We start from the raw sequence: 115,343 nt of genomic DNA, 5'->3' as shown, positions 1-115,343 counted from the left end.
GGCGGCGTCGTAGCGGTAGAGCTTGCGGTCGTTCAGGTTGACGACGAACAGGTCCTTGCCGTCGTCGGTGATCTTGATGCCGCCCAGGCTCTCCTTTCCGGGCACGTCGAGGAACGCGTCGTCCGTCCCCGGCCCGTGCGCGGTGCCACCCGCGTTCGGGACGGTGGTGAAGACGGTCGTCTTCCCCGGCTTGGTGGGGTCGCTCAGGTCGGTGACGTAGATCCCGCCGGAGCCGGCGGGGCCGTAGTCGGTGGTGCGCTTGGCCGTCGCCGCGGAGAACACCCGCTTGTCGGCCTTGTTCCAGGCGATGCCGAAGATCGTGCCGGTGTCGGCGTCGGTGGCGACGTTTGTCGCGACGACGTCCTTGCCCGGGCCCTCCTGACCGCGCGAGTTGTACGGGTAGGAGACCAGCGTGCGCTGGGACTTGCCCTGGTAGGTCGGCGTCTGGCAGGCGGTCACCAGCGGAGCGTTCTTCTGGCAGTAGTCCGCCGGGTTCCAGAGCCCCGTGGTGTAGGAGACGTTCTTGCCCCCGCTGAGGTCGACGAACTCCTCGTTGGAGCTGAGCTGGTTCGGCGCGCCGTCCAGCCCCTGCCGGGAGGCGAAGGCCGGGAAGAGCACGCCCGGCTTCGGATTCACCACCTGGACGCGGTACTTGCCGCCGGTGGCCTTGCTGGTCGCGGGCGACAGGGTGACCGTGCCGTCCGCCGCCGTGGTGCCGTCGATCGAGACGCCGGCGTCGTCGGTGAGCGTCACCTTGACGCCCGCCATGTTCGGCTCCAGCGCGGGCGTCCACGTGCCGGAGTCGTCCACGGCCCGGATCACCCGGACCGTGACCGTCCCGTCGCCGGTCTGCGAGACCGCCGCCGGGACCGCCGCCAGTGAGCTGCTGCCGACGACGACGGCGAGTGCCGCGATGCGGCCGACGATGCGGCGGCCGGGCCGGCCCGGCCGCGACCGGTCCGGGCCGCGCGCGGCGCCGTCCTTCAGTTCGTTCGTTGTGTTCATCCCTGCTCTCATCATCCAAAGAGCCCAAACGGCCCGACTTCGTGAGGGAGCCCACAGCGTGGCCTGAAACCGCTGTGATTAACGTGAGCTTAAAGGGAATTCACCCAACCGGGTGGCCGATCGTGGAACTTTGATGACCTGTCAGACGTATCCATCCACGACTCACCTGGCGAACAGTCACTTCTCGACCGTTCCCACCAGCGGGAACGCCGACCCCGGCACGCGCTCGACACAGAACAAGCACCATATCGACAAAGCCGCTCGACCACGGAGGGTGACCGAACCTCGAACAGCACTACGAATGCCCCGGGAATTCGGCACGGCTTGCACAGAACTGCCCACGATTCATTCCGACTCAGCAACCCCGGGAGCAACGTTCGCCCGCAGCCCTGTGCTACGTCAACGTCGCCGACATAACCTGCGGGGCATGAGCGAACGCGTGGTCCCCGAGCCCCAGCGCCGTCGGCGGCGGCCCACCCGGCAGGGCGTCGTGCTCTCCCGGGAGCTGATCATCGACACGGCGCTGCGCCTGATCGAGCAGCACGGCGCCGAGGCGCTCACCGTGCGACGGCTCGGCGCCGCGCTCGGCGCCGATCCCAGCGCCGTCTACCGCTACTTCCACAGCACCGACGACCTGCTGCTGGCCATCGCCGACGAGCTCATCGGCCGCGCCCAGGCCGGCTGGCGGCCCACCGGCGACTGGCGCGCCGACCTGCGGGCCATCGGCCTGCGGATCCACACCGCCTACCTCGCCCACCCCCAGGCCGCCCTGCTCGCCGCCCACCGCACCACCGGCCGCACCCACGAGACGGCCGCCGTCGAGGCGATCCTCGGCGTCCTGCGCACGGCCGGCTTCCCCGACCCGGAGGCCGTCGCGATCTACCACGCCTTCGTCGACCAGAGCCTCGGCTTCGCCGCCCTGGACGCCGCCGCGCTCGCCCTCCCGGCCGCGGCGGCGGCGGCCGACCTCCAGGTCTGGCAGGCCTCCTACGGCCGCCTCGATGCCGCCACCCACCCCCACATCGCCGCCACCGCCCACCTGCTCTCCACCGACATGCGGCGCAGCGGCTACCCGTACGCGCTCGACCTGCTGCTCGACGCGGCCGCGGCCCGGCTGGCGGGGGCGGCAGCGGCGGCGACGGAGAAAGGCTGAACCGGGCCGCCGGGCGGCGGGAGGGCCGGGGGGGGCGGGCCCGACGGTGGCAACGGGCTCGGGGCGGGTCCGCCCCGCCCCGAGCCCGGCCGCCCGCGATCACTCCGCCGCGTGGACGAGCTCACCCCCCACGTAGGTGCGCAGCACCCGGGCGTCGGCGATCTCCTCCGGGGGGCCGGCGAGGATGTCGCGGTCGAGCACGACCAGGTCCGCGAGGTGCCCGGCCGCCAGGGTCCCCGCGTCGTCGTGGCCGTTCACGTGGGCGGATCCGGCGGTGTAGGCAGCGAGCGCGGAGGAGAGGTCGAGGCGCTGCTCGGGCAGGAAGACCCGGCCGTCGGTGGCCCCGGGCTCCATCCGGTTGACGGCGACGTGCAGGCCGGCCAGTGGGTCCGGGCTGCTCACCGGCCAGTCGCTGCCCGCCGCCAGGGTGGCGCCCGCGCGCTGGAGTCCGCCGAAGGGGTACTGCCAGGCGGCGCGTTCGGGGCCGAGGAAGGGGATGGTGAGTTCGTCCATCTGCGGTTCGTGGGCGGCCCACAGCGGCTGGATGTTGGCGACGGCGCCGAGCCCGGCGAAGCGGGGCAGGTCGTCCGGGTGGACCACCTGGAGGTGGGCGAGGTGGTGCCGGGTGGCGCGTCGGCCGTTCTTGGTCCGGGCGGCCTCGACGGCGTCCAGCGCCTCGCGGACCGCCCGGTCGCCGAGGGCGTGGAAGTGCACCTGGAAGTCGAGCGCGTCGAGTTCGGTGACGTATCCGCACAGGGCGGCCGGATCGACGAAGCTGAGGCCCGAGTTGGCGGTGGCGCAGCCGCAGCCGTCCAGGTAGGGGCTGGTCATCGCGGCGGTGAAGTTCTCCGCGATGCCGTCCTGCATGATCTTCACCGACCCGGCCCGGAACCGGCCGTGGCTCAACTCGGCCCGTCGCCGGACGAGTTCGGGGATCTGCTCGGCGCCGCGTTCGCGGTCCCACCAGAGCGCGCCGGTCACCCGGGCGGTCAGCGCGCCGGAGCGGGCGGCGGCCAGGTAGGCGTCGGACGGGTCCGGCTGGCCGTTGAAGACGCCGAGCAGGGCGTCCTGCCAACCGGTGATGCCGAGCGAGTGCAGCAGCCGTTGAGCCCGGAGCAGGCCGGTCAGCCGCTGGGCGGCGGTGGCCGCCGGCACCAGGTGGGCGACCAGGCGGGTGGCACCCTCCTGGAGGGTGCCGGCCGGGGTGCCGTCGGGTTCGCGTTCGATCCGGCCGTCGGCCGGGTCGGGGGTGTCGCGGGTGAGGCCGGCCAGTTCCAGCGCCCGGGTGTTGACCCAGGCGCCGTGGTGGTCGCGGTTGGTCAGGCAGACCGGGCGGTCGGGCACGACGGAGTCGAGCAACTGCCGGGTGGGCAGGCCGCCTTCGAAGCTCTCCAGGGACCAGCCGCTGCCGGTGATCCACTCCTGTTCGGGGTTGGCCTCGGCGTAGCCGCGGATCCGTTCCAGGTACTCCGGCACGCCGACCGTGCCGGTGAGGTCGCAGGCGGCCAACTCGACCCCGCCGTACACCGCGTGGACGTGGGCGTCCTGGAAGCCGGGCAGCAGCAGCTTGCCGGTGAGGTCCACGACCTCGGTGCGCGGCCCGATCAGTTCGCGGACCTCGTCGTGCCCGACGGCGGTGATCCGCTCGCCGGTCACGGCCAGGCTGCTCGCCCGGGTACGGGCGGCGTCGCCGGTGTGGACGGGGCCGTGGGTGAAGACCAGATCGGCCTCGGTCATGGATGATGCTCCGTTCGTGCGGTACGGCGGGGGGTCAAGGCCTGTCGAGGAAGTAGGGTGCGCGCCGCCGCCAGCGGGCCCAGGCCGCCGACGGGAGTCCGGTGACGATCATCAGTACCACCACGGTCAGCTCGAACCAGCCGTTGTCGGCGGAGAGTTCGAAGTGGTCGGTGGAGTCGTAGAAGGTCCAGGCCAGGTAGCCGCCGACGGCGAGCAGGGCCGCCGCGCCGAGCAGCGGGCCGACCACGGCGCGCAGGCCCTGCGGCGGGTCGGTGCGCAGCAGGCCGCGGAAGCGGACTGCGGAGGCGACGGCGGTGAGGGCGTAGTAGAGCGCGACGATGATGCCGATCGCGTTGACGGCGGCGGATATCAGGTCGTTGACGGTGGGGATGGCGATCGAGGCGAGGGCGAGCAGGACGGCGAACCCGGTGACCAGCAGGGTGCCGACGGCGGGCGTGGCGTGCCGCGGGTGCAGCCTGGTCCACACCGGGCCGAGGACGCCGTCGCGCCCCATCGCGTACATCCCGCGCGCGGTCGGGATCACCGAGGACTGCAGGGAGGCCACGGCGGAGAAGGTCAGCGCGATCAACGGCAGGGCGGCGAGCGGCTGGTGGGCCAGCGTGGTGCCGAAGTAGGTCAGTCCGTGGGCGCCGTTGTCGGCCAACTCGTCGAGCGGGAGCACTCGTTGGAAGGCCGTCCCGGCGAGCAGGAAGAGCAGCATCATCACCACCAGGGCGAGGAAGCCGCCCCGGGAGGCGTCGCGCGGGTCACGGACCTCCTCGCCGACGCTGAACACGGACTCGAACCCCCAGTAGCAGAACACCGCGAGCACCATGCCCTGGGCCAGCGCGCCGAAGGAGGGCAGGTCGAAGGGGTTGTACCACTGGAGGGAGAACGGCTGGTCGCCGGCGAACAGCCCGTAGCCGCAGAAGCCGAGCAGCACCGCGTACTCGAAGACCAGCAGCGCCTTCTGCAGCCGGGCGGCGAGGTCGAGGCCGCGGACGGCGACCAGGGCGGCGCCGATCAGGACGGTCAGGCCGAGCAGGGTGCACTGGACGGTCGAGTCGGCGTCCAGGCGCAGTCCGGCGATGCTGCGCAGATGCGCCTGGTCGAGGAGTTGGATGACCGCCGAGCCGGTGACGGTGGTGGTGTAGGCCATGAAGACCACCGTGCCGACGGTGTTGACCCAGCCCGTGAGGAAGCCCAGCCAGGGGTTGAGCGTGCGGCCGACCCAGCGGTAGCTGCTGCCGGCGTCCGGTTCGACCGCGTTCAGCCGTCCGTAGCCGCCCGCGATGGCGAGCACCGGAAGGAAGGCCAGCAGCATGATCGCCGGCAGGTGCAGGCCGACGACGCCCGCCATCAGGCCGAGGCCGATGCCGATGCTGCTGGTGGCGGCCGTGCTGGAGGCGGCGATGACCGCGCCGTCCAGCAGGCCGATGGACTTGTGCATGGCGCCGTGGGCCGCGCCCGCTCTCGGGCCGCTGCCCGTGTCGTCCTTCACCGTCGATGCCAACGGATCACCGCCTTGCTCGTGGGGGGTGCGGGTGGGGGAGGTGCGAGCCATGAAACCGGCGGTGTGGTTACACGTCAATGCTGTTGTCATAAGCGCCCCCGGGCGCTGTTCACCCCACCCCCAACCCGGCCGTCTCGCCGGGTTCAGTCCTTGACGACCTGGTAGATGCCGTAGACGACGCCGGGTACGTGACCGCACAGCTGCAGGAGGAACGCCCAGAGCACCTTGATGCTCGGGCCGTCCTTGATGAGCACCGCGAGACCCGGCAGGACCAGGCACAGCAGTATCAGCAGAACCTTCACCATGATCGTCCCTCGATTCACGCCTGTCGGCCCGACTCCGTTCGGGAGTCGGGCCCGGAGGGGATCCGCGGGTGCCCGCCGGCTCCGTACAGGGCTGGGCGGGCTCAGCGGCCCGGGGATCCGTGGGAGGCCGCGAGGCCGGGCGGGCCGAGTCGGTGGGGCCCGGCTGTCAGTGTTTCGACACATGATCTTCTCGCCGGCCTGCTTGAGGTTGCCCTCGGCCTGGTCACCGCGGCCCGCTGCTTCCAGGCTGCGGTCGCCTACCAGTAGTGCCGACGGCCGCCGACCTCGTGGCCGACCGCGCCCATGACCATCAGGGCGAGGCCGATGAGGAGCAGGATGATGCCGACGGTCCACAGGATGGAGATTCCGGTGACGAATCCGATGACGAGGAGGATGACTCCGAGGAAGATCACGACGAACTCCGTTCTTCCGCCCCTGTGATGTGCTCCCCCGCCCGCGCGGAGGGGATGCTGCGCCTTCCCCGTTTTCGGCCGTCGATTCGGGAATCCCGGAATTCCTTCATTTCTCGTTCGGCCCCACGGGGTGTCCTCGTGCCGAGGAGTGCGGGAACGAACCGGAGGATCACCGCCCGGCATTCGCGCGCAACCTCCGGAGACATGACGGCCGGATGCGGCCCCGGCCCGACCGGTACTACGGCCCACGGCGGGCCCGGACCACGCCGCGCCCGGCCAGCGCGCCGCCGTAGACGGTGTAGCCGACGCCGATGAGCCAGGACTGGACGACCAGCACTGTGCCGACCGTCCCGTACGAGACCGCGTTGGACACCAGCAGGGGCGAGAAGACCAGCCGGGAGAAGAGACGCAGGCCCGCCAGCGCCGCAACGGTCGCGACCGCGCCCGGAAGCAGGTCCCGGCGTGGGACGCGCCCGGCGAGAAGCAGGTGCTGGAGCCACCAGAACAGCAGGACGCCGCCGATGGTCGTCGCGGCGATGCGGGCGGTGGGCTGGAGGGTCGAGTGGCGCCACGGCGTGCCGCTCCATGCCGCCAGCACGATGTAGCCGATCAGCCCGGCCAGGCCGAGGGTCTGGCGCCAGACCGCGTGCCACGGGCCGCGGTCGAGCTGCCAGATGCGCTCGTAGACGCCCTGGACGGCGGCCATCAGGGAGACCCCGAAGACGGCCAGCGCGGCCAGGCCGAAACCGGTGGTGGTGCTGAGCACCTGGCCGCGGGAGACGAAGAGCCCGGTGACGGCGCTGATGCCCTTCCCGGTGAGGCCCAGGCCGTCGGTGATCCACTCGGCGATCCCGCTGCCGTGCGAGGGAAAGGCGGCCGCGATGACGATCAGCAGCGGGACGAGCGTCACGAAGAACAGCGCGGCGAACGCCATCGACCGTTGGAGGAGTTCGATGGTCCGGCCCTGTTCCCACACGTCGTGGGCCACCGCCCGCAGGACCTGCCACCAGGTACGGGCGGGCGGTGCGGCCCGGTTCCGGCGGGACACGTCACCTCCGGGGGGCGCCGCGCGGCGCCGGTCGGTCCACGGTCACGGGATCGTCGCCGTGCTCGGCGCCCGTCAGCTGGTGCATCCCGTCAGGATGCCACCCGGCGGAGCACATTCGGCGCTCCCGTCACGGCCCGGTCGGGCCTGGCCGTCACGGGGACCACGCACGGTCGCCGGTTGCCTTTCACCACCGGCGAGCGGCCGTGCGATCCCCACGGGCAACCGGTCCACGGTCTCGTCCTGAACAGGTGTTCTGACGTACCGTCGACAAGCCCTGCCCCGGCCACCCCGCCCTGGAGACATCCCGTGATTCCCATCCGCCCGGCCCGCCGAGCCGTGCTCGCCGTGGCGGCCCTGCTGGCCGCCCTCGTGAGCGCCGTCCCCTCACCCGCCCAAGCCGCCCCGAGCACCCCGACCGCCGCGCCCGTCCTGACCGTCCTGACCGGCGCCCAGCTCGCCGCCTCCTGGACCGGCCCGCTGAGCACCCGGGGGCGGTACGTGGTCGACGCCGACGGCGACCGGTTCAAGCTCAAGGCAGGCAACTGGGCCGGTGCCCAGGGCACTTGGGAGGGCAGTGGCTCGACCACCGACCCGGCCCACAACCAGGCCGGCCAGGTCTCGTACAACATCCCGCTCGGCCTGGACCGGGCGCCGCTCGGCCAGATCCTGACGGGCCTCCACGGGCTGGGCCTGAACGCCGTCCGGCTGCCGTTCGCCAACGCGCTGATCCACGACGCCGGCACCGTCCCGGACGCCGCCGTCGCCGCCAATCCGCAGCTCAGGGGCAAGACCCCGCTCCAGGTCTACGACGCCGTCGTGGCCGCGCTGACCGCCGACGGGTTCGCCGTCATCCTCAACAACCACACCACCGGCTACCGCTTCTGCTGCGGCCTGGACGGCAACGAGCGCTGGAACAGCGGCCAGAGCACCCAGCAGTGGGAGGACGACTGGGTGTTCATGGCGAACCGCTACAAGTCCGACAAGCGGGTCGTCGGCGCGGACCTGCGCAACGAGGTGCGCCGCGACACCTGGGACGACCCCAACTGGGGCCTGGGCGACGCCCACGACGAGTACGCCGCCTTCGAGGAGGCCGGCAACCGGATCCTCCGGGCCGACCCCGACCTGCTGGTCATCATGGAGGGGATCAACTGGTACGGCATCCCCGCCGCCGGCTTCTCCCACGGCCGGCCGATGCTCACCCCGGTGGCGACCCTGTCCAACACCCTGATCCGGTCCGACAAGCTGGTCTACGCCGCGCACTTCTACGCCTACACCGGCCCGGCCAACACCGGCGCGGGCAGCGGTCCGGGCTCGACCTCCGACCCGCGCTACGAGGACTTCACCCCCGAGCAGCTCGCCCGAGTGGTGAACCAGGAGGCCCTGTTCGTCACCCAGGACGGCCAGCACTTCACCGCCCCGGTCTGGGTCAGCGAGTTCGGCGCCGCCGGCCGCGGCTCGACCGACGCCAAGGAGCAGGCCTGGTTCGACCGCTTCACCGACGTCCTGGCCGCGAACGACACCGACTTCGCCGTCTGGCCGCTGGTCGGCTGGCAGCACGACGGCGTCCCGAACGACAACTGGGCGCTGCTCTCCTACGACACCGCCGGCCGGCAGCTCGGCCTGAACGACCCCGGCGACTGGCGCGCCGCCGACTGGACCAAGCTGGTGAACGCCCCGTCGTACGCCGGACAGGTCGCACCGCTCGCCCGCTGGAACATGCTCGACCTCGACCACAGCGACCAGAACGCCTCCGCCCGGATGCTGGGCCTGCCCGACTGGAGCCCCGGCAACCGCAAGGGCGACTGCCCGGACGGCCAGCGCCTGGCCGGCCTCGGCCGCGGCAGCAGCCGGGGCCTGTGCACCGACACCGGGCAACCCGCCCTCGGCGCCGGCGACTGGGTGACCGTCACCGACCAGCGCTACGTCACCGGCGGCGACTGGGCCGCCGGCTACGACAAGCTCCAGTGCCCGGACGACACCTTCGCCGTGGGCTACGGCGTCCACGACAACGCGATGTCCGCACTGCTCTGCGCCCCGGCCGCCGCCGCGCTGCCCGCCACCGGCCGCACGGTCTGGTTCGACCACGGCGACAACCGGCCCGCGAACGGCGGCTCGGTCGCCAGTGACTGGGCGCCCGGCTCCTACAAGGGCCAGTGCGCCGACGGCGAGTACGTCGCCGGGGTCGCCGACACCTGGCGGTGGCTCCAGTACGGAGCCCCGGACGCGCTGCTCTGCCGCCCGCTGGGCTGACCCGCGGGAGCCGACCCGTGCCCGGCGGATGCGCCATCCGCCGGGCACGTGCAAGGTGGTGGAGTACGAACCGCCCGGCCGGCGACCGTCCGTGGCCCCGCGGACACCGTCCGCCGGGCGACCGGCCCCCAGCCGCCCCTCGACCGAAGGAGGCGCCATGCCGACCAGGACGATCCCCCGTCGGGCTCTGGTGCTGACCGCCGCCGCCCTCGCGGTCCTGCCCGCCGCGGCGCTCACGGCGCCCGCGCGGGCGGCCACCGCGCCCCCGGCCGCTGCGGCCGCCACGGCCGGCGCCACCGCTGCCGCCGGGTCCGGTCCGGCCGCCGCCGCGCCGGTGCGCTTCGTGGGGCTGCCCGACTCCGCGCTGCCGACCGACCGGGCACCGCACCGGATCACCTTCAGTTACCGCAACGACACCCCGACGGATCAGACCGTCGCCCCGCAGATCCTGGTCGAGTCGCCCCAGCGGGGCCCGTTCCTCAGCACCTCCGACGTCCGACTGGAGCTGCGGGGGACGGACGGCCGCTGGCACACCGTGCCGCTGGCCAGCCAGACCGGCACGCTGTACACCGCGCTGATCCCGGCGAAGATCGTCCTGCACTCCGGCCATACCCTCACCGAGAGCTACCGGCTCACCGTTCTGCACGGGTCGGCCCGCGGGACGGTCGAGCCCCGGATCGCGGTCTACGCCTGAGCCGAGGCCCCGCACGGCGGCGGCAGGCGTTGCCTCCGCACGGCGCACGGCGCTGCCCCCGGCCGGTCCTGCCGGGGTGCCCCCGCCGTGCGCCCCAACCCGCCCCCCGTGCTTCCAAGCCGTACTTGGGGAAGCATCGGCATCCGTTATAGCAAACTCACCCGATCGAGTGAGTTTGGCGGCCTTTATTCGCCCATTCGCGCAGCGGCTTGTCCGCTATCCGGCGCATTCAAACGTGCCCACGTCAATCGGTCCCAGCGGCAAGAATCGGCGAGGCGGTCCGACACCCCGTCGGATCCCGTCTCCCACACCTGCCGCAGAGGGGACCAGCCGTGACCACCCAGGCCGTTCCGCAGAACCAGCCCAGCCAGCAGAGCCTCAGTACCTCCGCCGCCCGCAACCTCGCCACCACCACCAAGACCGTCCCGCAGATGCTCGGGATCACCCCGCGCTACCTGCTGCGGGTACTGCCCTGGGTGGACCTGGAGGCGGGCGTCTTCCGGGTCAACCGCCGCCGGGGCTTCATCCTCGGCGACGGCCTGGTCAGCACCTACGTCGACGGCTCCGGCGCGACCCGGGTCATCGCCGAGGACCTGCGCGAACTGGCCTTCCTCAGCCAGGTCGACAGCCCGGTGCTCACCGCGCTCGCGGCCGGGTTCACCGAGCGCGAGGTCGCGCCCGGCGAGCTGATCGTCGACGCCGACGGTCCGGCGGAGCAGCTGCACATACTCGCCTCCGGCCGGGCCGAGAAGCGCGCCGACGGCGCCTACGGCCAGGACGCCCTGCTGGCCGTGCTCGGCGACGGCGACTTCTTCGACGCCTCCGCCTGGGCCGCCGGCTCCGCCATGCCGTACCGGGTGAAGGCCGTCAGCACCTGTACCGTGCTCACCCTGGACCGCCGGCTGCTCACCGAACTCGCCGACCGGGAGCCCTCGTTGCGCGCCCAGCTGGACGAGTTCGCGACCGCCCAGGCCCCGGCCGACGCCGAGCACCCGATCGCCCTCAGCTCCGGCCACTCCGGCGAGCCGTACCTCCCGGAGACCTTCGTCGACTACGACGAGGCCCCGCGCGAGTACGAGCTGAGCATCGCCCAGACCGTGCTCAAGGTGCACACCCGGGTCGCCGACATCTACAACTCCGACATGGACCAGGTCCAGGCCCAACTCCGGCTGACCGTCGAGGCGTTGCGCGAGCGCCAGGAGTGGGAGATGCTCAACCACCCCGAGTACGGCCTGCTCAACAACGTGGTGCCGACCCAGCGGGTGCGCACCCGCGGCGGCGCGCCCACCCCGGACGACCTGGACGAACTGCTCGCCCGGGTCTGGAAGCAGCCCGCGTTCTTCCTGGCCCACCCGCGGGCGATCGCCGCGTTCGGCCGCGAGTGCACCCGGCGCGGCGTGCCGCCGCAGATCGTCGAGCTGTTCGGCAGCCCGTTCCTGACCTGGCGCGGCGTGCCGCTGCTGCCCTCCGACAAGCTGGACCTCAAGGGCTCGGCGAACTCGGCGCCCGGCACCACCAACATCCTGCTGATGCGCGTCGGCGAGGAGCGCCAGGGCGTGGTGGGCCTGCGGCCGGCCAAGGTCCCGGACGAGGTCGAGCCCGGCCTCGCGGTGCGCGCGATGGGCGTCGACCGGCAGGCCATCACCTCCTACCTGGTGACCAGTTACTTCTCGACCGCCGCGCTCGTGGACGACGCCGTCGCCGTGCTGCAGAACGTCGAGGTGTCCAACTACCATGACTACTCCTGACGGATTCGGGCGCGGCACCGGCGTCAACGGGGCACCGGGCGCGTCGGGCGCACCGGGCGCACCGGGCGCACCAGGCGCCCCCGGAGCAACGGGAGTGACCGGAGCTACCAGCGCCCCGGGTGCCACGGGAGCACCGACAGCGCCCGGCGGTCTCACCGCCTCCCCCGCCGCCCCGACCGCCGCGCCCCCGTTCCCGCTCCCCGAGGCCCTCGCCCACGCCGCCGGCGGCCCCCGGTACTGGCTGCCCACCCGGGCCGACCGGACGCCACCGGCCGCCGCACCCGCGGCCGGCTTCGACGTCGAGGCCGTCCGCCGCGACTTCCCCCAGCTGCACCGCGAGGTCAACGGCCGTCCGCTGGTCTGGCTGGACAACGGCGCCACCACCCTCAAGCCCCGCCAGGTGGTCGAGGCCGTGGGCGAGCACTACTCGGCGGGCACCTCCAACGTCCACCGCGGAGCGCACACCCTCGCCAAACAGGCCACCCAGATCTACGAGGAGGGCCGCGCCGAGGCCGCCAAGCTGCTCGGCGCCCCCGACCCGGACGAGATCGTCTTCGTCCGCGGCACCACCGAGGCCGTCAACCTGGTGGCCCAGACCTGGGGCCGGGCCAACCTCGGCGTCGGCGACGAGATCCTGGTCTCCGCCGCCGAGCACCACTCCAACCTGGTGCCCTGGCAGCTGATCGCCAAGGAGCGCCGGGCCCGGGTCGTCCCGATCCCGCTGCTCCCGGACGGGCAGTTGGACCAGGACGCCTACCGGGACCTGCTCGGCTTCCGGACCAAGCTGGTGGCCCTCACCCACGCCTCCAACGTGCTGGGGACGGTGCCGCCGGTGGCCGAGATGACGGCGCTCGCCCACCGGTACGGCGCCAGGGTGCTGGTCGACGGCGCCCAGGCGGTGGCCCACTTCCCGGTGGACGTCACCGCCCTGGACGCCGACTTCTACGCCTTCTCGGGGCACAAGATCTTCGCCCCGACCGGGATCGGCGCGCTCTACGGCAAGCGGGAGCTGCTGGAGTCCATGCCGCCGTGGCAGGGCGGCGGCAACATGATCGACTCGGTGAGCTTCGAGGAGACCAGCTACGCCCCCGTCCCGCACCGCCTGGAGGCCGGCACCGGCCACATCGGCGGGGTCGCCGGGCTGCGGGCCGCCCTGCGGTACGTCTCCGGGCTGGACCGCGCGGCCGCCACCGCGCACGAGGAACACCTCACCGCGTACGCCACCGCGGCCCTGCGGACGGTGCCCGGGCTGCGGCTGATCGGCGAGGCCCCGGGCAAGATCGGGGTGCTCACCTTCCTGCTCGCCGGGACGGACCCGATCGCCCTCGCCGGGGCGCTCGACCAGCAGGGCATCGCGATCCGGGCCGGTCACCACTGCGCCCAACCCGCCCTCGCCGCCTACGGATTGCAGACCGCGGCCCGGGCCTCGCTGGCCCTGTACAACACCGTGCAGGATGTCGACTCCCTGGTGTCCGCGCTCCAGGGCGTCCAGGCGGAGTCCACCGCCGCCTGACCGGCGCCGGGGGCGGGCACCCCGACCACTCCCGCCCCCGGCCTCATCCCCCGGCCCCGTCCCCGCTCGCGCAGCGGGGACGGGGCCGGGGACGTTCCGTGAGATCGGCCACGGTTTCGCGCCGGGGCCGGTCGGCGGCCCGGCCGGGATGGAAGCGACATTTCTGGCCGGAAACCATCGAAAGACGTCCCGTATTCGTCGGATTCGGGGGGCATTCAACGGACTTGTCTTCCCGCTGGCAGCCCTGGCGAAGAGTTCCATACCTCGGCGATTTACCGCGTGTTCACATGGACCCGTCAACCGTGTTCACCGCTACGCTCTAGCGTCTAGCCGCCGCGCCCGCTCGTGCTACGCGCGTCACGGCCCCAACTTCTGACACACATGACGATGACGTCGAGGATCCGACCATGCACGCAGTTCCCTCCCGCAAGAGGTGGCTCCGCCACGGCGCCGGCCTGATCGGCGCGGTCTCGCTGGCCGCCTTCGGCGGTGCGCCCGCGGCCTTCGCCGCCGACGGCCCGCAGACCGCCACCCCGATCAAGCACCTGGTGGTGATATTCCAGGAGAACGTCTCCTTCGACCACTACTTCGGCACCTACCCGAACGCGGCCAACACCGCCGAGGACAAGGTGAAGTTCACCGCCAAGCCCGACACCCCCAAGGTGGACGGCCTGAGCGACGACCTGCTGCACAAGAACCCGAACCGGAACAACCCGGTGCGGCTGACCCCGTCCCAGGCGGTCACCTGCGACCAGGACCACACCTACAAGGACGAGCAGCTCGCCTTCGACGGCGGCAAGATGGACAAGTTCGTCGAGCACACCGACATCGAGAGCTGCAAGGCCCCGATGTACACCGCGCCCGGCCTGGTGATGGACTACTACGACGGCAACACCGTCACGGGCTACTGGAACTACGCCCAGCACTTCGCGATGAGCGACAACTCCTTCGGTACCAACTACGGGCCCTCCACCCCCGGTGCGATCAACCTGGTCTCCGGCAACACCCACGGCGGCTACCCGGTCGACCCGAAGACCGGCCAGCAGACCACCGACGCCTACGTGGTGGCCTCCCCGGACGCCAAGGGCATCGGCACCGTCATCAACGACCCCGACCCGGGCCTCGACGAGTGCTCCAACCCCAAGCACAACCAGCTGGTGATGACCGGCAAGAACATCGGCGACCTGCTCAACGACAAGGGCGTCAGCTGGGGCTGGTTCCAGGGCGGCTTCAAGCCGACCGGCACCAAGGACGGCAAGGCCGCCTGCGACTCCGCGCACAACAACATCGTGGGCGCCTCGCAGACCGACTACAACCCGCACCACGAGCCCTTCCAGTACTACAAGTCCACGGCGAACCCGAAGCACCTGGCTCCCAAGGACGTCGCGGAGATCGGCCACGCCGGCCAGGCCAACCACCAGTACGACCTGACCGACTTCGACGCCGCGCTCCAGGGCGGCAACCTGCCGGCCGTCAGCTACCTCAAGGCCGCCAACTACCAGGACGGCCACGCCGGCTACTCCGACCCGCTGGACGAGCAGCACTTCGTCGTCGACACCGTCAACAAGCTGCAGAAGTCCAAGGACTGGGCCTCCACCGCCGTCGTCATCGCCTACGACGACTCGGACGGCTGGTACGACCACAAGTTCGCCGAGCCGGTCAACGGTTCGCGCGACGCCGCCAACGACAGCCTGAGCGGTGCCGGCCAGTGCGGCAAGGACGCCGGCTGGGGCGGCTACGCCGACCGCTGCGGCTTCGGCCCGCGCCTGCCGCTGCTGGTCGTCTCGCCGTACGCCAAGGCGAACTTCGTCGACCACACCCAGACCGACCAGACCTCCCTCCTGCGCTTCGTCGAGGACAACTGGAAGACCGGCCGGATCGGCGACTCCTCCTTCGACGAGCACGCCGGCTCCATCGAGGGCATGTTCGACTTCAAGAACCCGCAGTCGGCCACCCTGATCCTGGACCCGACCACCGGCGCCCCGGTCGGCGGCGACACCCCGAGCGGCCAGCCCACCGGCGGCTCGTCCGCCACCACCCCGGCCGGCTCGGCGACCTCGACCGACGGCTCCACCGCCGTCGCCGGGGCCACCAGCACCGCCTCCGGCCCGCCGCTGGCCGAGACCGGCGCCGACTCCAACACCGGGCCGATCGCGGCCTCGGCCGTCGCCCTGCTGGCGGTCGGCGGCGGCGCGGTCTTCCTCGCCCGCCGCAAGCGCGGCCGCCGCGCCTGACGCACGGCCCGCACCCCGCAACACCCCCGGCACCGCCGGGTCCTGCAGTCCGGGACCCGGCGGTGTCCGCGTTCACCGCCCTCTCCGGCGCTCCACGACCGCGGTCGGCGGCCGACGGCTGAGGCCCTACCCCTCGATCCGCAGTTCATCGACCTGCTCGATCCGGTTCGCCGACAGCCCGAGGGCCTCACCGAGCTCGTGGATCAGCTCGATCTCCGCCGGGGTGAGCGGCTCCTCCTCATCGGAAAGCACGTCACAGAGGCTCTGCAGCCCGATCTCGGCCTCGTCCACCCGAACGTAGGTGAGCAGGTCCTCCACCACGGGAGCGGGAACGTGCTCGGCAAGCATGTCGGCCAACTCACGCAGCCTGTCATTGATCATCACCATGCTCCAGGGTACGGGCCCGCTGACACGACCTGCCCAGCCGACCGGTCGCACCACCACGCCCGGGTGCGGATCGGACTACCCTTCCGGCCATGACCGCCTTGGCCGCCACCGCCCCGCGCCGCCGCACCCTCCTGGGCGCGGCCCTCGCGGCGGCCCTCCCCGCGGGCTGCGCCACCGGCTGCTCCGCCGAGGAGGCTCCGGCGCGCTCGCTGCGGCTGGCCACCGGGCCCGAGGGCGGACCGTACAACGCCTTCGGGCGCTCCTTCACCGAGGCCGTGAACGCGAGCGGGCACCTCACCCTCACCCCGGTGAGCAGCGCGGCGAGCGTCGACAACCTCCAGCAGCTCGCCGACGGCTCGGTGGACCTGGCGCTGACCACCGCCGACGTCGCCGAGGACGCCGTCCTGGGTCGCGGCTCCTTCGACCGTCCGCTCGGCCTGACGGCGCTGGCCCGGGTGTACGTCAACTACCTGCACCTGCTGGCCCCCGCCGACGGGCCGGTCCGCGACCTGGCCGACCTGGCGGGCCGCCGGGTGGCGACCGGCGCGGTGGGCTCCGGCAACCAGGTGACGGCCGGGCGGCTGCTGCGCCGGGCGGGGGTCGGCGTACGACAGCAGTCCCTCGGGCTGGCCGAGTCGCTGGCCGCACTGCGCGACGGCGCGCTGGACGCGGTGTTCTGGTCCGGCGGCGTACCGACCCCCGCGGTCGCCGCGCTCGCCCACGAACTGCCGCTGCGCTTCGTGCCCTTGGACACCGTCGCCGCTCAACTGCGCGAGCACTACGGCCCGGTGTACACGGCCGTCACCCTGCCCCCCGGCGCCTACGGCCTGGCCGACCCCGTCCCCACCCTCGGCGTCGGCAACTACCTCACCGCCCGCCCGGGCGTCCCCGAGGACGCCGTCCGGCAGCTGCTCGGCATCCTCTTCGACCAATGGGCCTCCCTGCTGCGCTCGGTGACGGCCGGCGCCCGACTCGAACCCCGCTTCGCCGTCTCCACCGGCGCCGTCCCCCTGCACCCGGGAGCCGCGGCCTACTACCGCTCGGTGTACGGGTAGCAGCACTTGGTCAGGCCCGAGCGCCCGGTGACCGCTCGCCACCTTCAAATCCATGTCGGCACCTGAACCACGGAACTACTATCGCATTAATCCAATGGAGTAGCTCTTGTTTTTTGTCAATTCTTGATCTGGCACAGTCGGGACTATTGTCAAAATGGCCATAATGACCATCCGGGTCAATCTGCCAGATGTGAGACTTGCCGCACCTGCTCCGCAGTCAGGTGCCGCACATCCCAAATCAGTGCGGCAGTGTCGACAACTTCCTCGGGACGCCTGGGACTGGCCGAAATTTGTGGCATGCCCACCAAAGAAGCCAGAACAGCGACTGGAACACCAAGAACGGCCGCAAACCCGCCGAGAACCTCAGGGTCAAGCTCCTTGACGCCACGCCCTATCGCCCCAATAGTTGCAGCCGATAGGTAGACATCAGACATCAGATACATCACCTTGGCCGCCGAAGACCATCCCAGATTGCGGAGGGCAAGCATCCGCACAAAAAGCGACCCGAAACCTGGAGGGTACTGCTCAAATGGGAGCGTCTTCCTAGGAGGGAAAGTATTCGGCCCCTCGGCCAGAGATCGGGCGAATTCACGCAGTCGCCGACGGCTGGACGCGGGCAAGGTGAGTGCGCGCTGCACCAGCGCAGGGAGCGCACGACTGGCTGCCTCGTCAAAGTGCAACGCATCGTCCGGAAGGGCCAGGCCCGCAATGAGGAAGAGGTCATGGCTCTGCATGCCGACCTGCCCCGCCAGTCGACTGAGAAGCTCCTCGCGAGGGGGTTCTCCAATGTGATTTGGAGACGGCCCATCACTGGCACGTCCGATGTCGAATTCAGGACCTTCCTCCTGGAACCGAGCGAGACGCGTAAGGAGTACGTCGGGGCCGGGGTATGTCAGAAATTCCATCGTTACCACCACATGGGGATAAGTAGTCCTACGAAGTTTCAATCCCAATGGGGGCAGCCTCTACGGGACTGCCCCCACGAATGTTCGCTAGTTCAGCGGCCTGGTGGGCCCAGAATAGTAGTTCCAGACGTCGTCTGCGAAGTCCCACCCGTGCCCCTGGAAGGCTCTACGGGTGACGTCAAGCAACGGCGTGTGCCCTGGGGTATCCCTCGGGCGGTAGTGTCCGGAGAAATTTCGGACTTCGCTGATCACGCCATCTCCATCGACCTCGAACGTACCTGCCATGAGCACTCCTTGGCGATCACCCAGGGAAGTGTGCCCCGCATCCGGATTGAGATCCCACATCGAATAGTCTTCCATTGCGCGCAAGGATCCGTCCTGGCGAACAATGTAGTGGCATGAACCCTCGTCCAGCTGGGCTCCAGCCGGAATCCCTGCATCCGCCGGAAGAGGCCCCTGTTCGTTATGGTCGACGCCCTCACGGAACGGCTCCCAGACTTTGTCTCCACCACAGGTGTTATGAACAAGGACCGGCGTGGTCCCCGCCAGCACATAGTACGTGTGCTACGCGACCCCTCTCCACCTGCTTTTTCGCAGGTCAACGGTGCTTTGACGGTCCGTCGGTGCCCGTGGATGTGCGCCGAAGTCCGTGGCCGTTGCCGTCGCCACTGCCGTCAGAGGTGTAGACCATCCGTGCTGTCGGCGGCGGCCGTGATCCTACTGCCAAGCTCCGGGCTCGGCGCGGACGACGGTGCGCATGGTCTGCTTGTACGTAGCCGGCCATCTAGCGCATGTCGCTGGTCAGCGTGCGCTTGCGCTTGCTCAGGATCTCCTGCATGGTCTCGGCCGCCGAGTTCTGGTGTCCGAGCCACTCGGGGGCGGCTTCACGAGCGCGGGTCAGCTCGTCCATGGCAGCCGACAGGTCTCCGGTCCGCGTGTGGGCGCGCGCCATGTCCAGGGTGAAGCGGTTCCCGTCGTTCGTGCTGGGCCTGCCCAGTCGCTTCCACGCCGCCGGCGACAGCTCGACCTCTTCGCTCGCCTTGCGCACCACCGCGCGGGCGTCCCCGACGACCATGGAGTCTTCGAGTGCCTTGATGGCGGCGGTCACCGGTCCGAAGACGGACCAGTGCCGGGAGACGTTGCGGTGCGCGGTGCCGACGGCGGTTGCCGCCACCCGCGCCGCCCTGCGGTACTCCTTGGCCTCGTCCGGGCGGTTGTTGCGTGCCGCCGCGGCTGCGGCCTCCATGGCCAGCCCTCCCCACACCGCGTAGTGGTCCGGCTCGGCGCCGGTGATCTTCGGCTCCACCACGTCCATGCTCTGGGCGGCGATCCGCTCCGCCTCCTCCAGCCGGCCCTGTCGCACCAGCAGCCAGCACATGCAGCCGACTCCGGAACCGGCCGCGAGCAGGTCTCCAGCCTCCCGTGCGTCCGCGATCGCGCCGCGCAGGGCCGTGTAGGCGATGTCGTACTGCCTCACCTGCGTGAGATAGGTGCCGGCCAGGCGCAACGCCTCGGCGCGGGCGAGCAGGGCCTGCCGCTGCTCTTCGCCGCTGTCGTAGTGCGCGACGGCCCGCGCCGCGTCCCGCAACAGGCCGGGCAGTTGGGCGGCGACGCTCTTGTAGCTGTCGGCGAAGTACAGCACCCTCGCGTCTCGAACCGTTCGCGCGTAGGCGCGCAGGTTCGGTTCCTCGCCCACGGCTTCGGCGTCCTGGTCCACGAGATGAGCCTTCGCCAAGTACCTTTCCGCGCCATTCAGTTCGGCGGCAATCTCGTTGGAAGCAACCTCAACGCCCCTGGCGGCCGCGCTGCAGGGTTCGATGGCGGCGAGGGCCCGCCGCGTTGTGCAGCCCCCGTCCGCTGACGTTGCCGTCAACTACTATCGTCAGACACTCCTGGGCCCCACCGAAACCAGGTCCCGGTGGGGCTCTGTGAGGCTTCCCCTCCCCGAGGTGTTACTCGGGACCGGCGATGGGGTCACCTTCGGGGGATGAGCCAAACCCTAGGCACCCGACCACTTTGAGCGGTTGTGGATCGAGGTAGAGGGGAAATAGATATCCGGCCCGTTCACGATCGTCCACATAGGCCACAAGAAGTCCCTGATCGCCCTTTTCGGCAAGCCTCGCAAGGCATTCAGCAACCCCGACAATCGGCTTACCACGCCGCTCAAGGCTTCTCACCCTCCCACGAAGAATGCCCCGAAGTCTTGAGGCCGGAAGGGGTGTGAGCCAGATCTCGAAAGGAGCTCCAGAGATCAGTGCATTCTTGGCCTGGATGCCGGCCTCGGACTCGGAATCGAATGCGGCGATGAGCTCACTCGCGGAAACGCCGTTCATCTCATTGCTTCCTCACGGGCGACCACGTCTCCCCAAAGTCGAAGCTTATATCGTCAGCCATGATTTCATTAGCAATTAAATGTTCGTCTTCGAAGAACCTTTCATATTGAGTCCCATGGATCTGAGTTATTCTCGACGGATCAATGCTTTCCACCCTAACGCGCAACATCACACCTTCCCCAATATAATTGTCCCCCAGATTTTCGGCAAAGAACTGGGCGGTTTCGGGGTCGTCCGACCATGAGGTGTAGATGCTGTCGGTGAGATTTCCACCTGTGTGATCATCGATGCTCGCGTGGGTTCCGCGGGGCGACGCACGGCCTTCCGCGGCAGAAGCATATTCATGATGCCCCTTAGCGACCCCACGGTACAGATAGCCATCGTTGATGTCGCAAATATTATGGGCCAGGATCGGCGTGGTCCCCGCCAGCACATAGTACGTGTGCTACGCGACCCCTCTCTACTTGCTTTTTTGCAGGTCAGCGGCCGTTTTACGGTCCGTCGGCGTCCGTGGATGTGCGCCGAAGTCCGTGGCTGTTGCCGTCGCTACTGCCGTCAGAGGTGTAGACCAGTTGTGCTGTCGTCGGCCGCGCGTGATCCTACTGCCAAGCTCCGGGCTCGGCGCGGACGATGGTGCGCGTGGTTTGCTCGTACGACTGGTGACCGGTCTGCGCGCAGTGTCCGGCAATCCAGCGCGTCAGCTCCTCGGGGGTGTGCAGTTCGCCGGACGCGGCAGCGCAGTCCTGTTCTTCGCCGGTGACGCATAGGGCTTCGAAGGTCGGCAGAGCCAAGGGGTCGGTCGCGGTGGTCACGTGGTAGCTGCGGAAGCGGTAGCGGGTGGTCTTGCCCATCAGCTTTCCCCGTCCTGCTCCTGCGGCGCCGGGATGCGCTGCCCGCGTGAGTCCGCGACCCTGAGCGCATCCGACAGGGCCTCGGTCAGCCGGCAGGCCAGCCACCGATACTCGACGCTCGACGGCACCCGCTCTCCCGGGTCCAAGACGCTCCGGGCGTACTCCAACAGTTCCTCGCCCATGCTGAGTTGCATCGTCTCGATGCCGTCGGCGAGCGTCGAGAGGTAGCCCTGGCCGTTGGTGCTCAGGTAGCAGAGGCGGCCGTCCGAGGCGGTCCACGGAAGCAGCCGCAATCCGTCAATCGTGCGCGCTGCGTGACTGCCGTTCCGTTCCATCGGCGCCTGCTCGTGGTCGGTCTTGCGATGGCTGTCCTGCATCGCCCGCACATCGGCCAGCCGGGACCGGTCGCGGCTGCGCACGGCTGCACGCGCCCGCCTGCGGAGCCTGACGCACTCCGCGCATGCGGAGCCGGGGCGCTCCCGCCGCTGTGTCGCCTCCTGGGCCATGCTGTTTTCCCTTCCTTGGCCAGATCTCTTGATCAGGATCCCGTTGGCGTGAACCTTGCGGAGTAGCCAGCGTGTCTGCCCCTGTGTCTGCCAAGCTGACTTGGTGCGGGAGACGGTCGGGGAACTGGTCAGGCGACTGCGTTTGGCGCGCGGTTGGAGTCAGCGGCGGCTCGCCGAGGCGCTGGCCGATGCTGCCCCCAGGCGCGTCCCGCCGACGCGAAACGACGTGTCCCGATGGGAGATCGGCACTCGCTCCCCCCGGGAGTGGCTGCCCTTCCTCGCGCGAGTGTTGGAGGTTCCCCGCGAACTGCTGGAGGCTGCGAAGGCTGTCCAGTTCCCGGAGTCCGTGCCGCGTGCGCTGACCGTCGCTGACTTCCTCCCCGAGAGTGACCCGCTGGCCCCGCTGGATGCCCGATCCGGTCGGCGGATCGGTGCCGGGCAGGTTACCGACCTGGTCCACCGGGTGCACGGCCTGCGGTTGGCCGACGACGTGGTGTACGGGAAGGACCTGATCGCCCCGGCCCTGCGGGAACTGCGGGCGGCGGTCACGCTCTACCGTGAGGGCACCCACACCGACCAGGTGGGGCGCGAACTGCTAAGGGTGATTGGCGAGTTGGCGCAGATCGCCGGTTGGGTCGCCTCCGACGCGGGCGAGCACGCCGAGGCGGAGCGGATCTACCGGCTCGGGATCAGTGCCGCCCGTGCCGCCGGGGACGGGGTGCTGTCGGGGAACGTGGCGGGCTCGCTGGCCTACCAGTGGAGCAACACCGGACGCCCCCGCGACGCCGTCGACCTGGCTACCGCCGCAGTGGCAGAGGCCGGTCCCGATGCTCCGGCGAAGGCCCGCGCGCTGTACCTGGACCGGGTGGCCTGGGCGCACACCCGCGCCGGCCAGGACCGCCCGGCCATGACTGCCCTCGGGGAGGCGGGCGAGGCCCTGGCCGAGGACTCGGCCGGCACCGAGTCACCGTCGTACCTGTACTGGATGGACGCCGGGGAACTCCAGGTCATGGAGGCCCGCGTCTACACCGAGCTGCACCGGCCGCTTCGCGCCGTACCGCTGCTGACGGACGTCCTGGGCCGTTACGACGCCAGTCATGCGAGGGAGTTGGCGCTGTACCTGTCCTGGCTGGCCGTAGCCTACGCCGACGCGAACGAGCCCGAGGCCGCAGCCGGGACCGCTGGCCGGATGCTCGCCCTGGGGCAGAGCGGCAGCGAACGCACCACCGAGCGCGCACGGATCGTCCTGGACCGGCTGCGGGCGTTCCGGGACGTTCCCGTGGTCGCCGAGCTGCTGGCGTCCTGATCGCCCCGGGCGGGCGGGGGAGTTCGGACTGCTGCTTGCGGGCGACTCGGCGCTCGGCAGGCTTGCGCACGGTCTGCGGGTCGGCGAAGAGCCTGCGCTGCGGAGCCGGGGCGGCGTCGGACACCGCCCCCGGCGGGGCCCCGGTGGAAACGGAGGGTCGGACCCCTGGCCGACCCCGTGCCCGCGATCCGACCGTAGGACGGTCGCAGGCGACAACTTGCTCCGCAAGGCGCAAGGAGTCCTTACCCCACAACTTGCTCCGACCCTGGGCGGTGCTGGGGTAAGCAGCGCTTACCCCACAACTTGCTCCCATCGGGCACGAGTCGAAGCCCGCCCCGACCCGGCTGCTCTCTGACCGCCCCCGCACCGACCTCAGGGGCTGGTCCGGTCTGGGTCGGTCGGCGACGTCGGGCCACCTCCAGCGGGCAGGACCCGCCTTGAACCTCGTAGAGAAAATCTGGACGCACAGCTCCAGCCCCGGGTCTCCAGCCCCTGGCCGTCCAGGGGTCGACGGGTCAGCGGCCTCGCTCGGTGCTGCCCGCTTCAAGGGCTTCGACGCGGGCACGCAGGGCGGTGAGCTGATCAAGCGTCTCGGCCAGTGCCAGCTCCAGTGCCTCGACGCGGGCCGCCGTCCCGCCGACGGGCGTGTTCCCCGCCTCCCCGTCACCTGAGTCGCCGTCGGCGTCGGGGTGGGCGACGAAGGCTCCCTTGCCGGGCCGGGAGATCGCGTAGCCGTCCTGCTTCAGCAGGGCCATGGCCTTCTGCACGGACAGGCTGGAGGCCCCGAACTCCGCCATCAACACGGCCTGCGTCGGCAGCGCGTCCCCCGGCTTCAGCCCACCGGAGCGGATTCGCTCCCGCAGCGCGCCGGCGATGACCTCGAACGTCAGCAGCACCGTGCCGCCCGCCGGTCTACGCCCCCGCCGCCCCACCGTCACCGCAGGCCACCCCGCCTTCTCTGCGCCACTACCACCGAAACCCGGCCCGTCCAAACCGGAAAACCAGGCCACAGTACCCGCATCCCAACCGCCCACCGAAACAGATGAGGAGGGATGCACTTGAATGCGCCGTTGAAGCGATGCTACCTTCACGCACCGCCGGTGATCACCACTGCTGACCAGGTCAGACGCCCCCGGCCCACCACCCACGCGCACCGGTCCCTCGCTCGCCGACCACCCGGGTCGCCCCTCAATCACCTCTCCTCTTCTCTCACCCCCTGCCGGAGGTCTGTCCCCATGCCCGCACAGCTCCAACTCCCCTCCCCCGCAACCGCCTCCGCTCCGGCTAACGGGGCGTCCGCCGCACCTGCGCTCGCCAGGAGCGCCGACACGTCCGCGAACAGGGACTCGGCGCTGGAACGCCGGGGTCGCCTGACGGCCCGGTTGGCCAAGCTCGCCGCCGCCGGTTACCTCGCGCCCCTGGCCCGGCAAGTCGGCTCGCTGGGCGGCTGCACCCGCCCGATCCGCATGACAGGGCACCGCACCCACCTCGATGCTGCCACCGGGCAGATCCTCGACCACCTCAACAGCCGCCATCTGCCCGCCGGCGAACTCCTGGTGCGCTGCGGCAACCGCCGCACCACCCGCTGCCCGGCCTGCTCGAACGTCTACCGCTACGACACCTACCAGCTCATCGCCCGGACTTCGCGGCGGCAAGACCGTCCCCACCAGCGTCTCCACCCACCCCCGCGTCTTCGCCACCCTCACCGCCCCCGGCTTCGGCCCCGTCCACAACCAGCCCGGTGCCGCCCCCTGCACCTGCGGCACCCAGCACCCCGACGGCGACCCGCTCCTCGGCACCCCGCTGAACCCGCAGCGGTACGACTACACCGGCGCGGTGCTGTGGAACGCCCACGCGCCCGCTCTGTGGGCCCGCTTCACCACCCACCTGCGCCGCGAGATCGCCAACGCCGCCGGACTCACCCAGCGCACCCTGCGCCACCACGCGACCCTGTCGTATGCCAAAGTCGCCGAGTACCAGAAGCGCGGCCAGATCCACTTCCACACCGTCATCCGCATCGACGGACCCACCGGCCCCGCAAGCGCCCCGCCTGCCTGGGCCACCACCGCGCTCCTCGACCACGCCGTCCGCGCCGCCGCGAAGCGGGCCCGCGTCCGGCACCGGCACCGCTCCGCGTCCGGGGAGACCGTCGGGATGCAGCCGTCGGAGTTCACGGTGTTCCAGTTCGGGCGGCAGATCGACGTCCGTGCGATCCGCAGTACCGACTTCACCGGCGACGCCCCCGTCACTGACCGCCACGTCGCCGCCTACATCGCCAAGTACGCCACCAAGGGAGCCGAGACCACCACCGGCACTCTCGACCGCCGACTGCGCTTCCTGGCCGAACTCGCTCAGCACGACCTCACCGACCACGCCCGCCGCATGATCCACACCGCCTGGCACCTCGGAGCTCAGCCCCAGCACACCCACCTCCGCCTGCGCCAGTGGGCCCACATGCTCGGCTTCCGAGGCCACTTCTCCACCCGCACCCGCCACTACTCCACCACCCTCACCCACCTCCGCGCCGAACGCACCACCTGGCGCACCCGCCAAGACGACGCCCAGGAGCGGGCTGGCGAGGGGCGGTCGGTCACTGACCAGCAGAGTGACCGCAGTGACCGCGCTGACCTGACCGCCGGTCACACCGACCCCGACTCCGGTCACCGCGCCGGTCAGCGCACAAAGAGCGCGCGGCGCATCGGCACGGACACGACCCTGGTGATTTCGCACTGGCAGTACACCGGAAGCGGCCTCCTGCCCGAACTCGCCCACCTCGCCGACCTCCTGGCCGCTGAACCGAAGCCCCGACCCGAGCAAGCAGCCCGCCCCCGGCAGGCGCAACGCCCCGGTGACCGGACCGGCCACTCCGCCGACCCGCTGACCGCCGCCCTGGCGGAGGTGACCGAGTGACCGCCGACGCCGAGCTCCTGACCGTCCCCGAGGTCATGGCGCGCCTGAAGATCAGCCGCTCCACCGTCTACGACCTCATCCGCACCCGACAGCTCGCCTCCATCACCATCGGCCGCGCCCGCCGCATCCCCACTCACGCCCTGTACACCCTCGTCCACCACCAACTCGAACAGTCCCGCTTCCCTGATGATTGGCCGTGTTCAGGCCGTAGCAGGGAGTGCTGGTGCGCGAGTGGCTGCTTGTGTGGGTACCGGATCAGGAACATTGGAGACCACTTCCTGGAGAGGGTGTGCTGGGGATTGGCGACCTACCGAGGGCGGTCGCCGGCATCGGGCTCAGACCGGGTGATCCGGTCTTCGTCTCGCCTGAGTTCCGGGTCGACTCGAAGTTGCTCGACTTCGTGCGGTCGAGGGAGTTCCGCCGGTTGGAGAGGGAGTCGAGGCGGAACTACGCGACGGACATCCGGCTACTCCTGAACTTCCTCTCGTCGCGCGGGGCGCGATGGTGGGAGGCATCCGAGCAGGACCTTGCGGACTTCCGGGACTGGCGGTGCAGGTCTCCGCTCAACCCTCGACGGGTGGGCGGAGCGAAGTGGAACCGCGAAGCGGCGGCATTCACCCTGCTGTTCAAGTGGGCGAAGGTGGTCCCGCTGCCGGTGGACGTAGGTCGGCGCGAGGACCGGGCGGCGGATGCGGTGAGCACGCGGGTGTCGTGGCTGACACCGCGGACCTGGGGCTTGTGGACGAACATCGGTCTGCGCGGTCAGCTGCGCGACGGCCGGATCGCGCCCGGCTGGTACTCCCGGACGGAGATGCGGAACACCGCGTTCGTGCAGTTGCTGCTGAGCTCGGGTCTGCGCCGCCAGGAGGGCGGCGCGCTGCTGACCCTCGAGCTGCCCACCCGGCAGTTGCAGTACGGGCGGTACTGCCATGGCCAAGTCGCCGACGCCTTGACCCGGTCCAAGCGCGGCCGAACGTTCTACGCGACCAGCGATTCGGTAGGCCAGGTCGAGAGCTACGTGCGGTCGGAGCGGGCCTGGGCTGTGGCGCGTGCGCAGGTGAGTGGCCGCTACGAGCGGTTGCCGTTGCGGATGGTCACGCAGGTGACGAGCGGTCGGGAGCCGGTGGTCCACTGGATCGACCGGGACGGCATCAGTGGGCGGCAGAGGCTGGCGGGCCTGGGATGGCGGGAGCGGCGGTGGCTGTTCCTGGAGGGTCCGCAAGGCCCGGAGCCGGCCTGGCTGTGGTTGACCGAGCAGGGTCTGCCGATGCTGCCGGACCGGTGGGAGGCGGTGTTCCGGTGCGCGAATCTTCGTTGCGAACAGGTGCTGCTGAGCTCGGGTGAGCGGCGCCTGGGCCGGGACTTTCGGCTGGCGGAGGTGCGGGGCAAGGCTCCTTTCGCAACGCCGCATGCCGCCAGGCATTCGTTCGCTCTGTACATGCTGATCGTCCTCAACCAGCTGATGGAGGCGCGGTTCGGGCTCACCGCCGCCGATCGGCGGGACTTCGCGCTGCTCTTCGGGGACCCGTGGTTCTTGGTGATGACGTTGCTTGGTCACGCGGACGTGGAGACCACCCGGCGCCACTACCTCAGCCCCGTGTCGCACCTGCGCCTGGAGTCGATCCTCGCCGCCGTCGACGATGGTCCGGTGGGCCCGGCGGAGAACCTCGACGGGGTCTTCGCCCGCCTGGCGCGGGAGACGGCCGGGATCCAGGACGTCGAGGTCCTGCTGGACGCGATCCCGGTGGCCGGCTCGTGAGCGGGCGCGGGCACCGCGCGGTCCCCGCTCCTGCGGGCCACCGCAGCGCACCGACGCTGGGCGGCGACGGCCTTACGGTGACGGTGGTCAACATCGAGGGTCACCCGAAGGAGTTCGACTTCCGGGCGCTCGCGCTGCCCGAGGCGATGGCGCGCTCGCTCGCCCGGGCGTTCGCGGCCCAGTCTCGCGGCTGGACCGGCCATTCCAGCGCTCAGGCCTACTGGGGCCACCTCACCTTGTTCGCCCAGTTCCTCAACGGCCTGGACCAGGTCCCCGACGATCTGGACGGCTTGACCGCGGCCACCCTGAAGCGCTGGCGAGCGCGGCACGGCGGCCGGGGCCCGAACCCTGACCGCGGTACGCGCGCTGCTGCGGCGTGACGGCCGGGTCACCGCGGGCCCGGCCGGCGAGGAACTGGCGCGCCGGATCCTCCTGCCGGCGTCGGGCGGGCAGGCATACGGACAGGCGGAGCACGAGCGAGTGATCCTGGCCGCCCAGCGGCAGTTCCGGGCGGCGTGGATGCGCATCCGCGACAACACCCGCCTTCTGGAGCTTTGGCGGACCGACGCCCTGGAGGACGGCAGCCGCCAGTGGCGGATCGGACAGATCCTCGACCACCTGGCGCGCACCGGGGAGGTGCAGCGACCGGCGGCGGGCGGAGGCCGGAACAACGAGGCTGTCGGTCTCCTGCTCGGCGGGACCGAGGTGGAGCAGTGGGGTCGGCTGTTCCTTACCCGCCTGGAACTGGCGTCCCTGGCCGTGCTGCTGACGGACCGCTTCGGGTGGAATCTATCGGTCTACAACCGGATGCCGGCCCCGTCGTCGGCGGTATCGGCGGGCGAAAGCCGCACGGTCACGTACCAGGTCAGCATCGAGAAGCGCCGGGCGGGCGCGGGGCGCTGGTTCTCCTCGGAGAACATCACCGACTCCGGGGCCCAGTCGCCGGGCCGGCTGATCACCCAGGCGCTGGAGGCCACCCTGCACGGCCGCACGCTGGCCGCTGACCTGGTGCCGGGCACCGACCTCCTGATGGTGGCCCGCTCCGCGGGCCGCCTGCGCGACCATCGGGAGCTGGACCGGCCCCGCCCGGTGGGCCGGTTGTCGCTCGGGCTCTCCCACAGCGACGTGAAGCGGTGGGCCGCAAGCCATGGCCTGAACGGATCCCCGTTCCAGCGGGTGCGGCGCGGCACCGTGGTCCGCGAAGGCCGGCCCCTGCAGCACAGCCGGGGCACCCACGAGAGCATCTACGTCCTCCCGGACGCCCAGGTCCAGCACGCCTCGCGGAAGGTCTTCGAAGACGGCGCCCTGGATGCCCTCGATCGGGCCCGATCCGTCGTCTTCGCCGGACGCCTCGCCGAGGTTCCCGATCCTGACGGGCAGGAGACCGCGACCGCGGACTGCATGGACGCCTCGACCAGCCCGTGGCCGGATGCGGACGGCGGCTGCGCGGCGGACTTCCTGCTCTGCCTCGCGTGCCCGAACGCCCACGTCCATCCCGGTCACCATCCCCGCCTGGCCCTCCTGCACGAACGCTTGGAGGGCCTTCGCGGCGCCGTGCCCGACGAGACCTGGACCGGCCGCTGGGCCGAGCACCTGCTGCGCTTGGAGAACCTGCGGGAGCGGATCGGCCCCGCCGCCTGGGGCGCCGCGCGAACCCGGGCCGGCGACCGGGACCGGATCATCGCCAACCTGCTCCTGAAAGGAGACCTTGCCCCATGAGCACCGAGTGCGCCGCCGAGCCCGACCCGTACATGCTCCCCACGCCGGATCCTGACAGCCCCGTCGTGCTGGAGCAGTGGATCAGCCCCGGCAACCCGCACCCCAATACCCGCTACCAGGAGCTCTGCTGGTCACTGGGGCCGCTCATCGACAACCCCAGCAGCTGCGTGCGGACGATCAACTGGCGAGGCTGTCCGCCGGAGTTCCGTGAGCAGCTGAAGATCCTGGCCTGGACCATGATCAACGGTCGGCGGCGGCCCACCTTCCTGCAGACCCGAGGGGCCGCCACACGCTCGCGCAGCGCGCCCTCCGAGATGCAGGACACCGTCAGGGAGTGGCTGCACCTGGCCCGGTGGCTGCGCGAGCGCGGCATCACGGACCTGGCGGCCGGCACGGCGCCTGCGCACCTGACCGCGTACCTCGCCCAGCGCTGGGACGGGATCGGGGGCCGGGCCGGCGAGATCCTCCACCGGTTCACGGATCTGTGGGTGTTCGACCAGCTCACCGCCTGTCCCTGCGGGGTACCGAGGCCACCCTGGGTGGACGAAGGCATCGCCGGCTACCTGCCCGCGGCACGGGGCGGTGGCCGGGAGAACACGACCGAGCCGTTGGACCCCCAAGTCCTCGGCCCCCTCCTGATCTGGGCAACCCGGTTCGTGGAGGATCTCGCCGACGACATCCTGGCCTCCTGGGCCGAGCGGCAGCGCCTGACCCGTCTGGCCGCCGACCGGCCGGCGACGCCCGCCGGGAAGGCGGCGCTGGAGGCCTACCTGGTGCCGCTCATCGAGAGCGGTGCCCCGCTGCCGTCCGCGGTCTGCGGCGGCGCCACGCGCCCGGCACGCGCGTACATCGCCGCCATCACGGGAGCCAGCGCCGGGCAGCTCGGCCACTTCGCTCGGACTCACCAGCTGAGCGCCCTGACGGTCGAGCGGCCGGGCCCGTGCCCGCTGACACTGCCGGTCACCGGCCTGATCGCCGACAGGCCCTGGCGCGAGCACTTGGACTTCGCCGAGGCCCCGACCTTGATGCGTCACCTCGGTACCGCCGCGGTGATCATCTGCCTGTACCTGACGGGCATGCGACCCCAAGAGGTGCAGGGCCTGCGCTCAGGCTGCTGCCCGGATCCCGAGGCCGGCCCCGATGGCATCCGGGGGCGTTACCTGATCCACAGCCGGTACTACAAGGACGCCAAGGACTCCGACGGCAACTACCTGTCCGCCGGCCAGGAACGGGAGGTGCCCTGGACCGCGATCGCCCCGGTCGTTCGAGCCATCCGCGTTCTGGAGCGCATCGTCCCCGACGGTGAACTACTGCTGAGTGCCGCCCACCACGATGTCACCTGGCAGCACGGCCACCACGGGGCACTCAAGCGGGAGGGCCTCGCCGTGCGGATCAACGACTTCGTCGCGTGGGCGAACCGGGAGGCCATCGCACAGCACCTGCCCGAGCAGACCATCCCGGACGACCCGCACGGCGCAATCGGGCTGCGGCGCTTTCGCCGCACCCTCGCCTGGCACATCGCCCGCCGCCCCGGCGGCCTGATCGCCCTGGCCATCCAGTACGGCCACATGCGCACCGTCCTGGACGCCCGGGTCTCGACGGGCTACGGCACACGCAGCCGCCGCGGAATCCACGGCGAACTCGACGTCGAGACCGCGCTCGCGGCGGCCGACACCGCTGCCCGGTTGAACGACCGCATCGCGGCTGGGGAGAGGATCTCGGGCCCCGCCGCCCGACGGGCCTTGGCCGGCGCGGCTACCGTCCCTCGCTTCGAGGGCCGGCTCGTCACCAACGCCTTCGTCAAGAAGGCCGCTGCCTTCCTCGCCCGCGACGGCCTGGTGCTGTTCGACAACCCCGACGCCCACCTCATCTGTGTCTTCCAGCGGGACACCGCCCTGTGCGCCCCGGCCCCGGACGCGAGCGCGCCCAACCAGCACGACTGCCGCCCCGGCTGCGGCAACGCCGTGCGTACCGACACCCACGCCCTCGATCTGCGGACACGCGCCAGCGAGCTCGACACCCTGGCAGCTGCGGCCCCCGAGCCGGTCGGCCAGCGGCTCAAGCGCAACGCGGAACGTCTGCGCGAGGTCGCCGACACCCACGACGCCACTGCCCACGGAGCCGAGGCCCTGGCATGAACGAGCAGCGCCAGGACGAACGCGCCCGCATCCGCGAGGCCATCGACCGGCTCCTGACCGGCCAGGCCACCGTCTCCAACGGGAGCCTGACCGTCACCGCCTTGGCCGCCGAGGCCGACGTCCACCGCATGGCCCTGTTCAAGCGGCACGCGGATCTGAAGAACGAGTTCTACGACCGCGTCCGCACCGAGACGACGCAGGTCCCGGCGACCGAGACGCGCCTGCGGAAGAGCGTCGCCAAGCTCAGGGAACAGGTTCGCGACCTGACGGCGGAGAACACTGCCTTGAAGACCCAGGTCACCCACCTCGCCCTGGCCGGCGCCGTCTTTGCCGACCGGTTGCGCGAGGCCGAGGAACTGGCGCGGCTGCCCGACAACGTCGTACGTCTCCCGAAGCCCTGAGCACCCGGTGTGAACCGATCCGGCCTGTTCTTGGCAGCGGGCTGCTGTCGGGAACAGGCCGGATCGGAGACCTTACGACCAGATGCCGGTACGCGGATCCGGAGGCTGAAGATCAACAGCCTCCTGGAACAGCTCCAAAAGGCTTTCAGCGGTCAGCTGCTTGACGGTGTACTTCCAGACGTGAATGCCTGCTGGACGGAGCATGAAATACCGCTGCTGGGAGTCGAAGAACTCGCCGTGCCGGAGCCCGTGCGTGCGTCCGTAGGGCCCGAACGTGTACTTGTTGGGCGGCACGAAGCTGGACTGGAACTTGTAGACCTGCCAGACGAGGCGGTCACCGACCTGCTCGTAGACAACGTTGGCTGAGTTCAACTCGTTGTTGAACTTCGGGTTGGTGATCACGACGCAGCCGGCCAGGACCATCGTGTCGTTCGGGACCGGCTGGTCCGTGGTCATGCCTTCCCACAGGTCGATCCGAAGCCTGACCGCATCGGCAGTCAGGCTGAAGCTCGGCACCGCCCTGAACGAGCCTCCGGTGGTTCCCCGCAGTTCGAGGGCCGCGTTCGGTTCGACAGCTTGCAGGTCGATGAGCGCGTCCTCCATGATCTCGCGCAGATCGGCTTTGGCCTGGGCAATCTGCTGGCGAAGTAGATCCTCGGCCGCCTGAGCGAGCAAGCGCGCGGAGTCGGCGCGAGCCTGTTCGGTGGCGTGGGCTCCGAGACCGCGCGCGATGGATTCCTGGACCTGAGTGCGGGGTACCAGCACCCGGCTCAGCCGCTCAACCACAGCTCGGGCATCCTGCGGGCGGTCCTCCGGCCGCTTCGCCAGGAGGCGGGCGATGAGTTTCTTGAGCACGAGGTCGCTGCAGGGCGCCTCGGGCGGGGCCTGATTCAGGTGACCATCGCGGAGTGCGTTCAGGCCCCCGGTGAACGGCGTAACGCCGGCCAGCAGCTCAAACGCCAGGCACCCGAGCGCGTACAGGTCGGTCTTGACCGTGGGGGACTTCAGCTCCCACAGTTCCGGTGCCATGTAGGGCAAGGTACCCGCCCCACGGAACGTCGGGTCGCCGGTCCCGATCTCCTCATCCCGGGCGATCCCAAAGTCCCCGAGCTTCCACTTGTCCTCGTGGCGCAACACGTTGGCCGGCTTGAGGTCCCGGTGCGTGATCGGGATCGAGTGCAGGTCCTGGAGACCCGTCGCGATGTCCATCAAGGCCGCCACCGCTTCAGCCTCGGTCATCGGGCCGGACGGCAGCACGCCCTCGGCCCGTTGCATGACCAGGAGCATGGCGTCGCCAGCGTCAGCAGCGTCGATCACCGGCAGCAGCATTCCGCTCCCGCTCTCAGCGACACGTTTGCCGATGAGGACCTCTCGCTGCAGGAGTCGGTCGTCGAGCCTACCTTCAGGGCGGTCTTTCGGGACCACCTTGACCGCCATGGGTGATCCGTCCGGGCCCTCGGCCTCGTAGACACCACCAAACCCACCCGGCTTCCCGAGCGGCTTGCTCTCCCAGTAGCGCCATGTCTTGCCCGACTGACCAGTGAAGGTCACCTCGTCGGCCACTTCCTAACACCCCCACTCTGAAAGGGTCTTGGTCACCAACAAGCACAAGTACCCTGTCGAAAATCGTACCGACCTCTGGTCCCACGAGCGCTCCCTAGACACGGTCAAAACCTGAACACATTGACTTGACAGGGAAGCAGCCTGATGACCGCCCCCGACACCAACCCCGCCCCCAGCACCAGTTCTCGCAGGGCCCGCGCCAACGGCGACGGCACCGTCTACCAGCGCAAGGACGGCCGCTGGGAAGCCGCCTGCTACGTGCTGGCCGTCGGCGACACCCGCAAGCGCGTCCGCGTCTACGGCACCACCCGCAAAGAGGCCCTGGCCAAGCTCACCGAGAAGATCGCCGCCAGCAACCGCGGAGTCCCAGCCCCGTCCGCACAGGGCAGCGTCGCAACGTTCCTCACCTACTGGCTGGAGACCGTCGCCGTCCACCGCCTCCGCGAGAACACCCACACCCGCTACACCGCCTGCACCCGCCTTTACCTGCTCCTCGGCCTCGGCAAGAAGAAGCTCTCCAAGCTCACCGCCAAGGACGTCCGCACCTGGCTCGACCAGCTCCGCACCACCTGCCAGTGCTGCGCACGCGGCCCCGACGCCGCCCGCGACCAGCCCCAGTGCTGCGCCACAGGGAAGTGCTGCTCCAAGCGGCTGTCCCCGCTGACCCTGGCCTACGTCCACTCCGTGCTCAAGTCCGCCCTGGAGCACGCCGTCCGCGAAGAGGAGATCCCCCGAAACGTCGCCCGCAACGTCCGCATGGGCACACCCCGACCCCGCCGCTTCGAACCCCTCACCGCCCAGGAAGCCCGCGCATTCCTGGCCGCCACCCACGGCCACCGGCTGCATGCGCTGTTCGAACTCGCCCTGCGCACCGGGCTCCGCAAGGGCGAACTCCTCGGCCTGCGCTGGGAAGACCTCGACCTGGCCGGCGGAACCGCCAGCATCCGCCGCACCCTCCAACGCACCAACTCCGGCGGCCTGACCGCCCTGCCGACCAAGACTCACAGCTCAGAACGGCGGATCGCGCTGCCCACGCCATGCCTGCGCTCCCTCGAACAGCACCGCGACCAGCAGCGCCAGGAACGCGAAGCGGCAGGCACCGGCTGGCGGGACACCGGCTACGTATTCACCCGGCCCAACGGAGCCCCCATCGAAGGGGCCACACTCACCCGACACTTCACCGCCCTGCTCCGCCGGGCCAGGCTCCGTCGAATCCGCTTCCACGACCTCCGGCACTCGGCGGCGACCCTCCTCCTGGAGCAGGGCGTCGAACTCGTCGTCATCAAGGAACTGTTGGGCCATGCCCACATCGGGGTGACCGCGACGGTGTATGCCCACGTCCGACTCCGCCTCCAGCGTCAAGCCATCGACACCCTCAGCAACGTACTCCGCCACCCCGCAGACGCCACCGCCGAGCCCGACGACGGTGACGATCCACCACTTTGTGCGGCACTCGTCCGCTGACGTTGCCGTCAGCCGTTGCCGTCAAAGCACCCAGAAGCCCTCGCCAGAACGAATCTGGCGAGGGCTTCTGACTACCTGGAAAACGGTCGAACCCTATTCGAGTCTTCCTTTAGATCTCCAATGCTGACCGCAGGTTAAGCCAACTCCCAATCTCCCTGGAAAGCTGATCATCAGCAATTCGATCAGCAATCCACACAAGAGACGACAGAACCCGCTCGACTTCCTGCAGTAGGAGCACCTCTTCGCATGGGCGATAGAGGCCCTGGGAGATGTCCTCACCAGGCGAGTAGAACCGGTCCTCGCCTTGCTGGAGATTATGACGGCGACGAGAGGCCACCACAAGCGCCTCCTCTCGCGAAAAGGGAAGACGCTGTAGTGCCAGCCGCGCCGCGCCATCCGGCGTCACAACCTCCGGCAAGCGAGTAATAGGGGTTCGGAATCGCAACGCGAGCGCTGCCAGCCTCACCGTCCAGTAGGCGGAATAGCACGGACTCATTCCCCCTTCATCGAGGGCGAGATCCAACAGAGAGACCGCAAACTCAAGGCCCTCTCGGCGCCGATCATCCGACAGGTCCCGCACAGGGCTTACAGCCGTCTCGGCAGACTCCACCATGGCAAGCCACCATTGAGGCGACGCACCTTCCGGGAACCGTCCTTGCACCCACAAACGCCGCTCATCGAGAGGGAGCTGCCGAAGCTCGCGGTAGTCCTGCTCGGTTCGTGTCACGGGGCCCTCCCGCCGTAGTCCTTGATGGCTGACAAGGGCACTCGAATCCCTGCCTGCTCGAATGCACTGACACCCCGCTGCAGAAATTGTGCCGCACATTCAGGACAGGGAGTGTAGTGGCCAGTCATGTTGTCAATAGATGAGACCACGCCGCGACTTGTGATCGTGACCTGACCCGCACCGATGACAGCATTTCCGCCAGTCATTACCGTGTGATGAAGGCCAGGCGCATCCGGAATGATGTGCAAGGCGCCGTCTTCTCCGACCGCCCACAGGAAGCGGCCACCGCCGCTGGTGGCCTGGGCAAACTCCGGAGTGCCCGCCGTCATGGGAGTTACTCCCGCAAAGTCGGCCTCCATCATCTCAAGCGCCAGATCGCCGGGCTTGTTATTCGCGACTGGCCCGCAGCTGTTATGTACGAGGACCGGCGTCTCGCCCGCGAGTACATAGTACGTGTGGAGCTGAGCGACGGTCAGGTTGTGCATCTCTTTGGTGCCGGCCGTAGAGCGGACGGCGGTGATGTGCACGGGCTGGCCGGTGACCGTCTTGAGGGCGTGGCCCTCAGTGAGGTGGGCCGCGGGTACCCAGGTGTGGGTGGTGTCGTCCCAGAAGGGGTGCTCGGCGGTGGTGTGGATGGTGCTCTCGGGACCGGAATCCGGCTTGATCGTGAGATCGATCAGGTCGTTGTCGGTGTGGACGAGAGTCGCAGTGACCGTGCGGGCGCCCTGGTCGGTCGCGGTTTCCTGATCGGCGGACTGGACGAGGTCGCCGACCTTGATTTCTCCGATCGCCTTGGCCGTACCGTCACCCATCAGGACCTGGGTGTCCGGCGTGAAGCTGCAATTGGTACGGCCATGTGGCGCCGGTTCGGCTGGGGCGGCAGGTTCGGCCTTCGGGGTGGCCGGGGCCGCGGGGTCGGTCGGTCCCTTGCTACGAAGGTGCGGGGATTCCACGGGCGGCTCCGCAGGGCCGCCGCCACCGCCGCCACCGCCGCCCTTCGGCTTGGGGCCGCCACCGAAGAGGCGGCGCAGGGCGTTGCGGATGCCACCGGACTCGGCGACGGCCTCGGTCGCCAGCCTGACGCCCTTGAACCCCAGCTTGACGAGGCCGTAGCCGTCGGCCGCGACCTCCACCACCGTTTCAGCGATCTCGCCGGCGACGTATGCGGTGTCGTTGTGCGGAATCCCGAAGATGTCCGCCATGGGGTGTTCGCTGAGCTCGATGTAGTGCAGGTCGCCGGTGACCGACACGGGGTGGCCGACGTCCCGGCCGATCGCGTTGTTGACCTCGACGTTGGCGTTGTTCATCGCCACGTACGGACTGTTCTTGGCTAGCCACCCGATCCCGTTGTCGACGAAGCCCGCGATGAAGTGCCCCGTCGTCGAGCACCAGCCGCAGCTCCACAGACCGGTCGGATCGCTCAGTGTGGTGGGGTTGTCGCCCGCGTAGGTGTAACCGCCCATCTGGTTGGGGTCGCCCGCCTCGAAGACGGGGTCGACGGTGAGGAAGCGGCCGATGGCCGGGTCGTAGTTGCGGGCGCCGAGGAGGTTGAGGCCGCTGCCGGTGTCGACGGGCCTTCCGAGGTAGCCGTGGTTGTCGGCCCATGAAGTGGGGGCGGCGCCGCGGGGGTTGCCGTAAGGGTCGAAGGCCCGGCGGGTCACGGCGCGCGTGGTGCCGTCGATCTGGAGGCTGGAGGTGCCCTGGGGGTTGGTGGGCTGGTAGGTCAGGCCGCCGTTGCCGGAGCGGACGACGACCGTGCCGTCGGGTTGCGAGTAGTACCGCGTGCCCGTCACGTTGGCGCCGTCGGTGGAGAGGGTGAGCTGCTCGGCGCCGCCGAACAGGTAGAGGACGGTGCCGTCGGAACCGCGCTGGATCAGCAGCTTCCCACTGGCGTCGTACAGGTAGCGGGAGGTACTGGTGCCGGCCACGCTCGGGGTGGTGACGCTCTCGGTGCGGCCCTCGGCGTTGTAGGTGAAGGCCTGGGTGCCGCCGCCGGTGGGCTGGGTGCCGCCCGGGCCCCATTTCTGGTTGGGGCCTTTGTTGCAGGTCCACAGTGCGACGCGGGTGCCCGGGTTGGTGTTGCCTCCGGGCAGGTCCACGCACAGGCCGGACGTCTTGTGGACGAGGGAGCCGTCGGTGCTGGTGCGCCACTGCTGGCTGCTGTCGTTCGGGTCGCAGGCCCACAGTTCGACCTGGGCACCGGAGGCGGCGGTGCCGCCGACGGGGCGAGCGCAGGCACCGAGGACGCGCAGGGTGCCGTCGGTGCCGATGGTCCAGTCCTGGGCCGCGTTGCGGTTGCAGGTCCAGGTCCACACCGCCGTGCCGTTGGCGTTCTGGGCCCCGTAGGCGTCCAGGCACAGCGGGGTGGCGCCGGTCGGCACCGCGGAGGGCAGGGTGCTGGTCGTGGTGGTGGAGCGGGAGGTGGTGTTACCGGCCGCGTCGTACTGCGGGGTCAGCGTCGTCCTGGAGGACGGGCCGCTCGGTGCGTTGACGGTGGCCGGCCACTGCTGGTTGGCACCGCCGCCGCAGGTCCACAGCGCGACCGCGGTACCGGGTGTGGCGTTGCCGCCCGGCAGGTCGATGCAGAGGTTCGAGGCGGTGTTGACCAGGGCGCCGTTGGCGCCGTCCTGCCACTGTTGGGCGGCACTGCCGTCGCAGGTCCAGAGCTGGATCGGGGCACCCGGCCAAGTGCCGGTCGCGGCGGCGCACTTGCCGAGGGCGCGCAGGGTGCCGTCGGCGTTGCGGGTCCACTTCTGGGCGCCGTTGCCGTTGCACGTCCAGGACTGGATCGCGGTGCCGTTGGCCGTGCGCGCGCCGCTGACGTCCAGGCAGTTCGGGGTGCTGCCCGTGGCGACGGCGGAGGTGAGCGTGGAGGTGGCAGGCCCGGTCGTGGTGGTGACGGTGGTGAGGGTGTTGGGCCCGGTGGCGGGCTTGCTTCCCACACCCGAGTAGGTGCTGGTCTGAACGAGGTCGCGGGAGGTGTCTCCGGTGACGTCGTGCTTGATCTGCTGGGTGCGGTCGCCGAGCAGGTTGTACTGGAAGCTCTGCCAGTACGGTGCCGGTCCACCGATGGCGATCGGTGCCGGGTCCGGGTTGTTGCAGCGGGAGATCTGGCCGGCCGTCGGGGTGCTGACGCCGGTGGTGTCGGTCCAGGCCTCGGCCAGGCGGGCCAGCCCGTCGTAGCGGAAGCACTGGACGTCGAAGGTCTGGTCCCTGCCTCCGGAGGACTGGAGTTCGGCGACGCTGGTGATGTTGCCGACCTGGTCGTACCCGTAGGTGGTGCCCGAGACGGGGTTGGTGTCGTTGCCCGGGAGGCTGACCCGGTTGGTCGTCAGGCGCCCCGTCGCGTCGTCATAGGTCTGCGCGGTGCGCAGCAGGCCGCCTGCCTTGCCGTAGGTGGACTCGAGGAGTTGGCCGCGCGCGTTGTAGTTGGCCGTCTCCAGCAGCGGGGTGTTGGCCGTGCCGGCCTGGGTGACCTCGCCCTGGAGGTCGTAACCGAAACCGAGGGTCTCGGCGGGCAGTCCGCCCTCGGCATGGAAGCCGATGGAGGCGAGCAGACCGACGTTGTTGGAGTAGATCTTGGAGGTGGTGTAGTCACCGGCGAGCTTGCCCTCAGCGGCCGGGATCGTCGTGGTGGTGCCACTGGGCTGGTAGGCGGTGTTGTAGCCGTTGACCTTCTGGACGTAGGCGCTGCCGTTCGCGCCGCCGACGTAGCGGGTGGCCGAGGTGGGGTAGCCCTTCGCGATGGTGTCGTACTGGTAGGTGGCCAGGAGCTTGGTGCTGTCGGAGGTGTTGGTGCCGTCGTAGCGGCCCGTCACCCGGCCGACGGCGTCGTAGGTGAGCGAGATCGACTGGCCGCGGGCATCCGTCGTCGTCGTGACGTGTCCGAGGTCGTCGTAGCCGGTCGTGGACGTGCCACCGTCGGGGTCGGTCTGCGAGATGCGCTTGCCCTGGATGTCATAGGCGTACGACCAGGTGTTGCCCGCGGTGTCCGCGACGGTCTGGAGGCGGCCGCCGCGGTCGTAGCCGTAGGTGGTCGTGGCGTCGCCGGTCCCGGAGCCGCCGTGCAGCACCGACGAGGTGGTCTGTCCCAGGGCATTGGTGAGCACCGTCGTCGGCGCGCTGCCAGCGGGCGGGGTGGTGTCGACGCGCTCGGCGCCGGGGTAGGAGCGCGTCGACTGCCAGAGCTGGCTGCCCTTGGCCAGCATCTGCTGCGCCACTGGCCGACTCAGACCGTCGTAGACGGTCACCTGCTCCGAGGCAAGGCTGTTCTCGACTTCGTCGAACAGCGCCGTGCCGGGTGCGGTCGTCGGGTCGGACCAGGTCGGGATGGTGATGACGGGCCGGCCGTGGGTGTCGTACTTGGTCGAGGTGACCAGGCGGCCGTCGGTGTTGTTGGCTGTGGAGGTCTGCGTCTGACGCGGCTGCAGGAGGCCGTCGTAGATGGTGACCGCGGTGCTGTAGGTCTCGTTCTCGCGGAGCGTCCGGGTGGTCACGCTCGACGGATCGGGGTTGTTCCCCGATCCGTGGACCGCGTAGTTGAACTGTCGGTCGGGTGACTTGCCGTCGTCCTTGTTCCGTCCGGGGAGCCAGACCTTGGTCCGCCGTCCGAGGGCGTCGTAGGTGGAGTCGGTGATCCGGCCGTTCGCGTCGACGGCCCGGGTGACCAGACCGCGGGCGGACGCGATGGTGCTCTTGGAGGTCCATTGCAGGGGGCTCGTGGTCGACATCTCGGTCGGGAGCGTGTCCCCGGCCGGCGTGTAGGCGGTCGACTGGACGTTGCCCGCGGGGTCGACGCTCCGGATGACGCGGCCGTAGGTGTCAAAGCTCTGGGCGTTCGCCGTCTGGTAGACCGGCCGGCCCTGCCCGTCGTAGGACTTCAGCACCTGCGTCGCCGTGACGTATCCGTTGCCGGAGCCGTTCTGGCCGAGTAGACCCACCGTGCCCGGGTTGGCCGGGTCGGCGGAGCCGTCGTAGATCAGGCGGCGGTCCTTGATGGTGGTGTCCGGGCCGGCAGTCGTGCCGCAGGGGCCGGAGACCGTGAGGTTCTCGCTCGGGTAGCCGAGCATCATCGGGTTGGCCGCCGGAGGTGTGGCGTAGCTGACGGTGGCGCAGGTCCTGAGCGCGGGATTCGCGCTGTCCGGGTCGGTGTTCGTCTGGTAGGGGCGGGCGAGTTCGTCGTACTGGGTGCTGGTGCGGCTGGTGCGCCAGGTCTTGCCGTCGGAGAGGAGGTCGAGCTTCCGCCCGCCCGCCGTCGCGGTCCGGCGTGCCACCAGGGGAGGCAGGGTGGACAGCTTCGGGGTCCCGTCGGTCTGGGAGGTCCAGGCGGTTCGCGGCCGGGATGCCGTGTTCTTCAGGTCCGGCGTGTCCGCCAGGGACTTCGACACGGCGGCGCCGCCGGCTGCCGTGTAGACGGTGGTCTCCTGTGGCATGCCGGCCAGCCACGGACTGTCCTGGGCCTGTTCGCCCAGGGAGTTGGCCAGCCTAGGCGCACTGTGCGGGGTCTGGTCGGCCTTGTAGTCGCCGTCCATGCCCTGGAAGTAGTCGACAGTCGCCTGGCCGACGGGGTACGGGGCGGAGCCGGAGGTGGTGGTGACGGTGCGGTAGCCGCGGAAGTCGTTCCAGGTGCGGTACTGGTCATCCGTGAGGTCGGAGTCGTCCCGGTGCCACGCGGCACCCTTGCTGTAGGTGTACGCGGTGGTCTGCGCGGGTGAGGCGGCCTTGGTGGAGTCGGAGACGGTCACCTTGGCGACCAGGCTCTTGTGGAACCAGTCCGCGATCGGCTTCGCCGCGCCCGGGGTGGTCCACCAGACCGGGTAGCAGGCCATCGTGTTGCTGTCGGGCGAGGACGGCATCGTCCCCCTCACCCGCGAGCACTCCGGATCCCGGTAGGCGACGGCGATGAACGAGCCGGTCTCCGTCTGGATCCCGGAGATCCGCGGCCGGTAGAGCGGCGGTGCGGCAGGGTCGGAGCCGTCGACCCGGTTGTCGACCTCGATGCCCTTGAACGTCACCGGGTCCAGCGCGGCAGTCGTGCTCTCACCGGCCGACTTGTCCAGTCCCGTGTGCCCGATCTCCGACAGCCACATCACCGACTGCAGTGAACCCGCGTTCTTCGGGTCCACCGTGTTGCCGGTCACGGGGTCGAGGGTGCCGCCCGCGTCCGAGAAGAGGTGCTTGAGGTCGTACCGGTCGACGCTGTTCCAGCCGATGGTGGTCCGGAGCTCGGTGAGGATGCCGCGCAGCCGCACGGTCGACCAGAAGGTGGCGGCACTGGTCCGGCAGACGTTGGGCCCGGTTCCGCTGGTGGGCCAACCCGCCTGGCAGGTCAGGTCGTACGGGACGTCCGGCCAGTTGGTCGCGGTGGCGGAGGAGAGGTTGGACGCCTGGCAGACGCTGTCGGAGACGACACAGCGCTGGGCGGTGTCGAAGGTGACGCGCGCGGAGGGCTCGCGGCCCGCAACGGCGTCGTCGAGCTTGTAGCCGTAGGAGATCTTGGTCAGGTAGCCGCCCCGGGTGTACGGGGTCAGCTTGCCGTTCCCACCGGTGGCCGCCGCCTGGCCGGCGCCCATGCCGTAGTAGTTGGTCTCGGTCGCCCAGTCGTACCGCTGGAGACTGCCGTGCGGATCGGCCACGAAGTCGAGGGAGAAGCGGTAGCCGAGCGGGCTGTCGCACTGTGACGACTTCCCGCCGGCCGCGGAGTAGCACGGGTCGCCGCTGTTCGGGTGGTAGACGGGGATGCCCCACGCGCTGTTGGTGGCCGGGTCGGAGGTCGTCCCGGGAGCGTGGTTCAGGCCCAGGTAGTAGGCGGTGCCGTCGGTCGTGGTGACCTTGAAGTACTCGCCCTGCCACAGACCGTTGGCGGCGCCCGTGAGCCGCTCGACCTTGGTGCCGTCGTCGCTCTGGAGGTGGTACGCGCCGTTCGCGTCCTGGACCAGTTCACCCGAGTGGGAGCCGAGCGAGAGGGTGGCGTTCCACCCCGCCCAGCACCGGTCCGCCGAGCCGGGGATGCCCGCGTCCTTGCAGGTCTTGTAGGAGCGTTCGATGAATCCCGGGCTGTACGACCAACCGTCGCCGATCCAGGAGGCCTGGGAGTTGCGGGCCGAGGTCTCGCCGTCGATGGCTTGCGAGTTGTAGGACAGCGCGACCGAGGGCGCCGATCCCGTCAGCGACGGCGGCGTTGCCACCGGGTAGCTGTAGGTGAACGCGCCCGAGGCGGTCTGGGACCAACTGCCGGAGGCGGAAAGCGAGGTGGCCGCGTAGGAGCCCTGCGAACCGCCGCTCTCACCGCCGACGGCGGCGATCGCGAGCGCGGCGGGTGCCGCCGCTGGGGCCTCCCGGTCGGCGGGGGCGGCGGAGTCGGCCGTGTGGACCGGGGTACCGGAGGAAGTCAGGGTGACGGTGCCGGTCAGCAGTCCGGCAGCGGGGTCGTTGTGGTGCTCCAGCGGGGTCCGGCTGCGGCAGGCCTCGACCTCGGGAGTCGTCAGCGCGCAGGCGGGCATGGCCACCAGGCGCAGCCGGGACGCCCAGGCCCCGCCGTACGCGGGGGCGATGGCGTTGTAGTCCAGGCTCACCGAGACGCTGCCCGCCCCGGTCTTCCCGGTGTCGGCACGGGTGAGGCCGACGAGCAGGCCGTCGACCCCGGCGGCCTGGGCCTTGCCGCGGTCCGCGACCTTGACCTGGACGACGGACGGGGTTTCGGCCGGTGTGTCGGCCACTGCCGAATTCTTAGCGCTCGCGCCGGGGCGGACCGAGCCCGGCGCTGCGAGCAGCACCGGTGTGCTGCCGGCCCGTACCGGGGCGTCGGCGGCCGCGGCTTCGGCCGAGGACGTCCGGGGCTTCCCGGCAGAATTGCCGACGTTGACCGTGACGGTGCTTTCGGCGGGCCACTGGACGGGTTTCGCGTGGTGTTCCGACAGTTCATGGGAACCGGCCTGAGGCCTGGCCTCGACCTTTCCCCCGCCCTTGGCAGGATGGCCGTCGACTTTCGGCAAGGACGGCAGCGGCCCGGTCGGCCAGGCCTTTTCGTCATAGGCGTAGTGGTATCCGCCGACCACCTCGGCGGATACCGTCGGAGCCAGAAGGGACATCACGGCGACAACTGCGGATATCGTCACCGCGCGATGTCGTCGGCGGCGTCCGATCGAACCCGAACCGAACCGTGGAAGCCTAGAGCGCACTGTCAACCCCCCACTGGACAACAGCCTCTGACGTGATGTCATCTTACTTCGAGTCGAGCCCGAAACCACCGGACCGAGCCGCCGGAACCGTATTGCCACGGGTGCGAACGACGCAATAGCCTTCCCGCGACCCGCCGGTTCCGGCGCGGTTCTTCCCGCAGCCGCCTTTGGCTGGTCAAGGCCTCGGAATTGCCAGTCCACCTGCACCGCGACCCGCTGGCGTGAGATGCGTCACAGCGGAGTCTTTCCGGTTCAATCCATCCGAAAGGGACCATCCGTGGGGGAAACACGTCGTGTCCGGCATGGCCGAACACGCAAATTGGCACATTGTGCTGCTCTGATATCCGCAATCGGCGGACTGGTCGCGGGCGGTACCCAAACGGCATTCGCGGCCGATCGCCCGTTCGACGAGCATCCCGCGCAAACCACCCGAACTGCCACCAGCCCTGTCCCAGACCCGGGCGGCGCCGTGCAGGCGGCCCGGCTCAAGGCCAGGACCAGCGGCCAGCCGGTCACCGTCGGCGATCTGACCACCGAGTCCTCGCTCACCGTCGCCCAACCCGACGGCAGGCTCACCCTGACCACCCACCTCCACGCCGCCCGGGTCAAGAAGGACGGCGCCTGGACACCGGTCGACGCCACACTGGCCCGCGCCAAGGACGGCGGCTGGTCCCCCAACGCCACTCCCTCCGCGGTGGTGCTCTCCGACGGCGGCACCGGCCCGCTCGCCACGCTCACCGACAGGACGGGCCGCAGCCTGGCCCTCACCTTCCCCTTCCCGCTGCCCATCCCGGTCGTCACCGGCGCGGGTGCCCGCTACCCCGAGGTCCTGCCCGGTGTCGACCTCCACGTCACCGTCACCGACCAGGGAGCCGTGCGGGAGGTACTGGTCGTCAAGGACGCCAAAGCCGCCGCCAACCCCAAACTCGCGACGTTGCGCCTGGGCACCACGACCAAGGACCTCACCGTCGCCGCCGACCAGGCCGGGAACCTCACGGTCAGATCCGGTGACGGCCAGGCGGTCTTCACCGCTCCGGCACCCCTCATGTGGGACTCCTCCGCCCCGGCGTCACCCGCGAAGTCCAACAGTGCCGCCCCCTCCCCCGACCCCGGCACGGCGGCCGGCGCACCGTCGTCCTCCGCCGACGGCCCCGGGGACGGCGCGAAAGTCCGCCCCATCGCCGTCAAGACCGACACCGACTCGCTCACCCTCACCCCAGACGCCGCCCTGCTCTCCGGACAGGGCACCGCCTGGCCGCTGTTCATCGACCCGACCTTCCAGCCCGCCACCCTGACCAGAAGCCACTTCGCCCAGGTCATGGAGGGCTGCGCCGGCACCCCGCAGTACGACGTCGCCCAGGACAACGGCCAGGGCGTGGGCTACCAGCACTACCGGACCAACTGCTACGGCATGGAGCGCTCGTTCTACGAGTTCGGTACCGGCGCCCTGACTCCGCAGATGTACATCGACCACGCCCAGGCCTACTTCTACGAGACGTACGGCGCCGCCCACAGCTGCGACGCCACGGCCCCGGTCACCCTCAAATGGACCTGGGGGTTCGACGGCGGCACCAACTGGAACAACCAGCCCGGCGTGCGCCAGGACGGCGAGACCAAGTGGCCCAAGGGTGCCTACGGTTCCTGCGGCTACCAGCCCGTCAACTTCGACGTCACCGGCGCGGTGCGCCAGGTCGTCCAGGAGGGCCGGCCGCTGACCGTCGGCCTGTACGGCGACGAGACCCGCTCCACCGGCATCGACCACTTCATGCGGTTCAACAACGACCCGTACGTCATCGCCAGCTACACCATCGCGCCGAACACGCCCGACGCCCTCTACACCAGCCCCGACTCCCAGAGCCCCGGCGGCCCGGCGTGCAACAACTGGGGCAACGCGGGATGGATCGGCATGACCTCCCTGGCCGGTGACGCCTCCAACATCACGCTCAACGCCTACGCGTCCACGGCGATGCCCGGCGCCAACCTGAACGTCAACTTCCACGTCTGGGACGGCATGGCGGACGACGGCCACGGCGGCCCCGCCGGGGTGGGCGACCCGAGCAGCGCCCAGTTCGGATCATCCGGCTGGGGGCGCGCCAACATCGGCCTGAGGGTGTCCGACGGACATCAGTACGGCTGGAACGCCACCGCCTCGGACACCGGCCTGACCGGCCCGACCTCGGTGCCCTGCTACTTCAACGTCGACCTCACACCACCGACGCAGGCGCAGTTCGGCACCCTCCAGGCCTTTCCGCCGCTCGGCAGCGGCCTCGTCCCCACCGCCCACGCGGGTGACAAGGGCGTGAGCATCAAGGTCAGCAGCACCGACCCGACCCCTGGCGGCTGCACCCGCGGCTCATGCGTCAAGAGCGGTGTGAGGGCGTTCCAGTACAACCTGGACGACAACATCCCGCCCGTCGGGGCCAACACCGTCCAGGTGACACCCGACGCGGACGGTTCCGCCTCCGCCGACATCCCGGTCAAGCTCAACCCCGATCAGTGGGGCACTCACCGCCTCTACGTCCGAGCCGTCGACGGCGCCGGGAACACCCAGCCCCAGGCCTCCGTCTACGACTTCTACGCCCCCTGGAACCCGGCCACGAAGGTCGTCCCCGGCGACGTCGACTTCGACGGCACCCCCGACTTCCTGGCGCCCGCGTCCAACGGCAGCCTGACCCTCGTCTCCGGCAACCGCGACTTCACCGCCACCCCGGCCCTCGCGTCGGCCCAGAACCAGAGCCCCGAGAAGGACAGCTGGAACAACTACTTGATCGCCCATAGGGGTTCGCTGACCCAGTCCGGCGTCGACGACCTCTTCGCCTACAACAAAGGCAGCCATAAGCTCTACGCCTACCTCAACGACGCCACCGCCACCCCCGCCGGAACGCCCGGCCACTTCAGCATCGGCAGCCGGATCACCGAACTCGGCACGTCCTCGACCTGCGCGGGCGGGATCGACGGCACCTGGGCCAACCTCACCCAGCTGGTCGCCCCCGGCGCGTACGGCAACCCGAACGGCCTGGCCAACCTGATCACCGTCGAGAAGGGCCGGCTGCGCCTCTACCCCGGCACCTACACCGGCGGCTGCCGGCTCGGCGCCGGCAGCGAACTCGGCGACGGCGACTGGTCGGCGGTGGCCCTGCTCGCCCCGGGCACCGTCGGCGGGACCCCGACCCTGTGGGCCCGTGACAACGTCACCGGCGCCCTGTACACCTACCCGCTCTCCTTCGCCGCCGACGGCAAGCCCACGACGACCCTGCACGCGCCAGTGCACCAGGCGCTGGTCTCCGCCGTCAAGAACACCTCCGGCGCCGGAATGTGCGCCGACATCAACGGCGGCTACACCGACAACGGCACCCCGGTCCAGCTGTGGGACTGCCTCGGCATCAACAGCCAGACCCTCACCCGCGGCGGCGACGGCACCCTCCATGCCCTCGGCAAGTGCCTGGACGTCACCGGCGGCGCGGTCGCCAACGGCACCAACATCCAGCTCTGGGACTGCAACAACAGCAGCGCCCAGAAGTGGATCGACGGCCCCTACCCCGGCACGCTGCAGAACCCCCAGTCCACCCGCTGCCTGGCCGTCCCCGGCGCCAAGAACACCCTCGGCAACCGCCTCATCCTCTGGGACTGCCTCAACAACACCAGCCAGCAGTGGACCGGCCCGACCGCGACCGCGGTACTGCCGGTCTCCTTCGGCACCGCCGCGTACCCGTCCGTCGACTCACCGGGCGACGTCAACGGTGATGGCAACCCCGACCTGTTCGTCACCGGAGCCGACGGCGTGATCAGCCAGGTCCCGGGCGCCGCACCCGTCGGCGGAATCGCCCAGTTCACCACCGCCGTCTCCCGCGGCGCACCCAACAAGCCCGCCGGCTACAGCGTCCACTCGGCCGTCGACGGCGGCAAGTGCCTCGACAACCTCGGCCCGGCGGTCGGGAAGAACCTGGCCGTATGGGACTGCTGGAACGGCATCAGCCAGAAGTTCACCTTCGCCCCCGACGGCACCCTGCGCACCGGCACCTGGTGCGTCAGTGTCCGGGACAACGCCACTGGCAACGGCTCCCCCGTCGGCATCCTCGACTGCGTCGGCGACCCCGGCCAGCAGTGGACCCTCCGCGGCGACGGAAGCCTCTACAACCCCGCCTCCAACCGCTGCATGGACGTCCACGCCTGGGACACCACCAACGGCAGGACCCTCGACATCTGGGACTGCGCCGGCACCCGCAACGAACTCTGGACCCTCTCCCCCAACACCGCCTGACCGACCAGCCACATGCCAGGGGCCCGCGGCGCACACGCGCGCCGCGGGCCCCTGCCCTATTCCTGCTTTCGGCGAGGCGAGGCGGCAAAGCCTTCGGCCGAGCGCTCAGCAGATGTTCACGAGTCCCTTCGTGAGTGGGACATCGGGATCGAGGGCCGCTCGATGGCGGGCGGCGCCGGCAGGTGCCGGCGGGGAGATCAGCGCCGATGAGTGAGTCCGGCCGGGCCGGTTTGTAGCAGTCGGTACACCTGGCTACGCTGCGGGCATGCGGTTGAACGTCCGGCTCGGCGACCAGGTCCGGCTCCACGGGGCACCCGAACAGCACACCCGCGGGCGGCGCGGACCCGCCCTGGACGCGGCGTGATCCTGCACATCGACCGGGCCTGGCTGCTCGACATCGCCCACCGCTTCCTGCCGACCGACCCCGACATCACGGACTACGGCACCCTCACCGCGGCCGTGGCCCGGCACGCCGACGAGGTGATGGACGTGCCCGTGTACGAGGGCCCGCACCAGCGCGCGGCCGCGCTCATGCACCAGCTCATCCGGGTGCCGGCACTGGAGACCGGCAACGAGCACTTCGCCGCCGTCGTCGCCGCCGCCTATCTCAGCGCCTCCGGCGTCACCGTCACGGCCGGTCCGAAGGCCGCCGCCGAGCTCGCCGCCCGCATCCGCGACGGGCGCGCCGACGTGCGGGCGGCGGCCGCCGCCATCCGCACCTGGTACCGCTGAACCGCCGCACCGCTGCGCGGTTCAGGGCGCGGGGAGCCGGAACTCGACGGTCAGTCCGTGCGGCTGCGAGGACGCGACGGTCAGTGATCCGCCGCAGGCGCGGGCGAGTTCGTCGGCGATGGCCAGGCCGAGGCCGGTGCCGGGGACGTTCTGGTGTTCCGGTGAGCGGGCGAAGCGCCGGAGCAGCAGGGGGAGTTGATCGGGCGGGACGCCGGGGCCGGTGTCCCGGACCCGGACGGTCGCGGCGCCGTCGGAGGCGGCCGCGACCGTCACCCGGACCTCGGCCCCGGGCGGGACGAACTTGCCGGCGTTGTCCAGCAGGGCGTCCAGGATCCGCCCGGCCGCGTCGGGCAGGGTGCGGGCACGCAGACCCGGGGTGACGTCCGCGGTCAGGACCGGGCCGCCCGCCTCGAACACCGGTGCCCAGGCGGCCAGCCGCTCGGCCACCGCGGCGGAGACGTCGTGCTCCTCGACCGGCGCGGCGGCCGCCTCCAGCCGGGCCAGGGCGAGCAGGCCGTCGAGCAGTTCGGCCAGCCGGTCCGCCTCGTCCAGGGCCAGGGCGTGCGCCTGCCGGCCGGGGCCCGGTTCGACGTGCGGCTCGGTGTTCTCCAGTTGCAGCACCAGGGTGGCCAGCGGGTTGCGCAGCTGGTGCGAGGCATCGGCGACGAAGTCCCGCTGGCGGCGCAGCGATTCGCCGACCGCAGCGGCCATGCCGTCGAAGTGCCTTCGAAGTCGCCGTAGTTCGGGTGGGCCGGTGTCGGCGGCGGCATGTGGTTCGAAGCGTCCGCCGGCCATGGTGGCCACCGCGCGGTCGAGTTCGTGGACGGGCCGCAGCAGCCAGCGGGCGATGCCGGCCGCGACCAGTGCGGCGGCGCCGAAGGCGGTGACGGCGCCGGCGGCGATCAGCGTCCAGCGGACCAGGACGTCGTGCCGGGCGGCACCGGTGGGGACGGTCAACAGGACGGCGCCGCCGACCCGTTCGTCCTGGCCGACCGGTTCGGCCAGCACCACGGTGTCCGGCCCCCAGGGCAGCACGGTGGGCAGGGCCTCGGTGGAGCGGCCGGTGAGGGCGCGGTCCTCGGCCTGCCGGGCGGCCGCGCCGCCGGGGGCGGGGCCGGCCCGGCCGACGGTGTGTCCGGCGGTGTCGACCACGGTCACCGCGGCGCCGTAGAGCTGGGCGTAGCGGGTGAGTTCGGCGTCGAGCTCGCGGCGGTCGGCGTCGGTGCGGATCCGGTCGGCGAGTTCGGCGAAGCGGACGCCGTCGGCCCGGCGCTGGAGCAGCAGGTGTTCGGTGCGGCCGCGGGCGTAGGAGTCGGCCAGCGGCAGGGCGAGCAGCAGCACGGCCGTGCCGATGAGGGCGGTGAGCACGGCCAGCAGCCGGCGCCTCACCGGCCGTCCAGGGCGCCGAGTTGGTAGCCGTAGCCGCGGATGGTGCGGACCAGGGCGGCCCGGCCGGTCTTGGCCCGGATGCCGGCCACGTGCACGTCCAGCGAGCGGGAGGAGGCGAGGAAGGCGTCGCCCCAGATCCGGTCGAGGATCTCCTCCCGGGAGCGGACGTCGCCGGGCTGGGCGGCGAGCAGCGCGAGCACGTCGAACTCACGCCGGGTGAGCCGGACTTCGGCGCCGTCCACGGTCACCGTGCGGCCGGCCAGGTCGATCGCGACGTCGCCGGTGTGCAACTGCCGCTGCCCGCCGGGCGGTTCGGGGGCGGCGCCGGTGCGGCGGCGTACGGTGTCGATCCGGGCGATGAGTTCGGCCATCCGGAACGGCTTGACCACGTAGTCGTCGGCGCCGGCCCGCAGGGCCTGGAGGACGTCCCGCTCCTCGCTGCGCGCGGTGACCACGATGAGCGGAAGGTCGCACACCGTACGGAGCTTGCGCAGCAGGTCGAGGCCGTCCAGGTCGGGCAGGCCGAGGTCGAGCAGGACGAACTCGGCCTCCCGGGCATGCCGCAGCGCCTCGGCGGCGCGGACCACCCGGCGCACGGTGTGGCCGCGCCGGGCGAGCGCGGTGGCGAGGGCCTGCGCCATCCGGTCGTCGTCCTCGACCAGCAGCATGTGCACGGAACCCTCCCCACCTGTGAGGTGACTACCGTACGGTCTCCGTCACGGCGGACACCGCCGGGGCCTCCTCGGGGCTGAGCACGGCGTGCCGGGTGTCGGGCATCAGCACGTAGGTGACCAAGGAGACCAGCGCGCAGCCGGAGACGTACCAGAAGAAGCCGGACTCGTGGCCGTTGTTCTTGAACCAGAGCGCGATGTACTCGGCGGTGCCGCCGAACAGCGCGTTCGCGAGGGCGTACGGGAGCGCCACGCCGAGGGCACGGATCCGGGTGGGGAAGAGCTCTGCCTTCACGGCCGCGTTGATCGAGGTGTAGCCGGTGACGATGAGCAGTGCGACCAGCGAGAGGCCGAGCGCCGACCAGTAGCCGCGGGCCGAGCCGAGCGCGGTCATCAGCGGGTAGGTGCCGACGGTGCAGCCGAGCGCGAAGGTGATCAGCAGCGGGCGGCGGCCGATCCGGTCGGAGAGCAGTCCGGCCAGCGGCTGGACGGCGGCGAACACGGCGAGCGCGGTGAAGCTGACCAGGGTGGCGGTGTCCTTGCTGAGCCCGGCGCTGCCGATCAGGTACTTGGTCAGGTAGGTGGTGTACGTGTAGTAGGCGACGGTGCCGCCGAGGGTCAGGGCCATCACCAGCACGGCCTGGCGCCGGTGCTCCCAGAGGGTGCGCAGGGTGCCGCGGGCGTCGTCCCGCGCCCGGCCGCCCGCCTCGGCGGACGCGGCGGACTGGGCGGACTGGGCGGACGCGGCGGACTCGGCGGCGAACGCCTCGGTCTCCGGCAGCCGGCGGCGCAGCCAGAACACCACGCCGGCCAGCACGGCGCCGAGCAGGAACGGCAACCGCCAGCCCCAGGAGTGCAGTTGGGCGCTGCTGAGGGTGTGCTGCAGGACGATCAGGATGCCCAGGCCGAGGAGCTGGCCGCAGGTCATCGACACGTACTGGAAGGAGGAGCCGAGACCGCGCCGGTTCGGTGCGGAGGCCTCGGTCAGGTAGGTGGCGCTGGCCGCGTACTCGCCGCCGATGCTCATGCCCTGGAGCAGCCGGGCGAGCAGCAGGACGGCGGCGCCGAGGTATCCGGCCCGGGCGTAGGTCGGGGCGACGGCGATCAGCACGGCGGCCGCGGACATCATGGTGACGGTCAGGGTGAGGGCGCTCTTGCGGCCGTGCCGGTCGGCGGCCCGGCCGAGCAGCCAGCCGCCGACGGGGCGCATCAGGAAGCCGACCGCGAAGATCCCGGCGGTGTTCATCAGCTTCGCGGTGGAGTCGCTGCCGGGGAAGAAGTCGTCGGCGAAGTAGACGGCGAAGCTGGCGTAGACGAACCAGTCGTACCACTCCACCAGGTTGCCCAGCGAGCCGCCGATCAGGGCGAGCCGCCGTCGGGAGCGCTCCCCGCCGGACGGCTGTGGGCGGGGAGCGGAGGCGGCTGGGACGGCGGCGGACGGGGACATGGCGGCTCCCGGGGTCTCGGTGCGGCGGGTGGGTGCCCCAGAGCGTGCCGCCGCCCGGCGGACGGCGGCAAGGACCGCCGGGCAGATCTAACGTTCCGCTAAGGAAGCCGCCCTCCAGCCCCCGTCCAGCCCCCGTCCGCCCACGCTCGCGGATGCCCGCCGATCGACGTCCGCCCGCCGGGGCAGGCCTGGGGACAAGCGTTACATTGGGTCGGGAAGAGGGCGAAAAGGGGACCGATCACCGACGGGGTGCGGCGCATGCACGCGATCACCGACTGGCTGCGCGGACTGTCCGGCCCGGTCGTGTACGCGGTCGTCGGCGGCATGGTCTTCACCGAGGACGCGCTGTTCTTCAGCTTCTTCATCCCCGGCGAGACCGCGGCCGTCCTCGGCGGCTTCATCGCCCACCAGGGCAGCGTCTCCCTGGGCTGGATGGTCCTGGTCGTGGTCTGCGCGGCCGTCCTCGGGGACTCCGCCGGTTATGAGATCGGCCGCCACCTCGGCCCGACGATCCTGCGCGCCCGCCCGCTGCGGCGCCACGCGAGGCGGGTCGAGACGGCGCAGGACCTGATCCGCCGCCGCGGGCCGGCCGCCGTCTTCGTCGGCCGTTTCATCGCCTTCTTCCGACCGCTGGTGCCCTCGCTGGCCGGGATGTCCCGGATGCCGTACCGCCGGTTCCTGTTCTACAACGCCCTCGGCGGGCTCGCCTGGGCCGTCGGCTTCACCCTCCTGGGCTACTTCGCCGGAGCCGCGTACACCAGGGTGGAGGGCACCGTCGGCCGGGTCGCCGCCCTCGCGATCGCCGGGCTCGTCGCCGTCTCCCTGCTGGTCTGGTTCCTGCGGCGGCACCACGCCCGGGGCGGTGCGGCGTCGGACGACGACGGTGCCGACGGCGGACGGGGGCTGTCGGACGAGGACGGCCGGGGGCCCTGAACCGGAGCGGCCCCGGCCGAAGGTGCGACCGCTACTGGAACGGCGGCCGGTCCGGCGCGCAGACCTGGCCGCGCGGCGGCAGCGTGCCGTCCACCAGGTAGCGCTCCTCGTAGCCCGCGGCGCAGCCGCTCGGATTGCCGAGCACGCTGTGGCCCGGGCCGTCGACGGTCAGCAGCCGGCCCCGGGCCAGGGTGTCGGCCAGCGCGCGGGAGCCCTGGTACGGCCAGGCCGGGTCGCCGGTGTTGGCGACGACGAGGACGGGCGCGGCGGTGTAGCGGTCCCAGGGCCCGGTGTAGCGGTCCCGGGCGGCCTCGGCCGGCCAGTCGGCGCAGCGCTGGGTCTGCCAGACCCAGTACGGGCCGAGGGCGCCGGAGCGCTGCCGGGCGAGGTCGGCGAGCGCCGGGTAGTCCGCGTCGGCGGGCGGGTTGACGGTGTCGGCGCACAGCACGCCGAGGACCTGCGTCTGGCCCGGCTGCGCGCCGGTCGGCAGCGGTGCCGCCGGGGTGTCGGCGGCGGTCCACAGGCTCTGCAGCCGCCCGCCCAGGGCGGCCCAGCCGGGACTCCCGAACGCCGGCAGCGGCTGGGCCGAGTACAGCAGCAGGGCGACGGCGGAGACCGCGCTCGCCTCGTCGTAGGTGACGGCCTGCGCCCCGCTGCCGACGGTGACCGGCCCACGCGCCAGCCGGTCCATCAGCCCGGCGTACTTGGCCCGGGTCGCCTCCGGGCTGCCCGCGGAGAAGGCGCAGTCCGTCGGGGCGGCGGCGCCGCAGCGGTCGAGGAAGTCGTCCAGGGCGCGGGCCGAGCCGAGGTCGCTGCCGGTGCGCAGGAACGGCGGCAGCGCGCGGTCCTGCGGGGTGCGGCCGGTGGACCAGGCGACCGGGTCGGCGGCGCTGTCCAGGACCATGGCCCGCACCCGGCCGGGGAAGAGGTTGGCGTAGGTGGCGCCCAGGTATGTCCCGTACGAGGTGCCCAGGTAGCTGAGCCGCCGGTCGCCGACGGCCTGGCGCAGCAGGTCGAGGTCGCGGGCGACGTCCGCGGTGGAGAGGTGGGCGAGCAGCCCGGTGCGGTCGTTCCCGGCGCACTGGCGGCCCAGTTGCGCGTAGGTGGCGGCCCAGCGCGACTGCTGCTCCGCGCCGACCGGGTAGCCGACCGGGAGTGCGCCGAGCAGGGCCTGTTCGGCGGCCGGGTCGGGGAAGCACTGGAGGGTGGTGGAGGCGCCGACGCCGCGCGGATCGAAGCTGACGATGTCGAAGCGCCTGCGCACGTTCTCGGGGAACAGCGGGGTCGCGGCGGGCAGCGCCGCGGTGCCGGGGATCGCCGGGCCGCCCGGGTTGTAGAACAGGGTGCCGATCCGGTGCGCCGGGTCGTCGGCGGGGCGCCGGATGAGCGCCAGGTCGATGGAACGGCCGTGCGGGGCGCGGTAGTCCAGCGGCACCTGGGCAGTGTCGCACTGGAAACCGGGCGTGCAGGGCTTCGTCCAGGTCAGGGCAGGGACCGGCGGGGTGGGCGCGGCGGCCGAGGCGGCGGCCGGGGTGAGGCCGGCCAGCAGCAGGCCGGCGGCCGCGGTGGTGCGGAGGGCGGTGGTGATGCGGGCGGTGGTGATGCGGGGTCGGGGCACGGGCGGCTCTCTCGGTCGATCGTCTGAGTGGGCGTCACGGAGTCTTCCGTTCCGCACTGTCAGAGCACTGACAGATCACTCTCCGGCCGCTGTCGTCCGGCCGGCGCGCACTGCCGAGGTGTTGTTGACGAAAAGTCAGCAAGTTCACCGCCGCTCCTTGACGGCCCACCGACAGGGTCCTACAACGGAATCAGCTCCCCGTTCCCCCGCTCCTCGTCCCCGGGAGCCTCCCGGGAACAGCGAAAGTTCGTCTTCTCGCCCCTCACCGAGGAAGAGGCTTTCCCATGCGCGCACTCCCCCACCGCACCGCACCACTGGCCCTCGCCGCACTCGCCGCACTCGCCCTGGCCGTAGCGGCCCCCGCCTCCGCCGCCCCGGCCGACGGCGCCGGCCCCGTGCTCACCACCGGCAGCACCGGCGGAGCCGCCGTCGCGGCGGGCGACACCCTCGCCGCGCCGCTCGCCGCCAACGGCACCGCCACCTTCTACTCCACCGCGACCAGCACCACCGGCGTCACCTGCGCCGCCTCCCAGCTGTCCGCCACCGTGCTGACCAACCCGGCCGCCCCCGGGACCGCGACCGAGTCCATGACCGGCCTCACCTTCGACTCCTGCACCGCCAACGTCACCGGCGTCACCTCGGTCCAGAGCCTCACGGTCGACACCCTCCCCTACAACCTCTCGATCGACGACGGCGCCGGCCTGCCCGTCACCCTGACCGGCGGCAGCACCGGCCAGATCCAGGCCACCGCCGTCCTGAACAGCTGGTTCGGCACCATCACCTGTACCTACCAGCTCAGCGGCGCCTTCACCGGCACCGCCGACAACGGCGGCCAGAGCCTGACCTTCACCAACGAGCACTTCGCCAAGAGCGGCGGCTCCGGCCTCTGCCCCGGCGACGGCTACTTCTCGGCGAGCTACGGTCCGGTCACCGACACCGGCCAGTCCGGCGCACCGGCGGTCTACGTGAACTGACCGGCGCCCCGCGGACTCCATCCCGGGTCACCTGACAGCGGTGCGCCCCGGGGGCGGCTCCACTCCGGCAGCACGAGACCCGGGGAGGCTCCACTCCGGCAGCACGAAACGATCAGACCAGGGCAGATTCGGACCCATCCGGGCGGGATGGGACGATACCTGCCATGTCTAGCAAGTCTCCGCCGGTCCGGGGCAACGAGGCCCCCGCCGACCCGCTCCGCCGCCTGCTGCTCGAACTGGGCGACGCCCTGCTGGGCGGGGGCCTGCCCGTCCATGACGTCGAGGAGGAACTCCGCGGGCTCGGGCGGGCACTGGGGGCTCCCGAGGTGCGGGTCGCCGCGCTCACCAACGGGCTGTTCGTCTCCCTCGACGCGGCCGACGCGACCAGATTCCAGCCGGTCGGCGCCGCGCTGCGGTTCGAGCAGACCGCGGACGTCCTGCACCTGGTGCACCGGCTGCGCTCCGGCGAGCTGGACGGCCCCCGGGCCCTGGCCGAGCTGGACGGCATCCGCCGGGCGCCGGCCCGCTGGCCCGCCTGGGTCGCGGACCTGGGGGCGCTGCCGGTCGGAGTCGGCGTCTGCCTGTTCCTCCAGCCGGTGACGGCGAACGTGCTGGCCGCCGGGGCCGGGTCGGTGATCGTGGCGGGCCTGACCGTGCTGGCGCGCCGGCTGCCCCGGCTGCGCCCGCTGCTGCCCGTCACCGCCGGGTTCCTGGTCGCACTGCTCGTCCTGTCGCTGACCCGGGCCGGCCTGCTGGACGGGCCGCTGCGCACCATCGTGGCCACCCTGGCGATCCTGCTGCCGGGCGGGCTGCTGGTCACCGGGCTGTCGGAGGTCGCGGCGGGCGCCGCCAGCGCCGGGACGGCCCGGCTGGTGTCCGGCGCGGTGCAGCTGGCGCTGTTCCTGGCCGGGGTGGCGGCGGCCACCACCGCGATCGGCGTACCGGCCGACGCACTGGCCAACATCCAGGTGGCCAAGCCGAGTTGGTGGGTGATCGGGGTGGGCCTGGCGATCGCCGTGGCGGGCGTCGTGGTCAATGTGAACACCCCTCCCCCGGCCATCCCGTGGATCGTCGCGGTGATCGCGGTCAGCGTCACCGTCCAGGTGGTGGTGGGGTCGGTCCACGGCGCGGCGATAGGCGGTCTGGCGGGCGCCGTCAGCGCCGCGGTCGCGGCCACGGTGGTGCACTGGCTGCCGGGCGGCCCGCTCTGGCAGGTGCTCTACCTCCCGGCGTTCTGGATCGTGGTGCCGGGCTCCTTCGGCCTGCTGAACACCGCCCAGATCGAGGTGGGCAACGGCGCCCAGTCGGTGCTGGCCGCCGTGTCGGCGGTGTTCGGGGTGTCGATCGGCACCCTGATCGGCTCGGTGATCAGCCGGATCCCGCGCCCCTCCTTCGCCGTTCCCCAGCCGCGGGCCTGAGCCGGCCCCACTCCCTCCCACCGGCACCGCCCGGCGCGGCCCCCGGATCAGCCGGTGGCCGCGCCGCTGCCGTTCCGGACCGCGAGCAGCGCGGTGTCGTCCGTCAGACGCCCGCCGGTGTGCCGGAACACGGCGGCCACCACAGCCCCCACCAGGCGCTCGGGCTCCGCGGCCCCGGGCAGGCCGGCCAGGCTCTCCAGGTGGGCGCGCAGGTCGAAGAAGGCGCCCTGGCGGTCCCGGGCTTCGGTCACCCCGTCCGTGACGATCAGGACGGTCTCGTCCGCACCCAGCCGGAGCCGCTGCACCTCCGGGAGCCGGCCGGCCAGCGGCGCGAGGCCCAGCGGGGCGCCGTCGCCCGGCGGCAGCTGCCGGACCCCGCCCGGGCCCAGGACGTGCGGGCAGTCGTGGCCGAAGTTGACCAGCTGGATCCGCTCCGACCCGTCCTCGGGGAACCAGACCACGACCGCGGTGGCGAACCGCTCCTCGTCCTCGCCCAGTCGGGAGGAGAGCAGGTTCTGCCGGTGCACCCGCTCCTCCAGCCGGGAGGCGACGGTCGCCAGGTCCGCCTCCCGGAAGGCCGCCTCCCGGAAGCAGCCGACCAGGGCGGCGGCGATGGACACCGCCGGCAGCCCCTTCCCCTGGACGTCGCCGAGGATGGCCCGGGCGCCGTACGGGGTGGCCACCACGTCGTAGAAGTCGCCGCCGACCCGGGCCTCGACGTCGGCGGCCAGGTAGCGGGCCGCCGAGTCCACCCCGCCCCAACCCGGCGGCAGCGGGCGCAGCACCACCTGCCGGGTGGTCTCGGCGGCGCCCTGCAGATGGCGGACGTAGACGGCGGCCCGGGCGCGGAACACGCTGAGCGGCAGCGCGAGGACGCAGCCGGCGATCACCAACAGGAAGTCCTCGATCCCGTGGGCCTTGCCCCAGAGGTTGTTCAGCCAGGGGTAGGCGGCGATCGCGAGACCGGCGAACGCCACGGTGACCGCCGGGCCGCACAGCCCGGCGGCGACCACGGGGACCAGGGCCAGCCAGCTGAGCGACTCGAAGGAGTGGGGGGTGAGGGCGTCCACGAGCACCACCGCCACCAGCAGGACGGTGGGGATCAGCCAGGACCGGTGACCGTACCGGACCAGCACCGGCAGCTGGGCGCCCGGACCCGAGGGCGCCGGCGGCTGCCATGCCTGCCATGACTGCCATGACTGCCACGGCCGGTTCGCCTTCGCGGCACGCATCCGCAACGGCCCCTCCGCTCCTCCGGTGTCGCGCCCACGCTAGGGCGCCGGGCGCCCCGGCGCCCCTCGGCCCGCGTCCGTCCGGCTCAGTCGGTTCGGCCGGCTCAGTCTGTTCGGCCGGCTCAGTCGGTTCCGTCAGCCGAACCGGCTGTCCCGTCGAGCAGCGGGGTGGCGAGTGCCCGCAGCGCATCGGCGAGGCGCTGCCCCTCGCCCTGCTCCAGCAGCCGCAGCACCGGGTCGCTGTGCAGCGCGCCGAGCAGGACGTGGGCCAGTAGGTCGGCGTCCAGGTCGGGGCGCCGTTCGGCGATCAGCCCGCCGAGGTGGGCGCCCGACCGGACCGAGCAGGTGCGGGCCGCCGCGCCCCGGGGCGTGGACGTCGTACTGGACTCGGTCGGCGGCGAAGTCCTGCAGCGCAGCCTGGAGTCGACCGCCCCGCTCGGCCGGGTCGTGGTCTACGGCGCCGCCGACGGCGAGCCCGGCAGCGTGCCGGTCACCAAGCTGTTCGGGCTGCGCACCGTGGTCGGCTACTCCCTGAACGCCTGGCGCGCGGCCCGCCCCGACCTCGCCCGCCGGGACGTCGACGAGGCCGTCGGGCACTTCGCGGCCGGCCGGCTGCGGACCGCCGTCCACGCCCGCATCCCGCTCGCCGAGGCCGCCACCGCCCACCGGATCATGGCGGACCGCTCCCAGCTGGGCCGCATCCTGCTGCTGCCCTGATCCACCTGGTGTGACGACCGGGCGGAGCGCTTCAACCCGGAGCCGGTTCAGCGCGGGGCCGGTTCAGCGCGGCCGATTCAACCCGGAGCCGGTTCAGCGCGCGGCCGGTTCAGCCGTGAGCGCGCCGAGGAGGCACAACGCCTCCTCGGCCGGGCTCCCGGGCGCGGCCGAGTACACCACCAGCAGGTGGTGCGCCGCGCCGGGGACGCGGAAGGTCTCGTAGTCGAGGGCGACCTCCCCGACGGCGGGATGGTGGAAGTGCTTGGGGCCGTGGCCCTTCTCGTGCACGTGGTGCCCGGCCCAGAGGGTGCGGAACTCCGCGCTGCCGAGGGACAGTTCGCCGATAAGGCGGACCAGCTCGGGATCGTGCGGCCGGCGCCCGGCGGCCATCCGCAGGATGCCGACGGTGGCGCGGGCGGCATCGTCCCAGTCGAGGTGCACGGACCGCGCGTTCGGGTCGAGGAAGATCCGGCGGGCCATGTTCCGCTCCCGCGGCGGGAGTTGCGGGAAGTCCGCGATCAGCGCGGCCGCCAGCCGGTTCCAGGCCAGCACGTCGTTGCGATCGTTCATCACCACGGCCGGGGTGGCCGGCATCGCCTCCACCACCCGCCGCAGGGTCGGGCGCAGCACCTCCTGCCGTCCCGCCGCCCGGGCCCGGCGCGGCCGGCGGGCGAGGTCGCGGAGGTGGGCGCGCTCGGCGGGGCCGAGCCGCAGCGCCCGGCCGAGCGCGTCGAGCACCTCCTCGGACGGCCGCTCCGCGCGGCCCTGTTCCAGCCGCACGTAGTAGTCGGTGCTGAGGCCGACCAGTTCCGCGACCTCCTCGCGCCGCAGGCCCGGCACCCGGCGGCGCGCGGTCGACGGCAGCCCGGCCTCCTCGGGGGTGAGCAGGGCCCGGCGGGTGCGCAGGTACGCACCAAGGCTGCCGGTGAGCGGGTTCGGATCGGCCATGCGTTCCAGTATGGCGGCGCGGCACCCGGAGGCGGGGGCCGGAAGGTGGCCCTGTCGGTCCCAGGGAACGGCACGTCCTTCATCCGCCGCCGGCAGCCGCGAACGATCGACGCGTGACGACTTCTCCTCCCGCCTCCGCCCCGCTCCGAGCCGTCCCGGGCGCCGACCGGGACCACTACTGGCCGACCGTCGCGGCGGTCGGCTGCGCGAGCATGATGCTGCCGTTCTCGGTGACCGGCGCCGCGGTGGCGCTGCCCGACATGGCCGCGCGGCTGGGCGCCTCCACCGGCTCGGCCCAGTGGATGCTGAACGCCTTCAACATCACCTTCGCCGCCCTGCCGTTGGCGGCCGGCGGCCTCGCCGACCGCGTCGGCCGACGCCGCGTGCTGCTGGCCGGGATCGCGCTGGTCGGGGCGCTGTCGCTGCTGATCGCGCTCGCGCCCTCGATGGCGGTGGTGGACGCGGCTCGCGCGGTGCAGGGCTGCGGCGCCGCGGCCGTCCTCGCGGCGGGCGCGGCGGTGCTGGCCGACTCGACGTCCGGAGGGCGCCGGCAGCTGGCGTTCGGGGTGCTGGGCACCTCCTTCGGCACCGGCCTGGCCGTCGGACCGCCCGCGGCCGGGGCGCTGGTGCAAACGGGCGGGTGGCGGGCGGTGTTCCTGCTGGTCGCGGCGATGTCCCTGCCCGCGTACCTGTGCGCCACCCGGGCGCCGGAGTCCCGCCGCCAGGAACGCACCGCGATCGACCTGGCCGGGCCGGCCTGTTTCACCGCCGGACTGGCCGCGCTGTCGTTCGCGCTGGTCCGGGCCACGGGTGCCGGCTGGACGGCGCCGGGAACGCTCCTGCCGCTGGGCGGCGCACTGCTGCTGGTGGTCGCCTTCGCGGTGGTGGAGCTGCGCCGGGCGGAGCGGGCGATGTTCGACGTCCGGCTGTTCCGGCGGGCCGAGTTCCTCGCGGTGGTCTGCCAGCCCTTCACGGTGACCCTCGGGTTCGTCGTACTGCTGGTGTACCTGCCGGCCTACCTCCAGGGGGTGGGCGGCCGGAGCGTGCTGACCAGCGGTCTGCTCCTGCTGCCGATGACCGCACCCGTCCTGCTGCTGCCGCTCGCGGCGGGCCGGCTGGCCGCCGTCCTCTCGGTCCGAACGGTGCTGACCGCCGCCTCGGGGCTGATCGTGCTGGGCGCCGTGCTGCTGCTCACGGTGCGCGGCGACGCCTCGTGGGCGGAGCTGGCGGTACCGCTGCTGCCCTTCGGGGCCGGGGTGGGGCTGGCGTTCGGCGTGATCGACAACGCGGCGGTGAGCACCGTGCCGGTCGAGCGCGCCGGGGCCGCGGCGGGCATCTTCAACACCATGCGGATCACCGGCGAGTCGGTGGCGGTCTCGGGGGCGGCGGCACTTCTCAGCACCCTGACCGCCGCACGGCTGCCCGGCCTCCCCGACGGCGAGGCGGCGAGGCTCGCCGCGCGGGCCGTCCAGGGGCAGGTGGATCCGGCCCACCGGAGCGCCCTGGCGGCGGGCTTCACCGGTGCCCTGCACGTCACCGGGGTCGTTCTGGCCGTACTGTCCGCGACCGGGGCCGTGCTGACCCATCGGGCGCTGCGCGAACGGAGGCGATGAGCACGGAAGCGATGAGCACGGGGTGACGCTTCAGCTCCTCCGCAGTCAGGACGCTGCGACCCCGCCGGGCGGGTTGGCAGCGTCCTGACGTCCGGTCCGTCACATGTTGATCATGTGACCGGCGAGGCCGTGGATGGCCTCCTTGACCGCCTCGCCCAGGGTCGGGTGGGCGTGCACGTTGCGGGCGACCTCGTGGACGGTGAGGTCCCACTGCTGGGCCAGCGTCAGCTCCGGCAGCAGCTCGGTGACCTCGGGGCCGATCAGGTGGGCGCCGAGCAGCTCGCCATGGGTGTTGTCGCAGATCACCTTGACGAAGCCGATCGGGTGGCCGAGGCCGTGCGCCTTGCCGTTCGCGGTGAACGGGAACTTGGCGACCTTGACGTCGTAACCGAGGTCGCGGGCCTGGGCCTCGGTGTAGCCGAAGGAGGCGATCTGCGGCTGGCAGTAGGTGGCGCGCGGGATCATGGCGAAGTCGACCTCCATGGTCTCCGCCCCGCCGATGGTCTCGGCGGCGATCACGGCCATCGTCTCGGCGGCGTGCGCGAGCATCAGCTTGGCGGTGACGTCGCCGATCGCGAAGATGTGGTCGACGCTGGTGCGGCCGCGGCCGTCCACCGCGATGGCGTTGCGGTCGGTGAGCTTGACCCCGGTGTTCTCCAGGCCGTAGCCGTTGACCCGCGGCGCGAAGCCGATCGCCTGGAGCACCTTGTCGGCCTCCAGCACCTGCTGCGCGCCGTCCTTGGTGACGGTGACCCGCACCTTGGCGTTCGGGTCGCTGTCGTCGATCGACTCGACCCGGGTCGAGGTGAGCACCTCGATGCCCAGCTTGCGGTACTGCTTGGCGAGTTCGGTGGAGACCTCGACGTCCTCCAGCGGCACCACGCGGTCCAGGAACTCGACGATGGTCACCTTCACGCCGTAGTTGTGCAGCACGTAGGCGAACTCGACGCCGATCGCGCCGGCGCCCGCGATGATGATGCTCTCCGGCAGCTGCTCGGTGAGGATCTGCTCCTCGTAGGTCACCACGCGCTCGCTCAGGCTGGTGCCGGGCAGCAGGCGGGTGGTGGCACCGGCGGCGATGACGCAGTGGTCGAAGGTGACCACGTCGAAGCCGCCGCCGCTGAGCGCGACCTGGAGGGTGTGGTCGTCGACGAAGGTGCCCCAGCCGTCGTACTCGGTGATGCCGTTCTTCTTCATCAGGTAGTGGACGCCCTTGACCCGGCCGTCGGCCACCGAGCGGCTGCGCTTGAACGCCTCGCTGAAGTCGAAGGTCACCTGGCCCTCGACCTTGATGCCGAAGGTCTTGGCCTCCTTGGTGAAGATGTGGGCGAGCTCGGCGTTGCGCAGCAGGGCCTTGGAGGGGATGCAGCCGACGTTGAGGCAGACGCCGCCCCAGTACTTGGCCTCGATGACGGCGACCTTCAGGCCCAGCTGGGCCGAACGGACGGCGGCGGTGTAGCCGCCGGGGCCCGCGCCGAGGACGACGACGTCGTAGTGCGTGCTCATGTTGCTGACTCCTCCGAGGGTGTCACGGTGTCGTGATCTCGGTCCCATGGTGTCAGGACCGGGCTCGACGCACCCACCGGGTCTCGGCGGATGCGCTCCGCGCGCACCGTACCCGGTCCGGACCGGATTGTCAGTCGTGCCCGCTACGGTGGCCCGTACCCCGACCCACCGGGGGCGATGGCGGAGCGGAGGTGCCGGATGGACGGCGTGCGCACGGCGGGCGGGTGGGCCCGCCGCCCGAGGACGGCAGCGGGCCCACCCGGGCGTCAGGCGGTCACTTCGTGGGCATCGGCTCCGGCTCCGGAGGCGCCGCCCGGGGTGTTCATACCCGTTCCGGCCGCGGTCGGAGCGGCCGGGCGCCGGGCGGGTGCGGGCCGCTCCAGCGAGGAGAGGTCCCAGGCGTAGGTGCCGACGGCGTGGGCGATCACGTCGATGTTGACGTCGAAGGCCGCCATGTCGATGTTGTCCAGGTCGTCACAGGCCTTGTGGTAGCAGGCGTCGAAGGCGGTGCCCGCCGTGCCGCCGTAACGGGCCTGCTGCTCGGGGGACTTGATCACCTCGGCGCCGGTGTCGGTGCCGCCGGCCGGGATGCCCGCGTCGATGAACGGGCCGTAGTCGGAGCGGCCGTTGAAGGCGGACGGGTCGTGCGGCAGCTCGCGGCCGTCCAGGTAGTCGGTGAGGAAGCGCTCGATCCGGGCCGAGCCCTCCGGGCCGGCGCCGCCGCCCGCGCTGCCGGAGCCGTTGTAGACGAACTGCGCGTAGTTGGGGGATGCGATCATGTCGAAGTTGAGGTAGAGCCGGATCTTCTTCCGGTCCGCTTCGGAGAGCGACTTCACGTACGCCTCCGAGCCCTTGAGACCGAACTCCTCGGCGGACCACCAGGCGAACCGGACCTTGTTCTTCACCGGGCGGGTGCCGAGGTGCTTCGCGACCTCCAGGATGCCGGCCGTGCCGGAGCCGTTGTCGTTGATGCCGGGCCCGGCCGGGACGGAGTCCAGGTGGGCGCCGATCATCACGGTGTTCGCCGGATCCCCGCCGCGGGTCTCGGCGATGACGTTCCAGGTCTTGCGCGACTCCATGAAGGTGCGGAGGTCCAGGGTCACCCGCACGGGCCCGGCGGCGGCCTTGGCGGCCAGCGCCTCGCCGGCCGCCCGGCTGATCCCGCCGGTCGGGACCTTGCCCGCGGCGGGCTCGCCGAGGGTCCCGTTGAGCTCGCCGTCGGTGTTGTTGTAGATCAGCGCCCCGAGGGCGCCGGCGGTGGCCGCGGCCGCCTGCTTCTCGGCGAAGCTGCACCCGCCGCGCCGGATCAGCGCGATCCGGCCGGTGACGGAGCCCGCCGGGTAGTCGGCGGGCGTGCAGCCGGTGGTGGCGGTGGCCGGGGCGACGCCCAACTCGGCGGTCAGGCCCGCCTCCGGGCCGCTCACCGAGTACGTCATGGCGAGCACCGGCACCGACTCCGGCTGGGGCGACAGCACGTCCAGGCGCTGGGCGCGGGCCTCGAAGAAGGTGTACTCGAACTCCTGCCGGGACACCTTGAGCCCGGCCCGCCGCGCCTGCTCGTAGACGTAGCGGGCGGATTCGTCGTGGCCCTTCGAACCGGCCGCTCTGGTACCGGCGTTGCGGTCGGCGAACCGTTGCAGCGCGGCCAGGGTGTCCCGGGCGTCCTCGGCGCTGCTCGCCTCGACCAGCCGCTCGGCCAGCCTGGCGCCCCGGCGGGCCGGGTCCGGGTCGGCGTTGGCACTGCCCGCGCCGGTGCCGACCAGCACTGACGGGGTGACCAGGGCGACGACGGCGAGGGTGGCGAGCGGGGAGGTCCGGCGTTGGGGGCGGGGCTTCAAGGCGACTCCTTCCGACGGTCGGTGAGTTCACGATTTGACATGACCGGAACCGCCTTGCCAAGGGCGCCGCGCCACCGCGACATGCGGAGGACGCCGCAGGCGGTGATCCTGGAGGGGTGGGGGCGACTCATCCAGGAGGGTGACCACATGTCCATGCTGGATAAGCTCAAGCAGATGCTGAAGGGCCACGAGGAGCAGGGCGAGAAGGGCATCGACAAGGCGGGCGACGCCTTCGACGAACGGACCGAGGGCAAGTACGGCAGCCAGGTCGACACGGCCCAGGACAAGCTCAAGGAGCAGCTGGGCCGGGACCAGGACCAGCCGCCGATGTAGCGGGCGCCGTCAGGCCCCGGCCGGGGTCCGCCGCACTCAGCCGCGACCCCGGGCGGGGCGCCCCGGCTCCCCGCCGTCAGTACCCGCACCGCAGTTCTCGCACGACCCTGGGCCCGGCCGCTCCCGCAGCCGTCCGCACTCCGGGCACACCCGGTCCAGCCGGCAGGCCGGCTCGCCGCCTTCGTCCATGCCGGTGATTCTGCCCCGGGGCACCCGCAGGGCGAGTAGACAGTGTCTACGGCTGTCCGGTAGACAGTGTCCATGACCGAACAGGACCGCGACCTGCGCGCCCGCCTGGTGGCCGCGGGCATCGAGCTGGTGACCGAGGAGGGCGTCCACGCCCTCGGCCTGCGGGAGATCGCCCGCCGCGCCGGGGTCTCCCACGGGGCACCGCGCCGTTACTTCCCCACCCGCCGTGAACTGCTCGCCGCCGTCGCCCGGCACGGCTTCGGCCGGCTCACCGACTCCCTGGCCGGCGCCGACGCCCTCGCCGCCACCACCGGGGCCGACCCGCGCACCCGGATCGAGTCGCTCGCCCGCGCCTACCTCGGCTTCGCGGCGGCGAACCCCGGGATGTTCGAGCTGATGTTCCGGCACGACCTGCTGGAGGGCAGCGGCACCGAACTGCGCCGCTCCACGCTGCCGCTCTTCCTGACCTTCGTCGGCCTGGTCGCCGAGGTCCACCCGCAGTCCGACGACCCGGCCGCCGCCACCGCCGCCCTCTGGGCCAACCTGCACGGGCTGGCCCAGCTGCGCACCTGGGGCAGCCTCCGGCTGGCCACCGGCGACGACGGCCTCGAACCGGTGCTGCGCGCCGCCCTGGACGCCCATCTCGGCCCGGCCGCCCGGTGACGCCCCGCCACCGCCGAGGGCTCGCCCTCGCCGCGAGCACCACCGGCGCCGTCCTGGTCGCCGTGGACGGCACCGTGCTCACCGTCGCCCAGCCCACCCTCCAGCGCGACCTGCACGCCTCGCTGGCCGCCGTCCAGTGGACCAGCACCGGCTACCTGGTCACCGTCGCCGCCCTGCTGGTCTTCGCCGGGCGCCTCGGCGACCGGTACGGCCACCGGCGGCTCTTCCTCGTCGGGGTGGTCTGCTTCGCCGCCACCTCCACCGCGATCGCCCTCGCACCCGGCATCGGCTGGGTGATCGCCCTGCGCGTCGCCCAGGGCGTCGCGGGCGCCCTGCTCCAGCCCGCGACCATCGCCATGCTGCGCGCCGTCTGGCCCGCCGACCAGCTGCCCCGCGCGATCGCGGTGCGCACCGCCGCCCTCGGTCTCGCGGCCGCCGCCGGACCGCTGATCGGAGGCGCGCTCACCACCCACTTCGGCTGGCGGGCCGTCTTCCTGCTCGGCCTGCTGCCCGCCGCGGCGGCCCTGGTCGCGGCCCTCGCCGTGCCCGAGGCCCGCACCGAGCCGGCGACCGGGGGCCTCGACCTGCCCGGCGCGGGCCTGCTCGCCATCGCCCTGGTCTGCCTGGTGCACACCCTGGTCGCCCTGCCGACCGACGGGTGGTCCGCGAGTACGGCGCTCGGCCTCGCGGCGGCCGGACTCGCCGCCCTCGCCCTCGCCCGGCACGAGCGCCGCACCGCCAGTCCGCTCCTGCCGCCCGCGCTGCTCCGGTCACCGGCCGTGGGCCCGGCGCTCGGCGTGCTGCTCGCGGCCTCGGCGGCGGTGCTCGGCACGGTCTTCCCCGCGACCTACTACCTCCAGGAGGTGCTCGGGCTCGACCCGCTGCACAACGCCCTGCGGGGGTTGCCGCTCGCGGTGGCGATGATCGTCGGCGCACCCGCCTCGGCCTGGCTGGCGAGGCGTCACGGGGTGCGCGCCACCGTGCTCGCGGGCCTGGCGCTGATCGCCGCGGGCACGCTGCTCACCGCCAGGCTGGGCCCGGACTCGGGCAGCGCCGCCACCGGCTGCTGCTTCCTGCTGCTCGGCGGCGGCCTCGGCGCGGTGATGGCGACCGCGACCTCGGCCGTCGTCCGGGGAGCGTCCGGCGCCGAGTCCGGTGTCGCCGGAGGTCTCCAGCAGACCGTGATGAACATCGGACCGGCCCTGGGCGTCGCGCTCGCCACCACCGTCGCCGGCCGCACGGCGCCCGGGGCGGCGCTCGCCCCGGCCGCCCTGGCGACGACCGCGGTCGCGGCTGCGGGCGCGCTGCTGGCCCTGAGGCTGCCCCGGCCGACCGCGCGGCCGGCGCCGCTGCCCGTCAGACGCCCGTGACGCCGTCGATGCCCTCCCGCAGCAGGTCGGCGTGTCCGTTGTGGCGGGCGTACTCCTCGATCAGGTGCACCAGCACCCAGCGCAGCGAGACGGTCTCCGAACCGACGATCCCGGCGACCCGCTCCGACAGCGCGCCCGCCGTCTCCAGCGGCGCCCCCGCGGCCGACTCGCGGCCGCGCTCGACCTCGGCCCGCCAGGTGGCCAGCGCCTCCGCCATCCCCCGGGCCGGGTCCAGCCGGTAGCCGTCCGGGTTCTCCGGGCCGTACACCGGCGGCACCGTCCGACCGGCGAACACCCGCTGGTACCACGTGCGTTCGACCTCGGTGAGGTGCTGCACCAGGCCGAGCAGCGTCAGCGTGGACGGCGCCACCGAGGCCAGCCGCACCTGTCGGTCGTCGAGCCCGGAGACCTTCTGCACCAGCGTCGCCCGCTGGAACTCCAGCCAACTCTCCAGCATGGTGCGTTCGTCGGCGTGCGGCGGCGGGAACGGCCGCCCGTCAGGGATGAGTGCCATGCCCGCCACTGTGCCACGCGCCACCGACAACGGGCGCCGGAGCAACGGGCACCGGAGCAACGGACACCAGGGCACCAGGGCACCAGGGCACCAGGGCACCGACCCGTCGCGACCCTTGCCAGGCTTGACGCGTGCCCGCCATCATGGAAGTTCCCTGATGACTCGTCACACCACAGGCGGGGCAATGAAGTTGAAGATCAAGTCCACCCTGGTGGCCGTCGCCCTCGCGGCCGGCTCCACCGTCGGCCTGGCGGCGGCGCCCGCCGCGCAGGCGGGCCCGTGCACGGAGACCGTCGGCCACGTGATGGAGGTCGTCACCAACGCCGGGTACGACCTCGGGACCTTCTACCAGGGCTACGACTTCTGTCAGAAGCGGGCCTACGCGGAATTCCACTTCAAGGACCTGTGGGTCTCGCAGGTCGCGTCCTCCAGCAGCCAGACCTGGATCGTCAGCGCCGCGTGGGGCGACCCCGGGATGCACCACTACAACCCGGCCGGCATCGAGTGGTGGGACGCCGGCAGCCAGGACATCCACAGCACGGCCAGCGAGGACTACCAGGCCGGCTTCTACCTGACCTGGAACGGCTACACCTGCCAGGGGTACAGCGACTGGTACTACGGCTCCGGGACCCAGCTCGGCTACGGCGTCGGCGGCCCCGACTGCCGGAAGATCGGCACCGGCGCCACCCCGTGACGAACGGAGCCCCCGCGGCCTCCGGCGCGCTCCTGCGCACCGGAGGCCGCTCGGCGCGTCAGCGCACGTCGGCCGTGGAGAGCACCACCACCTTCGCCACCGTGCCGTCCTCGTCGACCGAGTCGCGCAGGTGGCGGAAGCCCAGCCGCCGGCACATCGCCAGGCTCGGGGTGTTCTCGGCGCCCACCAGGCCGTAGACCTCCTTGAGGCCCAACTCGTCGGCGGCGTAGCGGACCAGGCCGCGGACCACCTCGGTGCCCAGGCCGCGGCCCCAGAACTCGGGGACGAGCGCGGCGACCAGCTCGTGGCCGTCGACGTTCCCGGTCTTCTTCACCTCCGCGTGGCCCGCGTAGGCGCCGTCCGCCCACAGGCCCCAGACGTCGAAGAGGCTCTGCGGGTACACATCGCTCAGGATCGCGCGGAACAGCGTGCGGATCTGCGGTTCGGGCACCAGCTCCTGGCCCATCCAGCGGCAGACCTCCGCGTTGCGGAGCAGGGCGACGAAGGCGTCCTCGTCCTCGGGCCGGTAGGGGATGAACTCCAGGCGTTCGGTGCGCAGCACGGGGGTCACGGTGGGCTCCTTCGGGTCGTGGTGGGACGGTCGGCTCAGGATCCGGCGTTCTCCATGCGCTCGCGCAGGCTGCGCGGTCGCATGTCGGTCCACACCTCGTCGACGTAGGCGGAGCACTCCGCCTCGGTGCCCTCCTTGCCGACGGACTGCCAGCCGGCCGGGACGTCGAGGTCGACCGGCCAGAGGGAGTACTGCTCCTCGTCGTTGCGCAGCACCTGGAAGCGGGTGTTCTCGTCCATGTCGTTCCTGCCTCTCTCTCGCGGGTTGTTGCGGGTCAGCGGTCCTGCTGGCCTTGCCGGCCTTGCCGGGCGTGCCGGGCGATGTGGCGCAGCGCCTCGGCGAACTCCTCGGCCGCCCGGCGCACTTCGGCCGGGTCGTGGACGGCGGGTCGGTGGTGCCAGGTGAAGGCGAGCCGGCCCCGCTGGGCGGCGCCGACCACCTCCAGCGGGTGGGATCCGGCGTCGCGGGGGTCGTGGTCCTGGCCGCAGGAGCCGAGTTCGGCGCGGACCAGGCCGTCGCCGCCGGCCTCGGGGCGGGCGTCCCACTGGCCGAGGTAGTTGAAGACGACCTGGCCGTGGGCGCCGGCGGCGAGTCGTTCGCGGACCTCGGGCGGGCCGAAGGTGCGCAGGGCGCCGAAGCCGAGCCCGTTGCCGGGCACCGCGCGCAGTTGGCGGCGGATCGTCTTGACCAGGGCGCGCCAGTCGCGGTCGGGGCCGAGCTGTTCGGGCGCGGGGACGTCGAGGCCGACCGGGTGGACGGTGGTGAACCAGCCGACCGTGCGGGACAGGTCGACGCCCTCCAGCAGGTCCTCGCGGCCGTGGCCCTCCAGGTCGAGCCGGATCCGCGGCTGTCCGGTCCAGCGGGCCAGCGCCAGGGCGAGGGCGGCGAGCAGGACGTCGTTGACCCGGGTGCGGTAGGCGGCCGGGGCGGCCCGCAGCAGGGCCTCGGTGTCCGCCTCGTCCAGTTCCACGGTGACCGCCGCGGTCGCGGCGCGGTCCCCCTCGGCGGGGCGCACGGGAGGTTCGGCGCGGGCCGTCACCGCCTCCTCCCAGTACGGGAGTTCGTGGTCGAGGCCGCCCTCGGCGACGTGGGCGGCGAGCCGCTGCGCCCAGTCCCGGAAGGAGGTGCCGCGCTCCCCCAGGTCGATCGGGGCGCCCTCGCGGGCCTGCCGGTAGGCGCTCTCCAGGTCGTCGCGCAGCACCCGCCAGGAGACGGCGTCGACCACCAGGTGGTGGGCGACCAGCAGGAGCAGCGGCGGGCGGTCCGGTTCGCCGGTGAACAGGGCGGCGCGCAGCAGCGGGCCGCGGGCCAGGTCGAAGCCGCCGTGCAGCTCGTCGGCGGCCTTGGCAAGGGCCGCGTCGGCGGATTCGGCGGACTGGCCGGTGAGGTCGTGGTGGACGAGGAGGTCCTCGGTGCGGGCCGGCGGCGGGTTGAACTGCCGCCAGCCGGAGGCGTCGTGGGTGAAGCGCATCCGCAGGGCGTCGTGGTGGTCCAGCAGGGCGTCCAGGGCGGCGCGCAGGGCCGCGCGGTCCGGGTCGGGGCCGAGTTCGAGCAGCGCCGACTGGTTGAAGTGGTGGTGGGCGGCGCGCGGGGTGGTGAGGAACCACTCCTGGATCGGGGTGAGCGGTACGGCGCCGGTGACCGGGCCGTCGTCGGCGCGCTCGGGGGCGGCGCGCACCACGGTGGCGAGTTCGGCGACGGTCTGGTGGGTGAAGAGGTCGCGGGTGGCCAGGTGGAGGCCGTCGCGGCGCAGTCGGGACACCACCTGCATGCTGAGGATGGAGTCGCCGCCGAGCAGGAAGAAGTTGTCGTCGGCGCCGACCTGTTCGACGCCGAGGACGTCGGCCCAGATCCGGGCGATCCGGCGTTCGGTGTCGGTCTCCGGCGGGCGGTGCGGGCCGGCCGCGGCGCGGGCCGGGCCGGGGTCGGGCAGGGCCCGGCGGTCGGTCTTGCCGTTGGGGGTGAGCGGCAGCCGTTCCAGCGGGACGAAGACGGCGGGGACGAGGTGCGGCGGCAGCGATTCGGCGAGCCGGGCGCGCAGGTCGAGGGCGGTGCCGGCCGGGTCGAGGGCGGCTCCGGCCGGGTCGGCGTGGACGACGTAGGCGACCAGCCGGCCGCCGCCGGGGGCGTCGGTGCGGACGGTGACGACGGCGTCGCGCACCAGCGGGCTGCGGCGCAGCGCGCTCTCGATCTCGCCCGGTTCGATCCGGAAGCCGCGCAGCTTGATCTGGTCGTCGGCGCGGCCGCAGTAGCGGAGCTGGCCGTCGGCGTCGCGGCGGGCGAGGTCCCCGGTGCGGTACATCCGCTCGCCGGGGGCGCCGTACGGGTCGGGCAGGAAGCGGGCGGCGGTCAGGCCGGGGCGGCCGAGGTAGCCGCGGGCCAGGCCGGGCCCGGCCAGGTGGAGTTCGCCGGTCACCCCGGGCGGGACGGGGCGCAGGGCGGCGTCGAGCAGGTAGGCCCGGGTGGCTCCGCCGGGGTGGCCGATGGCGGGGGCGGTGCCGGTGCCGGGGGTGAGGGGGCTGGTCCAGGTGGCGACCACGGTGGCCTCGGTGGGGCCGTAGGAGTTGACCATCCGGCGGCCGGGGGCCCAGATGTCGACCAGGTCGGCGGGGCAGGCCTCGGCGCCGACCACCAGGGTGCGCAGTCCGGGCAGCGCGGCGGCGGTCCCGGGTTCGAGGGTGGCCAGGGCCGCCGGGGGGATCAGGGCGTGGCTGATCCGGCGTCCGGCCAGGGCCTCGGCGAGGCGTTCGCCGACCAGCGGGCCCTCCTCGCCGGTGACCAGCGCGGCGCCGCTGAGCAGCGAGATGCACAGTTCCAGCACGGAGGCGTCGAAGCTGGGCGAGGCGAACTGGAGCACCCGGTCGCCGGGGCCGACGGCGTACTGCTCGGCGGCGGCCGCCGCGAAGGCGGCGAGTCCGGCGTGGGTGACCAGCACGCCCTTGGGGGTGCCGGTGGAGCCGGAGGTGTAGACGACGTACGCCGGGTGCGCGGGGGTGAGGGCGCCGGTGCGGTCGGCGTCGGTGGGGGCGGTGTCCGGGCCGTCGGCGGCCCACACCCGGGCGGGGTCGTCGAGCACGACGGCGGCGCCCGCGTCGCGGACCATGAACTCCCGCCGGGCGGCCGGGTAGTCGGGGTCGACCGGGAGGAAGGCGCCGCCGGCCTTGGCGACGGCGAGCTGGGCGACCACCGCGGCCGCCGAGCGGGGCAGCGCGAGGGCGACCAGCCGCTCCGGTCCGACGCCGTCCCGGATCAGCCGGTGGGCCAGCCGGTTGGCCGCCCGGTCCAGTTCGGCGTAGCCGATCACGCGGTCGCCGTCGAGCAGGGCGGGCGCGTCCGGGGTGCGGGCCGCCTGCCGTTCGAACAGCTCGGGCAGGGTCGCGGCCGGCACCGGGCGGAACTCGCCGCGGGCCAGGGCCAGTTCGGCGGCCAGGCGGTCGGGGCCGGCCACGGGCAGCGAGCCGAGGGGGCACTGCGGGTCCTCGGCGACGGCGGTCAGCAGGGTGGTGAGCTGTTCGGCCATCCGCTCGGCGGTGGCGGGCTCGAACAGGTCGGTGTTGTAGGTGAGCAGGCCGTGCAGCGCGCCGGACTCGGCTCGGGCGAACTCCAGCACCAGGTCGAAGGCCGTCCCGGTGCTGTCGGTCTCGACGTCCGTCACCTCCAGCCCCGGCAGGTCGGGTTCGGCCGACGGGGTGTTCTGCAGCACGACCAGGACCTGGAAGAGCGGGCTGCGGCTGGTGTCGCGCACCGGCTGCACCTCGTCGACCACCCGCTCGAAGGGCACGTCCTGGTGGGCGAAGGCGTCCCGTACGGTCTGCCGGACGTCGGCGAGGAAGGCGGTGAAGGGCTGCCGGGGTTCGATCCGGGAGCGCAGCACCAGGGTGTTGACGAAGAAGCCGATCAGCCGTTGGACCTCGGGGCGCTCGCGGCCGGCGGTGACGGTGCCGACGGCGACGTCCCGGTCGCCGCTGAGCCGGGCCAGGTAGGCCTGGGCGGCGGCCACCAGGGTGGTGAACAGGGTGGTGTCGCCGTCCCGGCCGATCCGGGCGAGCCGCCGGGCGGTGTCGGCGGGCAGGTCGAGCCGGACGGTGCCCCCGGTGCTGGTGCGGACCGCCGGGCGGGGCCGGTCGAGCGGCAGCCGGAGTGCTTCGAGGTCAGCCAGCTGTCGTTTCCAGTAGGCGAGTTGGTCGGTGGCGTCGATGCCGCGCTGCCAGTGGGCGTGGTCGGCGTACTGCACCGGCAGCGGGGCGAGCGGCGGGTGGGCGGGGTCGAGTGCGGCGCGGTAGAGGTGGGCCAGGTCGGTGAGCAGGACGGCGTTGGACCAGCCGTCGGTGACGATGTGGTGCAGGGTCAGGGCCAGCACGTGGTCGTGGTCGGCGAGCCGGATGAGCGCGGGGCGCAGCAGCGGGCCGCGGCGCAGGTCGAAGGGGCGGGCGCGTTCGGCGGCGAGCAGGGCGCGCAGGGCCTCCTCCCGCTCCCCGGGCGGAGGTTCGGCGAGGTCGTGGCGGCGCAGCGGGACCGGCCGCGGCGGCTGGACTCGTTGGACACCGTGGCCGTCGACGGCGTCGAAGGTGGTGCGCAGCGACTCGTGCCGGGCGACCAGGGCGGTCAGCGCCGTACCGAGGGCCTCCGGGTCCAGCGGGCCGCGCAGCCGCAGCGCGAGCGCGGTCACGTACTCGGCGCCGCCGGGCGCGAACTCCTCCAGGAACCAGAGGCGTTGCTGGGCGTAGGACATCGGCGCCACGCCGTCGCGGGCGACCGGGACCAGGGGCGCCGCGGGGGCGACGGGTGGCCGGTCGGGGCCGGACCCGCCGGCGAGGAGCTCGGCCAGTGCGGCCGGGGTCGGGTGGTCGAACACCGCGCGGGGCGTGAGCTCGGCGCCGAAGGCCTCGGACAGTCGGCCGGCGAGCCGGATGCTGAGGATGGAGTCGCCGCCGAGCGCGAAGAAGCCCTCGGTCACCCCGGGCGGCCGGATGCCCAGCACCTCGCCGAAGACCTCGGCGGCGCGGCGTTCGGCCGCGGTGCGCGGCTCGACCCGCTCGGCGCCTCCGGCGGCGTGCTGCCGTTCCGGCGTGGGGAGCGCGGCGCGGTCGACCTTGCCGTTGCGGTTCAGCGGGAGGGCGTCCAGCGGGACGAAGGCGGCGGGGAGGAGGTAGTCGGGCAGGGTGCGGGCGGCGAAGTCCCGCAGTTCCCCGGGGTCGACGGCGCCGACGGTGTAGGCGACCAGCCGGCGGACGCCGGGCCGGTCGGCGCGGGCGACGACGGCGACGTCGGCCACCCCGGGGTGGGCGGCGAGCGCGGCCTCCACCTCGGCGGGCTCGACCCGGAAGCCGCGGATCTTCAGCTGGTCGTCGGCCCGGCCGAGGAACTCGACGGTGCCGTCGGGGCGGCGGCGGGCCAGGTCCCCGGTGCGGTACATCCGGGCGCCGGGCGGGCCGGACGGGTCGGCGAGGAAGCGGGCGGCGGTCGCGCCGGGGCGGCCGAGGTAGCCGCGGGCCACGCCCTCGCCGGCCAGGTACAGCTCGCCCGCGCAGCCGGGCGGGACGGGCCGCAGCCGGTGGTCCAGGACGTGCACGCGCCGGTCGTCCAGCGGGCGGCCGACCGGCACGGGGTCGGGCACCGCGGCCGGGTCGGCGAGTTCGTGGGCGGTGGCGAAAGTGGTGGTCTCGGTCGGCCCGTAGCCGTCCACCACGGTCAGCCCGGGGCAGGCGGCCAGCACCCGGCGGACGGCCGCGGCGGGCACCACGTCGCCGCCGGTCCACAGCGTCCGCAGCCCGGCGAAGCAGTCCGGGGCGTCCTGGGCGAGCAGCCGGAAGAGCCCGGCGGTGAGCCACAGCGCGGTCGGCCCGGCCGGCCCGGCCAGCCGGCGCAGCAGCGCCGCGTCCACCGGCCCGGCGGGGGCGACGAGCACGCAGCCGCCGGTCAGCAGCGGGGCCCACACCTCGAAGGTGGCGGCGTCGAAGGCCACCGGGGAGTGCAGCAGCACCCGGGCGCAGCGGCCGTCGCCGAAGCGGCTGTCGGTGGCGAGCGAGGCCACGTCGCGGTGCCGGACGGCCACGGCCTTGGGCTCGCCGGTGGAGCCGGAGGTGTACATCACGTACGCCAGTTGCTCGGGGTCGGCGGGCGGCAGCTGCCCGGGCGCCGGGTCGGTGCGGGCGGCGGCGACCGGCTCGGCGGTGAGCCGCCGGGTGGCTCCGGCCCGGGCGAGCAGGGTGCGGCGGCGCTCCTCGGGGGCCCGGAGGTCGACGGGCAGGTAGGCACCGCCCGCCTTGAGGACGGCCAGCTGGGCGACCACCAGCTCGGTCGAGCGCTCCAGTTCCAGCGCGATCGGCTCCTCGGCGGCCGGGCCGGCGGCGAGCAGCCGGGCGGCGAGGCGGTCGGACCACTGGTCGAGCTGCCGGTACGTCAGGATCCGCTCGCCCTCGCGCACGGCGGGGGCGTCGGGGGTGCGCCGGACGTGTCCGGCGAGGACGGTCAGCGGGCTGCGGGGTTCTACCGGGCGGGCGGTGGGGTGCCAGGCGGCCAGTTGCGCGCGGTCGGCGGGGGTGAGCAGCTCCAGCGCATCGATGTCGCCGTCCAGGTCACCGTCCGGGGCGCTGTCCGGGCCGTCGGCGAGCGCCGCGGTGAGGCCGGTGAGCAGCAGGAGCAGCCGGTCGGCGGCGTCCCGGGCCGTCCGGTGGTCGAACAGCGCGGGGTCGTAGGCCAGGTCGAAGCCGAGCCGCTCGCCCAGGTGGGCGCGCAGGCACCAGGGGAAGGTGGTGGCGTCGTCGGCGCGCACCTCGACCACCCGGACTCCGGTGCGGGCCTCGGCGGATTCGTCGACGGGGTAGTTCTCGAAGACCAGCATGCTGTCGAACAGCGGTTCCCCGGCGGGCAGTTCACTCAGGGCCTGGATCCGGGACAGGGCCAGGTGGTCGAAGGCGCGGGCCTCGCTCTGGCGGTCCTGGAGGCCGCGCAGCCAGGGCCGCACGCCGCCCGTCGGGATGGTGACCCGGGTGGGCACGGTGTTGATGAACAGGCCGATCATCGACTCCACCCCGGGCAGTTCGGCCGGTCGCCCGGACACGGTGGTGCCGAAGACCACGTCCTCGCCGCCGCCGTGGCGGGCCAGCAGCAGTGCCCAGGCACCCTCCACCACGGTGTTGACGGTCAGTCCGGCGGCGGCGGCCCGCTCGCGCAGCCGGGCGGACAGCGCTCCGTCCAGTGCGCGGTGGACGGCGGCGCCGGAGCGGGCCCGGTGGGCCCCGGTCGGGCGGCGGTCGTACGGGAGCGGGGTACGGGCGGTGAAGCCGTCCAGGGCGGCGCGCCAGTGCGCCTCGGCGGCGGGCCGGTCGCGCTCGCGCAGCCAGCCCAGGAAGTCCGCGAACGGGCGGCGGACCGGCCGGGGCGCCTGGGGGCCGCCGGTGAGCGCGGCGTACTCCTCGCAGACCTCGGTGAGCAGGTGGCCGGTGCTCCAGCCGTCCAGGATCAGGTGGTGGGTGGACCACAGCAGCAGCACCTCCTCGCCGGGCAGGGCGGCCAGGGTGAGGCGGGTGAGCGGCGCGGTGGTCAGCTCCATCGGGGTGGCCCGCTCCTCGGCCAGCAGCCGTTCGGTCTCGGCCGCCAGCTGCTGCGGGGTCAGGTCGCCGAGGTCGAGTCGGCGCACGGGCAGCACCGCGTTCCTGGCGACCAGTTGGACGGGGTGCGGCAGGCCGCGCCAGTGCACGGCGGAGCGCAGCGCCGGGGTGCGGTCGGCGACCTGCTGCCAGGCGGCGGCGAAGGCCCGCGGGTCGGCGACCCCGGCGAGGCGCACCGCGATCCGGTCGACGTAGGCGCCGTCGGCGTCCACCAGGCCGTGGAAGAGCATGCCGGACTGCAGCGGGGTCAGCGGCAGCACGTCCTCGACCGCGCGGCCGTCGCCGACCAGCCGGTCCAGTTGCGGCTGGTCCAGGCCGGCCAGCGGGAAGTCCGAGGGGGTGCACCCGCCGGCGCCGGGCCGGGCGCAGTGCTCGGCCAGTTCGCGCAGGGCGGTGCGCAGTTCCTCGGCGAGGCCGCGGACGGTGGCCTCGTCGTAGATCTCCGCGGGGTAGGTCCAGCCCAGTTCGAGGCGGCCGTCCTGGACCGCCCCGGTGACCTCCAGCAGGTAGGGGCGGGGCTCGTCCGGGTCGGTGTCGCGCCCGGCCGGGGGCAGCGTTCCGCGGACCAGGCCCTCGGCGCCGGCGCCTGCGCCGGCGTCGAAGCGGCCGTGGTAGTTGAAGCCGACCTGGGGGTCCGCGCCGCCGCTGAGCGGGCCGTCCGGGTGCAGGTGGCGCAGGGCACCGTGGCTGAGGCCGCGCAGCGGGACGGCGCGCAGCTGCTCCTTGACGGCGCGCAGGGTGTCGTGCCAGCCTGCCGCCGGGTCGACGCGCAGGGCGAGCGGGAACTCGGCGGTGAACCAGCCGACCGTCCGGGAGAGGTCCACTCCGTCGAAGAGGTCCTCGCGGCCGTGCCCCTCGACGCCGATCAGCACCTCGTTCCGGCCGCACCAGCGGGCCAGGGTGCGGCCCAGGGCGCTGAGCAGCACGTCGTTGGCCTGGGTGCGGTAGGCGGCGGGCGCCCCGCGCAGCAGGGCCCCGGTGGCCTCGCGGTCCAGGGTCACGGTGAGGGTGGCGGCGGTGGCGTGGGTGTTGGCACCGGGGCGGCCCGCGGGCAGCCCGGCCGGGGCCGCGCCGGTGCGGGTCCAGTACGCGGCGTGGCCGTCCAGGGCGCCCGCGCGGGTGTGCTGCTCCAGCCGGGCGGCCCACCGGCCGTGGGTGGTGCCCTCCGGCGGGAGCGCGACCGGGGCGCCGGTGCGGGCCGCGCGGTAGGCCGTTTCGAGGTCGGCCAGCAGGATCCGCCAGGAGACTCCGTCGACGGCCAGGTGGTGGACGGTGAGGACGAGTTGGCCGGGCAGCCGCTCGCCGCGGTCGAAGAACAGGGCGCGGACGGTGCGGCCCCCGACCGGGTCGAGCGAGCGCTGGGCGGCCTCGGTGGCGCGCTGCACCTCGGCCTCCAGGGCGGCGGCGTCGAGGCCGGCCGCCGGGTGGTGGGTGAACAGGCCGTCCGGCGGCTGCCCGTCCACCTGCTGGCGCCAGCCGGCCCCGCCGGGCCGGAAGCGGGTGCGCAGCGCCGGGTGGTGCTCCACCAGGGCGTGGACGGCGTCGCGCAGGGCCGCCGGGTCGGTGCCGGGGGCCAGTTCCAGGCGCTGGGTCATGGTGAAGCGCAGCGGCTCGCCGGGGCGGCGGGCGCCCAGGTACCAGTGCTGGATCGGGGTGAGCGGAGCCTCGGCGGGCGCGGGCTCCGCCGGGACGCCCGTCACCTCCCGGGCGCGCAGCGCGAGTTCGGCGATGCTCTGGTGCCGGAAGACGTCCTTGGTGGTCAGTGCCAGCCCGGCGGTCCGGGCCCGGGAGACGATCTGGATGCTCAGGATGGAGTCGCCGCCGAGCGCGAAGAAGTTGTCCCGGGCGCCGACCCGCTCGACGCCGAGCACCTCGGCCCAGATCGCGGCGAGCCGCTCCTCGGTGCCGGCCGCCGGGGCGACGTACGGGGTGGACGGGTCGGGCTGGGCGGGCGGTGCGGGCAGGGCGCGCCGGTCGGTCTTGCCGCCGGCGGTGCGCGGGATCCGGGCCAGCGGGACGAAGGCGGCGGGCACCAGGTGGTCGGGCAGGGTGCGCCGCAGCCAGGCCCGCAGTTCGTCGGCGGGCGGCACCCGGTCGGCGGCGGGCACCGGGTAGCCGACCAGCAGGGTGCGTCCGGCGTGCTCGCGCGCGGCCACCGCGCAGTCGGCGACGTCCGGGTGGGTCAGCAGGGCGGCCTCCACCTCGCCGGGTTCGATCCGGAAGCCGCGGATCTTGACCTGTTCGTCGGCCCGGCCGAGGAACTCCAGCTGCCCGTGGGCGTCCCGGCGGGCGAGGTCGCCGGTACGGTACATCCGGGCGCCGGGCGGGCCGTACGGGTCGGCGAGGAAGCGGGCGGCGGTCAGCCCGGGGCGGTTCAGGTAGCCGCGGGCGACCTGGGGGCCCGTCAGGTACAGCTCCCCCGGCATGCCGGGCGGGACCGGGCTCAGCGCGCCGTCCAGCAGGTGGGCGCCGAGGCCCCGGCCGGGGCGGCCGATGACGGGGCGCTCGGGGTGGTCGGCGCAGCGGGCCCAGGTGGCGTCGACGGTGCACTCGGTGGGCCCGTACACGTTGTAGGCGGTGACGCCCAGCTCGGCGCGGGCGGCGGCGAGCTGCCGCCAGGTGGCGGGGGGCACGGCCTCGCCGCCGACCAGCAGCAGCCGGGGGTGGTGGCGGCCGGGGGCGAGCAGTCCGGCGGCGGTGAGTTCGCGCAGGAAGGACGGGGTGACGTTGACCAGGTCCAGCCGGCGGTCGGCGACCTGGGCGCAGAAGGCCCGCGGGTCCAGCCGGACGTCCTCGTCGATCAGGTGGAGTTCCTGGCCGAGGGCGAGCAGCAGCGGGCCCTCCCAGCTGGTGTCGAAGGAGAAGGAGGCGCTGAGCGCGACCCGCAGCCGCTCGCCGTCGCCGATGTGCGGGTCGACCAGGCCGAGCCGGTGGTCGCGGCAGAGGTTGGCCAGCTGGCGGTGTTCGACGGCGACGCCCTTGGGGCGGCCGGTGGAGCCGGAGGTGAAGACCACGTAGGCGGTGTGGGACGGGTCCAGCGGGGCGGTCCGCTCGGCGTCGGTCAGGTCGTGGTCGGGCAGGGCCTGCCAGAGCGTCCCGCGCAGGGTCCGTTCGGTCAGCACGGTCTGCGGGCGGGCGTCGTCGAGCAGCCGGGCGGCCCGTTCCTCGGGCAGTTCCGGGTCGACGAAGAGCAGCGCGGCGCCCGCCTTGAGCACCGCGAACAGCGCCACCACCAGCTCCGAGGTGCGCGGCAGCCGGACCGCGACCAGCCGTTCGGGGCCGGCGCCGAGGGCGACCAGGTGGCGGGCCAGCCGGTTGGCCCGGGCGTTGAGGGCGGCGAAGTCGAGGGTGGCGTCCCGGGCGACCAGGGCGGTGCTGTGCGGGGTGCGGGCCGCCTGCGCCTCGAACAGGGCGGGCAGGGTGGTGGCGGGCTCCTCGGGCAGCGGTTCGCCGCGGCCCTGGCGCAGGGTGCGTTCGCGCTCCTCGGCGGTCATCAGCGGCAGGGCGCCGACCGGCGTGTCCGGGTGGTCGGCGACGGCCTCCAGCAGGACGGTCAGCCGCGCGGCCAGTTGCGCGGCGGTGCGGGCGTCGAACAGTCCGGTGCTGTACTCCAGGTGGCCGGTGAGGCCGCCGTCGCGTTCGACGAAGTCGAAGGAGAGGTCGAAGGTGGCGCCGCGCACCGGCGGGGTCACCGGCTCCACCGTCAGTCCGGGCAGCCGGGGCGCCTCGGCGCCGAGGTTGTGCAGGGCCACCATGACCTGGAAGAGCGGGGTGCGGCTGGTGTCCCGCTCCGGCTGGAGGGCGTCCACCAGCCGTTCGAAGGGCACCTCCTGGTGGGCGAGGGCGTCGAGCAGGGTGCCGCGGGCCCGGGCCAGCAGGGCGCGGAACGGCTCCTCGGGGCGGACCGTACCGCGCAGCACCAGGGTGTTGACGAACATCCCGACCACGTCGTGGAGTTCGCCCTGCTCGCGACCGGAGGTGACGGTGCCGACGGCGAAGTCCCGCTGTCCGGACCAGCGGGCCAGGAGCACCTGGCAGGCCGCCAGCAGCACGGTGTAGAGGGTGCCGTCGGCCGCCCGGCCGCGCTCGCGCAGCCGGGCGGTCAGCCCGGCGGGCAGGGTGAAGGTGACCAGCGCGCCGTCCCTGCCGCGGACGGCCGGGCGGGGCCGGTCGGTGGGCAGCTCCAGCGGCGGCAGCCCGGCCAGCACCTGGCGCCAGTGGTCGAGTTCGGCCTCGGCGCGGTCGCCGCGGCTGCGCTGCCAGGCGGCGAAGTCGGTGTAGCGGACCGGCAGTTCGGGCAGCCGGGGGCGGCGACCGGTGAGCGCGGCGGTGTACAGCTCGGCGAGGTCCCGGCTGAGCACGCCGATCGACCAGCCGTCGGTGACGATGTGGTGCACCGCCAGGACGAGCAGGTGCTCGCGCTCGGCGGTCCGGGCCAGCCGGGCGCGCAGCAGCGGGCCGGTGGCCAGGTCGAAGGGGGTGGCGGCGATCCGCTCCAGCAGGGCGTCCACCGCGGCCGGGTCGAGGTCCTCGCAGGGCAGTTCGACGGGGTGCGGCGGGTGCACCGACTGCCGTGCCAGGCCGTCCCGTTCGGCGAAGGTGGTGCGCAGCGCCGGGTGCCGCTCGACCAGGCCGTCCAGGGCCGTGCCCAGCGCTGCGCGGTCGAGCGCCCCGCGCAGCCGCAGCACGGAGAGCGTGGTGTACTCGGTGCCGCCCGGCTCGAACCGGTCGAGGAACCAGAGCCGCTGCTGGGCGTACGACAGCGGCGCCTCGGCGTCGCCCTCCGGCAGCACCGGGATGACGGACGGGCCGGACGCCCCGGCGGGCTCCCCTCCCCCGGCGGCGGCGAGGGCCTCGGCCAGCCGGGCCAGCACGGGGTGGTCGAAGAGCAGCCGGGGTGAGAGGTCGGCGCGCCCGAAGGCCTCGCGCAGCCGGGCGGTGGCCCGGACGGCGAGGATGGAGTCGCCGCCGAGGGCGAAGAAGTCGTCCTCGGCGCCGATCCCGCCGGTGTCCAGCACCGCCGCCCAGGCCCGCGCGACCAGCCGCTCGGCCGGGGTGCGCGGCGCGGTGCGCGCCCGGCCGGACGTGCCCGGGTAGCCCGCCGGGCCGGGGGCGGGCAGGGCGCGACGGTCGAGCTTGCCGTTGGGGGTGAGCGGCAGCGCCGCCATCGGCAGGTAGGCGGCGGGCACCAGGTAGGCGGGCAGCCGCCGCTCCAGGTGGGCGCGCAGCTCGGCGGCGGACGGCGGCTCGGCCGCGCCCTCCCCGGCGACGACGTGGGCCACCAGCCGGCGGGTGCCGGCGGCGTCCTGGTGCACGCCCACGGCGGCCTGGCCGACGCCGGGGTGGGTGAGCAGGGCGGCCTCGATCTCGCCGGGCTCGATCCGGTAGCCGCGGATCTTGACCTGCTGGTCGGCCCGGCCCAGGTAGTGCAGGGTGCCGTCGGGGCGGCGCCGGGCCCGGTCGCCGGTGCGGTACATCCGGGTGCCGGGGGCGCCGAAGGGGTCGGCGAGGAAGCGGGTGGCGGTCAGCCCGGGCCGGTTGAGGTAGCCGCGGGCCAGGCCCGCCCCCGCCACGTACAGCTCGCCCACCGCGCCCGGGGGGACGGGCGCGAGGTCGGCGTCCAGCAGGTACAGCCGCAGGTCGGGCAGGCCCTCGCCGATCGGGGCCGGGCCGCCGGCGGCGGCGGTGGCCTCGTCCAGCGGGGCGTGGGTGACGTGCACGGTGGTCTCGGTGATGCCGTACATGTTGACCAGGCGCGGCGCGTCCCCGGGGTGGCGGGCGTACCAGTCGGTGAGCCGGGTGGCGTCCAGCGCCTCGCCGCCGAAGACCACCGTGCGCAGCGCCAACCGCTGTGACAGTTCCGGGTGTTCGGCGTCGGCGCGGACCAGCGGGTGGAACGCGGACGGGGTCTGGCTGAGCACGGTGACGCCCTCGTCGGCGAGCAGCCCGAGGAACTCCTCCGGGGAGCGGGCGGTGCCCTCGGGCACCACGACGAGTCGGCCGCCGTGCAGCAGCGGGCCCCACAGCTCCCAGACCGAGAAGTCGAAGGTGTAGGAGTGGAACAGCGTCCAGACGTCCCGCGGGCCGAAGTCGAGGAGGTCCCGGGTGTGTCGGAACAGCCGGACCACGTTGGCGTGCGGCACCACGACGCCCTTGGGGCGGCCGGTGGAGCCGGAGGTGTAGATGGCGTAGGCGGGGCTGTCGGGCAGCGGGCGGTGGCGGGGGCCGAGCGGGGCGGCCGGGCGGCGGTCCAGGTCGGCGCGCACGGCCGGGTCCGCCAGCGGGAGGACGGGGACGGCCGCGCGGACGTCGGTGAGCGTCACCAGGGCCACCGGGGCGGCGTCGCCGAGCAGTTCGGCGCGGCGCTCGGCGGGCAGGCCGGGATCGAGCGGCAGGTAGGCCGCTCCGGTCTTGAGGACGGCGAGCACGGCGACCACCAGCTCGGCCGTGCGGGGCAGGGCGAGGGCGACGAACCGCTCGGGCCCGGCGCCGAGTTCGGCCAGCCGGTGAGCGAGCCGGGCGGCCCGGGCGTCCAGCGTGGCGTAGTCGAGTCGCTCGGCTCCGCAGGTGAGGGCCTCGGCCTGCGGGGTGCGGGCGGCCTGGGCCTCGAAGAGGTCGACCAGGGTGCGGTCGGGGCGGCCGTGGGCGCTCGCCGGCCCGATCGCCCGTCGGCGTTCCTCGGCGGTGGTCCACGGCAGTTCGCGCAGCGGCCGGTCCAGGCCGTCGGCCAACCCGGTGAGCAGCAGGCGCAGCCGCCCGGCCAGGGTGCGGACGGTGTCGGCGTCGAACAGCTCCGGGTCGTAGGCGAGTTCGAAGCCGAACCGCTCGCCCTGGTGGGCGCGCAGCACCAGCGGGAAGTTGGTGGCGTCCCGGGAGGCGACCGCGGCCAGGCGCACCCCCGTGCCGGCGGCGCGGGCGTCGTCGAAGGGGTAGTTCTCGAAGGCGACGATGCTGTCGAACAGCGCGGCGCCGGGCGGCAGGTCGCTGTAGCCGGTGAGCTCGGCCAGGGAGACGGCGGCGTGCCGCCGGGCCTCGGCCTGGTCGTCCTGGAGCCCGCGCAGCCAGTCGGCGGCGGTGCGCCCGCTCTCCACCCGGACCCGGGTGGGCAGGGTGTTGATGAACATGCCGATCATCGACTCGACGCCGGGCAGTTCCTCGGGGCGGCCGGAGACCGTCGTCCCGAACAGCACGTCCGGCTCGCCGGCGTACCGGGCGAGCAGCAGCGCCCAGGCGCCCTGCACCACGGTGCCCAGGGTGAGCCCGGCCCGGCGGGCGGCGTCGGCCAGCCGCCCGGAGTCCCGCTCGGACAGGCCCGCGCGGTGGCTCTGCGCCGAGCGGGCCCGGTGGGCGCCGCGCCGGACGCGGTCGGCGGGCAGCGGGGTCGCGTCGGCGAAGCCCGTCAGCACGCCGCGCCAGTACGCCCGGGCGGCCCCGGTGTCCTGGGCGGCGAGCCAGCGGACGTAGTCGCCGAAGGGGCGGCGCACCTCCGGGGCCGGGGCGGTGCCGGTGGTGAGGGCGGCGTACTCCTCGAACACCTCGGTGAGCACCTGGGCGAGGCTCCAGCCGTCCAGGATCAGGTGGTGCGAGGTCCACAGCAGGCGCAGCCGGGCCTCCGGCAGCCGGACCAGGGTGAGCCTGGTCAGCGGCGCGGTGGCGATGTCCAGGCCGCGGGCGAGGTCCTCGGCGCGCAGCCGGTCCAGGCGTTCGGCGCACTGCCCCGGGTCGAGGGCCCGCAGGTCCAGCCGGGTGACGGGCAGCCGGACGCCGCGGCGCACCACCTGGAGCGGGGCGGGGACGCCCTCCCAGACCACCGAGGTGCGCAGCGCGGGCGTGCGGTCGGCGACCCGCTGCCAGGCGAGGGCGAAGGCCTGCGGGTCGGTGACGCCCTCCAGCAGCAGGTCGGCCTGGTCGAGGTAGACGTCGTCGGAGCCGCCGACCAGGCGGTGGAAGAGCATGCCCTCCTGGAGCGGGGTGAGCGGCAGCAGGTCCTCGACGTCGCGGCCGTCGCCGACGATCCGGTCCACGGCGGCCTGGTCCAGCCCGGCGAGCGGGTAGTCGGAAGGGGTGCGCCCGCCCGCGCCGGGGCGGGCGCAGTGCTCGACGACGGCGGCCAGCGCGGCGGCGGTGGCCTCGGCGAGGGCCCGGACGGTGGCGCGCTCGTGCACCTGGTCGCTGTAGTGCCAGGTGAGTTCCAGCTCACCGCCGGCGACCACCGCGGAGACGTCCAGCAGATGGTCCAGCGGCTGCTCGGGGGCGAGGTCCCGGCCGGGCGCCGGGCCTGCGGGGGCGAAGTCGCCGTCGGCGGGGGCGGTCCACTGGCCGTGGTAGTTGAAGCAGACCTGGGGAAGCGGGACGTCCCGCAGGGCGCGGGCGGCCGGGTCGTCCTGGCGCAGCCGGGCCAGCGCCTCGAAGCTCAGGCCCCGGTGCGGGACGGCCCGCAGCCCCTCCTTGACCCGCTTGAGGGTGGCGGCCCAGTCGGGGGCGTCGGCCGGGCCGACGGGGGCGAGGGTGACGGGGTACCGGGTGGTGAACCAGCCGACCGTACGGGCGAGGTCGAGGCCGTCGAACAGGTCCTCCCGGCCGTGGCCCTCCAGCGCGACGGTGACCTCCGCCGCACCGGTCCAGTCGCTGAGGGCCCGGCCGAGGGCGCTCAGCAGCACGTCGTTGACCTGGGTGCGGTAGACCTCGGGGACGCCGCGCAGCAGGGCGTCGGTGGTGGCGGCGTCCAGCCGGGTGCGCAGGGTGCGGACGGAGCCGGCGGTCGGGACGCCGGGGCGGTCGACGGGCAGCGCGCTGGCGGGCCGCCGGAGCTGCGCGGTCCAGTACGGCAGGTCCCGGTCGAGCCCGCCGGAGCGGACGTGCTCGGCCAGCCGGTGCGCCCAGTCGGTGAACGGGGTGGCTTCGGGCTCCGGTCGGGGCTCGGCGCCGGACTCGGCCTGCCGGTAGGCCCGTTCGAGGTCGGCGAGCAGCACCCGCCAGGAGACGCTGTCCACGGCGAGGTGGTGGGCGGTCAGCAGCAGTCGGGGACGGGCGTCGCCGACGGCGCGGAACAGCACGGCACGCAGCAGGGTGCCGGTGGCCGGGTCGAGGGCGGCGCGGGCGGCGTCGGCGGCCTCGGCCGGGTCGAGGGCCGGGTCGGCCGTGCTGAGCGGTCCGGTGTCCGGGGTGTCCACCGGCTGCTGCCGCCGGCCGTCCGGGCCGTGGGTGAAGCGGGTGCGCAGCGCCGGGTGGGCGGCGACCAGCGCCCGCAGCGCCGAGTCCAGGGCGGCTTCGTCGAGCCGCCGGGGCAGGTCGAGCAGCATCGACATGGTGAAGTGGCGCAGCGGGCCGCGGGCGGCGAGGAACCACTCCTGGACCGGGGTGAGCGGGGCCGGTCCGGCCGCACGGCGCGGGGCGGGGGCGCGAGTGCCGGCCGGGGCGACGGCCGGGCGGGCGGCGACGGCCAGGTCGGCGACGGTCTGGTGGCGGAAGACGTCCTGGGAGCCGATCAGCAGCCCGGCCGCGCGGGCCCGGGAGACGGCCTGGATGCTCAGGATGGAGTCACCGCCGAGCTCGAAGAAGTTGTCGGTGACGCCGACCCGGGGCACGCCCAGCACCTCGGCCCAGATCGCCGCCAGGGTCTCCTCCGCGGGGGTCCGCGGGGCGACGAACTCCCGTTCCGTGGTGGCGACTTCGGGGGTGGGCAGGGCGCGGCGGTCCAGTTTGCCGCTGGTGCTGAGCGGCAGGGCCGCCAGTGCGGTGAAGGAGGAGGGCACCAGGTGGTCGGGCAGGGTGCGCCGCAGGGCCGCCCGCAGCTCGGCGGCGGGCCGGGCGGCGCCCTCGGCGAAGACCAGGTAGGCGGCCAGCCGGACGTGGCCGTGCCGGTCGGGTGGGGCGGCGACGGCGGCCGCGGCGACGCCGGGCAGGTCGAGCAGCGCCGCCTCGATCTCGCCGGGCTCGATCCGGTGGCCGCGTACCTTGACCTGGTCGTCGGCGCGCCCGAGGTACTCCAGGCGTCCGTCGGCCGTCCAGCGGGCCAGGTCGCCGGTGCGGTACATCCGGGCCCCGGGCGGCCCGTACGGGTCGGCGGTGAACCGGGCGGCGGTCAGCCCGGGGCGGCCGACGTAGCCGCGGGCGAGCTGGGCGCCCGCCAGGTGGAGCTGGCCGCCGACCCCGGGCGGCACCGGCTGGAGCCGGTCGTCCAGGACGTACGCCCGCAGGTTGGGCAGCGGACGGCCGATCAGCGGGCGGTCCCCGGCGGTGATCCGGCAGGCCAGCGCGTCGACGGTGCACTCGGTGGGGCCGTAGTAGTTGTACGCGGCGACGTCCGGCCGGGCGGCGAGTTCGCGCCAGAGCCGGGGGCCGACGGCCTCGCCGCCGAGCATCAGCACCCGGGGGCGGTGCCGGGGGTCGTCGAGCAGCCCGGCGGGCAGCAGTTGGCGCAGGTAGGAGGGGGTCAGGTCGAGGAAGTCGATGCGGTGGCGGACCACGTACTCGACCAGGGCCGCCGGGTCCATCCGGGTGGTCTCGTCGACCAGGTGCAGCGGGTGGCCGTCGGCCAGCAGCAGCACGCCCTCCAGCGAGGTGTCGAAGGAGAACGAGGCGGTCAGCGCGACCCGCAGCGGGCCGCCACCGGCCTCGGCGACGAAGCCGGTCCGGTGGGCGGCGAGCAGGTTGGCCAGGGCGCCGTGCGGGACGGCGACGCCCTTGGGGCGGCCGGTGGAGCCGGAGGTGTACAGCACGTAGGCGGTGGCCGCCCGGTCCAGCGGGGCGGTCCGGTCGGCGTCGCCGGGGTCGGTGGCGGGGCCGTCGGCGGGCAGCGCGCGCAGCGCCGCCTCGTCCAGGACGAGGGCCGGGCGGGCGTCCGCGAGCAGGAACGCCACGCGTTCGGCGGGCAGCGCCGGATCCAGCGGGAGGTAGCCGGCGCCCGCCTTCCAGACCGCGAGGATCGCGGTGACCAGGTCGGCGGTGCGCGGCAGCCGCAGCGCGACCAGCCGCTCGGGCCCGATGCCGCGGGCGATCAGCTGGTGGGCGAGCCGGTTGGCGCGGCGGTTGAGCTCCGCGAGGCTCAACTCCTCGCCCCCGGCGACCAGGGCGGGGGCGTCGGGGGTCAGGGCGGCCCGGCGCTGCACCAGCTCGGGGTGGGTGACGGGCTCCACGGGCCGGGCGGTGGCGTTCCAGTCGTGGACGACCTGCCGGGTCTGCTCCGGGGAGAGCAGCGGCAGGGTGCCCAGCGGGCGGTCCGGTTCGGCGGCGGCGCTGGCCAGCAGCCGCAGCAGCTGGTCGGCGGTGCGCCGGGCGGTGGCCGGGTCGAGGAGGTCGGTGCGGTACTCCAACAGGCCGGTGAGCGCCTCGCCGTCGGGGACGAACTCCACGCTGAGGTCGAAGGTGGCGGCCTGCCGGGGCACCTCCACCGGGGTGATCGCGGTGCCGGCCGGAGCGGTGGTCACGGACGGCGCGGGGTGCAGCAGCACCAGGACGTCGAACAGCGGGTTGCGGCCGGCCTCGCGGGGCGCTGCCACCGCCTCGACGACCCGCTCGAAGGGCGTGTCGCCGTGCGCGAGGGCGTCGTTGCCGGTCGCGACGGCGGCCGCCAGCAGCGCGCGGAAGCCGTCGGCCGGGTCGACCCGGGTGCGCAGCGCGACCGTGTTGACGAAGCAGCCGACGGCCCGCTCCAGCTCGGTGCGGGTGCGCCCGGGCGTCAGGGAGCCGACGGTGACGTCCGGTTGGCCGGACCAGCGGGCCAGCAGCGCCTGGACGCCGGCCGTCAGGGCGGTGTTCAGGGTGCCGTGCTGCTCGGCGGCGAGCTCGCGCAGCCGGGCGGTGAGCGCGGCGGGGACGGTGAAGGCGTGGACGGCGCCGGGGCCGGCCTCCTCGCCGCGCCGGGGGTGGTCCAGCGGCAGTTCGGGCGGCACCGCTCCGGCCAGGGCCTGCTTCCAGTGGGCCAGCTGTCTGTCCGCCCGGGCACCGGAGTGCTGCTCGCGCTGCCAGGCCGCGAAGTCCGGGTACTGGACGGCGACGGGCGGCAGCTGGGGCTCCTCCCCGCGGGCCAGGGCCCGGTAGGCGGTGCACAGTTCGTCCAGGACGACGCCCATCGACCAGCCGTCGGTGACGATGTGGTGCGCGGTCAGCAGCAGGACGTGCGAGTGCGCGGACTCGCGGAGCAGCAGGGCGCGCAGCAGCGGGCCGTGCCGCAGGTCGAAGGGGCGGGAGTACTCGGCGAGCAGCAGCGCGTCGACGGCATCGCCTTCGACCGCACGGACCGGCAGCGGCACCGGTCCGGCCGGCCGTACGGTCGGCACCGGGCGGCCGTCGGCCTCCTCGAAGACGGTCCGCAGCGCCTCGTGCCGGGCGACCACGGCGGCCAGCGCGCCGCTGAGCGCCGTCCGGTCCAGCGGGCCGCCGAACCGGACGGCGAGCGCGCTGTTGTAGCGCGGGTCGCCGGGGCGCAGCCGGTCCAGGAACCAGAGCCGCTGCTGGACGGAGGAGGGCGGCAGCGGGCGGCTGCGGTCGGCGCGCGGGATGCCGGTACCGACGGCTCCGGCGGCGGCTCCGGCGGCGGAGCGGCCGGCCAGCCGGAGCCGGAGCGCCTCCCGCAGGTCGGCGGGCAGGGCGGCGGCGCGGTCCCGCTTCGAGGGCGTCTCGGGCTGCTTCGGCGTCCCGGGCGTCGATGTCGTCTCGCGCGTCGATGTCGTCTCGGGCGTCGATGTCGTCTCGGGCTGCTTCGGCGTCCCGGGCGTCTCAGGCGTCATGATCGTCGGATCCTCACCGTTCGTCATCGTCGGGGCCGCCGGACGCGGCGTCTTCGAGTTCGCTCAGCACCTGGTCCTCCACCAGTTCGGCCAGGTCGGCCACGGTGCGGGAGACCAGCACGTCGCGGGGGGTGAGCGTGACGCCGAAGGCATCGTTGGCGCGGGAGGCGATCAGCAGGGCCCGCATGGAGTCGCCGCCGAGCAGGAAGAAGTCGTCCGTGACGCCGACCTCGGTGCCCAGGGCGTCGGCCCAGATCCCGGCGACCGCCTCCTCGGTGGGCGTCCGGGGCGCCACCCGCTCGGCGGGGCCCGGGTCGACCGGACGGGGGGCGGGCAGCGCGGCGCGGTCGGTCTTGCCGCCGGGGGTGAGCGGGAAGCGGTCGAGGACGGCGAACGCGGTGGGGACCATGTGGCCTGGCAGCGAGCGGGCCGCGAGCGCCCGCAGTTCGGCGCCGGTCGGCGGCTCGGTGCCGGGAGCGGCCAGCAGGTGGGCGACCAGCCGGGGCAGTCCGGGTTCGTCCTCGCGGACGCTCACCACGGCGTCCAGCACGCCGGGGTGGCGCCCCAGGACGGCCTCGACCTCGCCCGCCTCGATCCGGTGGCCGCGCAGCTTGAGCTGGTGGTCGGTGCGGCCCAGGTAGTGCAGTTCGCCCCGGTGGTCGCGGCGCGCCAGGTCGCCGGTGCGGTACATCCGGCTGCCGGGCGGCCCGTACGGGTCGGCGGTGAAGCGGGCGGCGGTCAGGCCGGGGCGGCCGAGGTAGCCGCGGGCCAACGACGGTCCGCTCAGCCACAGTTCGCCCGGGGTACCGTCGGGGACCGGCCGGAGCCGGGCGTCCAGGAGGTAGGCGCGGGTGCCGGGCAGCGGACGGCCGATCGGCGGGGCGGCGCCGTCCGGGGCGAGCGGCGCGGACCAGGTGGCGACCACGGTGGCCTCGGTGGGGCCGTAGGAGTTGACCATCCGGTGGTGCGGGGCCCAGCGGGCGACCAGGTCGGCGCCGCAGGCCTCGGCGCCCACGATCAGGGTCTTCAGCGCGGGCAGGGTGCCGGGGGTGTCGGCGGGCAGGGTGGCCAGGGCGGCGGGCGGCAGCAGGGTGTGGGTGATCCGCTCGGCGCGCAGCAGCTCGGCGAGTCGGGCGCCGAGCAGCGGCCCGGGGGCGGGCACCACCAGGCCGGCGCCGTGCGGCAGGGCCAGGCACAGTTCCAGCACGGAGGCGTCGAAGCTGGGGGTGGCGAAGGCCAGCACCCGGTCGCCGGGGGTGACCCGGTAGTGCGCGGCCTCGGCGGCGGCGAAGGCGGCGAGGCCGCGGTGGGTGAGGACGACGCCCTTGGGGGTGCCGGTGGAGCCGGAGGTGTAGATGACGTAGGCGGGGTCGTCCAGGTCGAGCGGGCGGGTCCGGTCGGCGTCGGTGGGGCGGTGGTCCGGGGTGTCGTCGGGCGGGGTGCCGTCGGACGGGGTGTCGTCGGACGGGGCGGCGAGGAGGGCCGCGGTCTCCTTGGCGTCCAGGGTGAGCGCGGGCGCCGCGTCGCGCAGCATCGACTCCACCCGCTCGTCCGGGTAGTTGGGGTCGACGGGAAGGAAGGCGGCGCCGGTCTTGGCGACCGCCAGCTCGGCGAGCAGCATCTCCGCCGAGCGCGGCAGCAGCAGGGCGACGAGGGTGCCGGGGCCGGCGCCGCGGGCGATCAGCCGGTGGGCCAGCCGGTTGGTGGCGCCCTCCAGTTCGGCGAAGGTCAGCTCCAGGCCGGGGGCGCTCAGGGCGGGGGCGGTCGGCCGGCGGTCGACGGCTGCCTCGACCAGGGCGGGCAGGGTGGCCGGGGTGACCGGCTCCGGCGCCGGGCGGGACGGTCCGTGCAGCAGTCGCCGCCGTTCGCCGGGCGGCAGCAGGTCGAGGTCGTCCAGCCGGACGGTGCCGTCGGTGCCGGCCAGCACGCCGAGGGTGTGCAGCAGTTGGCCGGCCAGGCTCTCCGCGGTCGCGGCGTCGAGGTGGCGGGGGTCGTGGCCGAGTTCGACGGCGAGCCGCTCGCCGGGCGAGACGACCACGGTGAGCGGGTAGTTGGTGGCCTCCCGGGCGTCCAGGTCGCGGATCCGCGGGCCGTGGGCGGCGGCCGTCTCCTCGTCGACGGGGTAGTTCTCCAGCACCACCAGGCTGTCGAACAGTGGTGTGCCCGGCGGGAGTTGGCTGAGCGCCTGGATCTCGGCGAGCGGCAGGTGCTCGAACCGGCGGTCCTCGGCGCGCTCCTCCTGGAGGCCGCGCAGCCAGTCGGCGCAGGGCCGGCTGCCGTCGACGGCGACCACGGCGGGCAGGGTGGTGATGAACAGGCCGATGATGCCGTCCGAGCCGGCCAGGTCGGCGGGGCGGCCGGAGACGGTGGTGCCGAAGCACACCCGGTCCTCACCGCTGCGGCGGGCGAGCAGCAGCGCCCAGGCGCCCTGCACCAGGGTGTTGAGGGTGAGCCGGTGGCGGCGGGCGAAGTCGTGGAGCCGCGCCGTCTGCGCCTCGGTCAGCCGGTACGAGAGCCACTGCCCGGAGCGGGCGGTGTCGCCGGGGGCGGGCCGGCGGTGGTACGGCAGGGGGGTGGGCGCGGCGAGGCCGGTCAGGGCGGAGCGCCAGTGCTCGGCGGCGGCGCCGGTGTCGCGGGCGCGGCGCGCGGCCAGCCAGCTGACGTAGTCCGCGAAGGGCCGCCGCTCGGGCAGGTCCGGCACCTCCCCGGCGGTCATCGCGGCGTGCGCGGCCAGCACGTCGGCGAGCACGTGGAAGACGCTCCAGCCGTCCAGCAGCACGTGGTGGAAGGTCCACACCACCCGGATGCCGTCCGGCCCGAGCCGGATCAGCCGCAGGCGCAGCAGCGGGGCGCGGTCCAGGGCGAGCGGGCGGGAGCGCTGTTCGGCGAGCAGCCGTTCCAGGCGTTCGGTGCGCTCCGCCTCGCCGTACCCGCTCCAGTCGTGGTGGGTGACCGGGAGGGTGGCCCGCCGGTGCACCACCTGCAGCGGGACGGGGACGTCGTGCAGGACGACGGCGGTGCGCAGCACGGGGGTGCGGTCGACCACGTGCTGCCAGGCGGCGGCCAGCCGTTCCGGGTCGCGGGCGCCCTCCAGGACGAAGGTGAGCTGCTCGACGTACAGACCGTGTCCGGCCTCGTCCAGGCCGTGCAGCACCATGCCGGTCTGGGTGGGGGTGAGCGGCTGGATCTCCGTCACCTCCCGTCCGGTGCCGGCCAGCCGGTCGACGGTGGCCTGGTCCAGCCGGGCGAGCGGGAAGTCGGCGGGGGTGCGGCCGCCGGCGCCGGGTTCGGCGCAGTGCCGGACGATCTCCCGCAGTTCGTCGAGCAGTTCGGCGGCGAGCCGTTCGACGGTGGCCCGGTGGTGCCGTTCCCGGGAGTAGGACCAGGTGAACTCCAGGCGGCCGTCCGCCACCCGGCCGAGCACGTCGAGCAGGTGGGGGCGCCGGGCGGCGGCGTCCAGGCCGCCGGTGAGCGGTCCGTACGGGGCGTGCAGCAGGCCGCCGGGGGCGGTGGTCCGGTCCTGTCGGCCCAGGTAGTTGAAGGAGAGCTGCGGCAGGGCGGGCAGCCCGGGGGCCCGGCGCAGGTGGCGCAGGGCGCCGTAGCCGAGGCCGCCGTGCGGGACGGCGCGCAGGTTCTCCTTGACGGCCTTGAGCACGGTGCCGGTGTCGGCGGCGCGGGGGACGTCCAGGACGACGGGGTACACCGCGGTGAACCAGCCGACGGTGCGGGAGAGGTCGACGCCGTCGAGGAGTTCCTCGCGGCCGTGGCCCTCCAGGGCGACGGCCACCCGGTCGCGGCCGGTCCAGCGGGCGAGCACCCGGCCGAGGGCGCAGAGCAGGACGTCGTTGATCCGGGTGCGGTAGGCCTCCGGGACGTCCTGGAGCAGCCGCCCGGTCTGCTCGGCGTCCAGGGCGACGGTCAGCGACTCCTCGACGGCGGCCGTGTCGGCGCCGTCCAGGTCGGTCGGCAGGGCGGTGTCGACGGCGCTCTCCGGGCCCTGCCAGTGGGCGAGTTCGCCGTCGAAGCCGCCGGCGGCGGTGTGGGTGGCGAGCCGTTCGGCCCAGGCCCGGAAGGAGGTGGTCTTGGGGCCGAGGTCGGGCCGCCGGCCGTCCCGCAGGGCGCGGTGCGCGGTGTCCAGGTCCTCCAGGATCAGCCGCCAGGACACCGCGTCCACCACCAGGTGGTGCGCGGCCAGCAGCAGGACGGGGTGGGGGTCGTCGGCGAGGCGGCAGAGGGCGGCGCGCAGCAGCGGCCCGGCGGCCAGGTCGAAGGCTCCGGCCAGCTCGCCGCGCAGCGCCTCGAACTCCGCCGCGTCCGCGAGGTGGTGGGTGGGCAGCTCCGGGGCCGGGCCGGGGGCGGTGCCGTACTGGTGCCACCGGCCGTCGCCGAGCGGCCGGTAGCGCAGCCGCAGCGCGTCGTGCCGGGCCAGGACGGCGGCCAGCGCCTGCCGCAGCAGTGGTTCGTCGGTGTCGGCGGCGAGCCGGAAGGCGAGCGACTGGGTGAGCCGGGCCGGGTCCCCGTCCAGGGTGTCGAACAGCCAGTGCTGGACGGGGGTGAGCGGGGCGTCACCCGTCACCGGGCCCTGTTCGGCGGTGTCGGCGGCGGTGTCGGTACCCGGTGATTCCTCGGCGGCGCGGGCGAGTTCGGCCAGGGTCTGGTGGGCGAACAGGTGGCGGGGGGTCAGGGCGAGGCCGGCCCGGCGGGCGGCCGAGACGATCCGGATGCCCAGGATGGAGTCGCCGCCGAGGGCGAAGTAGTTGTCCTCCGCGCCGACTTCGGGCACGCCGAGGACCTCGGACCAGATCGCCGCGAGGGTACGCTCGGTGTCGGTGCGGGGCGGCCGCGTACCGGACGCGGCGGGGGTGTGCGGCTGGGGTACGGGCAGGGCGCGCCGGTCCAGCTTCCCGGTGGCGCCGAGCGGCAGCCGTTCCAGCGGGACCACCAGGGCGGGCACCAGGTGGTCGGGGAGGCTCTGTCCGAGGAAGGCCCGCCACTCGGCGGGGTCGGGCAGGGCGCCCTCGCGGGCGACGGCGTAGCCGACCAGCCGCCGGTGGCCGTCCTGCTCGACCACCCGGGCGGCGGCCGCCGCGACCCGCGGGTGGCGGGCCAGCGCGGCCTCCACCTCGCCGAGTTCGATCCGGAAGCCGCGCACCTTGACCTGGTCGTCGGCGCGGCCGAGGTAGCGCAGTTCGCCGTCGGCGCTCCAGCGGACCAGGTCGCCGGTGCGGTACATCCGGGCGCCGGGCGGGCCGAAGGGGTCGGGCAGGAAGCGGGCGGCGGTGAGGCCCGGGCGGCGCAGGTAGCCGCGGGCGACGCCGGTGCCGGCCAGGTACAGCTCCCCGGGGGCGCCGACCGGCACCGGGCGCAGCCGGCCGTCCAGCACGTGGGCCCGGGCGCCGCCGACGGGCCGGCCGATCGGCGGGTCGCGGTCGGGGTCGGCGGGGTCGCAGACGGCGGCGGTGGCGTAGACGGTGGCCTCGGTGGGGCCGTAGACGTTGAGCACCCGGCAGCCGGGGACGGCCGCCCGGACCTGGCGCACGGTGCGGGCGGGCAGCGCCTCGCCGGCCAGCAGCACGGTGTCGGCGGTGAGTTCGACGGTGTTGTCGGCCAGCAGCCCGCCGAGGGCGGAGGGCACCGCGCCGACCAGTCCGGCGCGCCGGGGCCCGGGGCGCTCGGCGAGGGCGAGCAGGTCCCGGAGGAGTTCGACGCAGCCGCCGGAGAGCAGCGGCGAGAAGATCTCGAACACCGAGACGTCGAAGTTGAGCGAGGTGGCGGCCAGCACGTGGGCGAGGCCGCGGCCGGTGAACTCCCGGGCCGCCCAGTCGGTCAGGGCCAGCACGGAGGCCTGGGCGACCACCACGCCCTTGGGGCGGCCGGTGGAGCCGGAGGTGTGGATGACGTAGGCCGGATGCCCGGGCAGCAGCGGGGCGGATCGTTCCTGCACGTCCAGCGCGTCGCCGCGCGTGGCGGCGAGCCGGGCGGCGCAGGCCGGGTCGTCGAGGACGAGCCGGGCGAACGGGCCCTCGGGCAGCCGCCGTCCGGCCCCGGAGTCGGTGATCACGGCCTCGGGCCGGACGTCCTCGAACAGGAAGCCGATCCGCTCGGCCGGGTGGCCCGGGTCGACCGGCAGGTAGCCCGCTCCGCTCTTGAGCACCGCGAGCAGGGCCACCACCAGCTCGGCGGTGCGCGGCAGCGCGAGCGCGACGAAGCGCTCCGGCCCGGCCCCGGCCGCGATCAGCAGCCGGGCCAGCCGGTTGGAGCGCTCGTCCAGCTCCCGGTAGGTCAGCAGGGTGTCGCCGGAGCGGACGGCCGGGGCGTCGGGGGTGCGGGCGGCCTGCCGGGCGAAGGCCTCGGGCAGCGTGCCCTCGGGCGGATCGGTCACCGCGCCACCCAGGCGCCCGACCAGTTCGCGACCCGACTCCGGCGCCAGCAGCGGCAGTTCGGCGGCGGGCCGGCCGAGGCCGGCCGCCATGCCCGACAGCAGGGTGCGCAGGCTCGCCCCGAGGCCCTGGACGGTCGCGGTGTCGAAGGCGGCCGGGTCGTGGTCGAGGTCGATCGCGATGGACTCGCCGGGGGCCACCACCACGCTGAGCGGATAGCTGGTCGGCTCCTGGACGCTCTCGGTCTCCACCGCCAGGCCGTGCCTGTTCAGCGCCCCGGCGTCGAACGGGTAGTTCTCGAAGACCACGAGACTCTCGAACAGAGCTGTCCCGCCGGGCAGTTCGCTCCAGGTCTGGAGCTGGGCGAGGGAGACGGAGTCGTACCGGCGGGCCTCCGACTGGGCGCCCTGCAGTTCGCGCAGCCACTCCCCCAGCGGGCGCCGCCCGTCGATCCGCACCCGGGTCGGCAGGGCGTTGATGAACAGTCCCACCATCGAGGTGACGCCGGGGAGTTCGGCGGGCCGACCGGAGACGATGGTGCCGAAGACCACGTCGTCCCCGCCGCCGTAGCGGGAGAGCAGCAGCGCCCAGGCGCCCTGGAGGACGGTGTTGACGGTCAGTCCGGCCTGCCGGGCGGTGTCCCGCAGCCGCCCGGAGAGCTCGGCGCCGAGGTCGATCCGCACCTTGGCGGAGGAGCTGGCCCGGTGGGCCCCGTCGGGACGCCGGTCGCGCGGCAGTTCGGTGGGGGCGGGGAACCCGGCCAGGGTGTCGCGCCAGTGCCGTTCGGCCTGCGCCTGGTCCTGCCCGGACAGCCAGCGCAGGTAGTCGGCGAAGGGGGCGCGCTCGACGGGCCGCGCCGGGAGCCCCGCGCTCAGCGCGGCGTAGCGCTCGCAGACCTCGTCGAAGACCTGGGCCGCGCTCCAGCCGTCGAGCAGCACGTGGTGGAAGGTCCACACCAGCCGCACCCGGTCGGGGGCCAGCCGCACCAGGGAGAGCCGCATCAGCGGCCCGGCGGCCAGGTCGATCCCGGCCTCCCGGTCGGCGGCGAGCAGCCGGGCGGTGTCCGCCCCGACCTGCTCGGCGGGTCGGCCCGTCCAGTCGTACCGGGCGACCGGTAGGACGGCCTTCCGGTGCACCACCTGGAGCGGCTCGGCGGTGTCCTGCCAGCTGAGCCGGGTACGCAGCACCGGGTTGGCGTCCGCGGTCCGCTGCCAGGCCTCGGCGAGCGCCGCCGGGTCGGTGACCCCGGAGAGCACCAGCTGGACCTGGTTGACGTAGGTGCGGCCGGCGGGCTCCAGCAGGCTGTGGAACAGCATGCCCGCCTGCATCGGCGTCAGCGGGTAGACGTCGACGACGGCCCGGCCGTCCCCGACGATCCGGTCCACCGCGGCCTGGTCCAGCCGGGCCAGCGGGAAGTCCGCGGGGGTGCGCCCGCCGGCGCCCGGTTCGGCGCAGTGGGCGAGGATCCCCTCCAGCGCGCGCAGCATGCCCTCGGCGAGGGCGCGGACGGTGTCCGCGCGGTGCCGGCCGGCGCTGTAGTACCAGCCGATCTCCAGCTCCTCGCCCTCGACCCGGGCGACCACGTCCAGCAGGTGGGGCCGCTCGGTGCCGGGCGCCTCCGAACCGCCCAGGCCGCCGGGGACGGCCCGCACCAGGGCGGCACCCTGGGCGGACCAGTCGAAGCGGCCCAGGTAGTTGAAGCTGATGCCGGGCGCGGGGGCGTCGGCGAACGCCTCGTCCCGGGCCAGGTGGCGCAGGGCGCCGTAGCCGAGACCGCGGTCCGGGACGGCCCGCAGCTGCTCCTTGACGGACTTGAGCGCGGCTCCCCAGTCCCCGTCGGGAGCGTCGGGGACGTCCAGGGCGACGGGGTACAGCGAGGTGAACCAGCCGACCGTACGGGACAGGTCGACGCCCTCGAACAGGCCGTCCTCCCGGCCGTGGCCCTCCAGCCCGATCGCGACGGTGCGCCGCCCGGTCCAGTCGGCGAGCACCCGGCCGAGGGCGGTGAGCAGCACGTCGTCGATCCGGGTGCGGTAGACGGCGGGCACCCGGCGCAGCAGCCGGTCGGTCTGCTCGCGGTCCAGCCGGACGGTGACGGCGCGCAGCCCGGCGGCGGTGCCGGCGCCCTCGCCGTCCACCGGCAGCGGGGCGGCGCAGGCCCGGACGGCCCGCGCCCAGTGGGCGCGCTGGGCGGCGAAGCCGCCGGCGTCGGTACGGGCCCGCAGCAGGCGGGTCCACTCCCGGACGGAGGTGGTGCGGGCGGGCAGGCGCAGCGGGCGGCCCTCGACGGCCTGCCGGTAGGCGGTCTCCAGGTCCTCCAGCAGCACCCGCCAGGAGACGCCGTCGACGGCCAGGTGGTGGACGACGAGCAGCAGCCGGGCCGGGCCGGTGCCGCCGGGGAGGAACAGCCGGGCGGCGAGCAGCGGGCCGGTGTCCAGCCGGAAGCCCGCCTGGGCGGCCCCGGTGACCGCGGCCTCGTCGTCCTGGTGGTGGACCGTCAGCAGCTCGGGGGCGGTGCCGTCGGCGGGCTCGCAGTGCTGCCGCCGGGTGCCGTCCGGGCCGGCGGTGAAGCGGCAGCGCAGGGCGTCGTGGTGGGCCCACAGGGCGGCCAGGGCGCGGCGCAGCGCCTCCGGGTCGACCGCGCCGGGCGTCTCCACCACCACGGACTGGTCGAAGTGGTGGGCCTGCGCCGGGTTCGGGTCCAGGAACCAGTGCTGGATGGGCGTCAGGCCGACCTCGCCGCTGACCGGTTCGGTGCCGACGACGGTCACGGCGGTGCCGGCGGCCGCGGCCAGCGCGGCGACGGTGGGGTGCCGGAACAGGTCGCGCGGGGAGAGCGCGAGGCCGGCGGCGCGGGCGCGGGAGACCACCTGGATGCTGAGGATGGAGTCGCCGCCGAGCAGGAAGAAGTCGTCGTCGATCCCGACCCGCTCGACCCCGAGCAGTTCCGCCCAGATCCCGGCCAGGGCGCGTTCGGCCCCGGTGCGCGGGGCGCGGTGGGCGGCGCCGCCGGCCGTCGACCAGTCGGGGGCGGGCAGCCGGCGGCGGTCGACCTTGCCGTTGGCGGTCAGCGGGAGCGCGGGCACCGGCACGAAGGCGGCGGGCAGCATGTAGTCGGGCAGGTCGGCGGCCAGGTGGGCGCGCAGGGCGGCGGCGGTGGGCACCTCGGCGCCCTCGGCGGGCACCAGGTGGGCGACCAGCCGCTTGCGCCCGCCGTCCCGGTCCAGGGCGACCACGGCCTCGGCGACGGCCGGGTGGGCGGTCAACCGGGCCTCGATCTCGGCGGGTTCGATCCGGAAGCCGCGGATCTTGATCTGGTCGTCCGCGCGGCCGACGAAGTGCAGTTCGCCGTCCTCGCTCCACCGGACGGTGTCCCCGGTGCGGTACATCCGGCCGCCGGGCGGGCCGTAGGGGTCGGGCAGGTACCGGGCGGCGGTCTCCCCCGGCCGGCCCCGGTAGCCCCGGGCCAGGCCGGCCCCGGCCAGGTACAACTCACCTGATATGCCCGGGGGTTGTGGCTGGAGCGCGCCGTCCAGGACGTACGCCCGGGTGTTGTCCAGGGGGCGTCCGATCGGCAGCACGGCGGGCAGCGGGTCACCGGCGCGGAAGGCCCGGCGGGTGGCGAAGGTGGTGGTCTCGGTCGGGCCGTAGACGTCGACGACGGTGAGCCCGGGGCAGGCCGCCAGGACCCTCCGCACCACCGCGCCCGGCACCGCCTCGCCACCGGTCCACACCTCCCGGGCGCCGCGCAGGCAGCCCGGGTCCTCCTGGGCGAGCAGCCGGAACAGCCCGATGGTCAGGAACAGGCAGCGCACCCCCTGCTCGGTGACGGCGCGCCGGACGACGGCGGCGTCCACGTCCCCGGGCGGGGCGAGGACGGCAGTGCCGCCGCGCAGCAGCGGCACCCACAGTTCGTAGGTGGCGGCGTCGAAGGCGTGCGGGGAGTGCACCAGCACCCGGTCGTGGCCGGCGAAGGCGGCGTCCCGGGCGAGGGCGACGACGTCCCGGCGGCGCACCGCGACGCCCTTGGGGGTGCCGGTGGAGCCGGAGGTGAACATCAGGTACTGGAGGTTGTCGGGGTGGACGGGCGGGGCTGCCGCGCTCTCCTCCCACCCGTCGGCCGGAGCGCCGTGGGTCGGAGCGCCGTGGGTCGGAGCGCCGTCGACCAGCAACACCTGTTCTGCGGGGCGCAGTTGTGCGGCGCTTGCGGCCCGGTCGGCGTCGGTGAGCAGCAGGTCGGCGCCGGCCGCGGCGAGCATCCCGAGCAGCCGCTCGCGCGGCGCCCGGCCGTCCAGCGGGACGTACACCCCGCCGGTACGGACCAGGGCCAGCTGGGCGACCACCAGCGCGACCGAACGATTCATCAGGACGCCCACCGGGCACTCCGGGCCGACCCTGCGCGCCGCCAGCCGACCCGCCAACGCGGCGGCACGGGCGTCCAGTTCGCGGTAGCTCAGGCGCTCCTCGCCCGCCTCCAGGGCGATCGCCCCGGGCGTGCGCCGCACCTGCTCGGCGAACAGCTCGGCGATGTCCCGTTCGGGCCGTTCGACGGCCGTGTCGTTCCAGTCGACCAGGACCCTCCGGCGCTCCTCCGCGGCCAGCAGCGGGATCCGCGCGGGCGGCCGTCCGGTGCTCCCGGGCAGGGCGGTCAGCAGGACGGTGAGCTGCCGGGCGGTGCGCCGGATCGTCGCGGCGTCGAACAGCCGCGGGTCGTAGCACAGCCGCAGGGCCAGCTCCGGCCCCGGGTGGGCGAGCAGGGCGAGCGGGTAGTTGGTGGTCTCGATCCCGTCCAGTTCGCGCAGCCGCAGGCCGTGGGCGGCGGCCGCGTCCTCGTCGACCGGGTAGTTCTCGAAGACCACGATGCTGTCGAACAGGGCGGTCTGCTCGGGGAGTTCGGTGGCGGCCCGGAGCCGGGTCAGCGACAGGAAGCCGTGCCGGCGGTCCTCGCTCTGCTCGTGCTGGAGCTCGCGCAGCCAGTCCAGCAGGGTGCCGTCGGCGGGCACCGCGGTCCGGGTGGGCAGGGTGGTGATGAACAGGCCGGTCATCGTCTCCACCCCGGGCAGCTCGGGCGGGCGGCCTGAGGAGGTGGTGCCGAAGAGCACGTCGCCGCGGTTCGCCTGACGGCCGAGCAGGATCGCCCAGGCGCCCTGGACCAGGGTGTTCAGGGTGAGGCCGGCGCCCCGGGCCAGCTCCTCCAGGGCCCGGGTCGCGGGGGCGGGCAGGGTGAACGGCACCGCCCGGGTGGACTCGGCGCGGTGGCTGCCGCGCGGCTCGCGGTCGTAGGGCAGCGGGGTCGGCTCGGTGGTCCCGGCCAGCCGGGCGCGCCAGTGCCGCTCCGCCTCGGCGGTGTCGCGCTCGGCCAGCCAGGCGAGGTAGTCGCGGTAGGGGCGGCGGTCCGGGAGGGTGCCGTACGGGAGCACCGCCGTGCCCGTGCCCGCCGTGCCCGGGTCGGCCGCGGCCGGTTCGGCGCGGGTCAGGGCGGCGCGGGTCAGGGCGGCGCGGGTCAGGGCGGCGTGGACGGCGAAGACGTCCGAGAGCACCTGGAACAGGCTCCAGCCGTCCAGCACCAGGTGGTGGAAGGACCACAGCACCCGCACCCGGTCCGCGGCCAGCCGGATCAGCACCAGCCGCTGGAGCGGCGCCCGGCCGAGGTCCAGGCCGCGGGCCCGGTCGCGGTCCAGCAGTGCGGCCAGCCGGGCGGAACGTTCCTCCTCGGGCACCTCGCGCCAGTCCAGCTCGGTGACCGGCAGCTCCGCCCGGCGGTGCACCACCAGCAGCGGCTCCGGGACGTCCTGCCAGCGGACCCGGGCGCGCAGCACCTCGGTGCGGTCGGTGACCCGCTGCCAGGCCTCGGCCAGCCGCCGCGGGTCCGGCACACCCTCCAGGACGAAGTCCAGCTGCTGGAAGTAGGCGCCGCTGTCGTCCTCCGCGAGGCCGTGGAAGAGCATCCCGGCCTGGGTGGCCGTCAGCGGGAGGACGTCCGCCACCGCGGCCGGGTCGTCGCCGGTGATCCGGTCCACGGCCGCCTGGTCGAGCCGGGCCAGCGGGAAGTCGGACGGGGTCCGCCCGGCGGCGCCGGGGCGGTGCGCGAAGCGGGCGAGGTCGGCGAGCTCCGCGGCGTAGCGGCGGGCCAGCGCCTCGACGGTGGCCCGACGGTGCCGGGGCTCGGCGTAGTGGAAGGTGAACTCCAGGGCGTCATCGACGAGTCGGCCCACCACCTCCAGGGGGTGCGGGCGTTCGGCGCCCGGGTCGGCGTCCAGCTCCAGCGGGCGGAAGGTGCCGCGCAGCAGCCCGTCCCGATCGCCCGAAACATCCATCCGGCCCAAGTAGTTGAAGCTGATCCGGGCGGCCGGGGCGATCGGCGCCGTCCCGGGGCGGCCCAGGTGGCGCAGGGCGTCGAAGCCGAGCCCGCGCCGGGGGACGGCCCGCAGCTGCTCCTTGACCTGCTTGAGCACCGCGTCCCAGCCCGCCCCGGCGGGCACGGCCAGCGCGATCGGGTGGCGGGTGGTGAACCAGCCGACGGTGCGGCCGAGTTCGAGCTCGGGGAACAGCTCCTCGCGCCCGTGCCCCTCGACGTCCACCAGGACGCGCTCCAGCCCGCCGGCCCCGCACAGGGCCCGGCCGAGGGCGGACAGCAGCACGTCGTTGGCCTGGGTGCGGTAGGTGTCGGGCAGGATGCGCAGCAGGGCGGCGGTGTCGGCCGGGCCGAGCCGTACGGTCACCGAACGGGCCGAGGCGTAGTCGTCGGGGGCCGCCGGGTCGTCGGCGGGGAAGGGGCCGGGGTCGGAGGCCGAGGTGGGGGCCGAGGCGGGGGCCGAGGCGGGGTCGGTATCGGAGGCGGGGTCGGCATCGGACGCGGAGCCGGGGGCCGACTGCGGCGGGAGGGCCCGCGCCCAGTACTCCGTCTCGTCCTCGAAGCCGCCCGCGGCCGCGAACCCGGCCAGCCGCTCGGCCCACTGCCGCAGCGGGGTGGACTTCGCGGGAAGGGCGGCCGCGCCGTCCCGGCCCTCGCGGCGGGCCCGGTAGGCGGTGTCGAGGTCCTCCAGCAGCACCCGCCAGGAGACCCCGTCGACCACCAGGTGGTGGACGGCCAGGTGCAGGACGGGCGGCCGCCCGGCACCCCGGTGGTGCAGCACCGCGCGCAGCAGCGGGCCGTGCTGCCCGCCGTGCAGCGTGAAGGGGCCCAGGTGGGGAGTGTCGCCGTCCGGCCCGGTGTGCCGGCCGAGCCGGAGCCGGGGCGTGTGCTCCTCGACCCGCCAGCGCGCGGCCTCCGTCCCACCGGTCGTCACGAAGGAGGAGCGCAGCGCGTCGTGGTGCGCGACCAGGTCGTTCAGCGCCGCCTCCAGCGCCGCCTCGTCCAGGTCGCCGGGCAGCAGCAGGGACAGCGCCTGGTTGAAGTGCCCGGCCCGCCCGGCGGACCGCTCCAGCCACCAGCGCTGGATCGGGGTCGGCACCCCCGCCCCGGTGGCGGCCGCGGCGACGACGGCGGCGGGCCGTTCGGCGGCGTCCGCGCAGCGGGCCAGCGCGGCGACGGTCTGGTGCCGGTAGAGGTCCCTGGAGGTCAGCGGCAGCCCCTCCTGCCGGGCCCGGGCCACCACCTGGATGCCCAGGATGGAGTCGCCGCCGAGATCGAAGAAGTTGTCGTCCGCGCCGACCCGCTCCAGCCGCAGCACGTCCGTCCAGATGGTGGCGAGCACCCGCTCGGACGGGGTGCGGGGGGCGACGTGGCGGACGGTCCGGGCGACCGGCCCCGGGGCGGGGAGCCGACCGCGGTCCAGCTTCCCGTTGGGGGTGAGCGGCAGGGCGGGCAGCAGCACGACGGTCGCGGGGACGAGGTGGTCGGGCAGGGTCCGGGCGAGCGTGCGCCGTACGGCCTCGGGGTCCGCCCCGTCGGCCGGGCCGGGTACGACGTAACCGACCAGGCGCCGGTGGCCGTCGGTCTCGGCGACGGCGGCGGCGGCCTCGGCCACGCCCGGGCAGCGGCGCAGCGCCTCCTCCACCTCGCCCAGTTCGATCCGGAAGCCGCGGACCTTGACCTGCTGGTCGATCCGGCCGAGGTACTCCAGCTCCCCGTCGGCGTTCCACCGCACCAAGTCCCCGGTGCGGTACATCCGGCCGCCGGGCTCGCCGTACGGGTCGGCCACGAACCGGGCCGCGGTGAGCCCGGCGCGCCCCAGGTAGCCGCGCGCCAGGCCCCCGCCACCGAGGTACAACTCGCCGACCACGCCCGGCGGTTGGGGGCGCAGCCCGGCATCCAGGACATAGGCCCTGGTCAGCCCCAGGGGTCGGCCGATCGGCGGGGCCTGCTCCGGCAGCCGGTCCCCGGCGAACCAGGCGGTGGCGTAGACGGTGGCCTCGGTGGGGCCGTAGAGGTTGGCGACGACGCTGCCGGGCAGGGCCTGCCGCAGGTCGCGCACCGCCCGGGCGGAAAGCGCCTCGCCGGCCAGCACCACGGTGTCCGGGACGACCGGGGCGGCTCCCCCCGCGATCAGCCGGGAGACCGCCGAGGGCACGCCGCTGAGCAGGCCGACCGGGCGCGGCCCGTAGGCGTCGGGTTCGAGGGCGGTGAGGTCGGCGACCACCTCCACCGATCCGCCCACCAGCAGCGGGCAGAGCAGCTCGAAGACCGAGACGTCGAAGTTGAGCGAGGTGGCGGCGACCACGTGGGCCAGCCCGTCGGCCCCGAACCGCTCCGCCGCCCAGTCCGCCAGGACGGCGACGCTGCGGTGGGTGACCACGACGCCCTTGGGGCGGCCGGTCGAGCCGGAGGTGTGGATGACGTAGGCGGGGTGGTCCGGCAGCAGCGGCCCGAGCCGGTCGGCATCCGTCAGATCGGCGTCCTCGGCGCCGTCGTCGGAGGCGTCCGCCCCGTCCTCCAGCAGCAGGACGGGGCTGCCCTCCGGCAGCGCGGCCGCCGTCTCCCGGGTGGCGAGGACCAGCACGGGCGCCGCGTCCGTCAGCATCAGCCGGATCCGCTCGGCCGGGTACGCCGGGTCCACCGGCAGGTACGCCGCGCCGGACTTCAGCACCGCCCACACCGCCGACGGCAGGTCGGCCGTTCGGGGCAGGCACAGCGCCACCAGCCGCTCCGGCCCCGCGCCCCGGGAGACCAGCAGCCGGGCGAGCCGGTTGGCCCGCCGGTTCACCGCCGCGTAGTCCAGCCGCACCGGGCCGTGGACGACGGCGGTGCGCCCGGGGGCTTCGGCGGCCCGGGCCTCGAACAGCGCAGGCAGTAGGGGCAGCACGGCGCCCGGGGTCGTGGACCGGCCGGGCAGCGGCGGGTTCCAGGAGTCCAGCACGGTGCGCTGCTCCTCCTCGGAGAGCATCGGCAGTTCGTCGAGGACGCGCTGCGGGCCGTCCGCCATCCCGGCCAGCAGGCGGTGCAGGTGGCTCGCCATCCGGGCCACCGTGCGCCCGTCGTAGAGGTCGGTGTTGTACTCGACGGTCAGCGTGCAGCCGCCCGCCCCGTCGGGGGTGAACTCCAGCACCAGGTCGAACCGGGCGGCCGGTCGGGGCAGCGGGTGGTCCGTGAACCGCAGGCCGCCCGCAAGGGCCGGGGCGGTCGGGCTCTGCTGGACGACCAGCACCTGCACCAGCGGGGTCCGGCTCGGGTCCCGGGGCGGGGCGAGTTCCTCGACCACCCGGTCGAACGGCGCGGCGGCATGCGCGAAGGCGTCCAGCAGGGTGGTGCGCACGCCCTCCACGTACCGGTCGACGGTGGCCCTTCCGTCCACGTCGGCGCGCAGCACCACGGTGTTGACGAAGAAGCCGGTGACCTCCTCCAGCTCCCGCCGGTCGCGCCCGTCGGTGACGGTGCCGAAGGCCACGTCCCGCTGGCCCGAGTAGCGGGAGAACAGCAACGCGGACGCGCCGGCGAACAGGGTGAACACGGTGGTGCCGCGCCCCGTCGCGAGGTTCCGCAGCCGGGCCGTCAGCTCGGCCGGGAGGTGGTGGCGGTGGGCCGCGCCGGCGGTGGTGCGCAGTGCGGGCCGGGGCCGGTCGGTGGGCAGTTGGAGTGGCGGGAGTCCGGCCAGGCAGCGCTTCCAGTAGGCGAGGTCGGCGGCCGTCCCGGCGTCCTGGCGGCGCTGCTCCGCGTGGTGCTGCTCCGCGTCACGCCTGTCCGCTTCACGCCCGTCCGCGTCACGCCCGTCCGCGTCACGCCCGTCCGCTTCACGCCCGTCCGCGTCACGCTGCTCCGCGTGGTGCTGCTCCCAGTGCGCGAAGTCGGGGTACTGGAGGCCGGGCGCGGGCAGCCCGTCCGGTTCGCCGGTGGCCTCGGCCCGGTAGAGCGCGGCAAGTTCGCGGGTGAGGACGCCGACCGAGCGGCCGTCGGTGACGATGTGGTGCTGGCCGAGCAGCAGCAGGTGCTCCTCGGCGGCGAGCCGGACCAGCAGTGCCCGGGTGAGCGGACCCTCCGCCAGGTCGTACGGGCGGCCGAGCTCCTCGGTGAGCAGCCGCTCGGCGGCCGCTTCGCGTTCCGTGGCGGGCAGCGTGCCGAGGTCCGCGGTGCGCAGCGGCAGGTCGGCTGAACCGTCGACATCGGCGACGCGTTGGACGAGCTGCCCGTCGAGGAGGGCGAAGGTGGTGCGCAGCGCGTCGTGGCGGGCGGCGAGCCGGTGCAGCGCCCGGCGCAGCGCCTCGACGTCGGGCGTTCCGCGCAGCCGCAGCGCCACGCCGGTGTTGTACTCGGTGCCGCCGGCGTCGAGGTCGTTCAGGAACCAGAGCCGGCGCTGGGCGCTGGAGGCGGGCAGCGGCCCGCCGCGCGGGGCGGGCGGGATCGGCTCCGGTGCCCGGTCGGCCGGCCGGTCGTCCAGCAGCGGGGCCAGGGCCGCGACGGTGCGGGCGGTGAAGACGTCCCGGAGGGTGAGTCGGGCGCCGAGTCGCTCGGCGATCCGGGCCAGGACCCGGGCGGCGAGGATCGAGTCGCCGCCCAGGTCGAAGAAGTCCTCGTGCACCCCGACCGCGTCGACCCCGAGGACCTCGGCCCAGACGGCGGCCAGGTCGCGTTCCCGGCCGGTGCGCGGGGCGAGCGGTTCGACGGCGCCGGTGCGGGCGGGTGCGGGCAGCGCACGCTGGTCGACCTTGTGCTGCGGGGTGAGCGGCAGGGCGGGCAGGACCACGACGGCGGAGGGCACCAGGTGGGCCGGCAGGGCGGCGGTCAGGGCGGCGCGCAGGGCGGGCGGTTCCGGGGCGTGCGCCGGGTCGGCGGGGGTGGCGTAACCGACCAGGCGGGGGTGGCCCGGCTCGTCCTCCCGGACCACCACCACGGCCTGGTCGACGCCCGGCTGGGCCCGCAGCGCGGCCTCGACCTCGCCCGGTTCGATCCGGAAGCCGCGGATCTTCACCTGCCGGTCGAGTCGGCCGAGGAACTCCAGCTGCCCGTCGGCGGTCCACCGGGCCAGGTCGCCGGTGCGGTAGAGCCGGGCGCCGGGCGGCCCGAAGGGGTCGGCGGTGAAGCGGGCGGCGGTCAGCCCGGGGCGGCCCAGGTAGCCGCGCGCCACGCCCTCGCCGCCGATGCACAACTCGCCCTCGGATCCTGCTGGTTGAGGATGCATCCGGGCGTCGAGCAGATACACCCGGGTGTGCGGCAGCGCCGCCCCGATGGTCGGGGTGCCGGTTCCGGCGCCGAGCGGGCCGGTCCAGGTGGCGACGATGGTGGCCTCGGTCGGACCGTAGGAGTTGATCATGCGGCGGCCGGGCGCCCAGCGGTCGACCAGTTCGGCGGGGCAGGCCTCGGCGCCGACGATCAGGGTGCGCAGGTGGCGCCCGGCCCCGGCGGGCACGGTGGCCAGGGCGGCGGGCGGGATGAGGGCGTGGGTGATCCGGTGCTCGTCCAGCACGGCGGCGAGCTCGGCGCCCAGCCAGGGGCCGTCCGGCGGGACGACCAAAGTCGCGCCGGCCAGGACGGAGCAGAACAGCTCCAGCACGGAGGCGTCGAAGCTGGGCGAGGAGAACTGCAGCACCCGGTCGCCGGGGCGCACGGCGTAGCGCTCGACGGCCGCGGCGGTGAACCCGGCGATCCCGCGGTGGGTGACCACCACGCCCTTGGGCGTCCCGGTGGAGCCGGAGGTGTAGATGACGTACGCGGCGTGGTCGGTGCCGGGCTCGGCACGGAGGCCGCCCACCGTCTCCGCGGCCGCCTCCACCGCCCCGGCCGCCTCCATCGCTTCGGCGACCCAGGCCGGGTCGTCCAGCACCACTGCGGGCGCGGCGTCGGCGAGCATCAGGGTTCGTCGCTCGGCCGGGTAGCCGGGGTCCACCGGCAGGAAGGCGGCACCGGCCCGGGCGACGGCCAGTTCGGCGGCGGCCAGTTCCATCGAGCGCGGCAGGACCAGCGCCACCGTCCGGTCCGGCGCCGCGCCGCGCCGTCTCAGCGCCAGGGCCAGGCGTTCGACCCGGTCGGCCAGTTCCCGGTAGCTCCAGGTGCGCCGGCCGTCGGTCAGCGCGGGTGCGTGCGGCGTCTCGGCCACCCGGGCGGCGAACAGCCCGTCGAGGGTGCGGCCCGTCGGGGACGGGTCGGTGGCGCCGTCCGGCGCCCCGGCGGTGTCGCGGGCCTGCGGCGGGGCGGACGGACGCACGGGCTGGGTGGGCCAGTCGGCCATGGCGGAGGGTCCTTCCGGAGGGGGAGGGAGCGACACGGGCGCCGGGGCGGGCGGGGACCGGCCCTCGACGGTGCGGGAAAGGCGGTGCGGTGGCGCGGCGGCGGTACGGCTGGGGGTACGGCTGGGTGCGGCTGCGCCGGGCACGGCAGGGTGCGCCGAGCAGGGGGCACAGCGGGCAGAGGGCACAGCGGTCCGACGGTGGTACGCGGCGGCCGAGCGGCTCACCGGCCGGCCGGCTCCGACTGCGGGCTCAGGCGGGCCCGACCCGCCGCGCGGTGCGCCCGGACACCTGCACCCGGTCGATCACCCCGGTGGCCGGGTCCCGGTGGAACCACCCGCCGGGCTCGGGCCGACCGGTGTCGGGGGCGATCAGGTCGTACCGGAGGTCGGCGTAGCAGCGCAGCACGAGCGGCAGGTCGCCGTCCACGGAGAGGGTGAGCCCTCCGTCGCGCGCAGTCTCGACCCGGTACCGGATCCCGCCGTTGCGGTAGTCGCCCGCGCACTCCGCCGGGTCGATCGGGGCACCCGGGGCCGCCGAGGCCGCCGGGGCGATCGCGGCGGGCACCGGAAGGCCGATCAACTCCGCTATTTCGACGGCGAGTTCACGCCAGAGCGCGGTGGCCGAGCCGGCATTGCCGGTGAAGGCGACCACCACTCCGCTGTCCGGCTCGGCCCGCAGGTGGCAGGAGGTGCCCATGGCGTTGCCGTCGTGCCCGCACCAGAGCCGCCCGTCCTGCCGGTAGAGCGCCAGACCCGCTCCCCAGCCGTCGGCGAGCGCGCCCGGCCGGGCACCGGGCTGCGGGCGGCGCAGCTCGTCGGCGACGTCCGCGGCCAGCGCCTTGGCCCGGCCGACCGCCGCGCCGCCGAACGCGGCCAGGTCGGCGGCGCTCAGCAGCAGCGCCCCGGCCGGCGCCTCCAGCGGGGCCAGGTTCTGCCGGACCGGCCGGACCCTCCCGGTCAGGGCGTTGAACGCGTGCCCGGCGGCGACCGGGCGGGCGGCGCCCTGCCCGCCTTCCTCGACACCGGGTTCGCTGCCGAGGAAGGCGGGCACGGTGTCCATCGGTTCCAGCAGCAGGGCCGCGACGGCCTCCTGCCACGTCATCCCGGTCACCGACTCCACCAGGCGCCCGGCGGCGACGTAGCCGGCGTTGGAGTAGGAGAAGCCCGTCCCGGGCGGGAACAGCGCATCCCGGGCGGTGCAGACCGCGGCCAGGTAGCGCGCCGCGGTGGTCCGGGCGGCCGCGTCGGAGTCCGGACCTGCGGGGAGCCCGCTGGTGTGACTGAGGAGTTGACGGATCGTCAGGTCAGGGAGCTGTCGGAACTCGGGGAGGTGGGCGGCGGCCCGGTCGTCGAGGTCGAGGTCCCCGTCGTCGGCCAGGAGCAGCACCAGCGCGGCGGTGTACGGCTTGGTGAGCGAACCGACCGGCACGGCGGTGTCCCCGGTGAAGGGGGCGCCGGTGGCGGCGTCGGCCACCCCGGTGTGCAGGGCGACGAGCTCCGCCCCGGTGTCCAGGACCAGTTGGGCGCCGGGCACCCGGTGGCGGCGCGCGAGCGTGTCGAGCCGGTGCTGCAACTCGCGCCGCAGCAGCTGCGGGGCGCGCTCGCGGACCGGCGCGGAGGCGGGGTACGGCATGGGCGGTGGCTCCCGTTGACTGGTTCTCGGGTGCGGACACGACGACGCGCCCGCGGATGAATTCCGGATTGCTGAGGAACGCCTTGCCGAATTTCCGGCCGACGGCGCCGCACGGCGCAGAGTGCCGCGCGAACTACGTGATTGACCGGACACCGTCCGACCGCGGCCGACCCGACCCGAACGGGATCGGTGGCGCCTCCCGGCGCTGAACGGCGCGAGAACGGCGCACGCGGAGGCGCTCCGGGCCGCGACGGCGCGCGGCGACCGGATGGCACGAATACGACCTGATTTCCCCGCTACTCCGAATACTCCGGGCACCCGAATGCCCGGATCCGGCCGTCGGGGCCGTACGGCCACCCCGAACACTCCGGCCTGCGGACCCGTCGGCCCGCACCCCGCAGGGTCGCCCCACCCGGCATCGCAATCCCCCCTGCGTCGGTCCCCCGGGGCCACCGTGCGGCACCCGCCACAACGGCCCGGAAGACAGCGCAATCCTTGACGGCGCGAACGTTCGACAGACGAACGCGGAACAGTCTTCACGGCGGATCACCCGCTCGCAACCCCTTCCGATTGAACGGAAAGCAATTCTCATGGGAATCGGACCGGTGAAATCCCTGGTGTGGCTCCCGGCCGCGGACGGAACGCCTGATGACGCCTGTGAATTGGTTGGCCGAAACCGTGGCGGTCTGCTCACAACGGCCTGTCACCAGATTTTCTCGGGCGTGGCAGAGTTACCACCATGGCGCCCGGGGCGGGGGTGAGGAATTGCGACGGAAGGTACCGGAGGGGAAAAGGCCGGGCCAATGGTCCGGATGTATCGAACGGCATTCCGGACGCCGCCCGGGGGTGCGCCGCCAGGTCTGCCGGGAGCTCAACTCCCGTCCTCCGTACGCTCCGGTGCGGAGAGCCCCAAGGCAAGGTCCAGGCGCACCCCGCCGCCGGGCCCGTCCGCCCCGGCGCCGCCCGTCCTGCCCGCCCCCACGACCGGCCGGGCACCCGTGCTACGGCTGCCACGGCCTCTCCTCGGACTCCCGATGTCACGTTCCGCCGCCCTGTCCGGTCCATCGGGTACCTGCAGAGCGAAGGGAGCGTCTTCCTCATGAAAGCCGTCATCGTGTGCGTATCGGTGTCCCACGGCAACACCCGGCGGATCGCCGAGGCCCTGGCCCGGCCGCTGGCCGCGCCGGTGGTCGAGCCGGAGGAGCTGGACCCGGCCGAGCTGGCCGGGTACGACCTGATCGGCCTCGGCTCGGGCGTCTTCACCGGGCGACTCCACCCTCGGCTGCGCCGGTTCATCCACACCCTCCCTGGCGCCGAACGGCGGGGCCGGGCCTTCGTGTTCGCCACCAGCGGCCTGCCCGAGCCCGGCTTCCGCCCGTTCACCCGCCCGGCGGAGCGCACCCTGGCGGCGAAGGGCTTCCGGGTCGTCGGCGGCTTCACGGCCCGCGGCCACGACACCTGGCTCCCGTTCCGTCTGGTCGGCGGCATCAACAAGCACCGCCCCGACACCCGCGACTTCGCGGCCGCCCGCACGTTCGCCGAGCGCCTCCGCGCCGTGTCGGACCCGGCGTCCTGACCGCTGAACACCTGCTCCCGACACCCGCGACCTCGCCCGGGTGTCGGGAGAACCGGGCCCACCCACCTCACTCCACCGACACCAACACAGACCCGCGTTCCACCCGGCCCGACCCACCCCGGGCCAGGGCCACCAGCACCGCCAGCTGCACGATCGCCCCCAGCACCTGCCCGAGCCACACCCCGTCCACCCCCAACCACCCCGACAGCACCACCGCCGCACCCAACTGGGCACCCAGCCCCGACACCGCCGACACCACCAGCGCCCGCCCGGCCCCGGTCGCCTGGTGGTAGCCGCCGAGGGCGACCGCCGGGGCGTACGGCAGCAGGTAGAGGGCCGTCAGGTGCAGGAAGCCGACGGATTGGGCGGTCACCGTCCGGTCGTCGGTGAACAGCGCGGTGAGCGACCCCGCCGCACCGGCCGCCAGCAGGGCCGCCGCCGCGCCCAGTCCGGCGGAGAGGCGGGCGGTGGCGCGCCGGAGGTCGCGCAGCGGCTCGGCGCGGCCGGCCCCGGCGAGCCGGGCGGCCCGGATGGCGGCGGCCTGGCGCAGCGCGTAGAAGGCCATGGTGAGGACGAGCAGGAGCCGGTAGCCGATGCCGTACCCGGCCACTGCCGCGACCCCGAAGCCGGCGACCAGGGCGAGTTGGGCCGTCCCGACGGCCATCCGGGCGGTGAAGTCCAGGCCGAACGGCGCGCCGGCCCGCAGGATGCCGACGGCTGCCGCCCCGACGCCCCGCACCGGCCCGCTGATCCGGGGCCGCAGCCGCAGGGTGACGGCGAGGGCGACCGCTCGGGAGGCGGCCAGCGCCAGCGCCGCGCCCGGCACGCCGAGGGCGGGCAGCGGGCCCGGGCCGAGGATCAGCAGCGGGTCGAGGACCAGCAGCAGGGCGTTGGAGAGCAGGGCGATCCGCATCGGGGTGCGGGTGTCGCCGGCGCCCTTGAAGAGTTCGTCGGCGACGCGCTGGGCGAAGAACAGTCCGAAGACAGGGAAGGCGACGGTGAGGTACTCGGCGGCCCGGGCGGCGGCCTCGCCGTCGAGGAAGGCGGCCGCGATCCGGTCCCGCAGCAGGAAACCGGGGACGGCGAGGGCGAGGGTGCCGAGCCCGCAGAGCCGCCAGGCGGCGCGGGTGATCCGGCCGGCCTCGTCGCGGTCCCCGGCGCCGAGGGCCCGGGCGAGCCGGACGCTGACGCCGGAGGCCACCACCAGGACGAGTCCGAGCAGCAGGTTCTCGACGGTCCCGGCCAAGGTGACGGCGGCGACGGCGGCCCCGCCGAGGCCGGCCACCCAGAACATCCCGATCACCGTGGCGATCACTCCGGACAACAGCTCGGCGTAGACCGGTCCGGCCAGTCGGGCCAGCCGGATCGACTGCTCGCGCATGGGTCCCCCCCCTTCTCGCGCCGCCCACTCCAGCGCGGGCGGCTGCCTCGAGTAGATATACATCGAATCGATGTACAGCGCCAAGAGGTAGCATCGACCATGGAACCGGGCGCATCATGGGGCGCACTCCGACGAAAGGGCTCCGACCGTGCTGACGCTCGCGATCCTCGGCTTCCTGTACGACCAGCCCCTGCACGGCTACGAACTCAAGTCCCGGATCACCGGGTTGACCGGCCACGTCCGACCGGTCAGCGACGGCGCGCTCTACCCCGCGATCACCCGGCTGGAGAAGGCCGCGCTACTGCACCGCCGCACCGAACCCGGCACCGGGGCCGCGCCGCGCCAGACCCTGGAACTCACCGAGGAGGGCCGGGCGGACCTGCTGCGACGGCTGGCCGACCCCGAGCAGGCCGAGATCACCGACCAGATCCGCTTCTTCACCCTCGCCGCCTTCCTCCACCAGCTGGCCGACCCGGCCCGCCAGGCCGCCGTACTCCGCCGCCGGCTGGACTTCCTGGAGGCGCCGAGCAGCTTCTTCTACGACGGGAACGGCCACCCGGTCACCGCCGAGCGCGAGCCGAACCCGTTCCGGCGCGGCATGCTGCTGGTCGCCCGGGCCTCCGGCTCGGCCGAGCGGGCCTGGCTGGCCGAGACCATCGCGGAACTGGAGGGCGCGGAGAGCCGGAAGGGGCGGTAGCGCCCCCGACGGGCGAGTGGCACCCGAACCGCCCGGACGGCCCACCGGCCCCCGACCACCCGCCCGAACATCCGTCCGAACACCCGATCCGACACCGCCCGAACAGCTGCCCGAACGGCGCCGCACCGGCCCGGAAGCGCGCCTTCGACTCCCCGCCCCGCACGGCCCGTGCCTGGCTATGATGATCTGCCTCACGACCACACCGCCCCTCCGCGGCGTGATCCACCACCGCGCCCCGCCAGCCTTGGAGGCAGCCGTGCCCAGTGAAGAGACCACCGTCGCCGGCCCGGCCCCGCGCAAGCGGGACGACATCCCCGGTTGGTTCTTCGGCCTGGACCGGGCCGCGTTCTCCCACCTGCTGTCCGCCCAGACCGCGGCCGGGGTCACCGGGGACGTCCTGGAGCTCGGCAGCTACCTCGGCCGCAGCGCGGTCCTGCTCGGGGACCACCTCCAGCCGGGCGAGCGGCTGACCGTCTGCGACCTCTTCGACTCCGAGGCGGCCGACGCCGACAACGCCGCCGAGATGTCGATGTCCTACCGCAAGACGCTCACCCGCAGCGCCTTCGAGTCCAACTACCTCGCCTTCCACAGCGAGTTGCCCGAGATCGTCCAGGCCCCGACCTCGGTGCTGGCCGACGGCCGGATCCCGGCGGGCAGCTGCCGCTTCGTCCACGTCGACGCCTCCCACCTGTACGAGCACGTCAGCGGGGACATCCTGGTGGCCCGGGCCGCCCTCGCCGAGGACGGGCTGATCTCGCTGGACGACTACCGCTCCGAACACACCCCGGGCGTCTCGGCCGCCGTCTGGGAGGCCGTCTTCACCGGCGGGCTGCGCCCGGTGCTGCTCACCCCGATGAAGTTCTACGGCACCTGGGGCGACGCCGAGGCCGCCCGCCGGACCCTGCTGGCCCGCGACTGGCAGGCCGAGGACTACGCCGTCGACGAGGACGCCATCGCCGGCCACCAGGTCCTCCGCCTCAACTACCGGGTCAAGACGCCCGCCCAGCTCCAGCGCTCCGCCCCCCGCCGGATCGCCCTGGACCTCCTCCCCCCGGTCGCCACCCGCGCCACCCGCCGGGTCCTCCGCACCCTCCGCGAACGCCGCGCGGTGCGCCCCACCCCGACCTCCTGACCCTCACCGGGCCCCTCCCCACCCCCGCCCGACTCCGCGGCCCGCCCGGAAGCCGCCCTCGACCCGGACACCGCCCCGAGCCACCGGGGCGCCCCTTCCGCCACGGCCGGCGGCGCCTGCTGCTCGACAGTCACGCCCTGTCGAGCAGCA

60 protein-coding genes and 2 pseudogenes (1 of these 62 running past the window's edge) are annotated in these 115,343 nt (G+C 73.7%); 30 read left to right on the top strand and 32 right to left on the bottom strand.

The genetic code is table 11. The annotated features are described in order from the left end of the window. Positions 1-1,005: the 5' end (the start) of an SdrD B-like domain-containing protein gene (locus ABTY61_RS23550; RefSeq protein WP_350507019.1), read on the bottom strand. Its footprint begins 1,770 nt before the window's first position; 1,005 of the gene's 2,775 nt are visible here — the first part of the coding sequence; the start codon lies at positions 1,003-1,005; its stop codon lies beyond the left edge, outside the window. A 427-nt stretch (positions 1,006-1,432) separates the two neighbouring features. Between ABTY61_RS23550 and ABTY61_RS23545 the strand changes: the two genes are divergently transcribed. Continuing rightward, entirely contained in the window at positions 1,433-2,158 is a 726-nt protein-coding gene (locus ABTY61_RS23545) for a TetR/AcrR family transcriptional regulator (protein WP_350507018.1), read from the top strand. 99 nt (positions 2,159-2,257) lie between these two features. Here the strand turns inward: ABTY61_RS23545 and ABTY61_RS23540 are convergent, their stop codons facing one another. The 5 genes from ABTY61_RS23540 to ABTY61_RS23520 all read right to left on the bottom strand — a co-directional run bounded on the left by ABTY61_RS23540 (position 2,258) and on the right by ABTY61_RS23520 (position 7,174). Then, on the bottom strand, positions 2,258-3,895 hold the full coding sequence (locus ABTY61_RS23540; RefSeq protein WP_350507017.1) for an amidohydrolase: 1,638 nt from the start codon (positions 3,893-3,895) through the stop codon (positions 2,258-2,260). Positions 3,896-3,929: 34 nt separating this feature from the next. Continuing rightward, complete coding sequence (locus tag ABTY61_RS23535) at positions 3,930-5,345, bottom strand: APC family permease (protein WP_350507053.1); 1,416 nt, start codon at positions 5,343-5,345, stop codon at positions 3,930-3,932. A 206-nt stretch (positions 5,346-5,551) separates the two neighbouring features. Next, a complete protein-coding gene (locus ABTY61_RS23530) occupies positions 5,552-5,713 on the bottom strand; it encodes a YqaE/Pmp3 family membrane protein (protein WP_350507016.1) in 162 nt (53 codons plus the stop codon). Positions 5,714-5,970: 257 nt separating this feature from the next. Next, complete coding sequence (locus ABTY61_RS23525) at positions 5,971-6,126, bottom strand: DUF6131 family protein (protein ID WP_350507015.1); 156 nt, start codon at positions 6,124-6,126, stop codon at positions 5,971-5,973. A gap of 238 nt (positions 6,127-6,364) precedes the next feature. Then, positions 6,365-7,174, bottom strand: coding sequence for a YhjD/YihY/BrkB family envelope integrity protein (locus ABTY61_RS23520; protein ID WP_350507014.1), 810 nt, complete (start codon positions 7,172-7,174; stop codon positions 6,365-6,367). A 309-nt stretch (positions 7,175-7,483) separates the two neighbouring features. Here ABTY61_RS23520 and ABTY61_RS23515 point away from each other — a divergent pair, with 309 nt between their 5' ends. From ABTY61_RS23515 to ABTY61_RS23495, 5 genes are all read left to right on the top strand, one after another. Beyond that, entirely contained in the window at positions 7,484-9,424 is a 1,941-nt protein-coding gene (locus tag ABTY61_RS23515; protein WP_502895414.1) for a glycoside hydrolase family 5 protein, read from the top strand. Positions 9,425-9,581: 157 nt separating this feature from the next. Next, positions 9,582-10,118: a signal peptide protein gene (locus ABTY61_RS23510; protein WP_350507012.1), complete on the top strand. Its 537-nt coding sequence runs from the start codon at positions 9,582-9,584 to the stop codon at positions 10,116-10,118. A 332-nt stretch (positions 10,119-10,450) separates the two neighbouring features. Then, entirely contained in the window at positions 10,451-11,866 is a 1,416-nt protein-coding gene (locus ABTY61_RS23505; protein WP_350507011.1) for a family 2B encapsulin nanocompartment shell protein, read from the top strand. A gap of 94 nt (positions 11,867-11,960) precedes the next feature. Next, on the top strand, positions 11,961-13,379 hold the full coding sequence (locus tag ABTY61_RS23500) for a SufS family cysteine desulfurase (protein WP_502895410.1): 1,419 nt from the start codon (positions 11,961-11,963) through the stop codon (positions 13,377-13,379). Positions 13,380-13,786: 407 nt separating this feature from the next. Then, positions 13,787-15,613 (top strand): alkaline phosphatase family protein, encoded by a 1,827-nt coding sequence (locus tag ABTY61_RS23495; RefSeq protein ID WP_350507009.1) that lies wholly within the window; start codon positions 13,787-13,789, stop codon positions 15,611-15,613. A gap of 126 nt (positions 15,614-15,739) precedes the next feature. Here ABTY61_RS23495 and ABTY61_RS23490 read toward each other — a convergent pair whose 3' ends face one another. After that, a complete protein-coding gene (locus tag ABTY61_RS23490) occupies positions 15,740-15,994 on the bottom strand; it encodes a MafI family immunity protein (RefSeq protein WP_350507008.1) in 255 nt (84 codons plus the stop codon). A gap of 95 nt (positions 15,995-16,089) precedes the next feature. Between ABTY61_RS23490 and ABTY61_RS23485 the strand changes: the two genes are divergently transcribed. Continuing rightward, positions 16,090-17,055 (top strand): TAXI family TRAP transporter solute-binding subunit, encoded by a 966-nt coding sequence (locus ABTY61_RS23485; RefSeq protein ID WP_350507007.1) that lies wholly within the window; start codon positions 16,090-16,092, stop codon positions 17,053-17,055. A gap of 176 nt (positions 17,056-17,231) precedes the next feature. On the opposite strand, the gene ABTY61_RS23480 is transcribed toward ABTY61_RS23485, so the two are convergent. From ABTY61_RS23480 to ABTY61_RS23455, 6 genes are all read right to left on the bottom strand, one after another. Further along, the gene (locus tag ABTY61_RS23480; protein ID WP_350507006.1) at positions 17,232-17,789 is read right to left on the bottom strand and encodes a hypothetical protein; all 558 of its coding nucleotides are present in this window, start codon (positions 17,787-17,789) and stop codon (positions 17,232-17,234) included. Positions 17,790-18,744: 955 nt separating this feature from the next. Beyond that, positions 18,745-19,695: a transcriptional regulator gene (locus ABTY61_RS23475; RefSeq protein WP_350507005.1), complete on the bottom strand. Its 951-nt coding sequence runs from the start codon at positions 19,693-19,695 to the stop codon at positions 18,745-18,747. Positions 19,696-19,912: 217 nt separating this feature from the next. Further along, positions 19,913-20,293: a hypothetical protein gene (locus tag ABTY61_RS23470; protein ID WP_350507004.1), complete on the bottom strand. Its 381-nt coding sequence runs from the start codon at positions 20,291-20,293 to the stop codon at positions 19,913-19,915. 1 nt (position 20,294) lies between these two features. Continuing rightward, positions 20,295-20,726, bottom strand: coding sequence for a hypothetical protein (locus tag ABTY61_RS23465; RefSeq protein ID WP_350507003.1), 432 nt, complete (start codon positions 20,724-20,726; stop codon positions 20,295-20,297). Between the two features lie 166 nt (positions 20,727-20,892). Further along, the gene (locus tag ABTY61_RS23460) at positions 20,893-21,144 is read right to left on the bottom strand and encodes a DUF7848 domain-containing protein (RefSeq protein WP_350507002.1); all 252 of its coding nucleotides are present in this window, start codon (positions 21,142-21,144) and stop codon (positions 20,893-20,895) included. Beyond that, on the bottom strand, positions 21,144-21,563 hold the full coding sequence (locus ABTY61_RS23455) for a hypothetical protein (RefSeq protein ID WP_350507001.1): 420 nt from the start codon (positions 21,561-21,563) through the stop codon (positions 21,144-21,146). Before ABTY61_RS23455 ends, ABTY61_RS23460 begins: the two co-directional genes overlap by 1 nt. A gap of 190 nt (positions 21,564-21,753) precedes the next feature. Between ABTY61_RS23455 and ABTY61_RS23450 the strand changes: the two genes are divergently transcribed. After that, positions 21,754-22,956 (top strand): helix-turn-helix domain-containing protein, encoded by a 1,203-nt coding sequence (locus ABTY61_RS23450; protein WP_502895408.1) that lies wholly within the window; start codon positions 21,754-21,756, stop codon positions 22,954-22,956. Between the two features lie 515 nt (positions 22,957-23,471). Here ABTY61_RS23450 and ABTY61_RS23445 read toward each other — a convergent pair. Next, positions 23,472-23,852 carry a winged helix-turn-helix domain-containing protein gene (locus ABTY61_RS23445; RefSeq protein ID WP_350506999.1) on the bottom strand — a complete coding sequence of 127 codons (381 nt, stop codon included), beginning with the start codon at positions 23,850-23,852 and terminating at the stop codon, positions 23,472-23,474. 570 nt (positions 23,853-24,422) lie between these two features. Between ABTY61_RS23445 and ABTY61_RS23440 the strand changes: the two are divergent. From ABTY61_RS23440 to ABTY61_RS23410, 7 genes and pseudogenes are all read left to right on the top strand, one after another. Next, a pseudogene (locus tag ABTY61_RS23440) lies at positions 24,423-25,866 on the top strand (replication initiator). Further along, a pseudogene (locus ABTY61_RS23435) lies at positions 25,863-26,042 on the top strand (helix-turn-helix domain-containing protein); the annotation flags it as partial. The pseudogenes ABTY61_RS23440 and ABTY61_RS23435, both read left to right, overlap by 4 nt. 65 nt (positions 26,043-26,107) lie before the next feature. Then, a complete protein-coding gene (locus ABTY61_RS23430; protein WP_350507052.1) occupies positions 26,108-27,625 on the top strand; it encodes a site-specific integrase in 1,518 nt (505 codons plus the stop codon). An 83-nt stretch (positions 27,626-27,708) separates the two neighbouring features. Further along, positions 27,709-28,005, top strand: a complete 297-nt coding sequence (locus ABTY61_RS23425; protein ID WP_350506998.1) for a hypothetical protein — start codon at positions 27,709-27,711, stop codon at positions 28,003-28,005. A 100-nt stretch (positions 28,006-28,105) separates the two neighbouring features. Then, positions 28,106-29,344 (top strand): hypothetical protein, encoded by a 1,239-nt coding sequence (locus ABTY61_RS23420; protein WP_350506997.1) that lies wholly within the window; start codon positions 28,106-28,108, stop codon positions 29,342-29,344. After that, positions 29,341-31,482: an integrase gene (locus ABTY61_RS23415; RefSeq protein ID WP_350506996.1), complete on the top strand. Its 2,142-nt coding sequence runs from the start codon at positions 29,341-29,343 to the stop codon at positions 31,480-31,482. Before ABTY61_RS23420 ends, ABTY61_RS23415 begins: the two co-directional genes overlap by 4 nt. Next, complete coding sequence (locus ABTY61_RS23410; protein ID WP_350506995.1) at positions 31,479-31,883, top strand: hypothetical protein; 405 nt, start codon at positions 31,479-31,481, stop codon at positions 31,881-31,883. Before ABTY61_RS23415 ends, ABTY61_RS23410 begins: the two co-directional genes overlap by 4 nt. 72 nt (positions 31,884-31,955) lie before the next feature. On the opposite strand, the gene ABTY61_RS23405 is transcribed toward ABTY61_RS23410, so the two are convergent. Further along, positions 31,956-33,446, bottom strand: coding sequence for a protein kinase domain-containing protein (locus tag ABTY61_RS23405; RefSeq protein ID WP_350506994.1), 1,491 nt, complete (start codon positions 33,444-33,446; stop codon positions 31,956-31,958). Between the two features lie 144 nt (positions 33,447-33,590). Between ABTY61_RS23405 and ABTY61_RS23400 the strand changes: the two genes are divergently transcribed. Next, entirely contained in the window at positions 33,591-34,910 is a 1,320-nt protein-coding gene (locus tag ABTY61_RS23400; protein ID WP_350506993.1) for a tyrosine-type recombinase/integrase, read from the top strand. Between the two features lie 109 nt (positions 34,911-35,019). Here ABTY61_RS23400 and ABTY61_RS23395 read toward each other — a convergent pair whose 3' ends face one another. After that, positions 35,020-35,637 (bottom strand): hypothetical protein, encoded by a 618-nt coding sequence (locus ABTY61_RS23395; RefSeq protein ID WP_350506992.1) that lies wholly within the window; start codon positions 35,635-35,637, stop codon positions 35,020-35,022. Then, a complete protein-coding gene (locus tag ABTY61_RS23390) occupies positions 35,634-43,355 on the bottom strand; it encodes a ricin-type beta-trefoil lectin domain protein (protein WP_350506991.1) in 7,722 nt (2,573 codons plus the stop codon). The genes ABTY61_RS23395 and ABTY61_RS23390 overlap by 4 nt, the downstream gene beginning before the upstream one ends. Positions 43,356-44,286: 931 nt before the next feature. Here ABTY61_RS23390 and ABTY61_RS23385 point away from each other — a divergent pair. Together ABTY61_RS23385 and ABTY61_RS23380 are read left to right on the top strand one after the other, a co-directional pair. Then, positions 44,287-48,078 (top strand): ricin-type beta-trefoil lectin domain protein, encoded by a 3,792-nt coding sequence (locus tag ABTY61_RS23385; protein WP_350506990.1) that lies wholly within the window; start codon positions 44,287-44,289, stop codon positions 48,076-48,078. Between the two features lie 360 nt (positions 48,079-48,438). Next, a complete protein-coding gene (locus ABTY61_RS23380) occupies positions 48,439-48,810 on the top strand; it encodes a fic family toxin-antitoxin system, toxin component (RefSeq protein WP_350506989.1) in 372 nt (123 codons plus the stop codon). A 21-nt stretch (positions 48,811-48,831) separates the two neighbouring features. Here ABTY61_RS23380 and ABTY61_RS23375 read toward each other — a convergent pair whose 3' ends face one another. The 3 genes from ABTY61_RS23375 to ABTY61_RS23365 are packed head-to-tail and all read right to left on the bottom strand — an operon-like array spanning position 48,832 to position 52,317. Further along, positions 48,832-50,199: a sensor histidine kinase gene (locus tag ABTY61_RS23375; RefSeq protein WP_350506988.1), complete on the bottom strand. Its 1,368-nt coding sequence runs from the start codon at positions 50,197-50,199 to the stop codon at positions 48,832-48,834. Further along, positions 50,196-50,873, bottom strand: a complete 678-nt coding sequence (locus tag ABTY61_RS23370; RefSeq protein ID WP_350506987.1) for a response regulator transcription factor — start codon at positions 50,871-50,873, stop codon at positions 50,196-50,198. The genes ABTY61_RS23375 and ABTY61_RS23370 overlap by 4 nt, the downstream gene beginning before the upstream one ends. Before the next feature lie 25 nt (positions 50,874-50,898). Next, positions 50,899-52,317 (bottom strand): MFS transporter, encoded by a 1,419-nt coding sequence (locus tag ABTY61_RS23365; RefSeq protein WP_350506986.1) that lies wholly within the window; start codon positions 52,315-52,317, stop codon positions 50,899-50,901. Between the two features lie 258 nt (positions 52,318-52,575). Here ABTY61_RS23365 and ABTY61_RS23360 point away from each other — a divergent pair, with 258 nt between their 5' ends. Next, a complete protein-coding gene (locus tag ABTY61_RS23360; protein ID WP_350506985.1) occupies positions 52,576-53,250 on the top strand; it encodes a DedA family protein in 675 nt (224 codons plus the stop codon). A 31-nt stretch (positions 53,251-53,281) separates the two neighbouring features. On the opposite strand, the gene ABTY61_RS23355 is transcribed toward ABTY61_RS23360, so the two are convergent. Further along, positions 53,282-54,868, bottom strand: a complete 1,587-nt coding sequence (locus tag ABTY61_RS23355; protein ID WP_350506984.1) for an alpha/beta hydrolase — start codon at positions 54,866-54,868, stop codon at positions 53,282-53,284. 284 nt (positions 54,869-55,152) lie between these two features. Between ABTY61_RS23355 and ABTY61_RS23350 the strand changes: the two genes are divergently transcribed. Next, positions 55,153-55,842, top strand: a complete 690-nt coding sequence (locus ABTY61_RS23350) for a Tat pathway signal sequence domain protein (protein ID WP_350506983.1) — start codon at positions 55,153-55,155, stop codon at positions 55,840-55,842. 164 nt (positions 55,843-56,006) lie between these two features. Continuing rightward, positions 56,007-57,260: a threonine/serine exporter family protein gene (locus tag ABTY61_RS23345; protein WP_350506982.1), complete on the top strand. Its 1,254-nt coding sequence runs from the start codon at positions 56,007-56,009 to the stop codon at positions 57,258-57,260. Positions 57,261-57,307: 47 nt separating this feature from the next. On the opposite strand, the gene ABTY61_RS23340 is transcribed toward ABTY61_RS23345, so the two are convergent. Continuing rightward, on the bottom strand, positions 57,308-58,492 hold the full coding sequence (locus tag ABTY61_RS23340; RefSeq protein ID WP_350506981.1) for a PP2C family protein-serine/threonine phosphatase: 1,185 nt from the start codon (positions 58,490-58,492) through the stop codon (positions 57,308-57,310). Positions 58,493-58,732: 240 nt separating this feature from the next. Between ABTY61_RS23340 and ABTY61_RS23335 the strand changes: the two genes are divergently transcribed. Then, entirely contained in the window at positions 58,733-59,209 is a 477-nt protein-coding gene (locus ABTY61_RS23335; protein ID WP_502895413.1) for a zinc-binding dehydrogenase, read from the top strand. A gap of 93 nt (positions 59,210-59,302) precedes the next feature. On the opposite strand, the gene ABTY61_RS23330 is transcribed toward ABTY61_RS23335, so the two are convergent. After that, positions 59,303-60,157 carry a helix-turn-helix transcriptional regulator gene (locus tag ABTY61_RS23330; protein ID WP_350506979.1) on the bottom strand — a complete coding sequence of 285 codons (855 nt, stop codon included), beginning with the start codon at positions 60,155-60,157 and terminating at the stop codon, positions 59,303-59,305. A gap of 113 nt (positions 60,158-60,270) precedes the next feature. Between ABTY61_RS23330 and ABTY61_RS23325 the strand changes: the two genes are divergently transcribed. After that, on the top strand, positions 60,271-61,770 hold the full coding sequence (locus ABTY61_RS23325) for an MFS transporter (RefSeq protein WP_350506978.1): 1,500 nt from the start codon (positions 60,271-60,273) through the stop codon (positions 61,768-61,770). 99 nt (positions 61,771-61,869) lie between these two features. On the opposite strand, the gene lpdA is transcribed toward ABTY61_RS23325, so the two are convergent. Both lpdA and ABTY61_RS23315 read right to left on the bottom strand, forming a co-directional pair. Beyond that, a complete protein-coding gene (gene lpdA, locus ABTY61_RS23320; protein ID WP_350506977.1) occupies positions 61,870-63,276 on the bottom strand; it encodes a dihydrolipoyl dehydrogenase in 1,407 nt (468 codons plus the stop codon). Positions 63,277-63,542: 266 nt separating this feature from the next. Continuing rightward, the gene (locus ABTY61_RS23315) at positions 63,543-65,114 is read right to left on the bottom strand and encodes a M28 family metallopeptidase (RefSeq protein WP_350506976.1); all 1,572 of its coding nucleotides are present in this window, start codon (positions 65,112-65,114) and stop codon (positions 63,543-63,545) included. Positions 65,115-65,261: 147 nt separating this feature from the next. On the opposite strand from ABTY61_RS23315, the gene ABTY61_RS23310 reads away from it, so the two are divergent. From ABTY61_RS23310 to ABTY61_RS23300, 3 genes are all read left to right on the top strand, one after another. Continuing rightward, positions 65,262-65,447 carry an antitoxin gene (locus ABTY61_RS23310; protein ID WP_350506975.1) on the top strand — a complete coding sequence of 62 codons (186 nt, stop codon included), beginning with the start codon at positions 65,262-65,264 and terminating at the stop codon, positions 65,445-65,447. A gap of 261 nt (positions 65,448-65,708) precedes the next feature. Further along, entirely contained in the window at positions 65,709-66,299 is a 591-nt protein-coding gene (locus ABTY61_RS23305) for a TetR/AcrR family transcriptional regulator (protein ID WP_350506974.1), read from the top strand. Continuing rightward, positions 66,296-67,669, top strand: a complete 1,374-nt coding sequence (locus ABTY61_RS23300; RefSeq protein ID WP_350506973.1) for an MFS transporter — start codon at positions 66,296-66,298, stop codon at positions 67,667-67,669. The genes ABTY61_RS23305 and ABTY61_RS23300 overlap by 4 nt, the downstream gene beginning before the upstream one ends. Here the strand turns inward: ABTY61_RS23300 and ABTY61_RS23295 are convergent. Then, positions 67,656-68,183: a DinB family protein gene (locus ABTY61_RS23295; protein ID WP_350506972.1), complete on the bottom strand. Its 528-nt coding sequence runs from the start codon at positions 68,181-68,183 to the stop codon at positions 67,656-67,658. The two genes, ABTY61_RS23300 and ABTY61_RS23295, sit on opposite strands and share 14 nt — an antisense overlap. Before the next feature lie 184 nt (positions 68,184-68,367). Here ABTY61_RS23295 and ABTY61_RS23290 point away from each other — a divergent pair, with 184 nt between their 5' ends. Beyond that, a complete protein-coding gene (locus ABTY61_RS23290) occupies positions 68,368-68,877 on the top strand; it encodes a hypothetical protein (protein ID WP_350506971.1) in 510 nt (169 codons plus the stop codon). 58 nt (positions 68,878-68,935) lie between these two features. Here ABTY61_RS23290 and ABTY61_RS23285 read toward each other — a convergent pair whose 3' ends face one another. From ABTY61_RS23285 to ABTY61_RS23265, 5 genes are all read right to left on the bottom strand, one after another. Continuing rightward, positions 68,936-69,448: a GNAT family N-acetyltransferase gene (locus ABTY61_RS23285; RefSeq protein ID WP_350506970.1), complete on the bottom strand. Its 513-nt coding sequence runs from the start codon at positions 69,446-69,448 to the stop codon at positions 68,936-68,938. A 35-nt stretch (positions 69,449-69,483) separates the two neighbouring features. Beyond that, positions 69,484-69,687, bottom strand: a complete 204-nt coding sequence (locus tag ABTY61_RS23280) for an MbtH family protein (protein ID WP_350506969.1) — start codon at positions 69,685-69,687, stop codon at positions 69,484-69,486. A gap of 35 nt (positions 69,688-69,722) precedes the next feature. Then, positions 69,723-89,792 (bottom strand): non-ribosomal peptide synthase/polyketide synthase, encoded by a 20,070-nt coding sequence (locus tag ABTY61_RS23275; protein WP_350506968.1) that lies wholly within the window; start codon positions 89,790-89,792, stop codon positions 69,723-69,725. A 13-nt stretch (positions 89,793-89,805) separates the two neighbouring features. Further along, complete coding sequence (locus ABTY61_RS23270; protein WP_350506967.1) at positions 89,806-108,774, bottom strand: non-ribosomal peptide synthetase; 18,969 nt, start codon at positions 108,772-108,774, stop codon at positions 89,806-89,808. Between the two features lie 250 nt (positions 108,775-109,024). Next, positions 109,025-110,407, bottom strand: coding sequence for a serine hydrolase domain-containing protein (locus ABTY61_RS23265; RefSeq protein ID WP_350506966.1), 1,383 nt, complete (start codon positions 110,405-110,407; stop codon positions 109,025-109,027). Between the two features lie 1,099 nt (positions 110,408-111,506). Between ABTY61_RS23265 and ABTY61_RS23260 the strand changes: the two genes are divergently transcribed. Further along, positions 111,507-111,983, top strand: a complete 477-nt coding sequence (locus tag ABTY61_RS23260) for a flavodoxin family protein (protein WP_350506965.1) — start codon at positions 111,507-111,509, stop codon at positions 111,981-111,983. A gap of 67 nt (positions 111,984-112,050) precedes the next feature. Here the strand turns inward: ABTY61_RS23260 and ABTY61_RS23255 are convergent, their stop codons facing one another. Further along, entirely contained in the window at positions 112,051-113,364 is a 1,314-nt protein-coding gene (locus ABTY61_RS23255) for an MATE family efflux transporter (protein WP_350506964.1), read from the bottom strand. Between the two features lie 148 nt (positions 113,365-113,512). On the opposite strand from ABTY61_RS23255, the gene ABTY61_RS23250 reads away from it, so the two are divergent. Then, positions 113,513-114,061, top strand: a complete 549-nt coding sequence (locus ABTY61_RS23250) for a PadR family transcriptional regulator (RefSeq protein ID WP_350506963.1) — start codon at positions 113,513-113,515, stop codon at positions 114,059-114,061. A gap of 256 nt (positions 114,062-114,317) precedes the next feature. Then, positions 114,318-115,193, top strand: a complete 876-nt coding sequence (locus ABTY61_RS23245; protein ID WP_350506962.1) for a class I SAM-dependent methyltransferase — start codon at positions 114,318-114,320, stop codon at positions 115,191-115,193. Positions 115,194-115,343: the final 150 nt, after the last annotated feature.

The organism is Kitasatospora sp. NPDC096128 (genome assembly GCF_040303105.1).
In the GTDB taxonomy this organism is placed as follows: domain Bacteria; phylum Actinomycetota; class Actinomycetes; order Streptomycetales; family Streptomycetaceae; genus Kitasatospora.
Note: the sequence above shows the minus strand (reverse complement) of the source record. Positions and strands in the feature narration are given on the sequence as shown.

What these genes read in the sequence shown, in the direction of transcription:
- ABTY61_RS23545 (WP_350507018.1), top strand. Translation starts at nt 1,433, where the DNA reads ATGAGCGAACGCGTGGTCCCCGAGCCCCAGCGCCGTCGGCGGCGGCCC.
- ABTY61_RS23540 (WP_350507017.1), bottom strand. Translation starts at nt 3,895, where the DNA reads ATGACCGAGGCCGATCTGGTCTTCACCCACGGCCCCGTCCACACCGGC.
- ABTY61_RS23535 (WP_350507053.1), bottom strand. Translation starts at nt 5,345, where the DNA reads ATGCACAAGTCCATCGGCCTGCTGGACGGCGCGGTCATCGCCGCCTCC.
- ABTY61_RS23530 (WP_350507016.1), bottom strand. Translation starts at nt 5,713, where the DNA reads ATGGTGAAGGTTCTGCTGATACTGCTGTGCCTGGTCCTGCCGGGTCTC.
- ABTY61_RS23510 (WP_350507012.1), top strand. Translation starts at nt 9,582, where the DNA reads ATGCCGACCAGGACGATCCCCCGTCGGGCTCTGGTGCTGACCGCCGCC.
- ABTY61_RS23495 (WP_350507009.1), top strand. Translation starts at nt 13,787, where the DNA reads ATGCACGCAGTTCCCTCCCGCAAGAGGTGGCTCCGCCACGGCGCCGGC.
- ABTY61_RS23490 (WP_350507008.1), bottom strand. Translation starts at nt 15,994, where the DNA reads ATGATCAATGACAGGCTGCGTGAGTTGGCCGACATGCTTGCCGAGCAC.
- ABTY61_RS23485 (WP_350507007.1), top strand. Translation starts at nt 16,090, where the DNA reads ATGACCGCCTTGGCCGCCACCGCCCCGCGCCGCCGCACCCTCCTGGGC.
- ABTY61_RS23480 (WP_350507006.1), bottom strand. Translation starts at nt 17,789, where the DNA reads ATGCAGAGCCATGACCTCTTCCTCATTGCGGGCCTGGCCCTTCCGGAC.
- ABTY61_RS23470 (WP_350507004.1), bottom strand. Translation starts at nt 20,293, where the DNA reads ATGAACGGCGTTTCCGCGAGTGAGCTCATCGCCGCATTCGATTCCGAG.
- ABTY61_RS23460 (WP_350507002.1), bottom strand. Translation starts at nt 21,144, where the DNA reads ATGGGCAAGACCACCCGCTACCGCTTCCGCAGCTACCACGTGACCACC.
- ABTY61_RS23415 (WP_350506996.1), top strand. Translation starts at nt 29,341, where the DNA reads ATGAGCACCGAGTGCGCCGCCGAGCCCGACCCGTACATGCTCCCCACG.
- ABTY61_RS23410 (WP_350506995.1), top strand. Translation starts at nt 31,479, where the DNA reads ATGAACGAGCAGCGCCAGGACGAACGCGCCCGCATCCGCGAGGCCATC.
- ABTY61_RS23400 (WP_350506993.1), top strand. Translation starts at nt 33,591, where the DNA reads ATGACCGCCCCCGACACCAACCCCGCCCCCAGCACCAGTTCTCGCAGG.
- ABTY61_RS23365 (WP_350506986.1), bottom strand. Translation starts at nt 52,317, where the DNA reads ATGTCCCCGTCCGCCGCCGTCCCAGCCGCCTCCGCTCCCCGCCCACAG.
- ABTY61_RS23360 (WP_350506985.1), top strand. Translation starts at nt 52,576, where the DNA reads ATGCACGCGATCACCGACTGGCTGCGCGGACTGTCCGGCCCGGTCGTG.
- ABTY61_RS23350 (WP_350506983.1), top strand. Translation starts at nt 55,153, where the DNA reads ATGCGCGCACTCCCCCACCGCACCGCACCACTGGCCCTCGCCGCACTC.
- ABTY61_RS23345 (WP_350506982.1), top strand. Translation starts at nt 56,007, where the DNA reads ATGTCTAGCAAGTCTCCGCCGGTCCGGGGCAACGAGGCCCCCGCCGAC.
- ABTY61_RS23340 (WP_350506981.1), bottom strand. Translation starts at nt 58,492, where the DNA reads ATGCGTGCCGCGAAGGCGAACCGGCCGTGGCAGTCATGGCAGTCATGG.
- ABTY61_RS23330 (WP_350506979.1), bottom strand. Translation starts at nt 60,157, where the DNA reads ATGGCCGATCCGAACCCGCTCACCGGCAGCCTTGGTGCGTACCTGCGC.
- lpdA (WP_350506977.1), bottom strand. Translation starts at nt 63,276, where the DNA reads ATGAGCACGCACTACGACGTCGTCGTCCTCGGCGCGGGCCCCGGCGGC.
- ABTY61_RS23310 (WP_350506975.1), top strand. Translation starts at nt 65,262, where the DNA reads ATGTCCATGCTGGATAAGCTCAAGCAGATGCTGAAGGGCCACGAGGAG.
- ABTY61_RS23305 (WP_350506974.1), top strand. Translation starts at nt 65,709, where the DNA reads ATGACCGAACAGGACCGCGACCTGCGCGCCCGCCTGGTGGCCGCGGGC.
- ABTY61_RS23295 (WP_350506972.1), bottom strand. Translation starts at nt 68,183, where the DNA reads ATGGCACTCATCCCTGACGGGCGGCCGTTCCCGCCGCCGCACGCCGAC.
- ABTY61_RS23290 (WP_350506971.1), top strand. Translation starts at nt 68,368, where the DNA reads ATGAAGTTGAAGATCAAGTCCACCCTGGTGGCCGTCGCCCTCGCGGCC.
- ABTY61_RS23280 (WP_350506969.1), bottom strand. Translation starts at nt 69,687, where the DNA reads ATGGACGAGAACACCCGCTTCCAGGTGCTGCGCAACGACGAGGAGCAG.
- ABTY61_RS23275 (WP_350506968.1), bottom strand. Translation starts at nt 89,792, where the DNA reads ATGACGCCTGAGACGCCCGGGACGCCGAAGCAGCCCGAGACGACATCG.
- ABTY61_RS23270 (WP_350506967.1), bottom strand. Translation starts at nt 108,774, where the DNA reads ATGGCCGACTGGCCCACCCAGCCCGTGCGTCCGTCCGCCCCGCCGCAG.
- ABTY61_RS23265 (WP_350506966.1), bottom strand. Translation starts at nt 110,407, where the DNA reads ATGCCGTACCCCGCCTCCGCGCCGGTCCGCGAGCGCGCCCCGCAGCTG.
- ABTY61_RS23260 (WP_350506965.1), top strand. Translation starts at nt 111,507, where the DNA reads ATGAAAGCCGTCATCGTGTGCGTATCGGTGTCCCACGGCAACACCCGG.
- ABTY61_RS23255 (WP_350506964.1), bottom strand. Translation starts at nt 113,364, where the DNA reads ATGCGCGAGCAGTCGATCCGGCTGGCCCGACTGGCCGGACCGGTCTAC.